Source organism: Sphingopyxis sp. Geo25, from assembly GCF_949769135.1.
GTDB lineage: Bacteria > Pseudomonadota > Alphaproteobacteria > Sphingomonadales > Sphingomonadaceae > Sphingopyxis.
Window position 1 is genome coordinate 1 of the sequence record NZ_CATKOZ010000008.1, and the last position, 109,379, is coordinate 109,379.

General features: G+C 66.2%; 125 protein-coding genes (1 of these 125 running past the window's edge). 73 read left to right on the top strand and 52 right to left on the bottom strand.

What is annotated here, in order from left to right:
• Window positions 1-501: 501 nt before the first annotated feature.
• The 10 genes from QOL68_RS16605 to QOL68_RS16650 form a co-directional block, all read right to left on the bottom strand.
• Window positions 502-3,282, bottom strand: a complete 2,781-nt coding sequence (locus QOL68_RS16605) for a carboxypeptidase-like regulatory domain-containing protein (RefSeq protein WP_282950161.1) — start codon at window positions 3,280-3,282, stop codon at window positions 502-504.
• A 33-nt stretch (window positions 3,283-3,315) separates the two neighbouring features.
• Entirely contained in the window at window positions 3,316-4,152 is an 837-nt protein-coding gene (locus QOL68_RS16610; protein WP_282950162.1) for a fimbrial biogenesis chaperone, read from the bottom strand.
• Window positions 4,153-4,386: 234 nt separating this feature from the next.
• Window positions 4,387-4,881, bottom strand: a complete 495-nt coding sequence (locus QOL68_RS16615; RefSeq protein WP_058454318.1) for a DUF4402 domain-containing protein — start codon at window positions 4,879-4,881, stop codon at window positions 4,387-4,389.
• 295 nt (window positions 4,882-5,176) lie between these two features.
• Window positions 5,177-6,130, bottom strand: a complete 954-nt coding sequence (locus tag QOL68_RS16620) for a ParB/RepB/Spo0J family partition protein (RefSeq protein WP_282950163.1) — start codon at window positions 6,128-6,130, stop codon at window positions 5,177-5,179.
• Complete coding sequence (locus QOL68_RS16625; protein WP_058454320.1) at window positions 6,131-6,913, bottom strand: ParA family protein; 783 nt, start codon at window positions 6,911-6,913, stop codon at window positions 6,131-6,133.
• Window positions 6,910-7,569, bottom strand: a complete 660-nt coding sequence (gene rsmG, locus QOL68_RS16630; protein WP_282950164.1) for a 16S rRNA (guanine(527)-N(7))-methyltransferase RsmG — start codon at window positions 7,567-7,569, stop codon at window positions 6,910-6,912. The genes QOL68_RS16625 and rsmG overlap by 4 nt, the downstream gene beginning before the upstream one ends.
• A 304-nt stretch (window positions 7,570-7,873) precedes the next feature.
• Window positions 7,874-8,200 carry a hypothetical protein gene (locus QOL68_RS16635; protein WP_282950165.1) on the bottom strand — a complete coding sequence of 109 codons (327 nt, stop codon included), beginning with the start codon at window positions 8,198-8,200 and terminating at the stop codon, window positions 7,874-7,876.
• A gap of 67 nt (window positions 8,201-8,267) precedes the next feature.
• Entirely contained in the window at window positions 8,268-10,139 is a 1,872-nt protein-coding gene (mnmG, locus tag QOL68_RS16640) for a tRNA uridine-5-carboxymethylaminomethyl(34) synthesis enzyme MnmG (protein WP_282950166.1), read from the bottom strand.
• Between the two features lie 303 nt (window positions 10,140-10,442).
• Window positions 10,443-11,747 (bottom strand): tRNA uridine-5-carboxymethylaminomethyl(34) synthesis GTPase MnmE, encoded by a 1,305-nt coding sequence (gene mnmE / locus QOL68_RS16645; RefSeq protein ID WP_282950264.1) that lies wholly within the window; start codon window positions 11,745-11,747, stop codon window positions 10,443-10,445.
• 23 nt (window positions 11,748-11,770) lie between these two features.
• Window positions 11,771-12,058: a DUF6489 family protein gene (locus QOL68_RS16650; protein ID WP_204993536.1), complete on the bottom strand. Its 288-nt coding sequence runs from the start codon at window positions 12,056-12,058 to the stop codon at window positions 11,771-11,773.
• Between the two features lie 97 nt (window positions 12,059-12,155).
• Between QOL68_RS16650 and QOL68_RS16655 the strand changes: the two genes are divergently transcribed.
• The 3 genes from QOL68_RS16655 to QOL68_RS16665 are packed head-to-tail and all read left to right on the top strand — an operon-like array spanning window position 12,156 to window position 14,842.
• Window positions 12,156-12,854, top strand: a complete 699-nt coding sequence (locus QOL68_RS16655; protein WP_282950167.1) for a dienelactone hydrolase family protein — start codon at window positions 12,156-12,158, stop codon at window positions 12,852-12,854.
• Between the two features lie 35 nt (window positions 12,855-12,889).
• Complete coding sequence (locus tag QOL68_RS16660) at window positions 12,890-13,249, top strand: nuclear transport factor 2 family protein (protein WP_282950265.1); 360 nt, start codon at window positions 12,890-12,892, stop codon at window positions 13,247-13,249.
• A gap of 15 nt (window positions 13,250-13,264) precedes the next feature.
• A complete protein-coding gene (locus QOL68_RS16665; protein WP_282950168.1) occupies window positions 13,265-14,842 on the top strand; it encodes an FMN-binding glutamate synthase family protein in 1,578 nt (525 codons plus the stop codon).
• Here QOL68_RS16665 and QOL68_RS16670 read toward each other — a convergent pair.
• From QOL68_RS16670 to hemE, 6 genes are all read right to left on the bottom strand, one after another.
• Window positions 14,839-15,225, bottom strand: coding sequence for a DUF1489 family protein (locus tag QOL68_RS16670; protein WP_282950169.1), 387 nt, complete (start codon window positions 15,223-15,225; stop codon window positions 14,839-14,841). The two genes, QOL68_RS16665 and QOL68_RS16670, sit on opposite strands and share 4 nt — an antisense overlap.
• A 78-nt stretch (window positions 15,226-15,303) precedes the next feature.
• Window positions 15,304-16,029, bottom strand: coding sequence for a TerC family protein (locus QOL68_RS16675; protein WP_204993533.1), 726 nt, complete (start codon window positions 16,027-16,029; stop codon window positions 15,304-15,306).
• Complete coding sequence (locus QOL68_RS16680) at window positions 16,026-16,319, bottom strand: antibiotic biosynthesis monooxygenase family protein (RefSeq protein WP_058454325.1); 294 nt, start codon at window positions 16,317-16,319, stop codon at window positions 16,026-16,028. Before QOL68_RS16680 ends, QOL68_RS16675 begins: the two co-directional genes overlap by 4 nt.
• A gap of 9 nt (window positions 16,320-16,328) precedes the next feature.
• Complete coding sequence (rho, locus tag QOL68_RS16685; RefSeq protein WP_058454326.1) at window positions 16,329-17,585, bottom strand: transcription termination factor Rho; 1,257 nt, start codon at window positions 17,583-17,585, stop codon at window positions 16,329-16,331.
• Window positions 17,586-17,798: 213 nt separating this feature from the next.
• Window positions 17,799-18,218 carry a CopD family protein gene (locus QOL68_RS16690; protein ID WP_231729044.1) on the bottom strand — a complete coding sequence of 140 codons (420 nt, stop codon included), beginning with the start codon at window positions 18,216-18,218 and terminating at the stop codon, window positions 17,799-17,801.
• A gap of 39 nt (window positions 18,219-18,257) precedes the next feature.
• Complete coding sequence (gene hemE / locus QOL68_RS16695) at window positions 18,258-19,283, bottom strand: uroporphyrinogen decarboxylase (protein WP_282950170.1); 1,026 nt, start codon at window positions 19,281-19,283, stop codon at window positions 18,258-18,260.
• 373 nt (window positions 19,284-19,656) lie between these two features.
• On the opposite strand from hemE, the gene QOL68_RS16700 reads away from it, so the two are divergent.
• The 12 genes from QOL68_RS16700 (at window position 19,657) to QOL68_RS16755 (ending at window position 28,036) form a co-directional block, all read left to right on the top strand.
• On the top strand, window positions 19,657-20,469 hold the full coding sequence (locus QOL68_RS16700) for a pyruvate, water dikinase regulatory protein (protein ID WP_204993530.1): 813 nt from the start codon (window positions 19,657-19,659) through the stop codon (window positions 20,467-20,469).
• Window positions 20,466-21,086, top strand: coding sequence for a Maf family protein (locus QOL68_RS16705; protein ID WP_204993529.1), 621 nt, complete (start codon window positions 20,466-20,468; stop codon window positions 21,084-21,086). Before QOL68_RS16700 ends, QOL68_RS16705 begins: the two co-directional genes overlap by 4 nt.
• Entirely contained in the window at window positions 21,053-21,895 is an 843-nt protein-coding gene (gene aroE / locus QOL68_RS16710; RefSeq protein WP_282950171.1) for a shikimate dehydrogenase, read from the top strand. The genes QOL68_RS16705 and aroE overlap by 34 nt, the downstream gene beginning before the upstream one ends.
• A complete protein-coding gene (gene coaE / locus QOL68_RS16715) occupies window positions 21,892-22,515 on the top strand; it encodes a dephospho-CoA kinase (protein ID WP_204993528.1) in 624 nt (207 codons plus the stop codon). The genes aroE and coaE overlap by 4 nt, the downstream gene beginning before the upstream one ends.
• Before the next feature lie 19 nt (window positions 22,516-22,534).
• Window positions 22,535-23,236 (top strand): DNA polymerase III subunit epsilon, encoded by a 702-nt coding sequence (dnaQ, locus tag QOL68_RS16720; RefSeq protein WP_058454330.1) that lies wholly within the window; start codon window positions 22,535-22,537, stop codon window positions 23,234-23,236.
• 42 nt (window positions 23,237-23,278) lie between these two features.
• On the top strand, window positions 23,279-23,857 hold the full coding sequence (gene hpf / locus QOL68_RS16725) for a ribosome hibernation-promoting factor, HPF/YfiA family (RefSeq protein WP_282950172.1): 579 nt from the start codon (window positions 23,279-23,281) through the stop codon (window positions 23,855-23,857).
• Between the two features lie 174 nt (window positions 23,858-24,031).
• The gene (locus tag QOL68_RS16730) at window positions 24,032-24,496 is read left to right on the top strand and encodes a PTS sugar transporter subunit IIA (RefSeq protein ID WP_282950173.1); all 465 of its coding nucleotides are present in this window, start codon (window positions 24,032-24,034) and stop codon (window positions 24,494-24,496) included.
• Between the two features lie 60 nt (window positions 24,497-24,556).
• Window positions 24,557-24,856 (top strand): DUF1491 family protein, encoded by a 300-nt coding sequence (locus QOL68_RS16735; RefSeq protein ID WP_502957420.1) that lies wholly within the window; start codon window positions 24,557-24,559, stop codon window positions 24,854-24,856.
• 197 nt (window positions 24,857-25,053) lie between these two features.
• Complete coding sequence (locus tag QOL68_RS16740; RefSeq protein ID WP_282950175.1) at window positions 25,054-25,734, top strand: cell wall hydrolase; 681 nt, start codon at window positions 25,054-25,056, stop codon at window positions 25,732-25,734.
• A 117-nt stretch (window positions 25,735-25,851) separates the two neighbouring features.
• Complete coding sequence (locus QOL68_RS16745; RefSeq protein WP_283404331.1) at window positions 25,852-26,460, top strand: DUF4136 domain-containing protein; 609 nt, start codon at window positions 25,852-25,854, stop codon at window positions 26,458-26,460.
• On the top strand, window positions 26,457-27,572 hold the full coding sequence (locus QOL68_RS16750) for a M14 family metallopeptidase (protein WP_282950177.1): 1,116 nt from the start codon (window positions 26,457-26,459) through the stop codon (window positions 27,570-27,572). The genes QOL68_RS16745 and QOL68_RS16750 overlap by 4 nt, the downstream gene beginning before the upstream one ends.
• On the top strand, window positions 27,569-28,036 hold the full coding sequence (locus QOL68_RS16755) for a GNAT family N-acetyltransferase (protein ID WP_282950178.1): 468 nt from the start codon (window positions 27,569-27,571) through the stop codon (window positions 28,034-28,036). The genes QOL68_RS16750 and QOL68_RS16755 overlap by 4 nt, the downstream gene beginning before the upstream one ends.
• A gap of 66 nt (window positions 28,037-28,102) precedes the next feature.
• Here QOL68_RS16755 and QOL68_RS16760 read toward each other — a convergent pair whose 3' ends face one another.
• Window positions 28,103-28,555, bottom strand: coding sequence for an Hsp20 family protein (locus QOL68_RS16760; RefSeq protein WP_282950179.1), 453 nt, complete (start codon window positions 28,553-28,555; stop codon window positions 28,103-28,105).
• A 189-nt stretch (window positions 28,556-28,744) separates the two neighbouring features.
• Here QOL68_RS16760 and gpmA point away from each other — a divergent pair, with 189 nt between their 5' ends.
• A complete protein-coding gene (gene gpmA, locus QOL68_RS16765) occupies window positions 28,745-29,431 on the top strand; it encodes a 2,3-diphosphoglycerate-dependent phosphoglycerate mutase (RefSeq protein ID WP_282950180.1) in 687 nt (228 codons plus the stop codon).
• Between the two features lie 39 nt (window positions 29,432-29,470).
• Here the strand turns inward: gpmA and dapD are convergent, their stop codons facing one another.
• Together dapD and QOL68_RS16775 are read right to left on the bottom strand one after the other, a co-directional pair.
• The gene (gene dapD, locus QOL68_RS16770) at window positions 29,471-30,313 is read right to left on the bottom strand and encodes a 2,3,4,5-tetrahydropyridine-2,6-dicarboxylate N-succinyltransferase (protein ID WP_282950181.1); all 843 of its coding nucleotides are present in this window, start codon (window positions 30,311-30,313) and stop codon (window positions 29,471-29,473) included.
• Window positions 30,310-31,002: a pyrimidine 5'-nucleotidase gene (locus QOL68_RS16775; protein ID WP_502957415.1), complete on the bottom strand. Its 693-nt coding sequence runs from the start codon at window positions 31,000-31,002 to the stop codon at window positions 30,310-30,312. The genes dapD and QOL68_RS16775 overlap by 4 nt, the downstream gene beginning before the upstream one ends.
• 119 nt (window positions 31,003-31,121) lie before the next feature.
• Between QOL68_RS16775 and QOL68_RS16780 the strand changes: the two genes are divergently transcribed.
• Window positions 31,122-33,512, top strand: coding sequence for a S8 family serine peptidase (locus QOL68_RS16780; protein WP_282950182.1), 2,391 nt, complete (start codon window positions 31,122-31,124; stop codon window positions 33,510-33,512).
• A gap of 3 nt (window positions 33,513-33,515) precedes the next feature.
• Here the strand turns inward: QOL68_RS16780 and QOL68_RS16785 are convergent, their stop codons facing one another.
• Window positions 33,516-34,013, bottom strand: coding sequence for a DNA-deoxyinosine glycosylase (locus QOL68_RS16785; protein WP_282950183.1), 498 nt, complete (start codon window positions 34,011-34,013; stop codon window positions 33,516-33,518).
• A gap of 304 nt (window positions 34,014-34,317) precedes the next feature.
• Between QOL68_RS16785 and rpsL the strand changes: the two genes are divergently transcribed.
• The 29 genes from rpsL (at window position 34,318) to QOL68_RS16930 (ending at window position 52,187) form a co-directional block, all read left to right on the top strand.
• Entirely contained in the window at window positions 34,318-34,689 is a 372-nt protein-coding gene (rpsL, locus tag QOL68_RS16790; protein WP_058454342.1) for a 30S ribosomal protein S12, read from the top strand.
• A 73-nt stretch (window positions 34,690-34,762) separates the two neighbouring features.
• Entirely contained in the window at window positions 34,763-35,233 is a 471-nt protein-coding gene (gene rpsG / locus QOL68_RS16795; protein WP_058454343.1) for a 30S ribosomal protein S7, read from the top strand.
• A 121-nt stretch (window positions 35,234-35,354) separates the two neighbouring features.
• Entirely contained in the window at window positions 35,355-37,448 is a 2,094-nt protein-coding gene (gene fusA, locus QOL68_RS16800; protein WP_058454344.1) for an elongation factor G, read from the top strand.
• Between the two features lie 131 nt (window positions 37,449-37,579).
• Window positions 37,580-38,773 carry an elongation factor Tu gene (gene tuf, locus QOL68_RS16805; RefSeq protein WP_058454345.1) on the top strand — a complete coding sequence of 398 codons (1,194 nt, stop codon included), beginning with the start codon at window positions 37,580-37,582 and terminating at the stop codon, window positions 38,771-38,773.
• Window positions 38,774-38,918: 145 nt separating this feature from the next.
• A complete protein-coding gene (gene rpsJ, locus QOL68_RS16810; RefSeq protein WP_003042199.1) occupies window positions 38,919-39,230 on the top strand; it encodes a 30S ribosomal protein S10 in 312 nt (103 codons plus the stop codon).
• A gap of 280 nt (window positions 39,231-39,510) precedes the next feature.
• On the top strand, window positions 39,511-40,284 hold the full coding sequence (gene rplC / locus QOL68_RS16815) for a 50S ribosomal protein L3 (RefSeq protein WP_058454346.1): 774 nt from the start codon (window positions 39,511-39,513) through the stop codon (window positions 40,282-40,284).
• Window positions 40,285-40,286: 2 nt separating this feature from the next.
• Entirely contained in the window at window positions 40,287-40,913 is a 627-nt protein-coding gene (gene rplD, locus QOL68_RS16820) for a 50S ribosomal protein L4 (protein ID WP_058454347.1), read from the top strand.
• A complete protein-coding gene (locus tag QOL68_RS16825; protein WP_282950184.1) occupies window positions 40,906-41,214 on the top strand; it encodes a 50S ribosomal protein L23 in 309 nt (102 codons plus the stop codon). The genes rplD and QOL68_RS16825 overlap by 8 nt, the downstream gene beginning before the upstream one ends.
• Before the next feature lie 23 nt (window positions 41,215-41,237).
• Complete coding sequence (gene rplB / locus QOL68_RS16830; protein ID WP_282950185.1) at window positions 41,238-42,074, top strand: 50S ribosomal protein L2; 837 nt, start codon at window positions 41,238-41,240, stop codon at window positions 42,072-42,074.
• 3 nt (window positions 42,075-42,077) lie between these two features.
• Window positions 42,078-42,353 (top strand): 30S ribosomal protein S19, encoded by a 276-nt coding sequence (rpsS, locus tag QOL68_RS16835; protein ID WP_003042215.1) that lies wholly within the window; start codon window positions 42,078-42,080, stop codon window positions 42,351-42,353.
• The gene (gene rplV / locus QOL68_RS16840) at window positions 42,353-42,733 is read left to right on the top strand and encodes a 50S ribosomal protein L22 (protein WP_054589690.1); all 381 of its coding nucleotides are present in this window, start codon (window positions 42,353-42,355) and stop codon (window positions 42,731-42,733) included. The genes rpsS and rplV overlap by 1 nt, the downstream gene beginning before the upstream one ends.
• A 1-nt stretch (window position 42,734) precedes the next feature.
• Window positions 42,735-43,442 carry a 30S ribosomal protein S3 gene (rpsC, locus tag QOL68_RS16845; protein WP_058454350.1) on the top strand — a complete coding sequence of 236 codons (708 nt, stop codon included), beginning with the start codon at window positions 42,735-42,737 and terminating at the stop codon, window positions 43,440-43,442.
• Between the two features lie 11 nt (window positions 43,443-43,453).
• Window positions 43,454-43,885: a 50S ribosomal protein L16 gene (rplP, locus tag QOL68_RS16850; RefSeq protein ID WP_058454351.1), complete on the top strand. Its 432-nt coding sequence runs from the start codon at window positions 43,454-43,456 to the stop codon at window positions 43,883-43,885.
• 5 nt (window positions 43,886-43,890) lie between these two features.
• The gene (gene rpmC / locus QOL68_RS16855; protein WP_058454352.1) at window positions 43,891-44,094 is read left to right on the top strand and encodes a 50S ribosomal protein L29; all 204 of its coding nucleotides are present in this window, start codon (window positions 43,891-43,893) and stop codon (window positions 44,092-44,094) included.
• A gap of 12 nt (window positions 44,095-44,106) precedes the next feature.
• On the top strand, window positions 44,107-44,382 hold the full coding sequence (gene rpsQ / locus QOL68_RS16860; RefSeq protein ID WP_058454353.1) for a 30S ribosomal protein S17: 276 nt from the start codon (window positions 44,107-44,109) through the stop codon (window positions 44,380-44,382).
• Between the two features lie 64 nt (window positions 44,383-44,446).
• Complete coding sequence (gene rplN / locus QOL68_RS16865) at window positions 44,447-44,815, top strand: 50S ribosomal protein L14 (RefSeq protein WP_011543078.1); 369 nt, start codon at window positions 44,447-44,449, stop codon at window positions 44,813-44,815.
• Between the two features lie 2 nt (window positions 44,816-44,817).
• Window positions 44,818-45,135 (top strand): 50S ribosomal protein L24, encoded by a 318-nt coding sequence (gene rplX, locus QOL68_RS16870; protein WP_058454354.1) that lies wholly within the window; start codon window positions 44,818-44,820, stop codon window positions 45,133-45,135.
• Window positions 45,128-45,706, top strand: coding sequence for a 50S ribosomal protein L5 (gene rplE / locus QOL68_RS16875; RefSeq protein ID WP_058454355.1), 579 nt, complete (start codon window positions 45,128-45,130; stop codon window positions 45,704-45,706). Before rplX ends, rplE begins: the two co-directional genes overlap by 8 nt.
• A 52-nt stretch (window positions 45,707-45,758) precedes the next feature.
• Window positions 45,759-46,064 (top strand): 30S ribosomal protein S14, encoded by a 306-nt coding sequence (rpsN, locus tag QOL68_RS16880; protein ID WP_058454356.1) that lies wholly within the window; start codon window positions 45,759-45,761, stop codon window positions 46,062-46,064.
• Between the two features lie 11 nt (window positions 46,065-46,075).
• Complete coding sequence (gene rpsH, locus QOL68_RS16885) at window positions 46,076-46,480, top strand: 30S ribosomal protein S8 (RefSeq protein WP_058454357.1); 405 nt, start codon at window positions 46,076-46,078, stop codon at window positions 46,478-46,480.
• On the top strand, window positions 46,480-47,013 hold the full coding sequence (gene rplF, locus QOL68_RS16890) for a 50S ribosomal protein L6 (RefSeq protein ID WP_058454358.1): 534 nt from the start codon (window positions 46,480-46,482) through the stop codon (window positions 47,011-47,013). Before rpsH ends, rplF begins: the two co-directional genes overlap by 1 nt.
• A gap of 3 nt (window positions 47,014-47,016) precedes the next feature.
• Window positions 47,017-47,373 (top strand): 50S ribosomal protein L18, encoded by a 357-nt coding sequence (gene rplR / locus QOL68_RS16895; protein ID WP_058454359.1) that lies wholly within the window; start codon window positions 47,017-47,019, stop codon window positions 47,371-47,373.
• A 1-nt stretch (window position 47,374) separates the two neighbouring features.
• On the top strand, window positions 47,375-48,067 hold the full coding sequence (rpsE, locus tag QOL68_RS16900; protein WP_058454360.1) for a 30S ribosomal protein S5: 693 nt from the start codon (window positions 47,375-47,377) through the stop codon (window positions 48,065-48,067).
• 4 nt (window positions 48,068-48,071) lie between these two features.
• Entirely contained in the window at window positions 48,072-48,257 is a 186-nt protein-coding gene (gene rpmD, locus QOL68_RS16905) for a 50S ribosomal protein L30 (RefSeq protein WP_058454361.1), read from the top strand.
• A gap of 6 nt (window positions 48,258-48,263) precedes the next feature.
• Window positions 48,264-48,470 (top strand): DUF1737 domain-containing protein, encoded by a 207-nt coding sequence (locus QOL68_RS16910; protein WP_058454362.1) that lies wholly within the window; start codon window positions 48,264-48,266, stop codon window positions 48,468-48,470.
• A 47-nt stretch (window positions 48,471-48,517) separates the two neighbouring features.
• Window positions 48,518-49,042 (top strand): 50S ribosomal protein L15, encoded by a 525-nt coding sequence (gene rplO, locus QOL68_RS16915; RefSeq protein WP_282950186.1) that lies wholly within the window; start codon window positions 48,518-48,520, stop codon window positions 49,040-49,042.
• A gap of 270 nt (window positions 49,043-49,312) precedes the next feature.
• Window positions 49,313-50,686: a preprotein translocase subunit SecY gene (gene secY, locus QOL68_RS16920; RefSeq protein ID WP_058454363.1), complete on the top strand. Its 1,374-nt coding sequence runs from the start codon at window positions 49,313-49,315 to the stop codon at window positions 50,684-50,686.
• 48 nt (window positions 50,687-50,734) lie between these two features.
• Window positions 50,735-51,388 (top strand): adenylate kinase, encoded by a 654-nt coding sequence (locus QOL68_RS16925; RefSeq protein ID WP_282950187.1) that lies wholly within the window; start codon window positions 50,735-50,737, stop codon window positions 51,386-51,388.
• Window positions 51,389-51,512: 124 nt separating this feature from the next.
• Window positions 51,513-52,187 carry an SRPBCC family protein gene (locus tag QOL68_RS16930; RefSeq protein ID WP_282950188.1) on the top strand — a complete coding sequence of 225 codons (675 nt, stop codon included), beginning with the start codon at window positions 51,513-51,515 and terminating at the stop codon, window positions 52,185-52,187.
• On the opposite strand, the gene QOL68_RS16935 is transcribed toward QOL68_RS16930, so the two are convergent.
• Window positions 52,184-52,711, bottom strand: a complete 528-nt coding sequence (locus QOL68_RS16935) for a YceD family protein (RefSeq protein WP_282950189.1) — start codon at window positions 52,709-52,711, stop codon at window positions 52,184-52,186. The two genes, QOL68_RS16930 and QOL68_RS16935, sit on opposite strands and share 4 nt — an antisense overlap.
• Window positions 52,708-53,232: a ubiquinol-cytochrome C chaperone family protein gene (locus tag QOL68_RS16940; RefSeq protein ID WP_282950190.1), complete on the bottom strand. Its 525-nt coding sequence runs from the start codon at window positions 53,230-53,232 to the stop codon at window positions 52,708-52,710. Before QOL68_RS16940 ends, QOL68_RS16935 begins: the two co-directional genes overlap by 4 nt.
• A 170-nt stretch (window positions 53,233-53,402) precedes the next feature.
• On the opposite strand from QOL68_RS16940, the gene QOL68_RS16945 reads away from it, so the two are divergent.
• On the top strand, window positions 53,403-53,894 hold the full coding sequence (locus tag QOL68_RS16945; RefSeq protein WP_204993509.1) for an outer membrane protein assembly factor BamE: 492 nt from the start codon (window positions 53,403-53,405) through the stop codon (window positions 53,892-53,894).
• A gap of 66 nt (window positions 53,895-53,960) precedes the next feature.
• Here QOL68_RS16945 and QOL68_RS16950 read toward each other — a convergent pair whose 3' ends face one another.
• The gene (locus tag QOL68_RS16950; protein ID WP_282950191.1) at window positions 53,961-56,225 is read right to left on the bottom strand and encodes an NADP-dependent malic enzyme; all 2,265 of its coding nucleotides are present in this window, start codon (window positions 56,223-56,225) and stop codon (window positions 53,961-53,963) included.
• Between the two features lie 522 nt (window positions 56,226-56,747).
• Between QOL68_RS16950 and mutS the strand changes: the two genes are divergently transcribed.
• Both mutS and QOL68_RS16960 read left to right on the top strand, forming a co-directional pair.
• Entirely contained in the window at window positions 56,748-59,351 is a 2,604-nt protein-coding gene (mutS, locus tag QOL68_RS16955; RefSeq protein ID WP_282950267.1) for a DNA mismatch repair protein MutS, read from the top strand.
• On the top strand, window positions 59,348-62,107 hold the full coding sequence (locus tag QOL68_RS16960; RefSeq protein ID WP_282950192.1) for a [protein-PII] uridylyltransferase: 2,760 nt from the start codon (window positions 59,348-59,350) through the stop codon (window positions 62,105-62,107). The genes mutS and QOL68_RS16960 overlap by 4 nt, the downstream gene beginning before the upstream one ends.
• A gap of 307 nt (window positions 62,108-62,414) precedes the next feature.
• Here the strand turns inward: QOL68_RS16960 and pheT are convergent, their stop codons facing one another.
• The 8 genes from pheT to QOL68_RS17000 form a co-directional block, all read right to left on the bottom strand.
• Window positions 62,415-64,796, bottom strand: a complete 2,382-nt coding sequence (pheT, locus tag QOL68_RS16965) for a phenylalanine--tRNA ligase subunit beta (protein ID WP_282950193.1) — start codon at window positions 64,794-64,796, stop codon at window positions 62,415-62,417.
• Window positions 64,793-65,887: a phenylalanine--tRNA ligase subunit alpha gene (gene pheS, locus QOL68_RS16970; RefSeq protein ID WP_282950194.1), complete on the bottom strand. Its 1,095-nt coding sequence runs from the start codon at window positions 65,885-65,887 to the stop codon at window positions 64,793-64,795. Before pheS ends, pheT begins: the two co-directional genes overlap by 4 nt.
• 145 nt (window positions 65,888-66,032) lie before the next feature.
• Window positions 66,033-66,971: a helix-turn-helix domain-containing protein gene (locus tag QOL68_RS16975; RefSeq protein ID WP_283404332.1), complete on the bottom strand. Its 939-nt coding sequence runs from the start codon at window positions 66,969-66,971 to the stop codon at window positions 66,033-66,035.
• A gap of 265 nt (window positions 66,972-67,236) precedes the next feature.
• Window positions 67,237-67,602, bottom strand: coding sequence for a 50S ribosomal protein L20 (gene rplT, locus QOL68_RS16980; RefSeq protein ID WP_058454373.1), 366 nt, complete (start codon window positions 67,600-67,602; stop codon window positions 67,237-67,239).
• Between the two features lie 13 nt (window positions 67,603-67,615).
• Window positions 67,616-67,819: a 50S ribosomal protein L35 gene (gene rpmI, locus QOL68_RS16985; protein ID WP_058454374.1), complete on the bottom strand. Its 204-nt coding sequence runs from the start codon at window positions 67,817-67,819 to the stop codon at window positions 67,616-67,618.
• 129 nt (window positions 67,820-67,948) lie between these two features.
• Window positions 67,949-68,731: an inositol monophosphatase family protein gene (locus QOL68_RS16990; RefSeq protein ID WP_282950196.1), complete on the bottom strand. Its 783-nt coding sequence runs from the start codon at window positions 68,729-68,731 to the stop codon at window positions 67,949-67,951.
• 1 nt (window position 68,732) lies between these two features.
• The gene (locus QOL68_RS16995; RefSeq protein WP_282950197.1) at window positions 68,733-69,140 is read right to left on the bottom strand and encodes a bleomycin resistance protein; all 408 of its coding nucleotides are present in this window, start codon (window positions 69,138-69,140) and stop codon (window positions 68,733-68,735) included.
• 1 nt (window position 69,141) lies between these two features.
• Entirely contained in the window at window positions 69,142-70,077 is a 936-nt protein-coding gene (locus tag QOL68_RS17000; RefSeq protein WP_058454378.1) for a ribose-phosphate pyrophosphokinase, read from the bottom strand.
• A gap of 250 nt (window positions 70,078-70,327) precedes the next feature.
• Between QOL68_RS17000 and QOL68_RS17005 the strand changes: the two genes are divergently transcribed.
• From QOL68_RS17005 to rpmG, 4 genes are all read left to right on the top strand, one after another.
• Window positions 70,328-71,989: an NAD+ synthase gene (locus tag QOL68_RS17005; RefSeq protein ID WP_282950198.1), complete on the top strand. Its 1,662-nt coding sequence runs from the start codon at window positions 70,328-70,330 to the stop codon at window positions 71,987-71,989.
• 36 nt (window positions 71,990-72,025) lie between these two features.
• Window positions 72,026-73,336, top strand: coding sequence for a glutamate--tRNA ligase (gene gltX, locus QOL68_RS17010; RefSeq protein ID WP_282950199.1), 1,311 nt, complete (start codon window positions 72,026-72,028; stop codon window positions 73,334-73,336).
• A gap of 145 nt (window positions 73,337-73,481) precedes the next feature.
• Entirely contained in the window at window positions 73,482-74,213 is a 732-nt protein-coding gene (locus QOL68_RS17015; RefSeq protein WP_282950200.1) for an energy transducer TonB, read from the top strand.
• Window positions 74,214-74,431: 218 nt separating this feature from the next.
• A complete protein-coding gene (gene rpmG, locus QOL68_RS17020; protein WP_003042331.1) occupies window positions 74,432-74,599 on the top strand; it encodes a 50S ribosomal protein L33 in 168 nt (55 codons plus the stop codon).
• A 163-nt stretch (window positions 74,600-74,762) separates the two neighbouring features.
• On the opposite strand, the gene QOL68_RS17025 is transcribed toward rpmG, so the two are convergent.
• Together QOL68_RS17025 and QOL68_RS17030 are read right to left on the bottom strand one after the other, a co-directional pair.
• Window positions 74,763-75,122 (bottom strand): DUF7668 domain-containing protein, encoded by a 360-nt coding sequence (locus QOL68_RS17025; RefSeq protein ID WP_282950201.1) that lies wholly within the window; start codon window positions 75,120-75,122, stop codon window positions 74,763-74,765.
• Between the two features lie 66 nt (window positions 75,123-75,188).
• Window positions 75,189-75,551 (bottom strand): response regulator, encoded by a 363-nt coding sequence (locus QOL68_RS17030; RefSeq protein ID WP_058800147.1) that lies wholly within the window; start codon window positions 75,549-75,551, stop codon window positions 75,189-75,191.
• Window positions 75,552-75,640: 89 nt separating this feature from the next.
• On the opposite strand from QOL68_RS17030, the gene QOL68_RS17035 reads away from it, so the two are divergent.
• The 4 genes from QOL68_RS17035 to QOL68_RS17050 are packed head-to-tail and all read left to right on the top strand — an operon-like array spanning window position 75,641 to window position 78,186.
• Window positions 75,641-75,913 (top strand): DUF3572 family protein, encoded by a 273-nt coding sequence (locus tag QOL68_RS17035; protein WP_282950202.1) that lies wholly within the window; start codon window positions 75,641-75,643, stop codon window positions 75,911-75,913.
• Entirely contained in the window at window positions 75,910-76,551 is a 642-nt protein-coding gene (locus QOL68_RS17040) for an HAD family hydrolase (protein WP_282950203.1), read from the top strand. The genes QOL68_RS17035 and QOL68_RS17040 overlap by 4 nt, the downstream gene beginning before the upstream one ends.
• Window positions 76,552-76,561: 10 nt before the next feature.
• Window positions 76,562-77,029 carry a RidA family protein gene (locus QOL68_RS17045; RefSeq protein WP_282950204.1) on the top strand — a complete coding sequence of 156 codons (468 nt, stop codon included), beginning with the start codon at window positions 76,562-76,564 and terminating at the stop codon, window positions 77,027-77,029.
• A gap of 8 nt (window positions 77,030-77,037) precedes the next feature.
• Window positions 77,038-78,186 carry a GNAT family N-acetyltransferase gene (locus QOL68_RS17050; protein ID WP_282950205.1) on the top strand — a complete coding sequence of 383 codons (1,149 nt, stop codon included), beginning with the start codon at window positions 77,038-77,040 and terminating at the stop codon, window positions 78,184-78,186.
• 66 nt (window positions 78,187-78,252) lie between these two features.
• Here the strand turns inward: QOL68_RS17050 and QOL68_RS17055 are convergent, their stop codons facing one another.
• Both QOL68_RS17055 and panC read right to left on the bottom strand, forming a co-directional pair.
• Complete coding sequence (locus QOL68_RS17055) at window positions 78,253-78,567, bottom strand: hypothetical protein (protein ID WP_058457490.1); 315 nt, start codon at window positions 78,565-78,567, stop codon at window positions 78,253-78,255.
• Window positions 78,568-78,706: 139 nt separating this feature from the next.
• Complete coding sequence (gene panC, locus QOL68_RS17060; RefSeq protein WP_282950206.1) at window positions 78,707-79,546, bottom strand: pantoate--beta-alanine ligase; 840 nt, start codon at window positions 79,544-79,546, stop codon at window positions 78,707-78,709.
• Window positions 79,547-79,629: 83 nt separating this feature from the next.
• Here panC and QOL68_RS17065 point away from each other — a divergent pair, with 83 nt between their 5' ends.
• The 6 genes from QOL68_RS17065 (at window position 79,630) to QOL68_RS17090 (ending at window position 84,827) form a co-directional block, all read left to right on the top strand.
• Complete coding sequence (locus tag QOL68_RS17065) at window positions 79,630-80,439, top strand: division plane positioning ATPase MipZ (RefSeq protein WP_282950207.1); 810 nt, start codon at window positions 79,630-79,632, stop codon at window positions 80,437-80,439.
• Window positions 80,440-80,539: 100 nt separating this feature from the next.
• A complete protein-coding gene (lptB, locus tag QOL68_RS17070) occupies window positions 80,540-81,352 on the top strand; it encodes an LPS export ABC transporter ATP-binding protein (RefSeq protein WP_282950208.1) in 813 nt (270 codons plus the stop codon).
• Between the two features lie 140 nt (window positions 81,353-81,492).
• On the top strand, window positions 81,493-82,953 hold the full coding sequence (rpoN, locus tag QOL68_RS17075) for an RNA polymerase factor sigma-54 (RefSeq protein ID WP_282950209.1): 1,461 nt from the start codon (window positions 81,493-81,495) through the stop codon (window positions 82,951-82,953).
• Between the two features lie 173 nt (window positions 82,954-83,126).
• Window positions 83,127-83,252: a type B 50S ribosomal protein L36 gene (gene ykgO, locus QOL68_RS17080; RefSeq protein WP_003046794.1), complete on the top strand. Its 126-nt coding sequence runs from the start codon at window positions 83,127-83,129 to the stop codon at window positions 83,250-83,252.
• 106 nt (window positions 83,253-83,358) lie between these two features.
• Complete coding sequence (locus QOL68_RS17085) at window positions 83,359-83,970, top strand: HAD family hydrolase (RefSeq protein ID WP_282950268.1); 612 nt, start codon at window positions 83,359-83,361, stop codon at window positions 83,968-83,970.
• 32 nt (window positions 83,971-84,002) lie between these two features.
• Window positions 84,003-84,827: a hypothetical protein gene (locus tag QOL68_RS17090; RefSeq protein ID WP_282950210.1), complete on the top strand. Its 825-nt coding sequence runs from the start codon at window positions 84,003-84,005 to the stop codon at window positions 84,825-84,827.
• 13 nt (window positions 84,828-84,840) lie between these two features.
• Here QOL68_RS17090 and QOL68_RS17095 read toward each other — a convergent pair whose 3' ends face one another.
• Window positions 84,841-86,910 (bottom strand): S9 family peptidase, encoded by a 2,070-nt coding sequence (locus tag QOL68_RS17095; RefSeq protein WP_282950211.1) that lies wholly within the window; start codon window positions 86,908-86,910, stop codon window positions 84,841-84,843.
• 168 nt (window positions 86,911-87,078) lie between these two features.
• On the opposite strand from QOL68_RS17095, the gene QOL68_RS17100 reads away from it, so the two are divergent.
• From QOL68_RS17100 to QOL68_RS17120, 5 genes are all read left to right on the top strand, one after another.
• On the top strand, window positions 87,079-88,917 hold the full coding sequence (locus tag QOL68_RS17100; RefSeq protein ID WP_282950212.1) for an aminopeptidase P family protein: 1,839 nt from the start codon (window positions 87,079-87,081) through the stop codon (window positions 88,915-88,917).
• Window positions 88,914-89,375, top strand: coding sequence for an acyl-CoA thioesterase (locus QOL68_RS17105; RefSeq protein WP_058457498.1), 462 nt, complete (start codon window positions 88,914-88,916; stop codon window positions 89,373-89,375). The genes QOL68_RS17100 and QOL68_RS17105 overlap by 4 nt, the downstream gene beginning before the upstream one ends.
• 282 nt (window positions 89,376-89,657) lie before the next feature.
• Window positions 89,658-90,125, top strand: a complete 468-nt coding sequence (locus QOL68_RS17110) for a hypothetical protein (protein ID WP_282950213.1) — start codon at window positions 89,658-89,660, stop codon at window positions 90,123-90,125.
• A gap of 29 nt (window positions 90,126-90,154) precedes the next feature.
• Entirely contained in the window at window positions 90,155-91,099 is a 945-nt protein-coding gene (gene ribD, locus QOL68_RS17115) for a bifunctional diaminohydroxyphosphoribosylaminopyrimidine deaminase/5-amino-6-(5-phosphoribosylamino)uracil reductase RibD (RefSeq protein ID WP_282950269.1), read from the top strand.
• An 8-nt stretch (window positions 91,100-91,107) separates the two neighbouring features.
• Window positions 91,108-91,722: a riboflavin synthase gene (locus tag QOL68_RS17120; protein WP_282950214.1), complete on the top strand. Its 615-nt coding sequence runs from the start codon at window positions 91,108-91,110 to the stop codon at window positions 91,720-91,722.
• A gap of 312 nt (window positions 91,723-92,034) precedes the next feature.
• Here QOL68_RS17120 and QOL68_RS17125 read toward each other — a convergent pair whose 3' ends face one another.
• From QOL68_RS17125 to QOL68_RS17150, 6 genes are all read right to left on the bottom strand, one after another.
• A complete protein-coding gene (locus QOL68_RS17125) occupies window positions 92,035-92,505 on the bottom strand; it encodes an MmcB family DNA repair protein (RefSeq protein ID WP_282950215.1) in 471 nt (156 codons plus the stop codon).
• Window positions 92,506-92,534: 29 nt separating this feature from the next.
• Window positions 92,535-93,089 (bottom strand): single-stranded DNA-binding protein, encoded by a 555-nt coding sequence (ssb, locus tag QOL68_RS17130; RefSeq protein WP_282950216.1) that lies wholly within the window; start codon window positions 93,087-93,089, stop codon window positions 92,535-92,537.
• Between the two features lie 32 nt (window positions 93,090-93,121).
• Entirely contained in the window at window positions 93,122-94,981 is a 1,860-nt protein-coding gene (gene feoB, locus QOL68_RS17135) for a ferrous iron transporter B (protein WP_282950217.1), read from the bottom strand.
• Entirely contained in the window at window positions 94,978-95,229 is a 252-nt protein-coding gene (locus QOL68_RS17140) for a FeoA family protein (RefSeq protein ID WP_282950218.1), read from the bottom strand. The genes feoB and QOL68_RS17140 overlap by 4 nt, the downstream gene beginning before the upstream one ends.
• A 71-nt stretch (window positions 95,230-95,300) precedes the next feature.
• On the bottom strand, window positions 95,301-95,966 hold the full coding sequence (locus QOL68_RS17145; RefSeq protein ID WP_282950219.1) for a COQ9 family protein: 666 nt from the start codon (window positions 95,964-95,966) through the stop codon (window positions 95,301-95,303).
• A 5-nt stretch (window positions 95,967-95,971) separates the two neighbouring features.
• Window positions 95,972-96,883 carry a DMT family transporter gene (locus QOL68_RS17150; RefSeq protein ID WP_282950220.1) on the bottom strand — a complete coding sequence of 304 codons (912 nt, stop codon included), beginning with the start codon at window positions 96,881-96,883 and terminating at the stop codon, window positions 95,972-95,974.
• A gap of 113 nt (window positions 96,884-96,996) precedes the next feature.
• Here QOL68_RS17150 and QOL68_RS17155 point away from each other — a divergent pair, with 113 nt between their 5' ends.
• Window positions 96,997-98,082 (top strand): alkene reductase, encoded by a 1,086-nt coding sequence (locus tag QOL68_RS17155; protein WP_058457507.1) that lies wholly within the window; start codon window positions 96,997-96,999, stop codon window positions 98,080-98,082.
• Between the two features lie 46 nt (window positions 98,083-98,128).
• Here the strand turns inward: QOL68_RS17155 and QOL68_RS17160 are convergent, their stop codons facing one another.
• The 4 genes from QOL68_RS17160 to QOL68_RS17175 form a co-directional block, all read right to left on the bottom strand.
• On the bottom strand, window positions 98,129-98,782 hold the full coding sequence (locus QOL68_RS17160) for a hypothetical protein (RefSeq protein WP_282950221.1): 654 nt from the start codon (window positions 98,780-98,782) through the stop codon (window positions 98,129-98,131).
• Entirely contained in the window at window positions 98,775-99,200 is a 426-nt protein-coding gene (gene ribH, locus QOL68_RS17165; RefSeq protein ID WP_058457509.1) for a 6,7-dimethyl-8-ribityllumazine synthase, read from the bottom strand. Before ribH ends, QOL68_RS17160 begins: the two co-directional genes overlap by 8 nt.
• Complete coding sequence (gene ribB, locus QOL68_RS17170; protein ID WP_204993474.1) at window positions 99,200-100,471, bottom strand: 3,4-dihydroxy-2-butanone-4-phosphate synthase; 1,272 nt, start codon at window positions 100,469-100,471, stop codon at window positions 99,200-99,202. Before ribB ends, ribH begins: the two co-directional genes overlap by 1 nt.
• Before the next feature lie 74 nt (window positions 100,472-100,545).
• The gene (locus QOL68_RS17175; protein WP_058457511.1) at window positions 100,546-101,160 is read right to left on the bottom strand and encodes an ankyrin repeat domain-containing protein; all 615 of its coding nucleotides are present in this window, start codon (window positions 101,158-101,160) and stop codon (window positions 100,546-100,548) included.
• Window positions 101,161-101,241: 81 nt separating this feature from the next.
• Between QOL68_RS17175 and QOL68_RS17180 the strand changes: the two genes are divergently transcribed.
• From QOL68_RS17180 to QOL68_RS17190, 3 genes are read left to right on the top strand one after another with little or no spacing between them, the layout of a single operon-like run.
• Entirely contained in the window at window positions 101,242-101,886 is a 645-nt protein-coding gene (locus QOL68_RS17180; protein ID WP_082657707.1) for an SCO family protein, read from the top strand.
• Window positions 101,886-102,326 (top strand): YcgN family cysteine cluster protein, encoded by a 441-nt coding sequence (locus QOL68_RS17185; protein WP_058457512.1) that lies wholly within the window; start codon window positions 101,886-101,888, stop codon window positions 102,324-102,326. The genes QOL68_RS17180 and QOL68_RS17185 overlap by 1 nt, the downstream gene beginning before the upstream one ends.
• Window positions 102,307-103,035 (top strand): M48 family metallopeptidase, encoded by a 729-nt coding sequence (locus tag QOL68_RS17190; RefSeq protein WP_282950222.1) that lies wholly within the window; start codon window positions 102,307-102,309, stop codon window positions 103,033-103,035. Before QOL68_RS17185 ends, QOL68_RS17190 begins: the two co-directional genes overlap by 20 nt.
• Before the next feature lie 41 nt (window positions 103,036-103,076).
• On the opposite strand, the gene QOL68_RS17195 is transcribed toward QOL68_RS17190, so the two are convergent.
• The 5 genes from QOL68_RS17195 to QOL68_RS17215 form a co-directional block, all read right to left on the bottom strand.
• Entirely contained in the window at window positions 103,077-105,254 is a 2,178-nt protein-coding gene (locus QOL68_RS17195) for a transglycosylase domain-containing protein (RefSeq protein ID WP_502957419.1), read from the bottom strand.
• Window positions 105,255-105,304: 50 nt separating this feature from the next.
• Entirely contained in the window at window positions 105,305-105,700 is a 396-nt protein-coding gene (gene msrB / locus QOL68_RS17200; protein ID WP_282950223.1) for a peptide-methionine (R)-S-oxide reductase MsrB, read from the bottom strand.
• A gap of 97 nt (window positions 105,701-105,797) precedes the next feature.
• Window positions 105,798-106,895, bottom strand: coding sequence for an NAD(P)/FAD-dependent oxidoreductase (locus QOL68_RS17205; RefSeq protein WP_282950224.1), 1,098 nt, complete (start codon window positions 106,893-106,895; stop codon window positions 105,798-105,800).
• Entirely contained in the window at window positions 106,892-107,605 is a 714-nt protein-coding gene (locus QOL68_RS17210; protein ID WP_282950225.1) for a methyltransferase domain-containing protein, read from the bottom strand. Before QOL68_RS17210 ends, QOL68_RS17205 begins: the two co-directional genes overlap by 4 nt.
• The gene (locus tag QOL68_RS17215) at window positions 107,602-108,705 is read right to left on the bottom strand and encodes a type III polyketide synthase (RefSeq protein WP_282950226.1); all 1,104 of its coding nucleotides are present in this window, start codon (window positions 108,703-108,705) and stop codon (window positions 107,602-107,604) included. The genes QOL68_RS17210 and QOL68_RS17215 overlap by 4 nt, the downstream gene beginning before the upstream one ends.
• 94 nt (window positions 108,706-108,799) lie before the next feature.
• Here QOL68_RS17215 and QOL68_RS17220 point away from each other — a divergent pair, with 94 nt between their 5' ends.
• The gene (locus QOL68_RS17220; protein ID WP_282950227.1) at window positions 108,800-109,315 is read left to right on the top strand and encodes a DUF4402 domain-containing protein; all 516 of its coding nucleotides are present in this window, start codon (window positions 108,800-108,802) and stop codon (window positions 109,313-109,315) included.
• Here the strand turns inward: QOL68_RS17220 and QOL68_RS17225 are convergent.
• On the bottom strand, window positions 109,309-109,379 hold the 3' portion of the coding sequence (locus QOL68_RS17225) for a TIR domain-containing protein (RefSeq protein WP_282950228.1). Its footprint extends 1,033 nt past the window's final position; the window shows 71 of its 1,104 coding nt (coding positions 1,034-1,104); the start codon falls outside the window, past its right edge; it ends in the stop codon at window positions 109,309-109,311. The two genes, QOL68_RS17220 and QOL68_RS17225, sit on opposite strands and share 7 nt — an antisense overlap.

Sequence of the window (109,379 nt, forward strand, 5' to 3'; positions counted from 1 at the left end):
CTAATTCTCTGATGAAAAGGGGGTCTGTTCGCAGGTCTGAATATGATTCCTGCATTGCATCCATCGCTCCCCAGATCAAAGTGAGTGACTGATCGCCGCGCAATAGACTGCCAACGACGGCCGCATTTCCGGTCGCGTGACCGGAAGCTGCCTGCCCGCTTCCCACCCCAATTCAGACATTCCTTCTCCGTCATCCCGGACTTGATCCGGGATCCATGGCCACCCTCGCCTTCTGGACCCCGGATCAAGTCCGGGGTGACGAGGGGTGACGGGCTGTGACCGCTCGCCACCCCTATCCCGTCATTTGTCGTCGATCGGAAGCTTATGACGGCTACCGACCGATTGCGGCCCTAACCGACCCCGTTCGCATCGAGCGAAGTCGAGATGCCCCTCGGTCCAGGCGCTGCTTCGATGGGTGTCTCGACTTCGCTCGACACGAACGGAAATAGGGGACGGTCTGGAAACGACCCCAAACCCGCCCGTTCCCATCCGCTCCGGGCTTTACGGTACGCCGCTCGCGCCCGGCGGCCCGCGCGCGCGGTTCGCCTCTTCTTCCACGGCGACGGTTGTCGCAGCTTCGCGCCGCAATGGTTTCAGTGCCAGCGTCCCCAGCCGAACGCGCGGACTCGCCTTGTTCGGCGCAGCGCCGATGACGAACGCCGGATCGAGCCGCAGCGCACTGGCCGAGGCCTTCGCGATGCGAACCGTGTAACGCCCGTAAGCGACGCTTTCGAACAGGAAATAGCCGTCGAATTCGGTCGCGGTCGTCGCGCGCACGCGCCCTTCGGCATCGACCAGCTCGAGCGTCAGGCCTTCGACGGGATTGCCGCCCTCGCGCACCAGCACGCCCTCGATTTCGCCCGCGGCGGTCATCGGCAGCGCGACGCGCGTCGCCACCCCCGGCCGCGGTGTCACGACGACGCCGGGGACGGCGGGTTGGACATAGGGGTCGGGCAGGCTCCCCGCATCGATCCCGATCATCACCGGGCGGAAGGGTTCGAGCCCGTCGACCATCGCGCGGCCGGCCTTGTTGGTCGACGCGGCGATAAAATGACCGCCCGCGGTCAGCGGCACGTCGCCGAGCGCGGCTTCGCCCGGCTGGCGAACGCCATCGCCATTATCGTCCATCCAGACGTCGGCCATCACCTGGCCGCGGCCGCCGAGCTTCTCGCTCGACACGCGCCATCCGCCACGGCCTCCATCACTGCCGCTCGGACGCGGTCCGAAGCTGAAGGCGAGCGACAGCGACGCCGCGACCGATCCGTCGCTCGCGATCTCGCCAAAGCCCGAAAGCTGCAACTGTTTGAAACGGCGCGAATAACCTGCACCAACGCGCACGCGGTCGAGCCCCTTGTCATAGCCGAGTTCGGCGCGCCATTCGGCGTCGCGCTTCCCCGTCCATTCGGCGATCGCGGTCATGCGCGTGTCGGCCTCCTGCCCGGACAGCGCGAAACGCGCCTCGCCGCGCAGGCGGACGCGTCCGATCCGGGCATTGGCGAGCAGCGTCGCGGTCAGATTGTCGGGCGGGTCGGGGCCACCAGGCGTCCGCGTGCGGCTCCAGTCGAGCTGGCCGGTAAAGGTCAGCGCGCGGAAGCTCGCCGATGCGCGGCCCGACGCGGTGAGGCTCGAAACGCCCGACGCCCGGTCGATCTGGCCGAGTTCGAATTGCAGCGGCAGCACGGTGCGCCCCAGCTTCACCGCCTGTTCGACCGAGATCTGGTAGATGCCGGTGACGTTGTTCGCGAGCCGGTCCGACACGAAGCCGCCCCAGCCGCGCATCGCGTCGGCGCGGATATTGGTGTCGCCGAAGGCGGCGAGCCAGCTCGCGCGCAGCGCACTCCCGCCGTCGTCGGCGTGCGCCCCCGCAACTTCGAGCAGCGACGGGCCGATCGCGCGGCGCAGCGCGAGTTCGCCGTAGGTGCGGCGGACATTCTCGATCATCAGGCTGTGGGCATAGGCGGCGATCGAGGTGCGCGTGTCGAGCCCGCGCTCGATCCCCATCGTGCCGCGCCACCCGCGCCGGAACGCACCGCCGTGGCGCCGGAACTCGATCAGGTCGGTGTCCTCTTCCGCGATCCCGGCCCAGTACCAGCTCTGCTGCGGCGGAATCGAATCGATCCCGACCTGCAACTGCCCGATTTCGCGCCGGACCTGCCCCTGCGGCCCGTACAGGACGATCTCGAAGCGGTTCGATCCATATTGCAGCGGCACGTCGAGAAATTCGTAGCGGCCGTTGCCGTCGGGCGTCGTGAAAGCCAGCAATTGCCCGTTGCGATAGAGTTCGGCGTCCCAGCCCGCGGGCAGGTCGCCGCGAAAGCTCGTCTTGTCGAAGCTGTCGGGGCGCTCGACGGGCCGGTTGGTCAGCACCGCGCCGCGTCCCGGTACATTTTGCGCGACGAGCCCCGTCGACAGCAGGCTGACATCGCCGACGCCATAATGCGTCGCCTTGAGCGGCCCGAGCAGCCGCCCTTCGGGATCGGTGCGATAGAGCCGTAGCCGCAGGCTGTCGGGCTCGCCCTTCTCGTCCGACGACAGCCGCGCGTCGAAGCTGTGCCTGGCGATCTCACCCGCCGCGAAAATCTCGTAACGCGCCTGCGTGTAGGCACCGCCGCCCGCTCGCTTGTCCGACACCACCCCCGCCGAGGCGACGACATCGACCGAGGGCGTCGCCCACATCTGGTACGGCCGCGTCGCTTGCGGCAGGCTCGCCAGGTCGAAACTCGCCTGCGGCCGCAGCCCCGCCGCGCGCGCACGGCGTTCGGCGGCGAGCTGGAAGGGCAGCTTTTCCTTCGTCTCGATCCGCAGCACCGCGTTCGACAGATCGGCGGCGACCGGCACGCCCAGCCATTTCGACAGCGCATCGAGGTCGACGCACCACCCCGCCGCGGTGTCGCGGATCGTCGTCGCGGCCAGCGGATAGCGCGCGCTCCCCACGCGCACCTCGCCCGCCTCTCTGTCGATCGTCAGCGAGCGCCGCTCGTCGAACACCCAGCCGGTTGCGCGGCGCAACTTCCGGTCGACGCGCACCGGCAGGTCGAGCGCGAGCACCATGTCGGCCAGGTCGACGCAAATCCCCTGCGGCGTCTGATATCCGCGCACCCCGTCGCCGAGCCGGTATTGGCCCGACCGCAGGTCGAACAGCCAGCTGTCGTCCTCGTTCGGGCTCCACGCGGCGAAAACAGCCTCCTTATCGACGGCGTGCGCGCCGGAGGGGACGAGCCCCGCCAGCGCCAGCCCGGCGGCCAGCACCGGTATCCATCGCAGGATCGCCGCGCGGATCATCGTCCGCCCCGCGGGCTCCGCCCGGCCCTCGCGCTATTTCACCACCCGATCGGCCTGGTCGATCGTCGCGCCCCCGACCTCGCGGTCCTCGCTGTAGCGGATTCGCACCGGACCTTTCAGCGCCGCCGCGACTTCGGGCGGCACGCGCAGCGAGACGGTCCGCGACCCGATCTCGGGATAGACCGCGATCCCGCGCGCGAGCAGCAGCGGTTCGCTCGCCCCCGGCCGCGTCACCTCGATATCGCCATAGACCGAGCGGCTGCCCGTCCGCGCCAGATCGAACTCGAACGCCGGCCCGTCGCGCGTCTCGGCCACCCGCGCGTCGCCGATCTTCGCTGCGGCATCGAGGTCGCCGACGCGCACGATCACCGGAATGGTGATGCCATAGATCGGCGTGAGCGCGATCGACACCCCGCCGCTGCTCGCCCTCGCGGTCTCGGGCGCGGGTGCGGCCTCGGCCGCCGCATCGGGAACCGCGCGAAACAGCATGTGGGCGCGATATTCGCCCGGCGGCAATCCCTCGGGAAGCCGCGCGCCGACGCGGATCACCTGCGGCTGGTTCGGGAGCAGCCGGACGCGCCGCGGATTGAAGCTGATGATGTCGAGCGCCGCGCGCTCGGTGGCATTGACGTCGGCCTCGGCGATCTCGTCGAGCCCGCCGGCGGCGGTCATCCGCTTGATCTCGAGACTGATGCGATAGGTCGCCGGCTCGCTGCCTATATTGTTGAGCACCACCTCGGTGCCGCGCGATCCGTCGAGGATCACGCGCGTCGGCGCGACGAGCAGATCGCCCGCGGCAGATGCAGGCGACGCGGCCACGCCAAGCGCAGCCGCAGCGAACAGGCCGATGGCCCGGAACATACGCAACATAGACACGATCCCCACAATCGTTCGGGCGACGGCCGTCACCCCTTTGGTTGGTCGCGTCCCTGTTGCGCCATCATGGTTGATATTTCGCTAACCATGGCAGGTGGTTGAGGATTCGGGAGCGGGCCGGTGCCGCCGCCGTACGGCGCATAAGAAAAGGCCGCCGGGGGCTGGTACCCCGGCGGCCGATCTCGGCCGGCGAGCCGAAGCCCGCCGTCCCCCCACCGTTCGGTTATCTTACTGATAGTTGGCGGTGACGGTGAACGTGCCCGTATAGCTGCCCGCCGCCTGGTTGGCGCCAACGCTCAGCGTGCCGCCGACCTGGAAGCTGCCGCCGCTCGCGCCGAGCGTCAGGCTGCTCGCCGACGAAGCGAGCGTCGCGGTCATGCTGTTCGCGCCCGAGGTCAGGTTCACCGAACCCGGCACGCTGATCGTCACATTGGCGCCGCTCGTGCCGCCGAGGTTGAAATTCGCCGCCGAGGTCGTGCCGAGGCAGGTCAGGCCGGTGCCGCAGCTGACCGCGCCCGCCGACGACACCGCGACGGTCGACGCGCCGGTGCCGCTGACGATCGTCCCGAAATCGAGGTCGCTGGTGTTGGCGATGGTGAGCGGCGCGAGGATACGCGCCTTCGCCGTCGCCGTGGTGGTCGCCGCCTGCGCCGCCGAAGCGTTGAAAGCGAGGGCAGCAATCGCGGCGCCGACGAGGGCGCGCTTCATTTCAGTGGTGCGCATATGATTTGGTCCCTTGAACTATGACGTGCAGTCGAAAACTCGAATGGAAATCCCACCCCATTCGAGGGTCCGTCTAACGCGCCACCCGTTCAGGCTTTGCCCAACAACCATGGTTAACAGCACATAGAGATTTGGCCCGCGTTGCAGGATGCAAGCGAGCAAAAACAAGGCCTTGGGCCACAGATCGGCAAGTCGTGGGGACCGCCTGTGCGCTATTAACGGCCCGCGCCGGGACAAATTAAGGGAAGCGGCGAACAAAAACCGGCCGAGTCCGGCTCGACCGTCTGCGCGCGAATCAGATCGATTCGCCGCTCAGCCGCTGGCAGATCATGTCGAGCTGGTCGAGCGACGCGAATTTCAGCGTCAGCGCGCCCTTCCCCCCGCCGGCATATTGGATCGCGACGCCGATCCCCAGCAGCTCGGACAGATGGCGTTCGACCGCCATGATATCGGGGTCGCGCCCCGACCCGGCCGCGGGCTCGACCGCCGCCTTGCGCCCGCCGCCCCTGTCGGCGCGGATCAGCGCCTCGACCGCGCGCACCGACAGGCCTTCCTTCACCACCTTGCGCGCGATCGCCTCGGCATCGTCGGCGCCGATCAGCGCGCGCGCATGCCCCATCGACAGCGATCCGTCGCTCACCAGCGCCTGCACGCCCTGCGGCAGGTCGAGCAGGCGCATCAGGTTCGCGACATGGCTCCGCGACTTGCCGACCAGTTTCGCGAGCGCTTCCTGGCTGTGCCCGAAATCGTCGATCAACCGGCGATAGGCGCCCGCCTCTTCGATCGCGTTCAGGTCCTGCCGCTGGATATTCTCGACCAGCGCGATCTCGTAGGTCGCGGCATCGTCGAGATCGCGGACGAGCGCCGGGATCTGGTGCAACCCCGTGCGCTGCGCCGCGCGCCAGCGCCGCTCGCCCGCAACGAGCTGATATCCCTGCCCATCGGGCGCCTGACGCACGATGATCGGCTGCAGCAGCCCGCGCGCGCTGATCGAATCGGCGAGTTCGACGATCGCCGCCTCGTCGAAATGGCGCCGCGGCTGGTTCGGCAGCGGACGGATCGAGCCGACCGATACATGCTGAACCGAATCGCCCGCGGCGACCGGCGCGGCCTTCGCGGCGGCGCCCGGGGTCGCCAGCACCGGCGCCTCGACCGCGGCATCGCCGAACAGCGCATTCAGCCCGCGCCCCAGCCCCGACGGGCGCTTGCGCGGCGCCGACGCGCCAGTTTCTTTTTCGTTTTCAGACATTTATGCTGCCTTGCGAACGTTGGGCAAGCGATCGATCAGCTCGCGGGCGAGCGCGATATAGGCCGCCGACCCCGCGCAGCGATGGTCATAGATCAGCGCGGGCAGGCCGTGGCTCGGCGCTTCGGACAGGCGGACGTTGCGCGGGATGACGGTCTGGAACACCACCGGGCCCAGCACTTCGCGCACGTCGTCGGAGACCTGGTCGGTCAGCCGGTTGCGGCGGTCGAACATCGTCAGCGCGACGCCGAGGATCGACAATTTCTGGTTGAAACGCCCGCGCACGCGCTCGACGGTGGTGAGCAGCTGGCTGAGGCCCTCGAGCGCGAAGAATTCGCACTGCAGCGGCACGATCAGCGATTCGGCGGCGATCAGCGCATTGAGCGTCAGCATGCCGAGCGAGGGCGGGCAGTCGATCAGGCAGATATCCCACTGCCCCGCCTCGGCGCCGGTCAGCGCCTGTTCGAGCCGGTGGAGCCGGTCGGCGAATTCGATCAGCTCGATCTCGGCGCCCGACAGGTCGACCGTCGCCGGCACGATGTCGAGCCGCGGTACCGCGGTATGCACCGCGCATTCGGCAACCGTCGCCTCGGCGCGGAGCAGGTCATAACTCGACAGCTCGCGCTGCGCCTGCGTGATTCCCAGCCCGGTCGATGCATTGCCCTGCGGATCGAGGTCGATGATCAGCGTGCGCCACCCGGTCGCCGCGAGCGCGGTCGCCAGATTGATCGCCGTCGTCGTCTTGCCGACCCCGCCCTTCTGGTTCGCCACAGCGATACGAATCATGCTTTTCCTCGCTTTTTCGGCGCGATGCGCCCCTGGCCCACCAGGATGCGGCTATCGGCGTCGGTGCGGCTATGTTCCACGTGAAACAGATTCTGCCATGTCTGCGGCAGCGACGCCAGTTCCTTTACCGCATTTCGCCCCTTTGGCAGCAGCCAGCGCGTCGATTCGGTGGAAAAACGCGCGGATAAGTCGATCAGCCTGTCGAGCGGCGCGAAAGCCCGCGCGCTGATCGTGCCCGCGCGGCGCGTCTCGACCCGCTCGAGCGGCGCCTCGGCAATCTCGACATGCGCAAGACCAAGGTCAGCGACAACCGCACGCAGAAAATCGCACCGCCGCTTGCGCGATTCGACGAGCAGCATCGGCCGTTCGCTCAGGATCGCGACGACCAGCCCCGGCAATCCGGGCCCGCTGCCCAGGTCGATCCAAAGTCCTTCGCCCCCTGCATCGAGCGCCAGCAGTTGCGCGCTGTCGGCGATATGCCGGACCCACAGGATCGGAATCGTCGACGCCGCGATCAGATTCTGCTGCTCATTCTCGGCGACCAGCATCGCCGCAAAGCGCTCGAGCCCCGCCCATTGCTCCGCACTCGGCGCAAACGCCCGCGCCAGCCAGTCGCGCGCAGCGCCTTCATCGTCCAGTATTTCGGCGTCGGCCACGTTGCTCTTTCACTTTTCCCGCGAAGCGGGTTTCGTCCTCTTCGCGCCTTTGCGCCTTTGCGTGCGATTTTAAAAGCCTCGCACAAAGACACAAAGGTGGAAGTTTGCCACCGCGACATCTTCGTGTCCCCGTGGAAGAAGAAAATAGCCCACCCCACCGACCGGCTCCACCGCAACGTCGGAAAGCGACCGATTGCGGCCTTGGTGATTCCCGGCGAAAGCCGGGATCCAGACAACGAGCGCTGCGCTTGCTTCATGGGCCCCCGCTTTCGCCGGGGTGCAACATTACGACTGCAAACGACCGTTAGTTACCGTTGGCATCGACTTCAAAAACTGCCGGCTTTCCTCGGCCAGTCGGTTCCCATCCCGCTGCCAGAGCGGCTCGGATTCCATTCGCGATAATCGCTTCATTGACTTGGGGACGCCGCAATTGAGGTTGCAGGGCGGAACGTCGGGCCGACGGCATTGGAAATTCCAATAATGCTTCGCGCGGCGCATTCGCTCGATGAAGGCTGACGACCATGCCGCGCCAGCCGTCGGATGTGCACCACTGCGGTTCCCGCTTGATAACCCAGTGATACTCATGATCATCAACTTCGATCAGGCCGGACAGATAACGTTTTGCAGACATCTGTGAAGGCTAGCACGGCCACGTCCGCTCGCCACCCCAAAACATGCCAATCTTGTGAGCCGCTCCCTCAGGCCGCCCGCCGCCGACTATGCACCAGGATCGCGGTCAGCGCCGCCGGCGTCACCCCGTCGATCCGTGCCGCCTGCCCCAGCGTTTCGGGCCGTGCCTTGCTCAGCCGTTCGACCATCTCGCGCGACAGCCCGCCGATCGCGCCATAGTCGAGCGCGGGGTCGAGAATGATCGCCTCATTCGCCGCGAGCGAGCGGAGCTCGGCCTCCTGCCGCGCGATATAGGGCGCATAATGCGCATCCTCGGCGAGTTCGGACAATATCCCGTCGTCGATGCCTTCCAGCTCCGGCGCGAGCGCCCGGAGCGTGGCGATGCTCACCTCGGGAAAGCGGAGCAGTTCGACACGCGTGCGCTGCGCCCCGTCGCCGGGAATCGCCATCCCGATCAGGGCATAGTCGGCGCTCGCGACGGGGGCGTCGAGCAGCGCCGCTGCCCTCTTCCGTTCCGCCTGCCGCGCGTCGAACAGCGCGGCGGTCGCGGGCCGGACGAGCCCGATCGCGATGCCTTTCGGGGTCAGCCGCGTCGCGGCATTGTCGGCGCGCAATCGCAGCCGGTACTCGGCGCGCGCGGTGAGCATACGATAGGGCTCGGTCACCCCCTGCAGCACCAGATCGTCGACCATCACCCCGATATAGGATTCGCTGCGGTCGAGGATCAGCGGCGCGCGCCCTTGCACCGCGAGCGCCGCATTCGCCCCCGCGACCAGCCCCTGCGCCGCCGCCTCCTCATAACCCGTCGTGCCGTTGATCTGCCCCGCGCAATAGAGCCCGGCGATCGCGCGCACCTGCAAGGTGCGGTCGAGCGCGCGCGGGTCGATATGATCATATTCGACCGCATAGCCCGGCACGGTCATTTCCACCGCCTCGAGCCCTTCCATCGTCCGCAGCATCGCGAGCTGAACATCGGCGGGCAGCGAGGTCGAAATGCCGTTGGGATAGACGAGGTTGGAATCGAGCCCTTCGGGTTCGAGAAACACCTGATGCCCGTCGCGGTCGGCGAAGCGGTGGATCTTGTCCTCGATCGACGGGCAATAGCGCGGCCCCGCCGCGCCGATCGCGCCCGTGAACAGCGGCGAGCGGTCGAGATTCGCCGCGATGATCGCATGGGCCTCGGCGTTCGTGCGCGTGATCGCGCAGAAAATCTGCGGCACCGTCCGCGCACTGTTCCACGTGGAACAGGTCCAGTCGGCGCCCTCGACGCTGTCCGACGGCTGCTCCTCGAGCCGCGCCCAGTCGATCGTCCGCCCGTCGAGCCGCGGTGGCGTCCCCGTCTTGAGCCGCGCCATCGGCAGATCGGCAGCACGAAGCTGCTGGGCGAGTTTATGCGCCCCCGCTTCGCCGATGCGTCCGCCCTCCATCCGCTCTTCGCCACGGAAAAGCTTGCCTCCAAGGAAAGTGCCCGTCGCGAGCACAACCGCTCCGGCAGTCAGCGCCGAGCCCTCACCGAGTTCGAGCCCTTCGACGCGCGCGCCATCCGCCGACAACTTGAGCGCTGCCGCCTCGCCCGCGATCACGGTGATTTGGTCTTCGGCTGCAAGCAGCGCCTGGATTGCATCGCGATAGAGTTTGCGGTCGGCCTGGATGCGCGGCCCCTGGACCGCCGCCCCCTTCGAGGCATTGAGCATCCGGTAATGGATCGCCGCGCGGTCGGCGGCGCGTGCCATCCAGCCATCGAGCGCGTCGACCTCGCGCATCAGATGGCCCTTGCCGAGCCCGCCGATCGCCGGGTTGCACGACATCGTGCCGATCAGCGCCGGATCGAAACTGACGAGCGCAACGCGCGCACCAAGCCGCGCCGCGGCGGCGGCGGCCTCGGTCCCGGCGTGACCTCCGCCAACGACGATGACATCGAAAATTGCTTCAGAGTTCATGATTGCGGCCGCGCATAGCCGAAACAACCGCCCGAATCCATCCACGCTCAACGCCAAAGAGTCACCCGCACAGGCAAGAGGACTACCGTCTTCTTCGCGCCTTCGCGCCTTTGCGTGAGAACGCTGTGCGCCCGGCCGTTGTATCTGTGCCCTTATGGTGGGTGCCAATATGATCTCACACAAAGGCACAAAGACACAAAGATGGCGCGTCGGGCCGCGGACAAACGCGCCATCTTTGTGTCTTTGTGTGAGAAATTCGCGCTTATGCGCAGCCCTGCGGAATAATCTGTTCCACGTGGAACATCATTTCCCGATACAGAAACGCCCGAACAAGGCATCGAGCATGTCCTCGACCCCCGCCCGCCCCGTGATCCGGTCGAGCGCCGTCGCCGCGAGCCGCAGCCGCTCGGCGATCAGGATCAGATCGCCGGCCTCGCGCGTGCCCGATTCAATCGTAAGCCATTGTTTTGCTTCGGCAAGCGCCGCGCGCTGCCGCTGGCGCAGCGCCGCCTCGCCCTCGCGCGGCAGCAAGGTCCGCGCCGTCTCGACGATATGGGCGTGGAGCCTGTCCATCCCCTCGCCCGTCGCTGCCGACAGCGTCAGATCGCATCGCGCGGCCTCGGCCTCGGCCGCCGCGTCGCCGCGCCAGCGATCGGCCTGCGCCGCGATCAGGATCGCGCGCGGATGCTCGGGGACGTCTTTCGGCGGCCCCAGCCACAGCAATATGTCCGCGGCTTCGACCGCCGCCTTCGCCCGGTCGATCCCGATCGCCTCGATCGCGTCGGCGCCCTCGGCGCGAAGCCCCGCCGTGTCCGAAAAGCGCATCGCAATCCCGTCGAGCGCGAGCGGCGTCTCGATCACATCGCGCGTCGTCCCCTCGACCGGCGACACGATCGCCAGTTCACGCTGAGCCAAGGCATTGATCAAAGTGGATTTTCCAGCGTTTGGCGGCCCCGCGATCACCACCGAAAGCCCCTCCGCAATCACCTCCGCCGCCGGCCGAGCCAGCCATTCCCCCAGCTCGGCGCCCAAAACAGCCATCCCCGCCACCAACCGCTGCGCGGCACCTTCGTAAACTTCGACATCATCCTCATCGGCAAAATTGAGCTCGGCCTCCGCCCCCGCCATCAGCGCAAGCAGCCGATCCTGCCACCCCGCAACCGCACGCGACACATGCCCGCTCGCCACCCCCAGCGCCTGCACCCGCTGGCTCTCGGTCTCCGCCGCAAGCAGGTCCGCGAGCCCCTCGGCCTCCGCCAGATCGATCCGGCCGTTCAGGAAAGCCCGCCGGGTGAACTCACCCGGCGCTGCATGGCGCAGCCCCGGCAACGCCGCCAAAGCCGCCTCTACCGCGGCGACCACCGCGCGGCCGCCGTGAAGATGCAGCTCGGCAAGATCCTCGCCCGTCGCCGTCGCCGGCCCCGGAAACCACAGGACCAGCGCCCGATCGAGCGGTGCACCCGCCGCGTCGCTCAGCGACGCCAGCGAAGCCCGCCGCGGCTCGGGCAACCGCCCGGCGAGCGCGGTCAGCGCTTCCCCCGCCCGCGATCCGCTGATCCGCACGACGCCGATCGCTGCCGGCGGCATCCCGCTCGACAACGCGAAAATCGTGTCACTCGCTGCATCCTGGCTCAGCTCTTGCGCCCCTTGGAGCCCTTGTCGTCGTCGTTCGATTTCGACGATCCGCCCATCAGCCCACCGCCGAACTGGCCGAGCAGCGACTGGACGAGTTCAAGCCCGCTGCCGCCCATCGGCACCCACGTCTTGACCATTTGCTGCACCACATCGGGGGTTATTCCCTTGGCCATCAACTCCTTCACGCGGCTCAGGTAGATATCGTGCAGCGGCTCAAGGTCGGGAAGCCCGAACAGCCGCCGCGCTTCCTCCGGCGTGCAATCGATCTCGATATTGAATTTCATCGCCGTGCCTTTCGCCCCTTTCGGCGCTTGAGCCGCGCCCTGACGGCGGCTAGCTTCGCGCTTTCCCTCCCAATTGGCAAGAGTCAGGAGCTTCCCCATGTCCGCGACGAACATCACCATCCCCGCACTCGACGGCGAAGGCAATATCCCAGCCTATGTCGCGCGCCCCGACGCCGATTCGTCGCGGGCGATCATCGTCATTCCCGAAATCTTCGGGGTGAATGCCGGCATCCGCGAGAAGTGCGACGATTGGGCGGCTGAGGGCTATCTCGCGATCGCCCCCGACCTTTTCTGGCGCTTCGCCCCCGGCGTCGAACTCGATCCCGATGTCGAGGCCGAGCTTCAGGAAGCGTTCGGCTATTTCGGCCAATATGATGCCGACCTCGGCGTGAAGGATATCGAAGCCGCGATCCGCTGGCTCCATGCGCAAGGCGCAAACAAAGTGGGGTGTGTGGGCTTCTGCCTCGGCGGCCGCCTCGCCTACATGACCGCGGCGCGCACCGACATCAACGCCTCGGTCGGCTATTATGGCGTCATGATCGACCAGATGCTGAACGAAAGCCACGCGATCGCGCACCCGCTGATGCTCCATGTGCCGACCGCCGACCATCTCGTCGGGCCCGAAGCACAGGCGAAGATGCACGAAGGCCTCGATCCGAACCCCAAGGTCACGCTCCACGACTACGAAGGGCTCGACCACGGGTTCGCCGCAACGAGCGGCAACCGCCGCGACGAGGCTGGTGCGCAACTCGCCGACAGCCGTACCCGCGCTTTCTTCGCCGAGCATCTCGCGTGAGCCGCCACCCCGGTCTCGCCGCCTGGCACGCCTATATGGCGGGCGGCGGCGATCCGCAGGCGCTACGCGACCTGCTTGCGGAGGATGCGGTGTTCCACTCGCCCGTGGTCCACACGCCGCAGGAGGGCCGCGACAAGGTCTTCGCTTATCTCCACGCTGCAAGCCACGTCCTTGGCGGCGATGATTTCCGCTATCTGCGCGAGATCGTCGACGGCGACCAGGCGATGCTCGAATTCCAAAGCGAACTAGACGGCATCCAGATCAACGGTGTCGACATCATCCGCTGGAACGACGAAGGAAAAATTCAAGATTTCAAGGTAATGGTTCGTCCGCTCAAGGCAATCAACAAGGTGTGGGAGAAGATGGCGGCCATGCTCGCGGCGCAGGCAAGCTAGTCCGGCTCGCAAGCGATGCTCCGGCTGATCGCCTATCCGATCCTGATCGTCGCGATCGCACTGGTAAGCTGGTGGGCGCCAGCGCGCTGGACGCTACTGTTGTGGATCCCGCTGCTGCTGGTCGCCATTAACGACAGCACCCAGCGTCACCACAGCCTCCGCCGCAACTTCCCGCTGATCGCGCGCATCCGCTGGCTGTTCGAGGAGCTGCGCCCGTTTCTCTATTCGTATGTTGTCGAAGGGCCGCTCGACGGCCGCCCCTTTGCACGTACCGAACGCGACATCGTCTACGCGCGCGCCAAGGGTGAGCTCGACAGTCATCCGTTCGGCACCGAGCTTGACGTCTATTCGGACGAATATGAGTGGATGAGCCACAGCATGGCACCGACGCCGCAAGCCGATCGGGCGCAGCGGGTGAAGGTCGGCAGCACGCAATGTTCGCAGCCTTACAACGCCGCCTTGCTCAATATTTCGGCGATGAGCTTCGGATCGCTCGGCGCGAACGCGATCGAGGCGCTCAATCGGGGTGCGAAGCTCGGCGGCTTTTATCACGATACCGGCGAAGGCGGCTTCAGCCCCTACCATCGCATCCACGGCGGCGACATTGTCTGGGAGCTTGGCAGCGGCTATTTCGGCTGCCGCGACGATACCGGTCGCTTCGATCCCGATCGCTTTCGCGATCGCGCAACCGATAATCAGATAAAGATGATCGAGATCAAGCTGAGCCAGGGCGCGAAGCCGGGGCACGGCGGTGTTCTTCCCGGCGCGAAGGTCAGTGCCGAGATTGCTGCAACCCGCGGCGTCCCCAAAGGCCATGATTGCGTTTCGCCCGCCACCCATTCCGCCTTTGCGACACCGATCGAACTGGTCGAATGGGCCGCGAAACTGCGCGAATTGTCGGACGGGAAGCCCGTCGGGATCAAACTCTGCGTCGGCCAGCCGCATGAAGTTTATGCCGTCATGAAGGCAATGATCGAGACCGGCATCCGCCTCGATTATATCGTCGTCGACGGGGCCGAAGGCGGCACGGGCGCTGCCCCGATCGAGTTTTCGAACAGCCTTGGCATGCCGCTGCGCGAAGGCCTCATTTTCGTGCGCAACGCGCTCGTCGGCTGCGGGCTCAAGGAGGAGGTGAAGCTGGCGGCGTCGGGGAAGGTCCACTCGGGCGCAGGGCTTGCGATGAACTGCGCGCTTGGCGCCGATTGGTCGAATGCCGCGCGCGCCTTCATGTTCACATTGGGATGCGTCCAGTCGCTCAAGTGCCACACCGACAAATGCCCGACGGGCGTCGCGACACAGGATCCCGGCCGCCAACGGGGGCTCGTGGTCGAGGACAAGGCCGAACGGGTTCGCCGCTTTCAGGCCGCCACAGTGTCGGCGCTCTGGGACATCAGCTGCGCGATGGGGCTCGACAGCCCCTGGCAGATCCGGCCGCATCACCTGCACGAACGGCTCAATTCGGCTCGCTCGGATTCGATCGATCGTATCTATAAATTCTATGATCGCGGCGTGCTGCTCGACGATCCGGACTCGGTATCGGGTGCGCGTTACTGGGCAATGGCGCGCCCCAACAGCTTTCGCGCCGCCCTCTAGATAAGGCTGAGTTCAGCGAGTTCGCGATACAATTCGGGCGGCAGTTCACCAAGCCCGCTCGCGTCATCGACACCCTTCGGCGCGTCTGCATCGGTCAGATAGCGCCAGCCCTGATGCGCACGCTTCGGTTGCGGATGCACGCGTTCCAGTTGGGCGGCGCAGACGATATCGATGCGCCCGTCATCGCGATCGTCGAACCGCAATATCTCGACCCGCCCGACCAGCGTGTGCTTCACGATAAAGTGGAGCTTGCCGCCGATCAGTTCGTCGGCGCGCTTGGGTTTGAACCGCGTCGTGAAACGAATTTCGCCGCCTTGTGCATAGTTTGCGATCCGCGCCTGAAGCGCCGGATAGTCGGCGCAGCCGACGGCGACGCGGGTCATGTGAAGCGGGGGCATGAGCGTCAAATGGGGAGCCGATAGGAAAAAAGCCAGCCCCGCGAAGGACTGGCTTTTCCTTTTCTAGCCGAACAGCGTTCCGATCCCAACGCCGGGATCGATCCAGCCCTCGTAGATCATCTTTACGGCGACATAGAGGATCACGGCGAGCCCGATGTAGGCAATCCAGCGATAGCGCTCGATATATTTGGCGATGACATTCGCTGCGAGGCCCATCAGCGCGACCGCGAAGATCAGCCCGACGATCAGGATCCCCGGATGCTCGCGCGCCGCTCCGGCAACCGCAAGGACATTGTCGAGGCTCATCGACACATCGGCAACCGCGACCGCCCACGCGGCGGCGGCAAAGCTCTTGGCAGGCTTGAGCCCCGAATGCTCGTCACCCTCGATCTCGGGCGAACCTGCCGAATGCGCACCTTCGCGCAGCTCGCGCCACATCTTCCACGCGACCCAGATCAACAGAAGTCCGCCGACGAAGATCAGGCCGACGATCTGCATGAGCTGCGTCACGACGAGCGCGAAGGCGATACGGAGCACCAGCGCCGCGAGCACGCCGATCAGGATCACCTTCTTGCGCTGGTCGGCGGGAAGCCCCGCGGCGAGCGCCCCGACGACGATCGCATTGTCGCCCGCGAGTACGATGTCGATCATCAGCACCTGGAGAAACGCCGAGAAAGCCGCTGGCGATGTGATGTTGGAGAAATCCTTGACTATCGCGGCCCAGATATCGCCGGGGCCGCCAAAGCCGCTCGCCGCTGCGCCGGCATGGGTCAAGATTTCCAGGATCACAGTGGCTCTCCGAAATAGCTGACCTCTGGCATAGGGTCATAAAAGCGATGCAGCAACGTCCGCCATTGCTGGTAGCGGTCCGATTGCCGGAACCCGTCCCGATGATCCGCAATCGACCTCCATTCTGCCAAAAGCAGATAAGGCTGTCCGGTTCCTGTCGGGCGGCGAATTTCGATCGAGATAAATCCCGGCGAAGCCTCGATCAGTGGCCGCGCCTCGGCAAAGGCCGCCTCGAACCCGGCTTCGCTTCCCGCACGAACGGGAAGCAAGGCGTGTTCGATGACGGCCATTTTGTCGGCTTACTGGTTCATGCTGTCGAAGAAATCTTCGTTGGTCTTGGAATCCTTGATCTTGTCGAGCAGGAATTCCATCGCGTCGACCGTCCCCATCTGCATGAGGATACGGCGAAGCACCCACATCTTGCTGAGCTTGTCCTTCTCGACGAGCAGTTCTTCCTTGCGGGTGCCCGACTTGCCGACGTCGAGCGACGGGAAGATGCGCTTGTCGGCGACCTTGCGGTCGAGCACGATTTCCGAGTTACCCGTGCCCTTGAATTCTTCGAAGATGACTTCATCCATGCGGCTGCCGGTATCGATCAGCGCGGTCGCGATGATCGACAGCGAACCGCCTTCCTCGATGTTGCGCGCGGCGCCGAAGAAGCGCTTCGGACGCTGGAGCGCGTTGGCGTCGACACCGCCGGTCAGCACCTTGCCCGACGAGGGTACCACGGTGTTGTATGCGCGACCGAGGCGTGTGATCGAATCGAGCAGGATCACGACGTCCTTCTTGTGCTCGACCAGGCGCTTCGCCTTTTCGATCACCATTTCGGCAACCTGGACGTGGCGCGTCGCGGGTTCGTCGAAGGTCGAGGATACGACCTCGCCCTTCACGCTGCGCTGCATGTCGGTGACTTCCTCGGGACGTTCGTCGACGAGGAGGACGATGAGGTAAACCTCTGGGTGGTTGTCTGTGATCGCCTTGGCGATATTCTGGAGCAGCACCGTCTTACCCGTGCGCGGCGGCGCGACGATCAGCGCGCGCTGGCCCTTGCCCTGCGGGCTGACGAGGTCGATCACCCGTGCCGACTTGTCCTTGACGGTCGGATCGACGGTGTCGAGCGACAGCTTCTGGTTCGGATAAAGCGGGGTCAAATTGTCGAAATTGACCCGGTGACGCACCGCCTCGGGATCGTCGAAATTGACCTTGATGAGCTTCGTCAGCGCAAAATAGCGCTCGCCGTCGCGCGGCGCGCGGATCTCGCCCTCGACGGTGTCGCCGGTGCGCAGGCCATATTTGCGGACCTGATTAGGCGAGACATAGATATCATCGGGGCCGGCCAGATAATTGGCCTCCGACGAGCGCAGGAAGCCGAACGAGTCCGGGAGAACCTCGATCGTGCCCGACCCAATGATTTCCTCGCCCTCTTCGGCGAGTTCCTTCAGGATCGAGAACATCAGGTCCTGCTTGCGCAAGGTCGATGCGCCCTCGACACCCAATTCCTCTGCCATTTCGACGAGTTGGGCGGGCGCTTTTGTTTTGAGTTCTTTGAGGTGCATGGGATAGATTCCGGGTAGAAATTCAGTAAGAAATTTGGACAAAAAATTCGTCGCACCGGCTGGTGCCTATCCGGCCGTGGGACGACCGTTATCGATAGATCGGCGTATCGAGGCGCCGCCCGCTGAAAAACGGGGTTGATCGGCCCCTATAACCGGCCGCCAGCCAAGTCAATCGCGGCTGGGCCGATCCGAAACCTCAAATGGGCCGAAGCCTCAAAAGGGACGAACGATCACCAGGATGACGACGAGCGCCGCGGCGATGCCGGGAACTTCGTTGAGCATCCGCAGTTGCCTTTCGGTCAGCGGGCGCTCGCCCTTCGCCAGCTTCTTGAAATAGCCGATCATCCAGCCATGGTAGCCGGACAGCGCGACAACGGTCAGGAATTTGGCAATGAACCAGCCCTCGTGCCAATAATCGCCGTTGAACGCGAGCATCAGCCCGAAGATCCAGACGAACAGGATCGACGGATTCAGGATAATCTTGCGCAGGCGATCCTCGCGCTCGATCCACTTCCTGTCCTCATCCGACCCCACGGGGCACTGGTGGTGATAGACGAAGAAACGCGGCATCATGAACAGGCCGGCCATGAAAAAGATCACGAAAATGACGTGCGCGGCTTTGACCCAAAGCATCGTCACCCCCAAGAATCCTGCCAGTTCCATAAGTCCCGCCTATCCACGGACGCGCCGGATCAGATGCTCGACATGAGCGATCGGCGTGTCGGGGACGATGCCATGACCGAGATTGAAGATATGGGGACGATCGGGGAAGGCCGCAAGGATGCGGTCGATCGCCGTATCGAGCGCTTCACCACCCGCCACGAGCGCCAGCGGGTCGAGGTTGCCTTGCACCGGCAGATGCGCCGGCAGCGCCTTGTCGGCCCACACCGGATCGACCGTCTCGTCGAGACCGATGGCATCGGCGCCGACCTCGTTCGCATAGTCTGGAAGCTTGCCCCCGGCCCCTTTCGGAAAGCCGATCACCGGCGTGTCGGGATGCAGCGCCTTCAATCGGCGGACGATCTCGGCATTGGGGGCGATCACCCAGCGTTCGAACTGCGCGGGGCTGAGACTCCCCGCCCAGCTGTCGAAAAGCTGGACGGCTTCGACGCCATTCTCGATCTGGCCCGAAAGATAGGTGACCGACAGGTCGACGATCGCGTCGATGATCGCGCCGAACGCCTCGGGATCGCCGAACGCCATCCGCCGCGCCTGCGCCTGATCCTTCGACCCCTGCCCGGCAACCATATAAGTCGCAACCGTCCATGGGCTGCCCGCAAAGCCGAGGAAAGTCGTTTCGGCCGGCAGCGACGCCGCGACGCGCGCGACGGTACCATAGACCGGATCGAGCCGCTGCGGCATCGCCTCGAGCGACGCCAACGCGCTGTCGACGAGCGGCGGCGCGAGCCGCGGCCCCTCGCCTGCCTCAAACCATAGCTTCTGGCCCAGCGCGTGCGGGACGACGAGAATGTCTGAGAAGAGGATCGCGCCGTCGAAACCGAACCGCCGGATCGGTTGCAGCGTGACTTCGGCCGCCGCCTCGCTGTCATAGCAAAGCTCGAGGAACCCGCCCTTGGTTTCCCTGAGCGCGCGATATTCGGGAAGATAGCGCCCCGCCTGGCGCATCAACCACATCGCGGGCTTTTCCTGCCGCACCCCGCGCAGCGTTGCCAGCAAGCTCTTCGACGACGCCCTCACACGGCCCCTCTTTCTCTTCTCAATAAATATATAAAAATGATTGTGGTGGATTGTTGGTCGGCGAACAGCGCGGCTTTAGGCCGCAGCGTCCCTTTTGCCAACATATTGACTCCCCATGTTGCGCGTTCCGTCGCGGAGTCGTTCTGCCCTCTCCCCCTAATTCACAGCCTGTGGATAAGATTCATCCCTTGTGCACAAGCGGTGGAGCGGAATCGGCGGCGTCGGGGATGAATTCTGCCTGCCGATCTTGTCCCGGCACTTATTCGGCAAACTATCCACAGGGGGTAGTTTCAGCCTTTCGGGGTAGATCCGAGCTATCTGGCGCGCAAAGGCTTTGCTTGCCTTTTGCGCCGTCGCCGCGAAAGGATGCCGCATGGGCCGGCTCCATCTGCACCTCATATCCGATTCCACGGGCGAGACGCTCGAAAACATCGCCAAGGCGGCGATTGCGCAGTTCGACGACGTCGAGGTTGTGCGCCATTTCTGGCCTATGGTGCGCTCGGAATCGCATCTCGACCGGATCATCAGTGAAGTGCAGGCGAGCCCCGGCATGATCCTATTCACTCTCGTGAACGGCGAGCTGCGTGCGAGCCTCGAACGACGCGCGGCGGCGCTCAACCTGCCGACGGTTCCGGCGCTCGATGCGGTGACCGACGCGCTGTCGCGGATGCTGGGGCAACAGGCCAAGGCGCGGCCGGGGCGCCAACACCAGCTCGACGCCGCCTATTTCGCGCGGGTCGAAGCAATCCAGTTCACGGTCGCGCACGACGACGGGATCGGATGGGAGAATTGGGAGCAGGCCGATATCGTCCTCGCCGGCGTGTCGCGGACTTCGAAGACACCGACGAGCATCTATCTCGCGAACCGCGGTTTCAAGACCGCGAACATTCCGATCGTTCCCGAATCGCCGCCGCCCGATGCGCTTTACAATCTCAGGAAGCCGCTCGTTGTCGGACTCACCACCGGTCTCGACCGCCTTGTGCAGGTGCGTCGCAACCGGCTGCTTTCACTCAATCAGGCGCCCGAAACCTCCTATGTCGACGACGAGCGGGTGAAGGCCGAGCTTGCTTACGCGCGCCGCATGTTCGCCGATAACGGCTGGCCGGTGATTGACGTGACGCGCCGCTCGATCGAGGAAACCGCAGCGGCGGTGATCAAGCTCGTCGAGGATCGTAGCGCCGCATGACCCCTTCGACTTCGCTCAGGACAAGCCTGCTCCTCGCTTCGCAAAGCAGCGGCCGCGCCGCGATGTTCCGCGCCGCCGGGCTGACATTCGAAACCAGCGCTGCGCATGTGGACGAGGAGGCACTCACCGCATCGCTGCTCGACGCCGGCCAGACGCCGCGCAATATCGCCGACGCGCTCGCCGAGGCGAAGGCGGTGAAGATTTCCTCGCGACTTCCCCGCGTCACTGTGATCGGCGCCGATTCGACGCTCGCACTCGACGATGGGTCGATGCTGTCGAAACCGGAAAGCCCCGACGAGGCGGCCGATCATCTGCGTCGCATGGCGGGTACGCGCCACCGGCTTTTCAGCGCGGCGGTCGCCGCGCGCGACGGGGCGCCGGTGTGGCGCGCGATCGGCGAAGCCAAGCTCTGGATGCGTCCCTTGTCCGACGCCTTCATCGCCGACTACGTGGCGAAAAACTGGGACAGCATCCGCTGGACCGTCGGATGCTACGAGATCGAGGGGGCAGGCGTGCAATTATTCGACCGGGTCGAAGGCGACCCTTGGACCATCATCGGCATGCCAATGCTTCCGTTGATGGCATGGCTGCGCGCGACCGGATTGGCGCCGCAATGAGCAAGCCTTATGCCGAAGTGATCGGCGATCCGATCGCCCATTCGAAATCGCCGCTCATCCATGGTTTCTGGCTCGACGCGCTTGGCATCGACGGCGACTATCGCCGCGCGCATGTGAAACCCGAAGCGCTCGAAGCCTATATCGCCGATCGCAAGGCCGATCCCTACTGGCGCGGCTGCAACGTCACCATCCCGCACAAGGTCGCGGTGATGGATGTGGTGGACGATCCCGGCGATATCCGCGGGACGATCGGCGCGATGAACACCGTCGTGCGGCAGCCGGACGGCGCGCTGATCGGCACCAACACCGATGCCGCGGGATTCTATGCCCCGCTCGCCGAGCTCGACCTCGACGGCGCCGCTGTGGCGGTGGTCGGCGCCGGGGGCGCAGCGCGTGCGGTGCTGTTCGCGCTTGCGCGGGCGGGCGTCGCTCATGTCACGATTCTCAATCGGTCGCCGCTCAAGGCGATGGGCCTGCTTGCCACCTTCGGGCTCAAGGGCGAGGTCGTCGGGCTCGATGCCGCGCTGCCGCCGGTGTCGCTGCTGGTGAACAGCAGCAGCCTCGGCATGACCGGCCAGCCGCCGCTCGATCTCGACCTGTCCCCCCTTCCCGAAGACGCGATCGTCTATGATCTCGTCTATGCCCCGCTTCGGACCGGTCTCCTCAAGGCCGCCGAGGCGCGCGGACTCGACACCGTCGACGGGCTCGACATGCTGGTCGGCCAGGCCGCGCTGGCCTTCGAACTGTTTTTCGGCCGATCGCCGCCCGAAGGCCGCGATGACGAACTGCGGTCGCTGCTTACAACATGAGGTTCCAAAGCCATCTCGGTGCGCGGCTTCGCCGTCCGTTCATCCTCGGGCTCACCGGGTCGATCGGGATGGGCAAGTCGACCGCGGCCAGGATGTTCGAGCGCGAGGGCGTACCGGTGTTCGACGCCGATGCCGAGGTGCATCGGCTGCAGGGCCCGGGCGGGGCGCTGGTCGCGGCGATCGAGGCGCGCTTTCCCGGCACCACCGGTCCACACGGCGTCGACCGGCAAAAACTCGGCGCACATGTCCTTGGCAACACCCACGAACTCGCTGCGCTCGAAGCGATCGTCCACCCTGCGGTGGCGAAGGCGCAACATCGATTCCTGATGCGCCACCGCGCGCGCGACGTCGTCATCCTCGACATCCCGCTGCTTTTCGAAAAGGGCGGCTGGCGCCGCGTCGGCGCCATCGCCGTCGTCTCGGCGCCGGTGTGGATGCAGACGAAGCGCGTGATGCGGCGCCCCGGGATGACGCGCGCCAAGCTGAAGGCGATTCGCCACCTGCAGGTGCCCGACCGCGTCAAGCGCGCGCGTGCTGATTTCGTCATCGAAACGGGGCGTCCGAAAAGCTATACACGCCGCCAGATTCGCGCCATCGCCTCTTGTTTCCGCGCGCGATAGGGTCCAGATTGACGCCTCGATGCGTGAGATAATATTCGATACCGAAACCACGGGGCTCGATCCCAAAACCGGGGACAGGCTGGTCGAAATCGGGTGCGTCGAATTGATCGACCGACGCGAAACGGGCGTCACCTTCCACGCCTATTTCAATCCCGAGCGCGACATGCCCGCTGCCGCCGAAGCCGTGCACGGCCTGTCGATCCAGTTCCTGTCGGACAAGCCGCTTTTCGCGACTCGGGTCGACGAGCTGATGGAGTTTCTGGGGGATGCGCCGATGGTGGCGCACAATGCCGCCTTCGACTTCGGCTTCGTCAACGCCGAGTTGATGCTCGCGGGACGTCCCGCGCTCGACATGAACCGGATGCGTTGCACGGTGCAGATGGCGCGCAAGCTGCATCCGGGCGCGAAGCACAGCCTCGACGCGCTCTGCACGCGCTACGGCATCGACCGCAGCCACCGTATCAAGCATGGCGCGTTGCTCGACGCTGAGCTTCTCGCGCACCTCTACATCGAAATGACCGGCGGCCGGCAGATCGGCCTGGGCCTTGCGGCGCAATCGGTAGACGTAGGGCGTTCGCTCGCCGCCGCCCCGGTTCGCGCGGCGGCTCCCGCGCGCGCGTTCCGCGAACCCCGCCCGCATGGTGCCACGGCCGCAGAGCTGGCGCGCCACACCGAGTTCGTCGCCGCACTCAACCAACCTTTGTGGCACGATAGCCCGTAGCGGCCTCCCCGCCGCTCGCGCGACCCTGGAAGGAGAAGAAAAATGGAAATCCGCGTCTCTGGCCACCAGATCGAAACCGGCGAAGCGCTGCAGGCGCATGTGTCGGACCGGATGAACGCGATTGCCGACAAATATTTCTCGCGGGCGATCGGGGCGCACGCGACCTTCGGAAAAGGGCCGCACGACAGTTTTCAGTGCGACATCGTCGCGCATGTGATGCAGGGGCTGGTGCTCAAGGGGCACGGCCAGGCGCAGGACGCGCATGTCGCGTTCGAGGGCGCGGCCGAGCGCATCGAAAAGCAGCTCAGACGCTATATGCGCCGGCTTAAGGATCGCAACAGCGCCGCGGGCGCCACCCTGGCCGCCTCGCTCGACGAGATCGAGGACAACGCCAGCTACACCGTTTTCGACACCGGGACCGAGGAAGAGGATGCGGGCGACGCGCCCGCGATCATCGCCGAAACGCGCGTCGACATTCCGACCAGCAGCGTGTCCGACGCGGTGATGATGCTCGACCTCCGCAACACCAACGCCTTGCTCTTCGTCAACAGCAAGACCGGCTTGCACAACATGGTGTACCGGCGCGAGGATGGCACGATCGGCTGGGTCGAACCCCGCTAGGACGATAGCAGCGGGACAAAGGACTGGATTTTCTTCGCCATCCGGCCTAAGGGCCGCGCCCAACGATGCCCGATGCTGGGATGGCGGGGGCCTGCCACGACGGATCCGTGATCGTTTGCCCGCAGGATGTCCTGGTCGGCAACGAACCGGCGTTTTACAGATTTGACCAAAGTGATGAACCTTTCTTCCCTTCTCTACCCGGCGACCGTGCGTGCGCATGTGCAGCTCGATTCGAAAAAGGCGCTCTTTCCCTTCGTCGGCGACCTTGCGAGCCGTTCGCTCGGCCTCGACGCCGGCGAAGTCAGCGAGGCGCTGCTCGAGCGAGAGCGCCTGGGCTCGACGGGTTTCGGGCGTGGGATTGCGCTCCCGCACGCCAAGATGGCGGATCTGACCGGGGTCCGCGGTCTTTTCCTGCAGCTCGCGCGGCCGATCGACTTCCAGGCCGTCGACGGACTACCTGTCGATCTGCTTTTCGTGCTGCTCTCGCCGCTCGACGCCGGCGCCGACCATCTGAAAGCGCTCGCGGGCGTGTCGCGGATGCTCCGCAACGACAGCTTCGCCGAACGGCTGCGCGGCGCGAAGAACGGCGAAGCGCTTTATGCTTTGCTCGCCGACGCCGAAACGCGTGACGCGGCGTAACGCCGCGCGCCGGATTTTCGCGTGACGCGGCTCAAGAGCCGGTTTCTCGTCGATCTGCTGATGCGGCGAACCGAAGCGGCCGGCGGTTTTGCGGCTGTTCTCGGCAAAGGGGACGACACCTCGGGCGTAATTCTCGTCCAGTGCAGCGATCGCGGTGAACCCGGACCGCTGCTGGAACGGCGCTTTTCAATGGATGGCACCTATGTCTGGGAGTCCGTGGGCCCCGATGACCCAAAGGATGGTGAATCGCGCGAAAACTATCGCGAACGGCGGCGAAAGGCCGATCCCGATCTGTGGATCGTTGAACTGGATATCGCAGATGCGCCACGACTCGTCGCGGAGTGGGCTGCGTTAACTTGACTCTGCTGCGCCGCACAATAAGTGCCGCGCACCCCATAACGCGTAGGTCGTTCCGAGGGTTGCGACGTTTCGGCGAAGCACCCGGCAAAACGGTTCGGACACGCAGTCGGGTGACGGCCGCAGGCGGCACTGAGCAAAATTAGCTCGCCCGCCTGTTCTTTGGGTTCGGTCCGTCATCTGCCCTTTTGACGGAATATATGAGTCGCATTCTGAACGTGGCCGGTATGGCTGCCGTCGGCATGACCGCCGTGGCCGCACTTTCACTGGCCGAACCGGGTTTCGCGAGCGATCTCGCGACTAGCGCGAACCTGCCCGCGATCACCCTGCCGCTTGCCGACACGACGGCAACCGAACCGCCGGCGGACCTGCCGACCGAAGCCCAGACCCCGGTCGAGCCAACCCCTGAAATCCCAACCCCTCAAATCAAGGACGAATCCACCGTCGAGCCCAAGGCGGTTCCGCTGGACGTCGATACGCTTGCCGAACTCGTCGCCGCGACCCCGCGGCCGGCCGATCTGGACGATGAACTGCGCTGCCTGGCCGGCGCGGTCTATTTCGAATCGCGTGGCGAATCGCTCGCCGGCCAGCTCGCGGTTGCGCATGTCGTCATCAACCGCGCCAAGTCGGGCCGTTTCCCCAAGAGCCTGTGCGGCGTGGTCCACCAGCCGAGCCAGTTCAGCTTCGTGCGCGGCGGCCGGATGCCCGCGGTGCGCCAAGGCACGCAGTGGAACAACGCGGTAGCGATCGCGCAGATCGCGCGCGAGGGCAGCTGGAAGAACCAGGCGCCGGGTGCGCTCTTCTTCCACGCGCGCTATGTCTCGCCGGGTTGGCGCAAGACGCGCGTCGCTGCGATCGACAATCACATCTTCTATCGCTGACGGTGAAGGGCGGGATCGGATCCCGCCCTTTTCGGTTCGGGACGGCCCGCGCTGCTTTGCGAAGCTTCGCGCATCCCGTTCATTGCCAAGCCATTATTCGTGGCGCATGATCGCCCGATGATGCATCATCTTTCCGTCGCCCTGCTCTCCGCAGCGGCGCTCGCGCTTGGCGGCTGTGCGACGGCCGTGCCGCCGGTCGAAGTCACCCGATTTCACAATGCCATCCCCGGCTGGGCACCGGGCACGCGCTACGCGATCCAGACCGCCCCGCTCGACGATCCGGCCGCGATGCCCTCGATCGAATGGAACAGCTATCGCGCCGCGGTGGAACAGCAGTTGCAGCGGCAGGGTCTCGTCGCTGCGGGCGCCAATGAAACCGCGCCACTTCGCGTCCGCGTCGGCTTCGATCGCTCCCAGCAACTCGATGGCGCGCGCCGTTCGCCCGTCTCGGTCGGGGTCGGCGGCTCGACCGGCAGCTATGGTTCTGGCGTCGGGCTCGGCATCGGCTTCAATCTCGGCGGCGGGCCGAAGCGGATGGCCGACCTCCAGCTTTCGGTGCGCATCGACGATGCCGCGACGGGGCAGGCGCTGTGGGAGGGCCGCGCGCTGACTGCGGTGCCGGTCAAGGCCCCGGCGGCGCAGCCGAGTCTCGCTGCGGCGAAATTGGCCGAGGCGCTATTCAAGGACTTCCCCGGCGAATCGGGACGCACTATCAGCGTTCCATGACCATCAGCATCACCGCCGCTTTCGACAGCGGCAACATCGTCGTGGAGTCGGTCGACGGCACGTCGGCGCGCCTTTCGATCCGCAAGGATCGCGAATCCGATTTCTATCAATGGTTTCACTTCCGCGTCGCGTGCGACGTCGGCGACGAAGTCGACCTCACCATCGGCGGGCTCGCAGGGTCGGCCTATCCCGATGGCTGGCCGGGCTACGCCGTTTGCGCGAGCAGCGATCGCGAACATTGGTTCCGTCTCGACACCAGCTATGATGCGGGCGCTGGCGAGCTCGCGATCCGGCATACCGCCGAAAGCCCGATCCTGTGGCTTGCCTATTTCGCGCCTTATTCGATGGAGCGGCACCACGACCTGATCGCCTCGGTCGCCGAGTGCGAGGGGGTGACCTATCGCTGCCTCGGCACCAGCCTCGAGGGCCAGCCGATCGACTGCATCGAACTCGGCACCGGCGCGACGCAGGTGTGGCTCTATGCGCGCCAGCATCCCGGCGAATCGATGGCCGAATGGTGGATGGAGGGCGCGCTCGAAAAGCTCGTCGATCCCGCCGATCCATGGGCGCGCTCGCTGCGGCAGAAGTGCCGCTTCCATATCGTGCCGAACATGAATCCCGATGGCTCGCGCCGCGGCCACCTTCGCACCAACTATGCGGGCGTGAACCTAAATCGCGAGTGGGATAATCCGACCGCCGAGCGCAGCCCCGAAGTGCTGGCGGTTCTCAACGCGATGGATGAAAGCGGGGTCGACTGGGCAATGGACGTCCATGGCGACGAGGCGATCCCCGCGGTGTTTCTTGCCGGCTTCGAGGGGATCAAGTCGCCAAAGCCCGGCCAGATGGAAAAATATAAAGCGTTTGAACAGGCGCTTGCCGCGAACACCCCCGATTTCCAGACCGATCTCGGCTATGCCGAATCGGCGCCGGGACAGGCGAATATGTCGATGTCGACGACCCAGCTCGCCGAACGGTTCGGCGCGGTGTCGATGACGCTGGAGATGCCCTTCAAGGACAATCGCGACCTGCCTGACCCGGTGCAGGGCTGGTCGCCCGAGCGGTCGAAGCTACTCGCGCACGCCTGCCTGCAGACGCTGGACCAGCTTCTGTGAGTGACGCTTGGCGGATCGTCGAGGACGATCTGTCGGGCGCACCGATCCGGGCCTTGCTGGAGGTGCATTTCGCGGGGATGCTGGCGAACTCGCCGGCCGGCAGCTGTCACTTCCTCGATTTCGACGGACTGCGCGCGGGCGGCGTGACCTTCTGGTCGATCCACAAGGGCAATGAACTCGCCGGTTGCGGCGCGCTCAAGCTGATCGATGGCCGCCACGGCGAGATCAAGTCGATGCGCACCGCAGAGGCGTTCCTGCGGCAGGGTGTCGCGGCGCGGATGCTGGCCCATATCGTGGGCGAAGCGCGTGAGCGCGGCCTCGAACGTCTCAGCCTCGAGACCGGATCGGGCCCGGCGTTCGAGCCGGCACTGGCGCTCTACCGCGCACATGGATTCGCGGATTGCGATCCCTTTGCCGACTACCGGCCCGACCCGTTCAGCCGTTTCATGACCCGCGCGCTCTGATCCAAGAAAACGGGGCCCGGAAGGGACTCCGGACCCCGTATATTTTCGGTCGAAACGGACGCGCGGTTACGCGGCCTTTTTGTCTTCGATCACCGGAGCACCGCCGATCGCAATCTTGTGGGGCTTCATCGCCTCGGGCACTTCGCGGACGAGATCGATCGTCAGCAGCCCGTCGGCGAGGTCGGCGGTGTCGACCCGCACGAAGTCGGCGAGCTGGAAGCGGCGCTCGAATGCGCGCGTCGCGATACCGCTATAAAGCAGCTGGCGCGCCTCGCCTTCGGCCACCGGCGCCTTGCGGCCGCTGACGGTCAGCATGTTCTGCTGCGCGGTGATGTCGATCTCGTTCGACTTGAAGCCGGCGACCGCGACGGTGATGCGGAAATGGTCGTCGCCGAGCTTTTCGATATCGAACGGCGGATAATTTTCGGCCCCTGAACCACCGGTTTCGAGGAAATCGAACAGACGGTCGAAGCCGACGGTCGAACGGCGATAGGGGGTCCAGTCAAAGCTGTTACGCATGGGTCATTCCTTCCTTTCAAAGCGAAGTCACGGGACCACGGTATATCTACCGCGATCGCGACCCGGCCCCGTATTGGCGGCCGGACAAGGCCAATCTGGTAACCGCCGAAACCATTTCAAGGGGGCGTTGGCTTTCGGCAAAAACCCGCGCTATGGGGCGGCAAATTTCCTCCATCCGAAGGACCGAACATGCCGCAGCTCATCCTCATCCGCCACGGCCAGTCGCAGTGGAATCTCGAAAACCGCTTCACCGGCTGGTGGGATGTCGACGTCACCGAAAAGGGCGCGGCCGAGGCGTGGGCGGCTGGCGAGCTGATGAAGGAAAAGCGCCTCACGCCCGACACCTGCTTCACCTCGGTCCAGACGCGCGCGATCAAGACGCTCAATCTCGCGCTCGAGGCGATGGGGCGGCTCTGGCTGCCGGTGACAAAGGACTGGCATCTCAACGAGCGCCATTACGGCGGGCTCACCGGGCTCGACAAGGCGGAAACAGCGGCGAAGCATGGCGATGACCAGGTGAAGATCTGGCGCCGCAGCTTCGACATTCCGCCGCCGCCGCTCGACGCCGGATCGCCCTACGACCTGTCGGGCGACCCGCGTTACGCGGGCATCGCGATCCCCAATACCGAAAGCCTGAAGGATACGATCGCGCGCGTGCTGCCCTATTATGAAAGCGCGATCGCGCCGCAGCTCGCCGCCGGCAAGACGGTGCTGATCTCGGCGCATGGCAACAGCCTGCGCGCGCTGGTCAAGCATCTGTCGGGCATTTCGGACGCCGACATCACGGGGCTGGAGATTCCGACGGGACAGCCGATCGTCTATGAGCTTGCCGACGATCTGACGGCGCGCGAACGCTATTATCTGAGCGAGCGCTAACGCCCGCAGTCGTCGCCCCGGCGAGGGCAACGCATCTGATCAGTCGCGCAGCAGCTCGTTGATCCCCGTCTTGGCTCGCGTCTGGGCATCGACGCGCTTGACGATGACCGCGCAATAGAGCGACGGCCCCGGCGTTCCGTCGGGTAGCGGCTTGCCCGGCAGCGATCCCGGAACGACGACCGAATAAGCGGGGACTTCGCCGATGAAGACCTCGCCCGTCGCGCGGTCGATGATCTTGGTCGACGCGCCCAGATAGACGCCCATCGACAGCACCGCGCCCTCGCGTACGATCACGCCCTCGGCGACTTCGGCGCGCGCGCCGATGAAGGCGCCATCCTCGATCACCACCGGCCCCGCCTGCAGCGGTTCCAGCACGCCGCCGATCCCGGCGCCGCCCGACAGGTGGACGTTCGCGCCGATCTGCGCGCAGCTGCCGACCGTGGCCCAGGCGTCGACCATCGACCCCTCGCCGACATAGGCGCCGATATTGACGAAGCTCGGCATCAGCACCGCGCCCTTGCTGATGAAGGCGCCACGGCGGACGATCGAGCCGGGAACGGCGCGGAAGCCCGCGTCGCGGAAGCGGTTCTCGCCCCAGCCGGCGAATTTCGACGGCACCTTGTCCCACCAGGTCGCGCCGCCCGCGCCGCCCTCGATGATCTCCATGTCGTTGAGGCGGAACGAGAGCAGCACAGCCTTCTTGAGCCACTGGTTGACCTGCCACGTTCCCGCGGCGTCGCGTGTCGCAACGCGATAGCTGCCGTCGTCGAGTCCGGCGAGCGCCGCCTCGACCGCATCCCGCACCGCGCCGGTGGTGGTCAGCCCCAGCGTTTCGCGGGCGTCCCAGGCGGCTTCGATCGTGGCTTGCAGGTCGGTGCTCATGAAATTCCCCAAGGTTGCGGTAAGGTATCGAGCCAGTCGACGATGTCGGTCGCATGAAAATCGACATGGCTCGGCAGGTGGTCGCGATGGCCGCTTTCGCTGCCATTGTCCAGCCAGACGGTCGTCATGCCCAGCGCTTTGGCGGGCGTCAGGTTGCGCGCCATATCCTCGACGAACAGGCTCTTCGCGGGATCGACCGCCAGGTGCGCGACCATCGCGGCATAAGCGGCGGGATCGGGCTTCGGGGTATAGGCGGTGATGCGGATATCGCAGATGCCGTCGAACAGGTCGGCGATCCCGCGCGCCTTGAGAACGCGCTCGGCATAGTCGGCGTCGGCGTTGGTGAAGACCAGCCTGCGTCCGGGCAGCCGGGCGAGTCCCGCACGGAACCGATCGTCGACACTCAGCCGGTCGAGTGCAATATCATGGACGTCGGCCAGAAAATCCTCGGGGTGCACGCCGTGATGCCGCATCAGCCCGGCCATCGTCGTGCCGTGATCGTGGAAATATTGCTTCTGCACCCGCCGCGCTTCGACCGCATCGACGTCCAGCAGCCGCATGATGAAGGCGCCCATGCGTTCGTCGATCAGGTCGAAGAGTTTCGCCGACGGCGGATAGAGGGTGTTGTCGAGATCAAAGATCCAGCTTTCGATATGGTCGATCGGCACGGTCATGACGCCCGGTCGCATAAAGCGCCAACGATCCGGCGGCAAGGCGCGTCGCTTTACCTTCCGGCAAGGCTGTAGGGTCTAGCGTCGGGCCCGTCCGTCGAGCTAGGAGACGGAAGGCAGCGACAGGGGGAAGACCGATGGCCGAGGCGATGCGACAGAGCTTCATGCGCCGGATCGCTACGCGTCCCTTGCCCGCAATATTTTGTATCGCCGCCCTGTCGCTTGGCGGCTGCGGCGGTGGCGGCGGGGCGCGTCCTTCCCCAACCCCTGCTCCGCCCGCGGCTCCGACGCCCGCGCCAACCCCCACGCCCACGCCCACGCCGACCCCGCCGCCGGGCAGCAATTTCAACACGGCCGAAACGCGGCGCTCCGACGGCGTCAATTTTCACGGCGCAATCACTGCCTATCAGGCGGGCGCGACCGGCCTGGGCGTGCTGGCCGGGGTAATCGACGACGGGATCGACGAGGACAGCGCCGAATTCGCGGGACGCATCTCGACGCTCTCGGCCGATGTCGCTGGCGCGCGCGGGATCAACGGCGAGGGGACGCACGGAACCAATGTCGCGCAGATCCTGCTCGGCGCGAAGAATGACGCCGGCACCTTCGGCATCGCCTATAATGCGAACCTGCTCGTGCTCCGCGCCGACCGGCCGGGAAGCTGCGCGACCGAAGATCCTTCGAACGACGAAACGGGTTGCCGCTTTCCCGAGAGCGCGATCGCGGCGGGGCTCGACCGCGCGGTCACCGCCGGCGCGCGCGTCGTCAATATCTCGCTGGGCGGCGGCGACCCGCCCGGCGCGACGCTGCGCGCGGCGGTGGCGCGCGCGACCGCGGCGGGGATCGTCGTCATCCTGTCGGCGGGCAACGAAGGTGATACGACGGCAAACGGCAATGACCCGAACAATCCCGAATTGTTCGCGCAGGGGCTGCGCGATGCGGGCGGCGGGCTTGTCGTCATTGCCGGCGCGGTCGATGAAAATGGGCGCATCGCGGACTTCAGCAATCGCGCAGGCGCCTATGCGGGTTCCTATCTGACGGCGCTCGGGGAGGGCGTGTGCTGCGCCTATGAGAATGGCGCGATCAAGACCGAGGGCAATTTCGTCTTCGTCCTCAACGGCACCAGCTTCTCGGCCCCGCAGGTCGCGGGTGCGGTCGCCTTGTTGGCGCAGGCCTTTCCGAACCTGACCGGCCAACAGATTGTCGATTTGCTCTATCAGTCGGCGCGCGACGCCGGGGCGGCGGGCGACGATGCGGTCTATGGCCAGGGGATTCTCGACATCGCGCGCGCCTTTCAGCCGATCGGCGCGACGACGCTGGCGGGGACGTCGACCGCGGTGCCGCTTGGCGGTGCGCTAGGCGAACTCGGCGGACCGATGGGCGATGCGGGTGCGCGGGGACAGGGCGGCGCCGTCGGGCTTGTCACCGACGGTTTCGGCCGCGCCTTCAACGTCGACTTCGCTGGCTCGCTTCGCCAGCGCCGCCCCGACTTCAAACTGTCGGGAGCGATCGGCGGGCTCGTCCGCCAGCAGAGCGCCGCCTCGGGCGCGACCGCGCTGTCGCTCGTCACCGCGCCGGGCGTCGGCGGGACCGACGCGCTGGCGGGTCTTTCCTTTCACGATGCGCAGCGCGCGCGGACGATCGCCGCGTCGATGGTGACGCGTCTCGACGCCGACACCCGGCTCGGCCTTGCAGTGGGGCGCGGCGTTGGCGGGTTGCTCGCGGGCGAACGCGGCGAGGCGGGTCATGCGATGCTCGTCGGCGACGCGGCGCAGGAAGGCCTTGGCTTTGCCGCAAGCCCCGCGGTCGGGTCCCTGATCCGGCACAGGATCGCCCCCGGTCAGGCGATCAGCCTGAGCGCCGAGAATGGCACGGTGTCGGGATCGCGCTGGCAGGACGATCCGCTGCTCCGCTATCGGAGTATCCGCGACAGTCGCTACCAACGCCTCGGCGCCTCTTGGGACGGCCGGTTCGGGCGGTTTCAGGCAGCGCTCGGCGGAAGCTGGCTTCGCGAATCGGACAGCCTGCTCGGCGCCCGGCTCGGGCCGGTCTTCGGCGCGGGCGGAGCGACCAGCCTCGTCGGCGATGCGCGGCTCGGCGTCGATATAGGTGACGGTTGGAGCATCGCAGGCGCGTGGCGCCAGATGTGGACGCGGCCCGATCGCGGCGGCCTGATCGCCGGGGGCGCGCTGCGCTCGAACGCCTTCTCGTTCGACATCGCGAAGGCGGGCCTGCTGCGCGCCGGCGACCGTGCGGCGCTCCGCTTCGCGCAGCCGCTTCGCGTCGCGCGCGGCGGGGTCGATCTGACGCTTCCCGTGTCGTACGACTATGCGACGCAGAGCGCTGGATTCGAGCGCCGCACCTACAATCTGGCACCGACGGGCCGCGAACTGGTGGCCGAGGCGAGCTATGCGTTGACTCTGTTCGGCGGCGATCTGGTCGCCAACATATGGTGGCGGCGCGACCCTGGCCATATTGCGGCGATGCCCGACGACAAGGGCGCGGCGCTCCGCTTTACGATGGGCTTCTGATCGTCAGTCGAGCGCGTCGCGCAAGCCCAGCCAGGCTTCGCGTTTCGCTGCAAAGCTTGCGGTGTTCGTCGCGCTGCTCGACGGCAGGTCGACGATGGCGATCGCCCCCAGCGGGGCGATCTGACGCCGCCCGATCGCCGCCGCCTTGCCGCCGTTGAAGGCGATCATGCAAAGATCGGGCAGGGTCGACACCAGCGCGGCAAGGTCGTGCGGGTCGGCCCTGCGGATATGCGCGTCGTTGCTTGTGCGCCGCTCGGCGCTGCGAATCACGTCCCACAATCCGATCTTCGCTTGGCGCAGCGCGGCGAGCCGCTCGCCATAGGCCCACTCCGCCAGCGGTTGATCGATCACCGCGCCAAGCAGGCGCCAGAACTGGTTCGTCGGGTGGGCGTAATAGCGGCGTTCGGCCAGCGACCTCGCGCCGGGCAAGCTGCCGAGGATCAGCAGACGCGTGTCGGGCGCGACATGCGGGGCGAAGCTGGCGTGTCGAAGCGCGGCCATATACGACCGATAGCGGCGCAGGCACGGCGCAACAATATTGCCTTCCCCTTGACCGCGGAAGGAATCACCGCTAGGGGCGCGCACGGTCGAAAGCGGCGGACTTCCGCCAAACTCGATCGCAACAGCGCTTGAACATTGCTGGCGCGGATGGAGCCTCCGGAGGACGAACGAGTCCGCCGGGGTCTTTTGCTGTTATCAGGTTGGCCGTTTTCTGCCGGTTTCGGCAGGTGTCGGCCAGAGCTTCATCCACCGCGGTACAGTAACCGTTCGCTCCGATGGGCGGACACATAAAGGTGAAGCATTCATGCCCACGATCAACCAGCTCGTCCGCAAGGGCCGGACGCCGCAGAAGGCGAAGTCCAAGGTCCCGGCGATGGACGCGAACCCGCAGAAGCGCGGCGTTTGCACCCGTGTCTATACGACGACTCCGAAGAAGCCGAACTCGGCGCTCCGCAAGGTGGCGAAGGTCCGTCTGACTAACAGCCGCGAAGTCATTTCGTACATCCCCGGCGAAGGCCACAACCTCCAGGAACACAGCGTCGTGCTGATCCGCGGCGGCCGTGTGCGCGACCTTCCCGGTGTCCGTTACCACGTCCTGCGCGGCGTTCTGGACACCCAGGGTGTGAAGGACCGCAAGCAGAGCCGTTCGAAGTACGGTGCGAAGCGTCCGAAGTAAGGACCGCTTTTTCGGCTATTTGATCATCCCGCGAGCGCTCTGCGCCGGGATGCTGTTGTAAAAGGAATTACCTATGGCTCGTCGTCGTCGTCCTGAACGCCGCGAAATCCTGCCCGATCCCCGTTTCGGTGATACGGTGCTGTCGAAGTTCATGAACAGCGTCATGCTGGACGGGAAGAAGTCGGTCGCCGAAAGCATCGTTTACGGTGCGCTCGAAGCGGTCGAAGCCCGCGCCAAAAAGGAACCGCTCGGCGTGTTCCATGAAGCGCTCGCGAACATCCGCCCGAACATCGAAGTCCGTAGCCGCCGCGTCGGTGGTGCGACCTACCAGGTTCCCGTCGAAGTCCGTCCGGACCGCGCGCAGGCGCTCGCGATCCGCTGGCTGATCACCGCGGCGCGCAACCGCAGCGAAACGACGATGGCCGCGCGCCTGTCGGGCGAACTGCTTGACGCGTCGAACAACCGCGGCAACGCGGTCAAGAAGCGCGAAGACACGCACCGCATGGCGGAAGCGAACCGCGCCTTCTCGCACTATCGCTGGTAACAGCGGGAAGGTCAGCCTCCGCTGGTAATTTGCGCGACGCCCCGGCGTCTCGCAATCGCAACAAAACTTCCTATATCGGGGGCGGCTCCAAAGGCCTCCCCCCAAATCCAAGGAAAAGATCATGGCACGCAGCCATCCGCTCGAACGCTATCGCAATTTCGGTATCATGGCGCACATCGACGCCGGCAAGACCACGACGACCGAGCGTATTCTCTATTACACCGGCAAGTCCTACAAGATCGGCGAAGTCCATGACGGCGCCGCCACCATGGACTGGATGGAGCAGGAACAGGAACGCGGCATCACGATCACGTCGGCCGCCACCACCTGCCTGTGGAAGGCCGATGAGGGCAAAGGCCCCGAACATCGCCTGAACATCATCGACACCCCCGGCCACGTCGACTTCACCATCGAAGTCGAGCGCAGCTTGCGCGTCCTCGACGGCGCGGTCGCGGCGTTCGACGGCGTTGCCGGCGTCGAGCCGCAGTCGGAAACCGTGTGGCGCCAGGCGGACAAGTACAAGGTTCCCCGGATGTGCTTCATCAACAAGCTCGATCGCACCGGCGCGAACTTCTATTATTGCGTCCAGACGATCATCGATCGTCTCGGCGCGGTCCCGGCCGTCCTCTATCTGCCCATTGGCGCGGAAGGCGACTTCAAGGGCCTCGTCGACCTCGTCAACGAGCGCGCGATCATCTGGAAGGACGAGAGCCTGGGCGCCGAATTCTTCTATGAAGAAATTCCGGCCGACCTTGTCGACAAGGCTGCCGAATATCGCGAAAAGCTCGTCGAACTCGCCGTCGAACAGGACGACGATGCGATGGAAGCCTATCTCGAAGGCACGCTGCCCGACGTCGCGACGCTGAAGGCGCTTATCCGCAAGGGAACGCTCGGCCAGGCGTTCGTTCCGGTTCTCTGCGGTTCGGCGTTCAAGAACAAGGGTGTCCAGACGCTGCTCGACGCGGTCGTCGACTATCTGCCGTCGCCGCTCGACATCCCCGACGTTCAGGGCGTCAACCCTGACACGAACGAACCCGACTCGCGCGCGACGTCGGACACGGCGCCGCTGTCGATGCTCGCGTTCAAGATCATGAACGACCCGTTCGTCGGTTCGCTCACCTTCGCCCGTATCTACTCGGGCACCCTGACCAAGGGCAGCTATCTGAACTCGGTCAAGGACAAGAAGGAAAAGATCGGCCGTATGCTCCTGATGCACGCCAATTCGCGCGAGGACATCGAGGAAGCCTATGCGGGCGACATCGTCGCGCTCGCCGGCCTCAAGGAAACCACGACCGGGGACACGCTCTGCGCCGCCAACGCGCCGATCATCCTCGAGCGGATGGAATTCCCCGAGCCGGTCATCGAGCTGTCGGTGGAACCGAAGACCAAGGCCGACCAGGAAAAGATGGGCATCGCGCTCAACCGCCTGGCTGCCGAGGATCCTTCGTTCCGCGTGTCGACCGACCATGAATCGGGTCAGACGATCATCAAGGGCATGGGCGAGCTTCACCTCGACATTCTCGTCGATCGCATGAAGCGCGAGTTCAAGGTCGAGGCGAACGTCGGTGCGCCGCAGGTGGCGTACCGCGAATCGCTCGCGAAGCCGGTCGACGTCGACTACACCCACAAGAAGCAGTCGGGCGGCTCGGGCCAGTTCGGCCGCGTCAAGGTCAGCGTCGCTCCCGGCGAACGCGGCTCGGGCATCACCTTCATCGACGAGATCAAGGGCGGTAACATTCCGCGCGAATATATCCCGTCGGTCGAAAAAGGCATGCGCGAGAGCGCCGAGAACGGCCACATGATCGGCTTCCCGATCATCGACTTCGAAATCCGTCTGACCGACGGCGCGTACCATGATGTCGACTCGTCGGCGCTGGCGTTCGAAATCGCGGGCCGTGCGGCGATGCGCGAAGTGGCGGCGAAGGCCGGCATCAAGCTGCTCGAGCCGGTGATGAAGGTCGAAGTCGTGACTCCCGAGGAGTTCATGGGCGACGTCATCGGCGACCTCAACAGCCGTCGTGGCCAGATCCAGGGCACCGACAGCCGCGGCAACGCGCAGGTGGTTGAAGCCATCGTGCCGCTTGCCAATATGTTCGGCTACGTGAACCAGCTGCGCTCGTTCACCCAGGGTCGCGCGCAATACTCGATGCAATTCTCGCATTATGAGGAAGTGCCGACGAACGTGGCTGAAGAAGTGAAGGCCAAGATGGCCTGACGGGTTCCAGTAAGGGTCCTGGGCCGCGCGGACTTGCGCCGCGCGGCAAGACCCTCTAAGGGCGGCGCCTGATTCAGCAGGCTCGTCCACGACTGATCAACGGAAACACCTAAGAAGAAGGTTCTTAAATCATGGCTAAGGCTAAATTTGAGCGGACGAAGCCGCACTGCAACATCGGCACCATCGGTCACGTCGACCATGGCAAGACCTCGCTGACCGCCGCGATCACCAAGGTGCTCGCTGAAAACGTCGCGGGCAACGCAGCCGTCGACTTCGCGAACATCGACAAGGCGCCCGAAGAGCGCGAGCGCGGCATCACCATTTCGACGGCGCACGTCGAATATGAAACCGAAGGCCGTCACTATGCGCACGTCGACTGCCCCGGCCACGCCGACTACGTCAAGAACATGATCACCGGTGCCGCCCAGATGGACGGCGCGATCCTCGTCGTGTCGGCCGCTGACGGCCCGATGCCGCAGACCAAGGAGCACATCCTGCTCGCGAAGCAGGTCGGCGTTCCGACCATGGTCGTGTTCCTCAACAAGGTCGACCAGCTGGACGACCCCGAGCTGCTCGAGCTCGTCGAACTCGAAATCCGCGAAGAACTTTCGAAGCGCGACTTCGACGGCGACAATATTCCGATCATCGCGGGTTCGGCCCTCGCTGCTCTGGAAAGCCGCGACGACAACATCGGCAAGGACGCGATCCTGAAGCTGATGGCTGCCGTCGACGAATGGATCCCGCAGCCGGAGCGTCCGCTCGACAAGCCCTTCCTGATGCCGATCGAGGACGTGTTCTCGATTTCGGGCCGTGGTACGGTTGTCACCGGCCGCGTCGAAACCGGCATCGTCAAGGTTGGTGAAGAAGTCGAGATCGTCGGCATCAAGGACACCAAGAAGACGACCGTCACCGGCGTCGAAATGTTCCGCAAGCTGCTCGACCAGGGCCAGGCCGGCGACAACATCGGTGCGCTGATCCGCGGCGTCGGTCGTGAAGAAGTCGAGCGTGGCCAGGTTCTGGCGAAGCCCGGCTCGATCACGCCGCACACCGAGTTCACCTCGGAAGTGTACGTCCTGTCGAAGGATGAGGGCGGCCGTCACACGCCGTTCTTCGCGAACTATCGTCCGCAGTTCTACTTCCGCACCACGGACGTCACCGGCGAGGTTATCCTCCCCGAGGGCACCGAGATGGTCATGCCGGGCGACAACGTCCAGCTGTCGGTCAAGCTGATCGCCCCGATCGCCATGGACCAGGGTCTGCGCTTCGCGATTCGCGAAGGCGGCCGCACGGTCGGCGCAGGGGTTGTCGCGACCATCACAAAGTAATATAGGGCCGCGAGCCGCGCGATTCGGACTGATTCGCGCGGCTCGTAGCTAAAAGATTTTCGATGGCCTCTCCGGCCTCCTTTGGGGGTCGGAACAGGCCATTTCGCTCTTTCGCATCGTCAGACGGGATTCGACTGGAACAGTCATGGAAACGCAGAATATTCGCATTCGCCTGAAGGCCTTTGATCACCGCGTGCTCGATCAGGCCACCACCGACATTGCCGACACGGCACGTCGCACGGGCGCTCTCATTCGCGGTCCGATCCCGCTGCCGACGCGCATCGAGAAATTCACCGTGAACCGCGGTCCGCATGTCGACAAGAAGTCGCGCGAGCAGTTCGAGGTGCGTACCCACAAGCGGCTGCTCGACATCGTGCAGCCCACCCCGCAGACGGTCGATGCGCTGATGAAGCTCGACCTCGCCGCGGGCGTGAACGTCGAGATCAAGTTGGCCTAAGCCAACGCCGCCCCCGCGAAAGCGGGGGTCTCTATCGGCAGGACGGTTCGCCGCCTGCATCACGATAGGGTGGATACCGCCGGTCGCTCTCTTCGGAGAGCATTTACGACCGGGCTGCGTCCCCCGTCTCGTCACTGGTCCTTCGGGACGGTGGCATCTCAGCCCGGACGGGGCGATGCATCGAAATTTCGGGCTGGGAGGGTTCTGCCGGGGCTTGCCTCGGTGGGTCCCGCAAGCCGTGCGGAATGGTCCGCCCGGCCTCTGTTTAGGAGTATGGATCATGCGTACTGGCGTGATCGCGAAGAAAATGGGGATGACCCGCCTGTTTCAGGACGACGGCCGCCACGTGCCCGTCACCGTCCTGAGCCTCGAAGGCTGTCAGGTCGTCTCCGTGCGCGATAAGGAACGCGACGGCTATGTGGCCGTTCAACTGGGTGCCGGCTCGGCGAAGGCGAAGAATGTCGCCAAGCCGCAGCGTGGCGCCTATGGCAAGGCCGAAGTCGAGCCCAAGGCGAAGCTCGTCGAATTCCGCGTCGCCGAAGACGCGACGCTCGACGTCGGCGCCGAACTGTCGGCCGACCATTTCGTCGCCGGCCAGATCGTCGATATCCAGGGCGTGACCCAGGGTAAGGGCTTTGCCGGTGCGATGAAGCGTTGGGGTTTCGGCGGTATGCGCGCGACCCACGGTGTTTCGATCAGCCACCGTGCGCATGGTTCGACCGGTAACCGTCAGGATCCGGGCCGCGTCTTCAAGAACAAGAAGATGGCCGGCCATATGGGCGCCCGCAATCGCACCCAGCAGAATCTCGAAATCGTCCGCACCGACGCCGAGCGCGGCCTTCTCTTCGTCAAGGGCTCGGTCCCTGGCTCGAAGGGCGGCTGGCTGCTCGTCCGCGATGCGGTGAAGCTGCCGCGTCACCCCGAGGCCCCCTATCCGGCGGGCATCAAGAGCGCGGCCAACACCAACGAAGCCCCGGCTGACGCGCCGGTCGAAACGCCGGTCGAAGAAACCGTCGTCGACACCGCGGCCACCGACGGCGCACAGGAGTCCTGATCATGAAGGTCAAGGTACAGACCCTCGATGGCAAGGCTGGCGCCGACATCGACCTTAACGACGACGTCTTCGGCGTCGACGCGCGTGCCGACATTCTGCACCGCGTCGTCGCGTGGCAGCTCGAAAAGCGCCGCGGCCCCGCCCGCGCCGCCCGCGAGCGCAGCGACGTCGCCCGCACCGGCAAGAAGTTCGGTCGCCAGAAGGGCGGCGGTACGGCTCGCCACGGCGACCGCAAGGCGCCGATCTTCATCGGCGGCGGCAAGGCGCACGGCCCGCGTGCCCGCACCTTCGGCCACTCGCTGAACAAGAAGATCCGCACCCTCGGCCTGAAGATGGCTTTGAGCGACAAGGCGAAGGGCGGCAAGCTCGTCGTCATCGACACGCTCGAGCTCAAGGACGCGAAGACCAAGGCGCTCGCCGGCAAGCTCGGCAAGCTCGAACTCGGCAATCGCGCCCTCTTCATCGACGGCGATGCGGTGCACGAAAGCTTCGCGATGGCGTCGGCCAACCTGATCGGCATCGATTCGCTGCCGGCCATCGGCGCCAACGTCTATGACATCATCCGTGCCGACACGCTGGTCCTGACCCGCGCGGCGGTCGAAAAGCTGGAGGCCCGCTGCAATGGCTAAGGCAAAGACCATCGACGCGCGTCACTATGACGTGATCCTCGCTCCGGTGATCACCGAGAAGTCGACGCTGCTCGGCGAAAACAACGCCGTGGTGTTCAGGGTCGCGGACGACGCGACCAAGCCCGCGATCAAGGCCGCCGTCGAGGCGCTGTTCGATGTCAAGGTGCTGAGCGTCAACACGCTCGTCACCAAGGGCAAGACCAAGCGCTGGAAGGGCAAGCCCTACACCCGCAGCGACGTGAAGAAGGCGATCGTTCGCCTGGCCGAAGGCCAGTCGATCGACGTCACCACGGGCGTCTGAGCGGCTCGGGAAGGGACAAGAAAATGGCACTCAAACATTATAATCCGACCAGCCCCGCGCAGCGCGGCCTGATCCTCGTCGACAAGTCGTCGCTGTGGAAGGGCAAGCCCGTCAAGGCGCTGACCGAAGGCAAGCGCAAGACCGGTGGCCGCAACAACAAGGGTCATGTGACCTCGCGCGGTATCGCCGGCGGCCACAAGCAGAAGTACCGCTTCATCGACTTCAAGCGTCGCAAGTGGGACATGCCGGCCACCGTCGAGCGTCTGGAATATGACCCGAACCGCACGGCGTTCATCGCGCTCGTGAAGTATGAAGACGGAACGCAAGCCTACATCCTCGCGCCGCAGCGCCTGGGCGTCGGCGACACGATCGTCGCGGGCAAGAAGACCGACGTGAAGCCGGGCAACGCGATGGAATTGTCGCAGATGCCGGTCGGCACGATCGTCCACAACATCGAGATGAAGCCGGGCAAGGGCGGCCAGATCGCCCGTTCGGCCGGCACCTATGCGCAGGTCGTCGGTCGTGACCGCGGTCTCGTCATCGTGCGTCTCGGTTCGGGCGAACAGCGTTACATCCGCGGCGAGTGCATGGGCACGGTCGGCGCGGTGTCGAACCCCGACAACCAGAACACCAACCTGGGCAAGGCCGGCCGTGGCCGCTGGCTCGGCAAGCGTCCGCTCACTCGCGGCGTCGCGAAGAACCCGGTCGACCACCCGCACGGCGGTGGTGAAGGCCGGACCTCGGGTGGCCGTCATCCGGTTACCCCGTGGGGCAAGCCGACCAAGGGCGCTCGTACCCGTCACAACAAGTCGACCGACAAGATGATCATCCGGTCGCGTCACGCGAAGAAGAAGAGGTAAGCCATGGCTCGCTCGGTCTGGAAGGGTCCGTTCGTCGACCTTCATCTCCTCAAGAAAGCCGAAGCGGCTCAGGACGGTGGCAGCTCTGCCCCGATCAAGACCTGGTCGCGTCGCTCCACCATCCTGCCGCAGTTCGTCGGGCTGACCTTCAACGTCTACAACGGCCGCAAGTTCGTGCCGGTGTCGGTGAACGAAGATATGGTCGGCATGAAGCTGGGTGAATTTGCGCCGACGCGCTTCTTCCCCGGTCACGCGGCCGACAAGAAGGGCAAACGCTAATGGGCAAGGAAAAGTCCCCCCGCCGCGTTGCGGATAATGAGGCATTGTCCGTGGGCACGCAGATCCGCGGTTCGGCGCAGAAGCTGAACCTCGTCGCGGCGCTGATCCGCGGCCGCAAGGTCGAAGACGCGATGAACGTCCTCGCTTTCTCGAAGAAGGCGATGGCGGTCGACGTGCGCAAGGTTCTTGCCAGCGCCGTCGCCAACGCGGAAAACAACCACAACCTCGACGTTGACGCGCTGGTCGTCAAGGAAGCGAGCGTGGGCAAGTCGATCTCGATGAAGCGCTGGCACGCTCGCGGCCGCGGCAAGTCGACCCGGATCGTCAAGCCCTTCAGCCGCATCCGCATCGTCGTCCGCGAACAGGAAGAAGAGGCGTAAGATGGGCCAGAAGAGCAATCCGATCGGCCTGCGCCTGCAGGTCAACCGCACCTGGGACAGCCGCTGGTTCGCCGAAGGCCAGGACTATGGCCGTATGCTTGTCGAGGATCTGAAGATCCGCAAGTTCGTGTTCAAGCACCTGCCGCAGGCCGCGATCTCGAAGGTCGTGATCGAGCGTCCGGCAAAGCTGTGCCGCGTGTCGATCTATGCCGCCCGTCCGGGCGTCATCATCGGCAAGAAGGGCGCCGACATCGAAAAGCTGCGCAAGCAGCTCGGTGAGATGACGGGCAGCGACGTGTCGCTGAACATCGTCGAGATCCGCAAACCCGAAGTCGACGCCAAGCTCGTCGCACAGGGCATTGCCGACCAGCTCGAACGCCGTGTCGCCTTCCGCCGCGCCATGAAGCGCGCGGTGCAGTCGGCGATGCGTCTGGGCGCCGAGGGCATCCGCATCAACTGTGCCGGCCGTCTAGGCGGCGCGGAAATCGCGCGCACCGAATGGTATCGCGAGGGCCGTGTGCCGCTGCACACGCTTCGCGCCAACGTCGACTATGCCGAGGCCGAAGCGCACACCGCTTATGGCGTTTGCGGCATCAAGGTGTGGATCTTCAAGGGCGAGATCCTGGGTCACGACCCGATGGCGACCGACCGTCTGATGCTCGATGCGCAGACGACCGGTGTCCGTCCGGCTCGCGATGATCGCCGCTAAGGAACGCTGACATGCTGCAACCGAAAAAAACCAAGTTCCGCAAGGCGTTCAAGGGCCGCATCCACGGCCTCGCCAAGGGCGGCACCGACCTGAACTTCGGCTCCTATGGCCTGAAGGCGATGGAACCCGAGCGCATCACCGCGCGCCAGATCGAAGCGGCTCGCCGTGCGATCAGCCGTGCGATCAAGCGTCAGGGGCGCCTGTGGATCCGCGTGTTCCCCGACGTCCCCGTGTCGTCGAAGCCCGCCGAAGTCCGTATGGGTAAGGGCAAGGGTTCGCCCGAATATTGGGCCGCCCGCGTCAAGCCCGGCCGCATCCTGTTCGAACTCGACGGCGTTCCCGGCCCCGTGGCCGCGCTGGCGTTCGAACGCGCGGCGATGAAGCTGCCGATCAAGACGAAGGTCGTTGCCCGCCTCGGCGACACCTCGCATCTGGAGGGTTGAGGGCCATGGCCAAGACCGAAGATCTGACCAAGAAGACCGACGACCAGCTCGCCGAACAGCTTGGCGAACTGAAGCGCGAGGCGTTCAACCTCCGTTTCCAGGCCGCCACCGGCCAGCTGGAAAAGGCGTCGCGGGTCAAGGAAGTGCGCCGCACGATCGCGCGCATCAAGACCGAACAGACCGGGCGCGTGCGCTCGGCTGCGAAATAAGGAGACCAACCCATGCCGAAGCGCATTCTGACCGGCACGGTGGTGTCCGACAAGGGCGACAAGACCGTCGTGGTGAAGGTGGAGCGTAAGGTCAAGCACCCGCTCTACGGCAAGATCATCCGCCGTTCGAAGAAGTATCACGCCCACGATGAGGACAACAGCTTCAAGGCTGGCGAAACCGTCCGCATCGAGGAAACGCGTCCGATCTCGAAGTTGAAGACCTGGAAGGTCCTCGACAAGGTCGAGGTTTCGACCAAGGCGAAGAAAGCCGACGAGATCGACGCGTAAGCGCGAAGAGTTTCACGGAACCGCCGGGATGGCCCGGTAGGCCAGAGAAGAAGGAAATGCATCGATGATTCAGATGCAGTCACAATTGGAAGTCGCCGACAACAGCGGTGCGAAGCGCGTCCAGTGCATCAAGGTGCTGGGCGGCTCGAAGCGTCGCACTGCCGGCGTGGGCGACGTGATCGTCGTCTCGATCAAGGAAGCCCAGCCGCGCGGCAAGGTGAAGAAGGGTGACGTGCATCGCGCCGTCATCGTCCGCACCGCGAAGGACGTTCGCCGCGCCGACGGCTCGGTGATCCGTTTCGACAGCAACGCCGCCGTGCTCGTCAACAAGAACGAAGAGCCCATCGGCACGCGTATCTTCGGCCCCGTCGTCCGCGAACTGCGCGGCCGCGGCTACATGAAGATCATCAGCCTGGCGCCGGAGGTGCTCTGACCATGGCGAACAAGATCAAGAAGGGTGACACCGTCGTCGTCCTGTCCGGCAAGGACAAGGGCAAGACCGGCGAAGTGACGCAGGCGCTGCCGAAGGATGGCAAGGTCGTCGTCGCGGGCGTGAACGTCATCACCCGCCACCGCAAGCCGACCCAGCAGAACCCGCAGGGCGGTCTCGAGCGCAAGGAAGCGCCGCTCTTCGCGAGCAAGGTCGCGCTGGCCGATCCGAAGACCGGCAAGCCGACGCGCGTCCGCTTTGAAACCAAGGACGGCAAGAAGGTCCGCGTGGCCGTGAAGTCCGGGGAGACGATCAATGGCTGATGCTTACACCCCGCGTATGCGCAAGCTCTATGACGACAAGATCGTCAAGGCGATGACCGAGAAGTTCGGTTACAAGAATGCGATGGAAGTGCCGAAGATCGAAAAGATCACGCTCAACATGGGCGTCGGCGAAGCCACGCAGGACAAGAAGAAGGTCGAAGCGGCCGCTGCCGAGATGGAACTCATCGCCGGTCAGAAGCCCGTCGTGACCCGCGCGAAGAAGTCGATCGCCCAGTTCAAGCTGCGCGAAGGCATGCCGATCGGTTGCAAGGTCACCCTGCGCCGCGAACGCATGTACGAATTCCTCGATCGCCTGATCACGATCGCCATGCCGCGCATCCGCGACTTCCGCGGCGTGTCGGCGAAGAGCTTCGACGGTCGTGGCAACTATGCCATGGGCCTGAAAGAGCAGATCATCTTCCCCGAGATCAACTATGACCGCATCGACACGGTGCGCGGCATGGACGTGATCGTTACCACCACCGCCCGCACGGACGAAGAGGCCCGCGAACTGCTCAAGCTGTTCGGCTTCCCCTTCCCGATCGAAGCGCAGGAAAAGGAAGCCGCCTGAGTCCCGCTAGGGACCAGGCAGGCTCTTTCAAGAAGGAAAGAGAACTTAAGTCATGGCGAAACTGAGTTCGGTGAACAAGAATGAGCGTCGCAAGAAGCTGGTGAAGAAATACGCCGGCCGTTATGCGAAGCTGAAGGCGATTGCGGCCGACACCTCGCTCGACGATGGCGAGCGTCTGATCGCGCGCCTCAAGATGGCGGAAATTCCGCGCAACGGTAACCCGACCCGCATCCGCAACCGGTGCGAGCTGACGGGCCGTCCGCGTGCTTATTACCGCAAATTCCGGCTGTGCCGCGTGCAGCTCCGCGATCTGGCCAACAAGGGCCTGATCCCGGGTGTTGTGAAGTCGAGCTGGTAAGGGACTAGAAGATGGCAATGACCGATCCCCTGGGTGATATGCTCACCCGCATCCGCAACGGCCAGCAGGCGAAGAAGGACAGCGTCCTGACTCCCGCCTCGACCCTGCGCGTCCGCGTTCTCGATGTGCTCCAGCGCGAAGGCTATATCCGCGGCTACAGCGAAGAATCGCTGGGCGCGAAGGGCCAGCACAAGGGCATTCGCATCGAGCTCAAATATTTCGAAGGCCAGCCGGCGATCCGCCACGTGGCTCGCGTCTCGAAGCCGGGCCGCCGCGTCTATTCGGGCTCGAAAGAGCTGCCGATCGTGCGCAATGGCCTGGGTATCACCATCGTGTCGACCCCGCGCGGCGTTCTTTCGGACGCCGAGGCCCGCGAACATAATGTCGGCGGCGAAGTGCTGGCGGAGGTGTTCTGATGTCGCGCATTGGTAAAAAGGCAGTGGCGATCCCCAGCGGTGTGACCGCTGCGATCGACGGCGGCCAGCTCTCGGTGAAGGGCCCGAAGGGCACCCTCGCGATGACGCTCTCCGACAACATCAAATATGAAGTCGGTGAGGGCAGCATCTCGGTGCAGCCCGCGAACGACACGCGTGAAGCGCGCGCCTTCTGGGGCATGCAGCGCACGCTGGTGCAGAACCTGATCACAGGCGTGACCGAGGGCTTCACCAAGGTGCTCGAAATCACCGGTGTCGGCTATCGCGCCAACTCGCAGGGCAAGACCTTGAAGCTGCAGCTCGGCTACAGCCACGATGTCGATTTCGCGGTGCCCGAGGGCATCGAGATCAAGACGCCGGACAACACGACGATCGAGATCAGCGGTATCGACAAGCAGAAGGTCGGTCAGGTGGCGGCGGAAATCCGCCGCTGGCGCAAGCCGGAGCCCTACAAGGGCAAGGGCATCAAGTATCGCGGCGAGTACATCTTCCGCAAAGAAGGCAAGAAGAAGTAAGCCATGGCACATCTTACCACTTTCGAAAAACGCCGCCAGCGCGTGCGTACCGCCCTCCGCCAGCGTGCCGGTGGACGTCCGCGTCTCTCGGTGCACCGTTCGGGCCGTCACATCTATGCGCAGCTCATCGATGACGCTGCCGGTGCGACGCTGGCCGCCGCTTCGACGCTCGACAAGGATGTCCGCGGCAAGACCTCGGGCGCCACGGCTGCGGCCGCTGCCGAAGTCGGCAAGCGCCTCGCCGAGGCCGCCAAGAAGGCGGGCGTGACGCAGGTCGTGTTTGACCGTGGCGGCTTCCTGTTCCACGGGCGCATCAAGGCGCTGGCCGACGCGGCTCGCGAAGGCGGATTGGAGTTCTAATATGGCTGACGAAATTCAGAACGCCGAAGCGGCGCCCGAAGCGACCGAAAACACCGGCGCTCCCCGCCGTGGCCGTGGCGGCCGCGACGGTGGCCGCGGTGGCCGTGACGGTGGCCGTGGCCGCCGCGACGATCGCCGTCCGCGCGACGAAGACGGTGGCGAAGAGCTTATTGAAAAGCTCGTCCACATCAACCGCGTTTCGAAGACCGTGAAGGGCGGCAAGCGCTTCGGTTTCGCCGCGCTCGTCGTCGTTGGTGACGGCAAGGGCCGCGCCGGTTTCGGTCATGGCAAGGCGCGCGAAGTGCCCGAAGCCATTTCGAAGGCGACGGCTGCTGCGAAGAAGGCGATGATCCGCGTTCCGCTGCGCGACGGCCGCACGCTGCACCATGACGGCCGTGGCCACTTCGGTGCCGGCAACGTCACGCTGCGCTCGGCGCCCGCGGGTACCGGCATCATCGCCGGCGGTCCGATGCGCGCCGTGTTCGAATCGCTGGGCGTCGCCGACGTGGTGACCAAGTCGGTCGGCACCTCGAACCCCTACAACATGATCCGCGCGACCTTCGAGGCGCTCGGCGAACAGACGAGCCCGAAGTCGGTCGCACAGCGTCGCGGCAAGAAGGTTTCGGACCTGATCAAGCGTGGCGGTTCGTCCGACCGCGCAGCCGAGGCGGAAGCCGCGGCGGTGACGGAGTAAAACGATGGCCGACAAGAAGATCAAGATCCGCCAGATCGGTTCGCCGATCCGTCGCCCCAAGGACCAGCGCAAGATCCTGACCGGCCTCGGCCTGGGCAAGATGCACCGTGAAGTCGAACTGGTCGACACGCCGGAAGTGCGCGGCATGATCCGCAAGCTTCCGCACATGGTGGAAATCGTCGAGGGCTAAGCGCCAGTGAAGCTCTACCGCCTGTTGACCGGTCCCGACGACAGCGCCTTTTGCGCGCGGGTCGAGGGACTGCTCAACCGGGGATGGCAGCTTCACGGCAGCCCCTCGATTACCGAAGTCGATGGCCGCGGCTATGTCGCCCAGGCCATCGTGATGGAGAAAGCCGGGCCCTATCCCGGTTTTCAGCCATCGAATGAAATCGAACCGGACTGAAATCTTTCGGTCCACAGCGCGACCACAGCGAAAGCGAGTGCACAGACATGACGATCAAGCTTAACGAACTCAGCGACAACAAGGGCGCCCGCAAGGGCCGCATGCGCGTCGGACGCGGCATCGGCTCGGGCAAGGGCAAGACCGCCGGCCGCGGCCAGAAGGGTCAGAAGGCCCGCAGCGGCGTCGCGATCAACGGTTTCGAGGGCGGCCAGATGCCGCTCCACATGCGCATCCCGAAGCGCGGCTTCAATAACATCTTCGGCAAGGATTTCGCGATCGTGAACCTTGGCCTGGTGCAGAAGCTGGTCGATGCCAAGAAGCTCGATGCGAAGGCCGTGATCGATCACGCCGCGCTGAAGGCCGCTGGCGTTGCGCGCGGCGGCAAGGACGGCGTCCGTCTCCTCGCCAAGGGTGAACTCACGGCCAAGCTGACCTTTGCGGTCGCCGGCGCGTCGAAGGGCGCGATCGAGGCGGTCGAGAAGGCCGGTGGCAAGGTCGAGCTTCCCGAAGTCAAGGAAGCGGCGCCCGAAGGCAAGAAGGCCCAGCGGCGCGCCAAGGCCAAGGCCGAGTAATATACGAGGGCGGCTCCGAAAGGGCCGCCCTACGTCATTTGACGACCTCTCTTTTCCCGTTCGTGTCGAGCGAAGTCGAGACACCCATCGGGACAGCGCAAGTTCGAGGGGCATCTCGACTTCGCTCGATGCGAACGGACAATGAAGGCGGCATTCGGTATCAACCTGCCGCTTAAGTAAGGCCTTTCCCCTTGCGCTTCGTGACCTCCGAACGCACATAGGCGCCGGGTCGCGGGGGCGCGGTCCGGAATATCCTCGAGGAAACTACCGATGGCCTCTCGCGCCGACCAGCTTGCATCCAACCTCAATTTTTCTAAGTTCGGCCAGGCGACCGAACTCAAGAACCGCATCTGGTTCACGATCGGCGCGCTGATCGTCTTCCGCTTCCTGTCGTTCGTGCCGCTGCCCGGGGTTGACCCCGTCGCGTTGTCGCGACTCTACAGCCAAGCCGCGTCGGGCGGCGTCCTCGACATCTTCAACACCTTCTCGGGCGGCAGCCTCGAGCGCATGAGCATCATCGCGCTCGGCGTCATGCCCTATATCACGGCGTCGATCGTCGTGCAGCTCGCTTCGGCGCTGGCGCCGAGCCTCGCCGCGCTCAAGAAAGAGGGCGAGAGCGGGCGCAAGAAGCTCAACCAGTACACGCGCTACGGCACGGTGTTCCTCACCGCGATTCAGGGTTATTTCATCGCCGTCGGCCTAGAAACGCTCGGCCAGAGCCAGGGCATCGCGGCGGTCGTCGACCCCGGCATGATGTTCCGCATCGGCGCCGTCATCTCGATCGTCGGCGGTACTTTGTTCCTGATGTGGCTCGGCGAGCAGATCACCAGCCGCGGCATCGGCAACGGCGTCTCGCTGATCATCATGGCGGGCATTCTTGCCCAGCTGCCACGCAGCTTCGCGCAGATGTTCACGCAGGTGCGCGAAGGCTCGATGGGCGGCGGCACGATCGTCGCGGTCGTCGGCGGCGCGATCGTCGTCATCGCCTTCATCGCCTTCATGGAACGCGCACAGCGCCGCGTCCTCGTCCAATATCCGAAGCGCGCGACGCAGCGCGGCGTGATGCAGGCCGACCGCAGCCACCTGCCGCTCAAGGTCAACACCGCGGGCGTCATCCCGCCGATCTTCGCCTCGTCGCTGCTGCTGATGCCGCTGACGGTGACCCAGATGCTCGGCAACAATGTCCAGCAGGATACGGCGTGGGGCGAATTCCTCGTCTCGCTCAACCAGTATCTCGCGCACGGCCAGCCGCTCTACATGGCGCTCTATGCCGCGGGGATCATCTTCTTCTGCTTCTTCTACGTCGCCGTGGTCTTCAATCCCGAGGAAACCGCCGACAATCTGAAGCGCCAGAACGGCTTCATTCCCGGCATCCGCCCGGGCAAGAACACCGCCGCCTATCTCGACTTCGTGCTCACGCGCATCACCGTGATCGGCGCTGCGTACCTCGCGGCGATCTGTCTCATCCCCGAATATTTCATCGCGGGATCGGGGTTGCCCTTCCAGCTCGGCGGCACCAGCCTGTTGATCATCGTCAACGTCACGATCGACACGATCAGCCAGATCCAGAGCCACATGCTCGCGCATCAATATGGCGACCTCATCAAGAAGGCCAAATTGAAAGGCGGGATTGCGCGTCGCTGACGCCGCCGCTACGCGAATCCCGACAGGGCAGAGGTAACAGGGGCTTCCATGACGCTGAACATCATTTTGCTTGGACCGCCGGGCGCGGGCAAGGGAACGCAGGCATCGCGGCTCGAAAGCGAGCATGGCATGGTTCAGCTCTCGACCGGCGACATGCTGCGCGCCGCGGTCAAGGCGGGCACCCCGATCGGCCTCCAGGCGAAAGCGGTCATGGACGCGGGCGAGCTCGTCTCGGACGAGATCGTCTCGGGCCTGATCGGCGAACGGCTCGACGAGCTCGGCGGCGACACCTCGGTGATCTTCGACGGCTATCCGCGCACCGCCGCACAGGCCGACGCGCTCGACCAGATCCTGTCGGATCGCGGCCGCAAGCTCGACCATGTGATCGAGCTGGTCGTCGAGGAGGACGCGCTCGTCGACCGCATCACCGGCCGCTTTTCGTGCGCCAGGTGCGGCGAGGGTTATCACGACCGCTACAAGCTGCCCAAGGTCGAAGGCACCTGCGATGTGTGCGGTAGCCACGAGTTCAAGCGTCGTCCCGACGACAATGAGGAAACGGTGCGCACGCGCATGGCCGAATATCGTGCCAAGACAGCGCCGATCCTGCCGATCTACGAGGCGCGCGGCATCGTCAGCAAGGTCGACGGCATGGCCGACATCGACCATGTCAACGGCGCGATCGAGGCGATCCTCGGCAGCTGAGCCGAACCGATTGTAAACGCCATTGCGAGGGCCGCAGGCCCGTGGCAATCCAGAGCGGTGTAAGGCCGCCCTGGATTGCTTCGCTTCGCTCGCAATGACGGAGCTCAGGGAGGAGGGGGATTGTATGAAATCTAAATCCTGTCTCGCCGCTGGGATACTCTCGGCTGCTGCGCTGGCTATGCCCGCGCAGGCGAAGGTCATCGACCAGAGCGACATCGGCTTCACCGTCGCGCACAGCGCGCAGGTCGCCGCCTCGCCCGAAGACGTCTGGAAGATGCTCCGTACCCCCGACAAATGGTGGTCGAAGGACCATAGCTGGTCGGGTGACGCGGCGAATTTCTGGCTCGATTCGCAGGCCGGCGGTTGCTTCTGCGAAAAGCTGCCTCCCGCCAAGCCGGGCGGTGCGCCGGGCAGCGTCCAGCACGCGCGCATCCTGTTCGCAAAACCCGACGAACTGATGCGCCTGTCGGGCGCCTTCGGCCCGCTGCAGGGTGAGGCCGTCGTCGGCACGTTGACGATCCAGATCAAGCCGACGCCGACCGGCAGCGCGATCCGCTTCGACTATACGGTCGGCGGCTATATGCGCTTCAAGGTCGCCGACGTCGCGCCGGGGGTCGACCGCGTGCTCGGCGAGCAGCTCGTCGGGCTGGCGAAGGCGCTCGGCGGATCGTTGCCCGTCGCACGAGGTGAAACCGATGGCGCGGCCACGGAAGCGCCTCCGAAGGACGAGCAGGGTCTCGACGCCGCGGTCGCGGACCTCGTCAAGGATGCACCGAAAGAGACGCCCGAGAGCGATTAGGCGCCGGGTTTCCCGCGCAGCTTCGCGAGCGCCGCGAAAGGCCCCGCCTGCTCCTCGCGGAGCACGCCCTTCTCGGCAAGGATGCCGTCGGCGTCCGGATGACGCGGAAAGGGATCGAGTGCCAGCGACAATGTCTGCACCGCCGCCTCGCCGATATCGACGCGGTCGTCCTCGAGCGGCAGGATATCGCAGTCGCCGTCGCTGATCTCGATCTCCTCGTCGGGATCGACGACGGGCTCGGCGCCCGTCAGGAAGCGAAGATCGAACGGCTCGGTGAGCTTCGCGGGCACCGGCAGGGCGGTCGCGGCGCAGCCCTGCACGACCGCGGCCTCGATCTCACCCTTCGCGGCCATCCCGCCCGCGACCGCGCGCACCTCGGCGGTGACGACGAACCGGTCGAGCGCGACGAGGTCGAGCCGCTTCGCAATCGCCGCGCGGACGGCTTCGTCGGCTTCGAGGCGCATCGTGCGACCTTGCGCCGCCTCGGCAAGCGTGACGACGTGCGAAAATTCGGGCGCGCTCATCCGGGCAGCCGGTCGGCGACGATGAGCGTATCGACCGGGGTCGCCGCCAGCGCGGCGCGCTGCGCCGCCACCCGCGCCATCACATGCGCCAGCCCCGCGGCGGGCGGCTCCTTGCCGCGCCACAGGTTGCGCACCAGCGCCGCCCTGAGTTCATCCGATCCGTCGGCGGCCTGATAGGCGCCGAGGCGGCCGCCGAGCGCGCCGACCATCCGCCCGATCTGCTTGCCGACGACCATGTCGCCGAACCCGATCTGGCGCATCTGCCCGTCCATGTCGTCGACGAACAATTCGGTCAGTTCGACGCCCGCGCGCGCCTGTTCCGGGTCTTCGTCGATCCGGTGCAGGACAAGCGCGAGGATCAGGCTGATCATGTCGAAGCGACCGTCGAGCGTGTCGGGGACGCCGCCCTCGCTATACCAGTGCGGTTGCCGCGCGGTCGCGACGATGGCGTTCCACAGCGGGCGCCGTGCTTCACGGGGATCGGGTTCGGACTTGAAGAGCTTGCGGAGCGAAGAAAACATGCCGCAACGCTTAGGCGCATTCGGCCCATCCGAAAAGACTTCTGAGTCAGCTTGGCGCAAGCATTCGGGCGGCATAAGCCGCTTGTGCGCGCCGTCCGCTTGCGGTTAAGAGGCGCGATTGCCAGCGCCGGCGCCCGATGCGGGGAAAAGCGGCGCAAGGAGACGAGTTGATGCCGATTGCCGACCCCAAGTCTTTCGCCCGTCCCGCACGCCTGATCGTTGCGGGCGTGGCGCTCGCGCTGACCGCCAGCGGCTGCGCGCAGGTCAAGGGCCGGCAGGGCTATTTCGTCGATCCGGTGCTGACCGATGCGATCGCCCCCGGCGTCGACAACCGCGAATCGGTCGAAAAGACCCTCGGCCGCCCGACCTTCGTCGGTCAGTTCAGCGACAATGAATATTATTATGTCTCGCGCGAGACGCGCCAGCTGGCGTTCGCCCGGCCGCGCCCCGTCGCGCAGCAGGTGCTGCGCGTGCGCTTCGATCCCGCGGGCAATGTCGTCGCGGTGGACAAGACCGGGCTCGAGCTGGTGAGCAAGATCAACCCCGATGGCGACAAGACGCCGACGCTCGGCCGCGAGCGCAGCTTCTTCGAGGACATCTTCGGCAATATCGGGGCGGTCGGTGCGCCGGGAACGACCGGTGGTGGCGCGCCGGGGCAGTAAGCCGGCGGCCTTTGCCAGGCGGATTGCAACAGCGGCGGCGTCTCCCCGACGACCGCCGCCTTTCTTTTACTGCGCGATACCGCCCGCCGCCAGGACGGCGAGGGTGACGAGGTCCGACGCGGTCGACGACATCGTCGCGACCTGCACCGGCTTTTCCATCCCGATCAGCATCGGGCCGATCACTGCGCCGCCGCCAAGTTCGCGCAGCAGCTTCGCCGACAGGTTCGCCGACTGCAGCCCCGGCATGACGAGGACGTTCGCCGGGCCTGACAGACGGCAGAAGGGATAGTTCTTCATCGCGCGCAGGTTGAGCGCGACGTCGGGCGCCATTTCGCCTTCATATTCGAAGCCGGGATTGCGTTCGTCGAGGATGCAGACGGCCTCGCGGATATTGTCGAGCCACGAGCCCGGCGGGTTCCCGAAGGTCGAATAGGAGAGAAAGGCGACGCGCGGTTCATGACCCATCCGCCGCGCGACGTGCGCGGTACGCTCGGCGATGTCGGCAAGCATCTCGGCGCTCGGGCGCTCGTTGACCGTCGTGTCGGCCATGAAGATGGTGTGATGCTGGTCGACGAGGACGTGGATGCCGAACGGCGTCTTGCCTTCGGCATGGTCGATCACGCGCCGCACCTCGCGCATCGACTGCGAATAGGTGCGCGTCGTGCCGGTGATCATCGCATCGGCGAGGCCGAGCTGGAGCAGAAGCGAGCCGAAGATGTTACGGTCGCGGTTGACCATCCGCTCCACGTCGCGGCGGAGGTATCCGCGGCGCTGCAGCCGTTCGTAGAGCATGTCGACCATCTGCGGGACGTGCGGCGAATTGACGCTGTTGTGGACCTCGAAACTCTCGGCGTCGGGCACACCCATCGCGCGCAGCTTGTCGTGCAGCCCTTCGCGTCCGACGAGCACCGGAATGCCATAGCCGCCATCGCGGAACTGGATCGCGGCGCGCAGCACCACTTCCTCTTCGCCCTCGGCAAAAACGATGCGCTTCGGATTGGCGCGCGCCGCCTCATAGGCGAGCGTCAGCACCGAGGTCGTCGGGTTGAGCCGCGCGCGAAGCTCGGTGCGATAGTCCTCCATATCGGCGATCGGCCGCTGCGCGACGCCGGTGTCCATCGCCGCCTTGGCGACCGCGGCGGGGACGATTTCCATCAGGCGCGGGTCGAAGGGCGAGGGGATGATATATTCGGGGCCGAAGCTCGACGCGCGCCCGCCATAGGCTGCGGCCACTTCTTCCGGCACCTGCTGGCGCGCAAGGTCGGCGATGGCATAGGCGGCGGCGATCTTCATCTCCTCGTTGATCGCGGTTGCCCGCACGTCGAGCGCGCCGCGGAAGATGAAGGGGAAGCAGAGGACGTTGTTGACCTGGTTCGGGAAATCCGAACGGCCCGTGGCGATGATCGCGTCGGGGCGCGCCGCGCGCGCATCGGGCGGCGAGATTTCGGGGTCGGGATTCGCCATCGCGAAGATGATCGGCGCGGGCGCCATGTCCTTGACCATCTCGGGCTTCAGCGCGCCGGCCGCCGACAGGCCGAGGAAGACGTCGGCGCCCTTCAGCGCTTCGGTCAGGTTGCGCGCTTCGGTGGGCACCGCGTGCGCCGACTTCCACTGGTCCATGCCTTCGGTGCGGCCCTGATAGATGGTGCCCTTGCGGTCGCACATGATCACATTCTCGTGCCGCACGCCCAGCGCCTTGATCAGCGCCGTGCAGGCGATCGCCGCCGCGCCGGCGCCGTTGACGACGACCTTGACCGTCGACAGGTCGCGCCCGGTCAGGTGGCAGGCGTTGATCAGGCCGGCGGCGGTGATGATCGCGGTGCCATGCTGGTCGTCATGGAACACCGGGATGTTCATCTTTTCTTTCAGCGCCGCTTCGATGATGAAGCAGTTCGGCGCCGCGATATCCTCGAGGTTGATGCCGCCGAAGCTCGGCTCGAGCAGTTCGACCGCCTCTATGAAGCGCTGCGGATCTTCGGTGGCGACTTCGAGGTCGATCGAATCGACGTCGGCGAAGCGCTTGAACAGGACGGCCTTGCCCTCCATCACCGGCTTCGAGGCAAGCGCGCCCAGATTGCCGAGGCCGAGGATCGCGGTGCCATTCGAGATGACGGCGACGAGGTTCCCCTTGACCGTATAGTCATAGGCGCTCCCCGGATCCTCGGCGATTGCGAGCACGGGCACCGCGACGCCGGGCGAATAGGCGAGCGAAAGGTCGCGCTGCGTCGCCATCGGTTTCGAGGCGACGATCTCGATTTTCCCGGGCCGCCCATAACTATGATAGAGCAGGGCCTCGCGGTCCGAAAACTGCACCTTGCTATCGCTGGCCATTCCTTGTCCCCTGTTTCGTGTTTCCAGACCGCGCGCCCGTTTCCGATTCCCCTAGCGCCACCGGGGCGAATTGTAACCGGCAATGTTGCAAACTCGGGTGGCGTCCAGGCGCAAGGGTTGCGAACGACTGGGAGCGACCGATTGGGGACATTGATCCTCCCTGTGCCGCAGGCATGGGGAGGTGGCAGCGCGAAGCGCTGACGGAGGGGCAAGTGGCGCGGCCGCTGCCGCCCCTCCACCATCGCCTGCGGCGACGGTCCCCCTCCCCATGGCTACGCCACAGGGAGGATAATTCCTTCATCGTCATCCCGGACTTGATCCGGGATCCACGAATTCGGCGCTGCAATGGATCCCGGATCAAGTCCGGGATGACGAAGGTCTGGAAACCACCCCAAAGCCGCCATTCGCGACCCGCGCCTTGCCTTGCTGCCCCCAATCACTAAGCAGGGTGCGATGTCCGCCACCGCCCGCACCGCCGCCAACAGCAACGCCGCGCCCGCCGCCCATCCCGCGGCGACGCCGATGATGGCGCAATATTGGTCGCTGAAGGCGAAGGCGGGCGACTGCCTGCTCTTCTACCGCATGGGTGATTTCTTCGAGCTGTTTTTCGACGATGCGAAGGCGGCTTCTTCGACGCTCGACATCGCGCTGACCTCGCGCGGCGAACATGGCGGCGAGCCGGTGCCGATGTGCGGCGTGCCCGTCCATTCGGCCGAATCCTATCTCGCGCGGCTGATCAAGGCGGGGCACCGCGTCGCCATAGCCGAGCAGGTCGAAACCCCCGCCGAGGCCAAGGCGCGCGGCGGATCGAAGGCGCTCGTTGCGCGCGACATCGTGCGTTTCGTGACCGCGGGGACGCTGACAGAGGAGGCGCTGCTCGAAGGCCGCAGCGCGAACCGCCTCGCCGCCCTCGCGCAGGTCGGAAGCGAGGGTGAGGTCGCGATCGCCGCCGCCGATATCTCGACCGGGCGGTTCGAGGTCGCTGCGGTGCGCCCGGAACAGGTCGATGCCGAGCTCGCGCGGCTCGCGCCGTCGGAGCTGCTCGTTAGCGAAAGCGCGGAGGACGTCCCCGAATGGGTCGCGCGGCAGGTCGTGCGGCGTCCGCAATCCGATTTTTCGAGCACGGCGGCGCAAAAGCGCCTCGAGACTTTCTTCGGCGTCCAGACGCTCGACGGCTTCGGCCAGTTTGGCCGCGGCGAGCTTGCCGCGATGGGCGCGCTCGTTGCCTATCTCGATCATGTCGCGACCGGCCAGCCGATCTTCCTCCAGCCGCCGCTGAAGCATCAGGCGTCGGGCCGCATGGCGATCGACGCCGCGACACGCGAAAGCCTCGAACTCGTCCGCACGATGGCGGGCGGGCGCGACGGCAGCTTGCTCGGCACGATCGACCGCACCGTGACCGCCGCGGGGGCGCGGCTGCTCGCCGACGATCTGGCGAGTCCGCTGACCGACAAAGCGGCGATCCTCGACCGGCTCGACCTCGTCGATGGCCTTGCCCGCGATGCACTCTGGCGCGGCGAGCTTCGCGCCGCCTTGCGCGCGCTGCCCGACGCCGGGCGTGCGCTCGGCCGCCTCGTCGCGGGGCGCGGCGGGCCGCGCGACCTCGCACAGCTTCGCGATGCGCTGGGCGGCGCGCGACTCTTGCGCGAGCGGCTTGCCCGCCGCCCCGACCTGCCGCCCTTGCTTGCGCGGCTGCTTCCGGGCCTTGACGGTCATGGCGCACTCGTCGACGAACTGACGCGCGCGCTGATCGAAACCCCGCCGGTCGATGCCGCGCAGGGCGGCTATGTCGCCGAGGGCTATGACGCCGCGCTCGACGCGCTGCGCGAAACCGCGCGCGACGGCCGCAAGGCGATTGCCGCACTCGAAGCGCAGTATCGCGACCGTACCGGCATCGCCTCCTTGAAGATCCGCCACAATGGCGTGCTCGGCTATCATGTCGAGGTGCCCGCGAAGCACGCCGACGCGCTGATGGCGCCCGAATCGGGCTTCACCCACCGCCAGACGCTCGCAGGTGTCGTGCGCTTCAACTCGTCTGACCTTCACGAAGCCGCGAGCCGCGTCACCCAGGCGGGTGTCCACGCCATTGCCGCCGAGGCCGCGCATCTCGAAGCCCTCACCGAAGCCGCTGTTTCCCGCCGCGAGGCGATCGCTGCGAGCTGCGACGTCCTCGCGCGTATCGACGTCGCCGCCGCGCTCGCCGATCATGCGATGAGCCACAACTGGTGCCGCCCCGACCTTGCCGACACGCCGTGCCTCGATGTCTCAGGCGGGCGCCACCCGGTGGTCGAGGCTGCGCTGGCGAAGGCGGGCGAGCGTTTCGTCCCCAACGATGTCTCGCTCTCCGAAGCCGACCGGCTGTGGCTCGTGACCGGTCCGAACATGGGCGGTAAATCGACGTTCCTTCGCCAGAACGCCCTCATCGTCGTGCTGGCCCAGGCGGGTGGTTTCGTCCCCGCGGCGTCGGCGAGGCTCGGGCTCGTCGACCGGCTGTTCAGCCGTGTCGGCGCGAGCGACAATCTCGCGCGCGGGCGTTCGACCTTCATGGTCGAGATGGTCGAAACCGCAGCGATTCTTGCGCAGGCGACGCCGCAGAGCTTCGTCATCCTCGACGAGGTCGGGCGCGGCACCTCGACCTATGACGGGCTCGCGCTCGCCTGGTCGGTGGTCGAGGCGGTGCATGAGGTCAACAAGTGCCGCTGCCTCTTCGCGACGCACTATCACGAGCTCACGCGCCTCGCCGAGACGCTGAACGCGCTCTCGCTCCACCATGTCCGTGCGCGCGAGTGGCAGGGCGATCTGGTGCTGCTCCACGAAGTTGCTGAAGGGCCCGCCGACCGCAGCTACGGCCTCGCGGTCGCGCGGCTTGCCGGCGTTCCTGCGGGTGTCGTCAAGCGCGCCGAGGCGGTGCTCGCGAAGCTCGAAGCGGGGCGCGAGAAGACCGGCGGGCTCGCCGCGGGGCTCGACGACTTGCCGCTGTTCGCCGCGACGCTGGCGGAAGCGCCCGCCGCCGCGAAGGACGCGCTCCGCGACGCCCTCGCGGGCATCGAACCCGACACACTCGCGCCGCGCGAGGCGCTCGATGCGCTCTACCGGCTGAAGCAGATCGTGGCGGACGAGCGATGAGCGACATCTTCGACAATCTTGAGGGCCGCCGCGCGATCATCGATCGGCGCGCGTTGTCCGACCGGCTCGGCGAGATCGCGGGCGAAACGAGCGATACCGGCAAGCGCCGTGCGGCGATGGTAGCGCTGCTCAAGACCGCGCTCGAAGAGGGACGCGCGGAGATCAACCGGCGGTTGCTCGCCCGCCCTTCGTCGGGACGCGTTGCGGCAAACGCGACTGCCTTCCTGATCGACCAGATCGTCCGCCTCAGCCACGACTTCACCGTCGGCCATCTCTATCCCTCGGGCAATCGCTCGGCGGGCGAGCGCATCACGCTGATCGCCGTCGGCGGCTATGGCCGCGGCGAAATGGCGCCGTTCAGCGACATCGACATCGGCTTCCTGACGCCGTTCAAGCAGACGAGCTGGACCGAGCAGGTGATCGAGGCGCAACTGTACACGCTCTGGGATCTGGGGCTGAAGGTCGGGCACAGTTCGCGCTCGCTCGACGAGATGATCCGCGCCGCGAAGGACGATCTGACGATCCGTACCGCGCTGCTCGAAGCGCGTTTCATCTGGGGCGACCGCGAGCTTTACGATCAGGCGAGCGCGCGCTTCGACGCCGAGGTCGTCGCGGGCAACGCGCGCGCGTTCGTCGCCGAAAAGCTTGCCGAACGCGACGAACGGCACAAGCGCATGGGCGATTCGCGCTATGTCGTCGAACCCAATGTGAAGGAAGGGAAGGGGGGGCTGCGCGACCTTCACACGCTCTTCTGGATCGGCAAGTTCATCCACCGCGTGCGCACGGTGCCCGAGCTGGTCGACGCGGGGCTGCTGACGAGCCGCGAGCTCAGGCAGTTCGAACGCGCCGAGAATTTCCTGCTCGCGGTGCGCTGCCACCTCCACATCCTCGCCGGGCGGGCGGAGGACCGGCTGACCTTCGACTTCCAGCGCGAGATTGCGCAGAGGATGAACTTCGCCGAGCGTCCCGGCAAAAGCGCGGTCGAGCGCTTCATGCAGCTCTATTTCATCCATGCGAAGGCGGTCGGCGACGTCACCGGCACCTTCCTTGCGCATCTCGACGAGCAGATGGCGGCGCGCGGGCGGCGCTTCCTGCCGACCCTGCGACGGCGGCCGGGCAAGCTCCACGGCTTCGTCCTCGACCGCGGCCGGCTCGCGCTGCCGTCGGACGACTTCTTCCAAGCGGATCCGGTGCGGCTGGTCGAGATTTTCGCGCTCGCCGACAAGCATGGCCTCGAAATCCATCCGCAGGCGATGCGGCAGGCGCGCCACGACGCGAAGCTGATCGAGACCAAGGCAATTCGTCGCAACCCCCGCGCGAACGAGCTGTTCCTCGACGTGCTCACCTCGCCGCGCGATCCCGAAACGGTGCTGCGCTGGATGAACGAGGCCGGGGTGTTCGGCCGTTTCGTGCCCGATTTCGGCCGTGTCGTCGCGCAGATGCAGTTCGACATGTATCATCATTATACGGTCGACGAGCATACGATCCGCGCGATCGGGCTGCTCGCCGATATCGAGCAGGGGCGCCTCTCCGACGACCATCCGCTTTCGACCGCAATCCTCGACCAGATCCATTCGCGGCGCGTGCTCTATGTCGCGGTGCTGCTCCACGATATCGCCAAGGGGCGCGGCGGCGACCATAGCGTGCTCGGCGCCGAGCTTGCGCTGCGCGTCTGCCCGCGACTGGGGCTGAGCGATGCCGAGACCGAGACGGTGTCGTGGCTGGTGCGCTATCACCTGCTGATGTCGGCGACGGCGTTCAAGCGCGACCTTGCCGACTTCAAGACGATCCTCGATTTCGCACAGGTCGTGCAAAGCCCCGAGCGTCTGCGCCTGCTGCTCGTCCTCACCGTCGTCGATATTCGCGCGGTCGGCCCCGGCGTCTGGAACAGCTGGAAGCGCCAACTTCTTACCGAACTGTACGACGCGGCCGAGGAAGTGCTGCGCCTCGGGCACAAGCAGCGCGGGCGCGAGGCGCGGATCGAGGCGAAGAAGGAGGCGGTCGCCGATCTGCTGGGCGACGACGAGAAGGCGTTCGCCAAACTCGTCAAGCGCCTGCCCGAAAGCTATTGGATCGCCGAACCGGTCGAGGTGATCGCCGCCAATCTTCGCCATATCCAGGCCGCGGGCGACGCGCCGCTCCACATCGCGGCGGTGCCCGACGAGGATCGCGGCGCGACCCTGGTGATGGTGCTCGCCGCCGACCATCCGGGGCTCTTCTACCGCATGGCGGGGGGCATCCACCTCGCCGGCGGCAACATCATCGACGCGCGCATCCACACGACGCGCGACGGTCTCGCGCTCGACAATTTCCTCGTCCAGGATCCGCTCGGCCGCCCGTTCGCAGAGGAGGGACAGATCGGCCGGCTGACGCGGGCGATCGAGGATGCGCTCGCCAACCGCCAGAAATTGCTTCCGAAACTCGAAGCGCGCGCGCTGCCGCGCACCCGCGCCGAGGCCTTCCGCGTCGCCCCCAGCGTCTTCGTCGACAACAAGGCGTCGAACCGCTTCACGGTGATCGAGGTCAATGCGCAGGACCGCCCGGCGCTGCTGAACCAGCTCGCCTACGCGCTCTTCCAGTCGAAGGTGACGGTGCACTCGGCGCATGTCGCGACCTATGGCGAGCGCGCGGTCGACACTTTTTACGTGACCGACCTGATCGGCGACAAGATCGACAGCGCGGCGCGCGTCAAGAGTCTCGAAAAGCGCATGCTCGAAGCCGCCGCTAGCCGGAGCGAGGAAGCGGTGGCTGCGTGACTGCTTAGGGGGTGGTGAGCGGACGATCGCTGATCCTCATTCGTCATCCCGGACTTGATCCGGGATCCACGGCGGCGGCGTGGACCCCGGATCAAGTCCGGGGTGACGATGAAGGAATTATCCTCCCTGTGGCGCAGCCATGGGGAGGGGGGACCGTCGCCGCAGGCGATGGTGGAGGGGCGGCCGCGGCCGCGCCACTTGCCCCTCCGTCAGCGCTTCGCGCTGCCACCTCCCCATGCCTGCGGCACAGGGAGGATCAATTTCCGCAACCGGTCGATACCGGTCATATTTGAGTAGTCAGCCGGCCTTATGCGCGCAGCACCGCCCCCGTCTTCGCCGCCGCCGCGACCACCTTGTCGGCAATCGCCTTAAGCTCGGCGTCGGTGAAGCTCTTCTCCAGCGGTTGCAGTTCGACCTCGACCGCGAGGCTCACCTGACCCTCGGGAACGCCCTGGCCGACGAAGCGGTCGAACAGCCGCGCGTCGGCGATCGCGGCCTTGTCGGCGCCGCGGATCGCGCGGACGAGGTCGGCGGCAGCGAGGCTTTCGGGGGCCAGGAAGGCGAAGTCGCGGCGGACTGATTGCAGCGCGGGCGGCGTAAAGGCCGCGCGGGCGGGACCGCTCGCGCGCTTCGCCGGGATTGCGTCCAGAAAGATCTGCACCGCCATCACCGGGCCTCCGACGTCGAAATGCTTCGTCAGCGCGGGATGGAGCACGCCGAATTCGGCGAGCACCGCCTTGGGGCCGAGGCGCAGCGTCGCGGCCTGACCCGGATGCCAGATACCGCTCGCCTCCACGGCCTCCATCACCTGCAACCGATCGGCGGGCGCGCCCGCGGCGTCGAGCAGCGCGAGCGCGGCCGCTTTCGCGTCGAACGCGTCGAAGGGCACGGCCTTGCCGGTCCGCCAGCCGCGCGGCGTCTTGTCGCCGACCATCAGCACGCCCAGCGTCGGATGTTCGGTCGTGCCGATATAGCGGCGCCCGATCTCGAACAGGCGGATGCTGTCGGCACCGCGATTCTGGTTGCGCGCGGCGGCGGCGAGCAGGCCGGGAAGCAGCGACGGACGCATGACCTTGAGGTCTTCGCTGATCGGGTTCGCAAGGGTCCAGGTGCTGCCGCCGAAGGGCGCGGCCTCGCGCTCGCTGATGAACGACCAGGTCACCGCCTCGTGGAAGCCCGCGGCTGCGGCGCTGCGGCGCAGGCGGCGTTCGACGAGCTGCTCGGCGGTAGCGGTCGGCTTCGCGACGCCGTCCGTCCGCGGCAGCGGCGCCGACGCGATCGCGTCGAAGCCGGTGATGCGCGTGACTTCCTCGACGATGTCGGGCGCGGCATCGACATCGCGCCGCCAGCTCGGAACCGTGATCGTCCACGGATCGCCCTCGGCCACGCCAAAGCCCAGCGATTCGAGGATCGCGCGCTGCGTCGCGGGTTCGATCGCGATTCCGCCGAGCGTCGCCGACAGCGACGGGTCATAGGCGACGGTCTTCGTCTCGACCGGCGGCGTGCCCGCGCGCGTCACCGCCGAGGGCGTGCCGCCGCAGATGTCGAGCACATAGCGCGTAACGATCGCGGTGCCTTCGTCGAGGAAGGCCGGATCGACCCCGCGCTCGAAACGGCTGCGCGCATCGCTCGTCAGGCCGAGCGCTTGTCCGGTGAGCGCGATGCGCTCGGGCGTGAAGTAAGCGATCTCGATCAGGACGTCGGTCGTTTCCTCGCTGCAGCCCGAATGCTCGCCGCCCATGATCCCCGCGATGTCGTGGACCTCGCGCTCGTCGGCGATCACGGTCATCGTTTCGTCGAGGGCATAGTCCTTGCCGTTCAGCGCGGTGACGGTTTCGCCATCCCTGGCGCGCCGGGCGACCAGTGCGCCGTGAAGCTTCGCGCGGTCGTAAATATGGCTCGGGCGGCCGAGGTCGAACATCACATAATTGCTGATGTCGACGAGCGCCGAGATCGAGCGCTGGCCGATCGCCTCGAGACGGCGGCGCATCCATTCGGGGGTCGCGACGCGGTTGTCGACGCCGGCGATGGTGCGGCCGTAGAAGGCGGGGCAGGCTTCGGGATCGTCGGTCCGGATCTCGGTCGCGGGCGCACCCGCGCCTTCGATCGCGGGAATCGCGAGCGGCTTCAGCGTGCCGAGCCCGGCGGCGGCGAGGTCGCGCGCGATCCCGCGCACGCCCATGCAATCCTGCCGGTTCGGGGTGATCGAAATGTCGATCACCGGATCGCCCGCACCGCTATAATCGGCAAAGGGCGTCCCGATCGGCGCATCGGCGGGAAGCTCGATGATCCCGTCATGGTCGTCGCCGAGTTCGAGCTCGCGCGTCGAACACATCATGCCGTTCGATTCGACGCCGCGCACGGCGGCGACCTTCAGCTCCATGCCGTTCGCGGGCACGACCGCGCCCGGCAGCCCGAGCACGCCGACGAGGCCGGCGCGCGCGTTCGGCGCGCCGCAGACGACCTGCAGCACGCCCTCGCCGCTGTCGACGGTCAGCACCTGCAGCTTGTCGGCCTGCGGATGCTTTTCGGCGGTCAGCACCTTTGCGACGCGGAAACCGGCGAGTTTCTCGGCCGGGTTCTCGACGCCTTCGACCTCGAGGCCGATGCGGTTGAGGGTCGCGACAACATCGGCGGCGGTGTAGTCGCCGTCGAGATGCTCGCGGAGCCAATCGAGGGTGATCTTCATGCCGAAATCCCTCCGCTCAGCGTGGGCACGCTCAGAGCGCCGAACCCGTAATGCGACAGCCAGCGAAGGTCGCCGTCGAAGAACGCGCGAAGGTCATCCATGCCATATTTCAGCATCGCCAACCGGTCGACGCCGACCCCGAAGGCGAAGCCCTGCCAGACATCGGGATCGAGCCCGCAATTGGCGATCACGCGGCGGTTGACCATGCCGCTGCCCAGCAGCTCCATCCACGCATGACCCGCATCGTCGCCATGGCCGCCGACGATGCGGCGGCCCTTTTCCTGCCTGTAGCCGACGTCGACCTCGGCCGAGGGCTCGGTGAAGGGGAAGTAGGAGGGCCGCAGACGCAGCACGATGTCGTCGCGCTCGAAAAAGGCCTTGAGGAAGGTTTCGAGCGTCCATTTGAGGTGCCCCATATGAATGCCGCGGTCGATCACGAGCCCCTCGACCTGATGGAACATCGGCGTATGCGTCGCGTCGCTGTCGCTGCGATAGACGCGGCCCGGCGCGATGATGCGGATCGGCGGCTCCTCGCTCATCATCGTACGGATCTGAACCGGCGACGTGTGCGTGCGCAGCAACATCGCGCGGCCTTCGGCATCCTTGTCGGGGAAATAGAAGGTGTCGTGCATCGCGCGCGCGGGGTGCGTCTCGGGGATATTGAGCGCGGTGAAATTGCGCCAGTCGTCCTCGATCTCGGGTCCGGTCGCGACTGCAAAACCCATGTCGGCAAAGATCTCGGCGAGTTCGTCCATCACCTGGCTCACCGGGTGGACGCTGCCCTTCGGCGCGTCGGCGGCAGGGAGCGTCATGTCGAGGCGTTCGGCGGCAAGCTTCGCCTCGAGCGCCGCACTTTCGAGCGTCGCCCTGCGCGTGGCGATCGCCTCGGCAACGGCTTCGCGCAGGGCGTGGATTTTCGGCCCCTCGACCTGCCGTTCCTCGGGGGTCATCCCGCCGAGGGTCTTCAAGAGGCCGGTCACGCTGCCTGCCTTGCCGAGCGCGGCGACGCGCAGCGCCTCGACCGCGTCGAGATCGGCGGCAGCCTCGATATCGCCCACCAGCTTCGCCTGCAGGGCCTGTGTCTCGCTCATCGTTGTTCGTCCTGTTCCGGCGCGATGCCGCTGCCGGCCTGTTGTTTCTGCTTTGTCGAGGAACCGGCGGCTTCCCGCGCGTCCGTTGCCCGCCGCTTGCACCGAACGGGCGGCGCGGGTCAAGTCTGTTGGCCGAAAAGCGGCGCTATCCGGCCGGTTTGTGGAGCCCCTGCACCGCTTCGCCTGCCGCGGCGGCGCGGGCCAGCGCCGCCGCACCCAGGATCGGCTTTGGCCGCGCGGCATAGGCGCGCGGGCTCATTCCCATGAAGCGTCGGAAATCGCGGGTGAATTGCGCCTGATCATAATATTGATAGTCGAGCGTCGCGATCCAGCTCATCGAGGGGTCGAGCATGAAACGCGCGAGGCTGCGCAGAAAGCGCTGGCGGCGGAGCAGCAGCTTGGGCGGGAAGCCGAAGGCGCGGCGCGAGAGTCGCTCGACCGAGCGTTCGGACATACCCAGCTTTTCGGCGAGTTCGGCAACGCTTGTCAGTTCGTCCTCGACCAGCGCCGTATGCGCAGCGAGGATCGCCGGGTCGTCGCGCGGGGCGCCGGCAAGCAATGCCGCGACATGATCGTCGATCATCCGCGCCGCCGCCTCGACGTCGTTCGCCTGCCGCAATTTGGCGACGAGGGGTGCGCAGGCGGCGAAGGCCGGATGAACCGCCCCGTCGACGAACCGGTCGACGAAATCCGCGGCAGGAAGCGCGAAGAATTTGGCCCAGCCGGCGGGCAGGATGCCGATTCCCCACACACGCATCGTGCCGGCCGCGAAATAGGTCGCCTTGCTGGTCGGGCCGGTGACGACGAAGCGCGGCGCGGGCACCGGTTCGGCGTCGCCGACCGCCGCGAGCGAGGGCTCGCCCTCGATGAAGCGCAGGTTCGCCCATTCGGGATGGAGATAATCCTCGACCCGCACGCCAGGCGGCGCTTCGACCTCGGTCAGGTAGATGATGCTGCAATAGCGGCGCAGCGCTTCCGAGACAGGGAAGAAACGCGTCAGCACGCGCACGCCCGCGTCGGGGCCGCTTGCGGATTTTCCCACGGTCATGACGTCACCCTTGCGGACGCGCGCGAAAAAAAACAACAGCCTAGGCGCAGGTCGTGTCGTGTTCTTGCAATTTTTGTGTCCTGCACGACGGCATATGTCGCGCCATAGGGACACTTCCGCCGGCCGGCAGCTTTCTGCGACCCACGGCTATTCGGCACGGAGGGAGGGGGGCGATGGTTTTCCACTGGAGCCATTGTCGGAACGGCGTGAAGGGAGACCTTCGCGCCGTTCCTGTTTTGCGATCACGAAAAAGGGCGGCCCCGTCGGGACCGCCCTTTTGTTTCAGCAATAGCTCAGAGGCTCAAGCCGCCTTGGGCAGCGCCGCCTTCGCCTGCGCGATGATCGCAGCGAACACGCCGCCTTCGTTCATCGCGAGGTCGGCCATCACCTTCCGGTCGAGTTCGATTCCGGCGAGCTTCACGCCGTGCATGAACTGCGAATAGGTGAGGCCTTCGGCGCGGACCGCAGCGTTGATGCGCTGGATCCACAGGCCGCGGAAGCTGCGCTTCTTCGCCTTGCGGTCGCGATAGGCGTATTGGCCGGCCTTTTCGACGGCCTGGCGCGCGACGCGGATCGTGTTCTTGCGCCGGCCATAATAGCCCTTCGCCTGTTCCAGGATCCGGTTGTGCTTGGCGCGCGTGGTCGTGCCGCGTTTGATGCGTGACATGGTCTAGCGCTCCTTACTTCAGGCCGTAGGGCGCCCAGAGGCGCACGTGGGCCGTATCCGCATCGCTGAGCACGCTGGTGCCGCGGTTGGTGCGGATATACTTGCTATTGTGCGAAATCAGGCGGTGGCGCTTGCCGGCAACGCCGTGCTTGACCTTGCCCGAAGCGGTGAATTTGAAGCGCTTCTTCACACCGCTCTTGGTCTTCAGCTTGGGCATTTTCGTCTCCTTGGTTAGCGACGATATCGACCGGCCCTGGCAGCCCTTGTCGCCAGGCAGGTCCGCTTGTCTATCGTGCGAAGGCGCGCGCCTAGACGGATTCGCGCTGAAATGCAAGCGCCGAGGCGGTCAATGACGGCAGGCGAGGCCCTCGATAACATCCTCGAGCCGCGCCGGATCGCCGAGCGCGATGACATGGCCCGGGCTGTCGGCGTTGAGTGGTTCGCCATTCCAGTCGCACATCGTCCCGCCCGCGCCCTCGACGACAGGGACGAGCGCGGCATAGTCGTGGAGCTTCAGCCCCGCCTCGGCGACAATGTCGATATGACCGCTCGCGAGCAGGCCGTAATTATAACAGTCGCCGCCGAAGACCATGCGCTTGTGCGAGGTCTTGGCTGCGAGCGCCATGAAATGCTCGCCATCATGGTCGGTGAAATATTGCGGGCCGGTCGTCGCCAGCACCGCGTCGGCGAGGTTGCGGCAGGTGCGCGTCGCCGCCGGCTTTCCGTTGAACAAGGTCGGCTGCCCCATCGCGCCGACCCAGCGTTCGCCGGAAATCGGCTGGTCGATTATGCCGAGGATGGGCCAGCTGTCCTGCAACAGCGCGATCAGCGTGCCAAAGATCGGCCGCCCGGCCATGAAGCTGACCGTGCCGTCGATCGGGTCGAGCACCCATTGCCGCGCGGCTTCGGCGCGTTCGGCGCCATATTCCTCGCCGATGATGCCATCGCGCGGCGCCTCGGCGTCGAGCAGGCGGCGCATCGCCGCTTCGGCGGCGCGGTCGGCTTCGGTGACTGGCGAGGCGTCGGCCTTGGCTTCGTGGCTGTACGCGGAGCGGAAAAGAGGACGGATGGCGGCGCCGGCGGCATCGGCGAGGCGCTGCGCGAGCGCGAGGTCGGATTCGAGGCTCATGTCAGTCGCGATAGTCCCATTGGCCGGCATTGTCGCCCACGCCTTCGCCGAACGTGACCAGATTGCCGTCGGGGTCGCGCACCCAGAATTCGCGCTGGCCATAGGGGTGCGGTTTGGGAGCGCTCCAGCGCTCCGCCGGCAGTGCGGCGAGCTGCGGCTCATAGTCGGCGAACAATGCTGCGACGTCGCGGACGTCGATATAGATGTGCGAACAGCCGGGCGGGTTGAGCGCGCCCGCGTCGAGCGCGAGGAGGCGAAGGCCGATGCGTTCGCGCTCGACATAGGCATAGCCGCCATCGTTGACGTGAACGGTGAAACCGAGCAGGTCACGATAAAAGGCGAGCGCAGGCTCCATCGCGGCGACCCCGAGGAGGGGGGTCACCTGGATGAAGGGCGATCCGTCGCTCATGTCAGTCGAAGAGACTCGACACCGACGATTCGTCGGCGATGCGCTTGATCGCTTCGCCGAGCAGCGGCGCGACGGTCAGGGCACGGACCTTCGAACTGTCGTTGACCGCGTCGGTCGGCTGGATCGAATCGGTGATGACCAATTCGGTGAGTTCGCTCGCGTCGACGCGGGCGACCGCGCCGCCCGACAGCACGCCGTGCGTACAATAAGCGACGACGCCCTCGGCGCCCGCAGCCTTCAGCGCGGCGGCGGCGTTGCAGAGCGTGCCCGCCGAATCGACGATATCGTCGATCAGGATGCAGAAGCGGCCCTTCACGTCGCCGATGATGTTCATCACCTCCGATTCGCCGGCGCGCTCGCGGCGCTTGTCGACGATCGCCAGCGGCGCGTTGTCGAGGCGCTTCGCCAGCGCGCGCGCGCGGACCACGCCGCCGACGTCGGGCGAGACGACCATCAGATTCTTGTCGCCGAAGCGCGCCTGGATATCGGCGCTCATCACCGGCGCGGCGTAAAGATTGTCGGTCGGGATGTCGAAGAAACCCTGGATCTGGCCGGCGTGCAGGTCGATCGCAAGGACGCGGTCGGCGCCCGAGGTGGTGATCAGGTTCGCGACGAGTTTGGCCGAGATCGGGGTGCGCGGGCCGGGTTTGCGGTCCTGACGGGCGTAGCCGAAATAGGGGACGACCGCGGTGATGCGCTTCGCCGAGGCGCGGCGCAGCGCGTCGGTGATGATCAGCAGCTCCATCAGATTGTCGTTCGCGGGGAAGTTCGTCGGCTGGACGACGAAGACATCCTGGCCGCGCACATTCTCGTGGATCTCGACGAACACTTCCTCGTCGGCGAAGCGGCGGACGCTGGTGTCGGTCAGCGGCAGCTCGAGATAATCGGCGATCGCGCGGGCCAGCGGCAGGTTGCTGTTGCCGGAGATGAGTTTCATGGGGTGTGGTGGCCCTTTTTCGCGATGGGGAATGCGCGCCCCTTAGCCAGCGGAGGCCGATAGGGGAAGGGGTTAAAGCCATCGGCATGCCGGGCGATGGCGAGGCCGCAGGCTTAGGCCGACAGCAGGCAGATCTTTCGTCGTCACCCCCGGCTTGATCCGGGGTGACGAGGGGCTGGAGCCTGACCCCGAGACCGTCACCACGCGGTCCGGTGTTGAATTCGGGGCGGCAGCGCCTAAACCGCTGGGCATGACCGAGCATCTCTCTATCGTCCTGTCGCAGATGACCCAGGCGGTCGGCGATCTCGCCGCCAACGCCGCCGCGATGCGCGAGGTGCGCGCACGGCACGGCGGGGCCGACCTGATCCTCTACCCCGAGCTGCAACTGATCGGCTATCCGCCGGAGGATCTGGTGCTCAAGCCCGCGCTCGCCGACCGCGCCGCGGCGCTGCTGGCCGAACTCGCGGCGGAGACCGCCGACGGCGGCCCCGCGATGCTCGTCGGTTCGGTCGAGCGCGATGAAGAGGGCCACCTCTACAATATGGTCGCCTTGCTCGACGAAGGGCGGATCGTCGCGACGCGGCGCAAATATGAGCTGCCGAATTACGGCACCTTCGACGAAAAGCGCGTCTTCGCGCCCGGTCCGCTTCCCGACGTCGTCGAATGGCGCGGCGTCAAGCTGGGTCTGCCGATCTGCGAGGATGGGTGGTTTCCAACCGTTTGCGGGCATCTCGCGGCGCAGGGGGCCGAAATCCTGATCTCGGTGAACGGCAGCCCATATGAGATCGACAAGGACGACCGCCGCCTGACCCAGGTGTTCGGCACGCGCGTGGCCGAGACGAACCTGCCGCTGATCTTCCTCAACCGCATCGGCGGGCAGGACGAGCTGGTGTTCGACGGGTGCTCCTTCGTCCTCGATGGCGATGGCGGCACCGCGCACCGGTTGACCGATTGGGAGGCCGAGGAGCGCGTCACGCAATGGACCAGGAGTGGGGACGGGTGGCGCTGCGAGCCCGGCGCGATCGCCGAGTGGGACGCGCATCCGGCCGATATCTACAATGCGATGGTGCTGTCCTTGCGTGACTATGTGACGCGCAACCGCTTCCCCGGCGTCGTGCTCGGCCTGTCGGGCGGGATCGATTCGGCGATCTGCGCCGCGATTGCCGCCGATGCGCTGGGCCCCGACAAGGTCTGGTGCGTGATGTTGCCGAGCCGCTTCACCAGCCAGGAAAGCCTCGACGATGCGCGCGGCTGCGCGGAGATGATCGGTTGCCGCCTCGATACCATCCCGATCGTTCCCGCGGTCGAGGCGTTCGACGTCATGCTCGCCGACAGTTTCGCCGATAAAAATGTCGATACGACCGAGGAAAATGTCCAGTCGCGCATCCGCGGCGTCACCTTGATGGCGCTCAGCAACAAGTTCGGCCCGATGCTGATGACGACGGGCAACAAGAGTGAGATGAGCGTTGGCTATGCGACCATCTATGGCGACATGGCGGGCGGCTATAATCCGCTGAAGGACGCGTACAAGACGACGGTGTTCGCGGTGGCCAGGTGGCGCAACGCGCATGTCCCGCGCCTTTCGCGCAACCCGGTGTTCCCGGTGATGCCCGCGCGTATCATCACCAAGCCGCCGAGCGCCGAGCTGCGTCCCGACCAGAAGGACGAGGACAGCCTGCCGCCTTACGCGGACCTCGACCGGATGCTCCACATGCTCGTCGAGGAGGAGGCGAGCGTCGACGATGTCGTGGCGCGCTATGGTTTCGATCGCGACGCGGTGGCGCGAATCGAGCGCCTGCTCTCGATCGCCGAGTACAAGCGCCGTCAGGCGCCGCCGGGGGTGAAGCTGTCGACGCGCAACTTCGGGCGCGACCGCCGCTATCCGATCACGCACGGGTTCCGGACGGCCTGACTCGCTTCACGCGCAAAAGGGGTTATAGGCGCGCCCATGACCGTCACGACCCGTTTCGCCCCTTCGCCGACCGGCAGCCTGCATGTCGGCAACGTCCGCACCGCGATCCACAACTGGCTGTGGGCGCGCAAGCATGGCGGGCGATTTCTGCTGCGCATCGACGACACCGATCTCGAACGGTCGAAAGAGGAATATGTCGATGGCATCCGCGCCGATCTCGCGTGGCTGGGGCTCGATATCGATGGCGAGGAGCGGCAGTCGGCGCGCTTTGCGTTGTACGAGGCCGAATTCGAGAAACTGAAGGCCGCGGGGCGCGTCTATGCCTGTTACGAGACGCCCGAGGAACTCGATATTCGCCGCAAGATACTGCTCTCGCGCGGGCTGCCGCCGGTGTACGAGCGCAAGCCCGCCGATGCGCCGGTTCCCGAGGGTGTCGCCCCGCACTGGCGTTTCAGGCTCGATCATGATGCGTCGATCGAGTGGACCGATATGGTTCGCGGTCCTCAGCATTTTGAACCGGCGAATATGTCCGACCCCGTCGTGCGCCGTGCCGACGGCAGCTGGCTCTATCTGCTCCCGAGCGTGATCGACGATATCGCGATGGGCATTTCCCACGTGGTGCGCGGCGAGGACCATGTGTCGAACACCGCGGCGCAGATCCAGATGTTCGAGGCTCTGGGCGCGCCGCCGCCGCAATTTGCGCACGAGGCGCTGCTCGTCGGGACAGAGGGCAAATTGTCGAAGCGGCTGGGCTCGCTCGGGATGGCAAGCCTGCGTAAGGATGGGATCGAGCCGATCGCGCTCGTCGCGCTGCTCGCCCGGCTGGGTACCAGCGATCCGATCGAGCCGGTGACGTCGCCCGCGCCGCTGATCGAAAGCATCGACTTTGCGCGCTTCGGCCGCGCGCCGGCGCGTTTCGACGAGGGTGAGTTGGCATTGCTCAACCAGAAGATCCTGCACCACACCGACCATGCCGCGGTCGCGTCGCGCCTGCCCGCCGCGATCACCGAGGCACGCTGGCACGCGATTCGCCCGAACCTGATGACCGTGGCCGAGGCGGCCGACTGGGTGGCGGTGTTCGACGGGCCGTTTGCGCCGCCCGCGCCCGAGGATGCCGACCGGCCGGTGCTCGCCGCCGCCGCCGCCGGGGCGCCGGGCATCGACTGGACGGCCGACCCCTGGCACGCCCTCACCGCCGCGGTGAAGGAGGCGACGGGCGCAAAGGGCCGCGCGCTTTTCCTGCCGCTCCGCCGCGCGCTGACCGGCCGCGACCATGGTCCCGACATGGCCGAACTATTGCCGCTGATCGCCAAGGATCAGGCGGTGGCGCGCCTCGCTGCCGCCTGATCGTCCTCCACGAGACAGCGGTACGCCTTGCCGATCATTCCGATTGACAAATGTAGTGATGTTATAATATCACACAATCAGACTTGGCCGACAGCAGCGGTCGACGCGGGCGGGGCCGGGTCTCCTTGAGGCAAGGAGAGGTGCCATGACCCTGATTCCCCTGATATCCGCAATCGTTGCGGCCCCCGAGGCGATCACCGCGCCGGAGGGCGGTTCGTCGCTGCGGCGCGACAGTTACGACCCGGGCGCGGCGCATCGTCCGCTTGCGGCCGCGCTGGCGGTGGGCTTGCCCGTCGTGCTCGTCGTCGCGGTTGCGCTGTCACCGATGATCGTCAAACCCAAGCCCGTGCTTTCGCCGCTGACCGGCACGCTGATCGAGGTCGAGAAGCCGGTCGATCCGCCCCCGGACAAGCGGCCCGAAACCTCGCCGACGCCGAAGAGCCATTCGGTGCGCGAGGCGGTGAAGCCGCTCGTCGACCTTGGTCCCCGGACCGATCTCGGCGCCGAGGTAAAGCCCTTCGTCCCCGACCCGCTGCCCTATGATCCGGGTCCGCCCGCGCGTCCCGCCGATCCACCGGCTCCGCCGCCGATGGTGCTTGCAAAGCTCGATCCGCGCTATGCGGCGGGGTTCCAGCCCGACTATCCGGCGAGCGAGCAGCGCCGCGAGGTCGAGGGCGCGGTTCGCGTCCGCGTGCTGATCGGCACCGACGGGCGCGTGAAGGCGGTCGAGCTGGTCAGCACCGACAGCCCCGGCTTCTTCGAGGAGACGAAGCGGCGCGCACTCGCCAAATGGCGTTTCAAGCCGGCGACGCGCGGCGGCGTGCCCGAAGAAAGCTGGCAGGTGATGACCGTCCGCTTCGAGATCAAGGGCGCCTGAAGGCGGGGCCGAACCCCTCTTGGGCGGGCGGCGCGATGCCGTCCGCCCTTCCTTTTGCTTGACATGGAGCCCGAATCCCGCCAATGGCCCGCGGATAAATGGGGGCGGCGCCCGACGCGCGGCCCTCTTTGTTTTTCACCGCAACCGCCGGGGCCCCCAGTCCCGCCACATTTGCCGGACGTTCCGGGGAATGTGCCAAGTTTTCGAGGAACAGGGCCATGGCCAAGCCGACGACCGTCAAGATCAAGCTGGTGAGCACCGCCGACACGGGCTTTTTCTACGTCACCAAGAAGAACCCGCGCACGATGACCGAAAAGATGTCGGTGCGCAAATACGACCCGCGTGCGCGCAAGCACGTCGAATTCAAGGAAGCCAAGATCAAGTGATGCATTTCCCCATGCGCTGAAAGCGCGCGGGTGGAAATGCGTCGTCCCGGACTTGATCCGGGATCGAGGCGATCCAGAAGGGCGGCCGCGTGCCGCCCTTTTTCGTGCATGTGGGAAACGTCGGCTTTGGGGTGGGAAGCGGATGCTCCTCAGCAAATGCCAGCTAAGGGACGAATACGCCGTAAACCTCCACATCGCCACCTTCGTAGAGCTTCAGATGAAGTGCGAGGTCGCTCACCGGTTCGGCACGCGTGGTGAGGTCTACAAGCGCTAGCCAATGGCCGTCCATCCAACGATAGACGGACCTCTCCCACGTTTGCTCATTTAAGGTGGAAAGCTCGTCGCCGTAGGCCGAAATGCTCTCCGCTATCCATCTAGCAGTATCGGCCCCGATTGGCTTTACACCATCGATCGGATGCTCCCGAAGTTGGTAGTCCCCCACCACAAACGCCTCTGCAATCTGCCGAAACGTCGAGCGAAGCGGCTGGGGCACCGAATGCTCAGCATCGTCCTTCTGCAACATTAATTACCTTCCGCTGCCCGTAATTACCGGATCGCTCGATGTCTGCAATCGGTCGAAACCGGTCGCTCAGGCAAACGCCCCCACGCTTTCGATGAACTTGATCACCGAAATCGGCTTGGACACATAAGCCTCGGCGCCCGCGGCCTTGATCTGCTCCTCGTCGCCTTTTCCGGCATAGGCGGTGACCGCCATGATCGGCACCGCGCGGAGCGTCAGGTCGGCCTTCATCTGCTCGATCAGTTCGAGCCCCGAGACATGCGGCAACTGGATGTCCATGATGATGAGGTCGGGCGACACCTCGCGCGCCCTTTCCAGCGCATCGCGCCCGTCGCGCACCGGATGCGCGCTATAGCCATGGGCGTTGAGCAGGTCGCAGAACAGGCGGAGGTTCAGCTCATTATCCTCGACGACCAGGATGGTCTTGCCCATGTCTCTTCCGTTCCCCACCTTGTACCCGCAGCCGGTTTAGGCGAATCGGCCGCCCGACTCAATTGCCTCGCGTGGAAGGGAAATTTGGCTTGTTCGAAGACGACGCGGCACTCGCGCTCCATGCGCTTGGCTGGATAGTGAGTGACGAGCCGCGCGCCGAACGGCTGCTCGCGATGACCGGGCTCGATCCCGACGGCCTGCGCGCCTCGCTCGGAGACCGCGCGACGCTCGCCGCGATCCTGTCCTTCCTCATCGCCTATGAGACCGATCTGATCGCCTGCGCCGCGGCGCTCGACGTCAAACCCGAAGCGCTTGCGGCCGCCGCTGCGCGGCTCGAAGGAAACCAGAGGATGGACGCATGACCCGCCCGCTCGTCATTACCGATTGCGACGAGGTGCTGATGCACATGGTCGTCCCCTTCGCGCAGTGGGTCGACGAAGAGCATGGCGTGATCTTTCGCATGGAGGACACGAGCTTCGCCAACGCGCTGAAGCGCAAGGAGTGCGGGACGCCGCTGGAGGCGGCCGAGGTCTGGCCGCTGCTCGACGGGTTTTTTCGCACCGAAATGGGGCGCCAGACGCCGATCCCCGGGGCGCTCGAGGCGATGGCGGCAATCGCCGAGCACGCCGACATCGTCGTCCTGACCAATGTCGGCCCCGACCATCAGCAGACGCGCGCCGACCAGCTCGCGGCGCTGGGCCTCGCCGCGCCGGTGATCGGCAGCCGCGGCGGCAAGGGCGAGCCGGTGCGGCGCCTGATCGACGAGCGCGAGCCGGGCGTTGCGATCTTCATCGACGACCTCGCCAATCATCACAAGTCGGTCGCGGCCGAGGCGCCGCAGGTCTGGCGGCTGCATATGGTCGGCGAGCCCGCGATTGCGGACAAGGTTCCCCCCGCCCGCCACGCGCACGCAAGGATTGATGGCTGGACGGCGGCGCTGGAGTGGATATTGGCGCGGCTTGCCGAGAATATCCCGGCGCCCGATCCCGAACTGGTATAAAGGAACCGACATGTCCGACGTTATCGCCAAGCTCGCCGAACTCGGCCTCGAACTGCCGAAGCCGGCCGCGCCGGTCGCCGCCTATGTCCCCGTCGTCGAGCAGGGCGGGCTGCTCCATATCTCGGGCCAGCTTCCGTTCCGCGACGGGCAGGTCGTGACCGGCCGCCTCGGCGCCGACGTGGACGAGGCGACGGGTTATGACGCCGCGCGCCGCTGCGCACTGATGCTGGTGGCGCAGATCGGCAACGCCGTCGGCGGCGACTGGTCGCGCGTCGAAAAGATCGTCAAGCTGGGCGTGTTCGTGAACAGCGATCCCGGCTTTACCGCACAGCCCAAGGTTGCGAACGGTGCTTCGGAACTGATGGAGTCGGTGTTCGGCGAGGCCGGCCGCCATGCGCGCAGCGCGGTCGGTGTCGCGGTACTGCCGCTCGGCGCGGCGGTCGAGGTCGACGCGATCGTCGCTGTGAAACCGGCATAAGGACTCCGGTGGCCGACGCCGACCCGCCAGCCCGGACCATCTCGCTCGGCACCGGCGTCGCCGCAGTCGATGCGGCGGCATGGGATGCGCTGGCGGGCGGCGGCAATCCGTTCGTCAGCCATGCTTTCCTGGCGCTGCTCGAAGAATCGGGCAGCGTCGGACCCGGCACCGGCTGGCAGGCCGCGCCGATCCTGGTCGAGGACGCGGCTGGCGTACTGGTCGGCGCCGCGCCCGCCTATCTCAAGTCGCACAGTCAGGGCGAATATGTCTTCGACCATGCCTGGGCCGACGCGTGGGCGCGCGCTGGCGGCGATTATTATCCGAAATTGCAGATTGCCGCGCCCTTCACCCCCGTTCCCGGCCCGCGTCTGCTGGCACAGGACCACGAAACCGCGCTGCTGCTGATCCGCGGCGCCGAGGCGGTCGTGCGCCAGAACGGGCTCTCGTCGGCGCATGCGACCTTCGTCGCGCCCGAGCAGATGCCGGCCTTCGAACAGGCGGGCTGGCTGGTCCGGCGCGATATCCAGTTTCATTTTGCCAATGCGGGCTATGGCAGCTTCGACGACTTTCTCGCCACGCTGACCTCGCAGAAGCGTAAACAGCTCCGCAAGGAACGCGCGCGGGCGTCGCAAGGTCTGCGTATCGAGGATTTGACGGGCGATGCGATCCGCCCCGAGCATTGGGAGGCGATGTGGGCCTTTTACCAGGATACCGGCGCCCGCAAATGGGGCCACCCGTACCTCACGCGCGCGGCGTTCGACCTGCTCGGCGCGCGGATGGCCAACCGGATCATCCTGTCGATCGCCTATGACGGCGACGCGCCGGTCGCGGGCGCCATGCATTTCGTCGGCGCCGATACGCTTTACGGCCGTTACTGGGGCTGTGTCCGCGACATCCCCTATCTGCATTTCGAATTATGCTATTATCGCGCGATCGATATCGCGATCGCCCGCGGACTCGCGCGGGTCGAGGCGGGCGCGCAGGGCGGGCACAAGCTCGCGCGTGGCTACGGCCCCGTCGCGACCTGGTCGGCGCATTTCATTGCCGATCCCGGCTTTCGCCGTGCGGTCGCGGATTACCTCGAACAGGAACGCCGTGCCGAGGAAGCCGAAATGGAATGGCTCGAAGGACACACGCCGTTCAAGCGCTCGGTCTGATTTTGTCAGAGCGGCACGAGGCCGGGTGGGGGAGCGGGCTGGTGCCGCATCCGCGTGAGCAGAAAATTACGCTGCGAAGCGGCGGGCGGCGGGACGGCGCGCCGTTTCGTCGAGCCAGGCGCGCGCCTGGCGCTGCGCCTCGGCGATTTCGTCGCGGCTCATTTCGCTCGACACGTCGGCGCGGCACTGCTGGCCTTCGCGGCTGCCGCCAAGCGCGGCAAGGTTGAACCATTTATGCGCCTGGATCAGGTCGACATCGACCCCGCCGCTGCCGGTCGAGAAGGCGATCCCGAGGTCGAAATAAGCATTGGCGTCGCCGCGCGCCGCATCGAGCAGCCGGCTTTCGATCAGATATTGGGCAGACTTCAGACTGTTCGCCATGATAACCCCCTGTCGTCTCCACCCCACGGAGACCTCGGGGCCCAAGTTTGCGGCTTATGGTCAACAAAGCGTTAACGACCATGGCAGTTTTTGTGGATAGCCGCGACAACCGGCAGAAATGCGGGGATTTTTGACGCGATCAGCCGACGGCAAGATTGTCGATCAGGCGCGTTTTCCCGATCCGTGCTGCCGCAAGCAGGCGGGCGGGCTCGCTGAACTCGGTCAATCTTTCGAGGCTGTCGGCGCTGGCAAGCGCGACATAATCGACGCTGTCGAAGCCGCCTTTGACGATCTCCGCCTCGGCCTTCGCCAGCGTCCCGGCGACGTCGGCGCCGCCCGCGATCGCCTTCGCGGCAGCCTTCAGCGCGTTCGGAAAGGCGGCGGCCGCCTTGCGCTCGGCTGCGGTCAGATAGGCGTTGCGCGACGACAGCGCGAGCCCGTCCTTGGCGCGCGCGATCGGTGCGCCCAAGATATCGAGCGCGAAATCGAGGTCGCGCGCCATCCGGCGGATGATCGCGAGCTGCTGCCAGTCCTTTTCGCCGAAGATCGCGATGTCGGGACGGACCTGGTTGAACAATTTCGCGACGACGGTCGCGACACCGTCGAAATGGCCGGGCCGCGCAGCGCCGCAATAATCGGCGCCGAGTTCGGCGACCTCGATATGCGTCGAATGGCCGGCCGGGTACATGACCCCGACATCGGGCGCCCAGAGTAGCGCGACGCCCTCCTCGACCAGCAGTGCGGCATCCTTTGCCTCGTCGCGCGGATAGGCGGCATAATCCTCGTTCGGGCCGAACTGCGTCGGGTTGACGAAGATCGACACGACGACATGGTCGGCGACGCGCCTTGCCATGCGAACGAGCGAGAGATGGCCCTCGTGCAGGGCGCCCATGGTGGGCACCAGCGCGACGCTTTTGCGTCCCGGCTTCAGCGCGTCGACCGCGCGGTGGAGCGTCGCGATGTCACGGATGATTTGCACGTCCGCCCAGCCTCCGATATTGGCGGCCCAACTGCCACCCCAAGCGGCTCCCATGCGCCGCCAACAGGAAAATCGCAACGGCCATGACGAAGCCCGCCCCGCACCGCATCATCTTCGCCAACGAGAAGGGCGGGACCGGCAAATCGACCTGCGCGGTGCATTTCGCGGTCGCATTGGCGAGTCAGGGCTGGCGCGTTGCCGGGATCGATCTCGACCCGCGCCAGCGTACCTTCCACCGCTATCTGGAGAATCGCGAAAATACGGCGAAGCGCCGCGATATCGCGCTGCCGACGCCGCAGTTCGAGGTGTTCGAGGGCACGACGATCGAGGAACTCGACGCGCAGGTCGAGCGGCTGACCGAAGACGTCGACTATTTCGTCGCCGACACCCCCGGCCGCGACGATGTCTTCGCGCGCCACCTCGCGACGAGCGCCGACACGCTGGTGACGCCGATCAACGACAGCTTCATCGACTTCGACCTGATCGGTCAGGTCGACCCTGAAACCTTCCAGGTCACGCGGCCGAGCTTTTATTCGGAACTTATCTGGGACGCGCGCAAGGCGCGCGCGAAGACCGACGGACGGACGATCGACTGGATCATCCTGCGCAACCGCCTCCAGCACGTCGACGCGCACAACATGCGCCGCGTCGGCGAGGCGCTGACCCAGCTCGCGCGCCGCGTCGGTTTCCGCGTCATTCCGGGGCTCGGCGAGCGCGTGATCTATCGCGAGCTTTTTCCCGCCGGCCTGACCCTGCTCGACAAGGCGCATCTCGGCGGCATGGGGATCGGCCATGTCGTCGCGCGGCAGGAATTGCGCGAGGCGATGGCGGGGCTCAACTTGCCCGAGCGCGAGCGGTTGCACCCCGACGGCGACCTGTTCGCCGCCGCCTGATTCATCCCGTTCTTCCGGCCCTGCAATAATCTTGCCAGATTGACCGCGGGCGCGTCGCTGGGGTAACGCCGCACGGGGGCTAGAACGGACCAAGCTGCGTATGACCGACGAATCCACGACAGGCACGATGACCAGCGACGATCATGGCGTCGCCGAGCACAGGGCGCATGTCCGGGACGATGCGGCCGCGGGCAATGGACTCGCCGTCATCTCGATCGCAAAAAGCTACGACAAGCGCGTCGTGCTGTCGGACGTGTCGCTGTCGGTCGCGAAGGGCGAGGTCGTCGGCCTGCTCGGCCCGAACGGCGCGGGCAAGACGACCTGCTTCTATTCGATCATGGGGCTGGTGAAGCCCGACGCCGGGCGCATCATGCTCGACGGGTCGGACATCACCGCGCTGCCGATGTACCGCCGCGCGATCCTTGGCCTCGGCTATCTGCCGCAGGAAACCTCGATCTTTCGCGGCATGACGGTGGCGCAGAATATCGAGGCGGTGCTCGAACTTGCCGAACCCGACAAGGTGTCGCGCGAACGGCGGCTCGAGGAGCTGCTCGATGAATTCGGTTTGGCACGGCTGCGCGATTCGTCCGCGATGGCGCTGTCGGGCGGCGAACGCCGCCGCGCCGAAATCGCGCGCGCGCTGGCAGCAAACCCGTCGATCATCCTGCTCGACGAGCCGTTTGCGGGCATCGACCCGCTGTCGATCAGCGACATTCGCGACCTTGTCGCCGACCTCAAGACGCGCGGTATCGGGGTGCTGATCACCGACCACAATGTGCGCGAGACGCTGGACCTCGTCGACCGCGCCGCGATCATCTACGACGGCAAGGTGCTGCTTGCCGGCTCGCCGGCCGAACTCGTCGCCGATCCCGAGGTTCGCCGCCTCTACCTCGGCGAGGGCTTCTCGCTTTGACCTTTGGTGTCTTTCACCAAGAAAAAAATCCGTGTGTCCCCGCGAAGGCGGGGACCCATCTCCGGTGGGTTCAAGATGGCGCCGACCGGAGATGGGCTCCCGCCTTCGCGGGAGCGCGCAAGATAGTGAACTAAACGCCGATGGCGTTGGGTCCGCGCCTCGATTTACGCCAGTCGCAATCGCTGGTGATGACGCCGCAGCTGCAGCAGGCGATCAAGCTGCTTGCGCTGTCGAACCTCGAACTCGAAGCCTATCTGGCCGAGGCGCTCGAGGGCAATCCGCTGCTCGACGCCTCGCCCGCCGACCGCGATGATGGCGGACCCGATGAGGGCGGCGATGACGCGCCCGTGGCCGCGGTGTCGGGCGAGACCGATACCGACCAGGCGCTTTCCTCAGACGCGGGCACCGCCGACGACCTTGATGTCGATTTCAGCGAAGAACGCTTTCATCACGACAGCGCGAGCGATTCGGTCGGTCTGTCGGGCGCTGGCGAGGACATCGACTTCGACAGCTTTGCCGAGCATGACGGAACGCTCCACGACCATCTGATGGCGCAGGTCGGCGAGCGGTTCGACGGGATCGAGGCGATCGTCGCGGGCCAGCTCGTCGCGCTGATCGACGAGGCGGGATATCTCCGCGCCGATCTTGCCGAACTCGCATCGCAGCTCGGTGTGCCGCTGGTGCTGCTCGAAGAGGTGCTGGCGGGCATCCAGCTGTTCGACCCCTCGGGAGTCGGCGCGCGCGATCTCGCCGAATGCATCGCGATCCAGGCGCGCGAGGCCGACCGCTACGATCCCGCGATGGCCACGATGATCGCGCACCTCGACCTCGTCGCGAAGGGCGCCTTCCCGCAATTGAAGCGCATCTGCGGCGTCGATGACGAGGATCTCGCCGACATGATTCGCGAGCTGCGCGGCTATGATCCCAAGCCCGGCCTCAAATATGGCGGCGAGGGCGTGCAGGCGGTCGTTCCCGACCTTTATGTCCGGCAAACCGCGAAAGGCTGGGCGGTCGAGGTCAACAGCGGCACGCTGCCGCGGCTGCTCGTCAATCGCCGCTATTATACCGAACTGGCAACGGGCGCGGCGGCGAAGAGCAAGGCATGGCTGTCCGAGCAGCTCGCTGGCGCCAACTGGCTCGTCCGCGCGCTCGACCAGCGCCAGCGCACGATCGTCAAGGTCGCGAGCGCGATCGTGAAGCAGCAGGAGGGATTTTTCCTGCACGGCGTCGCGCATATGCGGCCGCTGACCCTGCGGCAGGTCGCCGAGGAGATCGGCATGCACGAATCGACCGTCAGCCGCGTGACGAGCAACAAATATCTGAGCTGCGCCCGCGGGCTGTTCGAACTCAAATATTTCTTCTCGTCGGGCATTTCGGCGACCGAAGGCGACGGCGCCGTGTCGGCCGAGGCGGTGAAGAGCCGGATCAAGGCGATGATCGAGGCCGAGGACCCCAAGGCGATTCTGTCCGACGAGACGATCGCGCAGAAGCTCTCGGCCGAGGGTCACGACATCGCGCGGCGCACCGTGGTCAAATATCGCGAGGCGATGGGCTATGGCTCGTCGGTGCAGCGGCGGCGGCAAAAGGCGCTCGCGGGGTAATTCTCTCCTCGTCACCCCGGACTTGATCCGGGGTCCCTATGGTCGAGCGCGGCGATGGATGCCGGATCAAGTCCGGCATGACGAAATATGGGCGAGGGGCGGTTGACTTTTCGGCCTTATCCCCATAGTTGCGCCGCTTCGCGTCAATACGCCAAGATTTACGGACAGAGATCATGAAGATTCGCAACAGCCTGAAGTCGCTGAAGGACCGCCACCGGGATAACCGCGTTATCCGTCGCCGTGGCCGCACCTATGTGATCAACAAGACCAACCGCCGCTTCAAGGCGCGCCAGGGCTGAACGTCCTGCCGGGACTTATGTCCCGCGCGCATAGCCAAGCTAGCGTAACGCCGTCGGATGCTTCCGGCGGCGCTTTCGCGTGTCTGGAGGACGCATGCTTCGCCCCATAATTCGCCGATGCGTGATCTTCGATGTCGGCCGCGTCCTGTTCGACTGGGATCTGCGCCATCTCTTCGCGAAACTGATCGACGATCAGGATCGGCTCGAATGGTTCGTGACCAACGTCGTCACGCCCGAATGGCATTTCCAGCACGACGCCGGCCGCCCGCTCGCCGAGATGCTGCCCGAACTGAAGGCCGAGTTTCCGGAGCATGAGGCGCTGATCGACGCCTATGCGACGCGCTTCAACGAGACGATCCCCAGCCCGATGCCCGGCAGCCTCGAACTCGTGGAGCGTTTGGACGATGCGGGCGTGCCGCTCTTCGCGATCACCAATTTCGGGCATGAATTCTGGGAAGCCTTCCGCCCGACCCAGCCGATCTTCGACCGCTTCCGCGATATCATCGTGTCGGGCACCGAGAAACTGATGAAACCCCACCCCGCGATCTACCGCCTCGCGATCGAGCGTTTCGGCATCGACCCAGCCGGCGCGTTGTTCATCGACGATGTAGCCGCGAATATTGCGGGCGCCGAATCGGTTGGGATTGCGGGGCTTCGGTTCGTCGATGCGGCCGATTTGGAGGTTGCGCTGCTGGCTAAAGGCTATCTCTCGTTATAGAATAAGCGCCTCATTAATTCGGCGAGGCCAACGTGAATCCCGACATTCTAGCTCCTCTTTCGGTGTTGGTTGCGCTTCCGGTAGCGATCTTTCTTCTCCGAGAATTTTTGACAGCCACAATTCGTGAGAAGGTGCGCGCAGATTTTGAGACGCGCATAGAAACTGTTCGTAGCGACATGCGCAAGGCGGAGGAGAATCTTCGGGGCGATTTGCGCGCAAAGGAGGCCCAGATTGCTGCGCTGAGAGACGGTGCTTTATCCGGACTGTCGCAGCGTCAAGGGATCCTCTCAACACGGCGGATTGAGGCACTGGAAAAGATTTGGGAGAAGTTCGGCTCTCTCGGCAATCTTAAGTTTGGCGCGCAGTCCTTTGCTCGCCTAAACATCGAAGAAATAGAGAAGCTGAACGTCGGTGATCCAAATATCAGAAAGTTCATTGAGACCCTGAGCGTGGGGGATGTTGTCGAAACGATGAAGGGTGTGAAGGGGTCCAATGAGCGGCTTCACCTGCCAGATATCGTTTGGGCAATATACTCAGCTTACAGTTCAATTCTTGTAACATGCCACGTTCATATGAAGGCGCTCTCGGCGGGCATATCGGACGCCAGCAAGCTCATTAAATGGGACAAGGTTTCCGAGCTGGCGAAAGTAGTTCTTCCGCATCAAAGCAAGTTTATCGACCAATATGGCTCCGCAGGCCTCCCCCATCTCCTTGATGAGATGGAAGATCTGATGTTCAAGGAAATCCGTAAGTCTCTCAACGGAGATGAGCAAGATGATGACGCCATTCAACGCTCCGCTGCAATTATGCAAAAGGTCGAAGGTGTATTGGCCAATGCTGGGGTCAAATCGGATTAGGTAATCCCATCTTCTATTTCTCCACCCCGAGCTGCGTCAGCACGAAGGCGAACTCCTCGGCATCCTCGCGGAGCGCGCCCCAGCGGCCCGATTTGCCGCCGTGGCCCGCGCCCATGTTGGTGCGCAGCAGCAGCGTCGCGTCATTGGTGCGCGTCGCACGGAGCTTGGCGACCCATTTCGCGGGCTCCCAATAGGTTACGCGCGGGTCGTTGAGGCCGGCCGACACCAGCATCGGCGGATAGGCTTTTGCGGTCACATTGTCGTACGGGCTGTAGCTCAGCATATAGTCGAACGCCGCCTTGTCGGTGACCGGATTGCCCCATTCGGGCCATTCGCCCGGGGTCAGCGGCAGCGTGTCGTCGACCATCGTGTTGATGACATCGACGAAGGGCACGCCTGCGAGCACCGCCCCCCACAGTTCGGGCGCCTCGTTATAGATCACCCCCATCACCTGCCCGCCCGCCGAGCGGCCCTCGACCGAAATCTTGCCGGCCGAGGTATATTTCTTCGCGATCAGCCCCTTGGCGACGTCGATGAAGTCGTTGAAGCTATTCTTGCGCTCGGTCGTCTTGCCCGCGAGATACCAGGCGCGGCCCATGTCGTCGCCGCCGCGGACATGCGCGATCGCATAGATCATGCCGCGGTCGACGAGGCTGAGCCGCGTCGTCGAAAAGCCCGGCGGCACGCGGTAGCCGTAACTGCCATAGGCATAGAGATGCATCGGCGCGCTGCCGTCGAGCTTGGTGCCCTTCTTGTAAACGAGCGAGGCGGGGATCAGCGTCTTGCCGTCGCGGCTCGGCAGGTTGACCCATTCGGTTATATATTGCGTCGCATCATAACCTGACGGGATTTCCTGCACCTTCAGCGTCTCGAGCTTTCCGGTCGCGAGATCATAATCATAGACGGTGTCGGGGGTGACCATCGACTCATAGTCGAGCCGCAGCTTGTCCTGATGATATTCGGGATTGTCTCCGAGCCCCGCTACATAAGTCGCCTCGGGGAATTTGATCCGGCCGGGGGTCAGCGGCGCGTCATAGGTGCGGATATCGACCTGATCGAGCCCGTCCTCGCGCGCCTCGATCACGAAATAGTCGCGGAACACCGACAAACCGGTGATGTAACTATGGTCCGATCCGGGGATCAGCGTGGTCCACTTGCCCGGATCCTTCACGCTCGCGGTCGCGACGCGGAAGTTCGGATGCTCGTCGTTGGTGTGGATGTAGAGTGTGCCCTCGCGCTCGTCGACGCTATACTCGCGGCCCTTCTGGCGCGCCGAGACGAGCTGCATCGGGGCTTCGGGATTGTCGGCGGGGAGCAGATAGACCTCGCTCGTCTCGTTATCGCCGGTCGCGATGACGATATAATTGTCGGCCGCGGTCTTGCCGATCCCGACCCCGAAGCCGATGTCGGGCTCCTTGTAGAGCAATTTATCGTCGGCGACGGGCGTGCCGAGCTTGTGCAGCCGGACATTGTCGGTGCGCCAGTTCTCGTTCGCCAGGCCATAGAGGATCGCGTCGTTGCCCGAGGTCCAGACGAGCGACGACAGCGTGCCCGGAATGACGTCGGGCAGCAGTTCGCCGGTCTCGAGGTTGCGGACGCGCGCCTCGAACCGCTCCGATCCATTGTCGTCGAACGAATAGGCCATCAGCTTGCCGTTCGGGCTGATCGACAGCTCGGCGAGGCGGAAATATTCCTTGCCTGCGGCCATCGCGACCTCGTCGAGGATCAGCTGCGCCTCGCCCGAGCCTGACGCTGGCTTCCGGTACCATTTCTTATACTCGGCGCCTTCCTCGAACTCGACCCAGTAGAGCCAGTCGCCGTCCTTCTGCGGCACGCTCGAATCGGCTTCCTTGATGCGGCCCTTCATCTCCTGGAACAGCGTCTCGACCAGCTTCGCGTGCGGTTTCATCTTCGCGTCGAAATAGGCGTTCTCGGCCTTCACATAATCGAGGATGTCGGCGTCATCGATCACGGGATAGCTCTGGTCGCGGAGCCAGTAATAGGGGTCGGACAGCGTCGTGCCGTGCAGGGTCGTCTCGTGGGGCCGCCTTTCGGCGACCGGGGCGGCGGGGCTGTTGGTCAATTCGTCTCTTTCTCTTGGGCAAGGGCAGCTGGGGCGAAGGCACTCGGGGACACGACAAGCGGGGTGGTAATTGCGGCCAGAAACATCCAAATAGCGCGCATAGAAAACCCCCCGCAGCGTCGCCCCGATCGGGCAGGATGGCTGTGATGTAGGAACAAGGAACCAGCCATGTCCAGCCCCGTCCCCGGCACTATTTACGCAGAGCGCCTCGCCCGCCTCCGCGCCGAACTCGCCGCGCGCGGCCTCGACGGCTTCGTCGTGCCGATCAGCGACGAGCATATGAGCGAATATGTCGGCGCCTATGCGCAGCGCATGGCGTGGCTGACAGGCTTCGGCGGCTCGGCCGGGACCGCGGCGGTGCTGCCCCACAAGGCCGCGGTGTTCGTCGACGGCCGCTATACGGTGCAGGTGCGCGATCAGGTCGACGGATCGCTTTTCGACTATGTCGGCGTGCCGCAGTCGAGCGTCGCCGAATGGCTCGGTGCCAACGTCAGTGCGGGGCAGAAGGTCGGTTACGACCCATGGCTCCACAGCATCGACTGGGCGCGGAATCTGGAAAAGGCGCTCGCCGCGAAGGGCGCGAGCCTCGTCGCAGTGACGCCGAACCCGCTCGACGCGGCGTGGGACGACCAGCCCGCGCCGAGTAACGCTGTGGTGACGGTCCATGACACGGCATTGGCCGGCCAGAGCGCGGTCGAAAAGCGCGAGATCATCGCCGACTGGCTGAAAGCCAAGGGTCTCGACACGACGGTGATGACCGCGCTCGATTCGATCGCCTGGACCTTCAATATCCGCGGCACCGACGTCAGCCACACGCCGGTCGGGCTCGCGTTCGCGCTGCTCCACGCCGACGCGACCGCCGACCTGTTCATCGCGCCCGAAAAGGTCACCGACGCGGTGCGCGCGCATCTCGGCAACAGCGTGCGGATCCACGATCGCGACGCGTTCGAGACGGCGCTCGCCGACCTGTCGGGCAAGGCGGTCGCGGTCGATCCCGACCGCGCCGTCGCCGCAATCTTCACCGCACTCGAAGCGGCGGGTGCGAAGGTCGAACGCCACCGCGACCCTGCGGTGCTGCCCAAGGCGATCAAGAACGACACCGAACTCGACGGCACGCGCGCCGCGCACGTCCGCGACGGCGTCGCGGTCGCGCGTTTCCTGAAATGGATGGAGGAGGTCGCGCCGCAAGGCCGGCTCGACGAACTCGGCGCCGCGGCGAAGCTTCGCGAATTCCGCGATGCGAACGGCGCGCTCAAGGATCTGTCGTTCGACACCATCTCGGCCGCCGGGCCGAACGGCGCGCTGCCGCATTACAAGGTCGACGAGACGACCAATCGCGCGATCGAGACCGGCACGCTCTACCTCGTAGATTCGGGCGGGCAATATGCCGACGGGACAACCGACATTACGCGCACGATCGCGATCGGCACCCCGACCGCCGAGATGCGCCGCCGCTTCACGCAGGTGCTGAAGGGCCACATCGCGCTTGCGACCGCGCGCTTCCCCAAGGGGACGCGCGGCAGCCAGCTCGACATTCTCGCGCGCCAGTATCTGTGGGCCGACGGGGTCGATTATGCCCATGGCACCGGGCACGGCGTCGGCACCTATCTCGCGGTCCATGAGGGGCCGCAGCGCATCGCCAAGCCCGCCGGCGGGCAGGCCGGGACCGAGGAGCCGCTGCACGCGGGCATGATCCTCTCGAACGAGCCCGGCTATTACAAGGCGGGCCATTTCGGGATCCGCATCGAGAATCTGGTCATCGTCATCCCGCAGAGCATCGCGGGCGCCGAGGAGGAGATGCTGGGGTTCGAAACCATCACCTTCGCCCCGATCGCGCAGAACCTCGTCGACGTCGCGCTGTTGTCCGACGCCGAGGCCGACTGGCTCGACGCCTATCATGCCGAGGTGCTGGAGAAGCTCGGCGCGGGCATGGCGGGCGAGGAGCGCGCCTGGCTCGAGGCCGCCTGTGCGCCGCTCGACCGCACTCCCGCCGCGCTCGCCGCATGACTGACGCCCGCAGCGCCGTGCCGCTCGCCGATTTTCGCGTGCAGGAGCGTGTGCGCGTGCGTTTCAACGAGATCGACGGCCAGAATATCGTCTTCAACGGCAATTATCTGGTCTACGCCGATATCGGCGTCACCGAATATTTCCGCGCGCTCGGCGAGGGGCAGCCCGGCCCCTATTTTCACCAATATGGTACAGACATTCGCGAAACGCATTGCGAAATCGACTATCATGCGCCAGCGCGCCTCGACGAACTGATCACGATCGCGGCGCGGATCAGCGCCTTCGGGCGCACGAGCTTTACGCTCCATTGCGGGATTTTCCGCGGCGAAGAGCGGCTGACCGACATCGAAATCAGCTATGCGCATATCGATTCGGACAGCGGGCAACCGACGCCGCTGCCGGGCAGCTTCATCGCCGAAGTGCGGCGATTCGAATCGCGCACACCCGTTCAGGGCTGATTCGCGACCGGTCCAGTTCGAACCGGATCGTATTTCTCGATCAAAAAAGTCGGGTTTTCCGCCGCAAACGGCAAAAAAAAGGGCCGCCCGAAGGCGGCCCGTGAAAGTTTTGGGAGAGGATGCCTAAAAGGCAAGTGTGTTATTGCACTGCACAATGAATGCTGCAACTGCGAAAAGAGCATCCGTAATTGCATTTTTTGCAATCGAGAACGTTACCATCGGTCACATCGCGCAATCGACGCGCCTCTCGCCAATCGCGCCAACATCCCCTAAATTGGCGGCATGGGAATGTTCAACAATTGGGATGTCGGCGGCGGGATCGCCGATTTCTGGGCCTACATCCGCGAACCGCGTCCGCATCGCTGGGCGAGCTGGGGCGTCGCGATCGTGTTGCCGATCGTGGTGATCTGGGGGTTTTCCAAATATCTCATCCCCTATGAAAAGCCCAAGCCGACGATCGTCTATTTCGAAAATTGGCAGGCGACGCGCAGCGAGACCGATATTCGCGCCGACTGGGTGAAGCGGGCCAAGGAGACGACACTCCGCAACGCGCAGAAGCGTGCCGAGTATCAGCGCTTCGCCGACAGCCTGGGAATCGACTATGATTCGAGCGAGGCCGACAAGGTGACGCGCGAGACGCTGGGCGAAGATGTCGCGGCGGCGGCGAAAAAGATGAAGCCCGCACCGCCGAAGCGCTCGACGCTTGCCGAACGCGCGGCCCGCGGTCCGGCCGCCCAAACGCAGCCCTGATGCAGCGGCCGCCTTCCGACGCCGACTGGATGGCGGCCACCGTCGCGCTGTCGCGGCGCGGCCGGCCGGCGTCGGCGCCCAATCCCAATGTCGGGTGCATGATCGTCAGGGACGGGTGTGTCGTCGCGCGCGGCTGGACCCAGGCCGGCGGGCGCCCGCACGCCGAAGCGGTGGCGCTGGCCGCTGCGGGCGATGCGGCGCGCGGCGCGACCGCTTATGTCAGCCTCGAACCCTGCGCGCACGCCAGCCCGCGCGGGCCCTGCTGCACCGACCTGTTCGTCGCGGCGGGGATCGCGCGCGTTGTCATCGCCACGCGGGATCCCGACCCGCGCACCGACGGTGCCGGGATCGCTCGCCTGCGCGCAGCAGGAATCGAGGTCGAGACGGGCCTTCTTGCCGCCGAAGCCCGGACCGCGATGGCGCCCTGGTGGACGCGGCAGCGCGAAAGGCGGCCGTTCGTGACGCTCAAACTCGCCACCTCGCTCGACGGCTGTATCGCGATGGCCGACGGGTCGAGCCGCTGGATCACGGGGGAGCGCGCGCGCGCCCACGGCCATCTCGAGCGCGCGAGCCATCAGGCGATCCTCGTCGGACGCGGCACGCTCGCGGCCGATGCGCCGACGCTCGATGTCCGCTTGCCGGGTCTTGAGGATCGCAGCCCGAAACGGCTGGTGCTGACGTCGGGCGCGGCGACCGAGGGCTGGACCGCCGTCGCCTCGCCCGCTGCGGTGGCGGGCGTCGATTCGCTGCTCGTCGAGGGCGGCGCGGGCGCGGCTTCGGCCTTCGTCGCCGCCGACCGCGTCGATCGGCTCCTGCTCTACCGCGCTCCGATCCTGATCGGGGGCGGCAAGCCCGCGCTCGGCGACATCGGTCTCTCCGACCTCGCCGACGCGCACGGCCGCTGGCGGCTCGCCGACAGCCGCCTGCTTGGCAGCGACCGGCTCGACGTCTACGAGCGCATCAGAATCATTTGAGGGCTTTTATGTTCACCGGCATCATCACCGACATCGGCACCATCCGCAGCCGCGAGGATCGCGGCGACACCCGCCTCGTCATCGGCACCGCCTATGACACCGACGGGATCGACCTCGGCGCGTCGATCGCCTGCTCGGGAGCCTGCCTGACCGTCGTCGACAAGGGTGCCGACGCCGACGGACACTGGTTCGCGATCGATGCGAGCGGCGAGACGCTCGCGCGCACAGCGGCCGGCATGTGGGACGCGGGCCGCCGCCTCAACCTCGAGCGTGCGCTAAAGATCGGCGACGAACTCGGCGGGCATATCGTAACCGGCCATGTCGATGCGGTGGGTACGATCGTCTCCGTCATCCCGGTCGGCGACAGCGTCGGGGTCACCGTCGAGGCGCCTGCAGAGCTTGCCCCGCATATTGCCGCCAAGGGCTCGATCACCGTCGACGGCATCTCGCTCACCGTCAACGAAGTGACAGACCAGCCCGACGGCAGCGCGCATTTCACGCTCAACATCATCCCGCACACGCAGGAAATGACGACGCTGAACGAGGCGGCTGCCGGACGCCCGGTCAACCTCGAGATTGACATATTGGCGCGATATCTGGCGCGGATGCAGGCGCGGGGGTAGTTCGTTTTCGAGGCCGGCTGCCGAAATGTCTCACGCAAAGGCGCGAAGGCGCAAAGATGTGTCGCGGGCTGGGCGGGCCTTTCGATAATCTCACACAAAGACACAAAGAGGGCGCCTTATGGCGCGGCCGTTGCCTGTCGCCGCAGGCGACCATGAAGGGCGCTTCGCGCCGGTCTCACGCCGCGGCGTCCGAGCAAGCCGCCATCTTTGTGTCTTTGTGTGAGATTCTTTCTTCTTTGCGCCTTCGCGCCTTCGCGTGAGATAATTTTCCTGCGCCGACGCGGGGCTGACGTTGCCACGCTGGGGCGACGATCATCCCTCGCCCCAGCCCGCCGCGATCTCCGGATCCGCCGCGATCATCGACCGCCGCATCGCGACGCGGCCGATACGCAGCAGCTCGGCCTTGCGGCGCGCAGGGGCGAGGTTGCAGTTCGCGGCCTCGCGAAAGACCGCCGCGCCATAGCGGTCGGCGATGATCAGCCCCGACGTTTCGGGACGGTACTCGGCCGTTTCAAGGATCGCGGGGTCGAGCCCTGAGGCGAGCGCCCAATAGAAGCGGTCGCACCAGTCGCAATAGTCGGGCCATTTGCCGTCGCCGTGCAGGTCGGCACGGCTGACCTTGATCTCGACGATCGTGATGTTTCCCTTGGCGTCGATCGCGGTGAGGTCGGTGCGCCGACCGTTGGGCAAGGTGACCTCGGGAATCGCGACCAGTCCTTGCTGCGCGAACAGCCGGCACACGCCGCGCGCGACGTCCGCGGCGGTCAACAGGTCAGTCGCCATGGGTCAAAGTCCTCGGGACGGCCAGACCGTCAGAACGGGACGTCGTCGTCCAGATCGTCGTCAAAGGGCGGGCGTCCGCCGCCACCGCCCGAGCTGCCGCCACCGCCCTGGTTCCAGCCGCCGCCCGAGCTTCCGCCCGACGCGCCGCCGCCTTGATCCCAGCCGCCCGAGGAACCGCCGCCGCCCTGGTTCCAGCTGTCGCCGCCGCGCGAACCGCCGCCGCCACCGCCGGGCGCGCCGTCGAGCATGGTCAGCGTGCCGCCCATCCCCGCGATCACCACCTCGGTCGTGTAGCGGTCGTTGCCGTCGCGATCCTGCCATTTGCGGGTGCGCAAGGACCCTTCGATGTAAACTTTCGAGCCCTTCTTGAGGTAGCGCTCGACGACGCCGACCAGCCCGTCGCCGTTGATGACGACATTATGCCATTCGGTGCGCTCCTTGCGCTCGCCGGTCATCCGGTCCTTCCACTGTTCGCTGGTCGCGATGCGGATATTGGCGATCTTGCCGCCGTTCTGGAACGACTTGATTTCGGGATCGGCGCCGAGGTTGCCGATAAGAATTACCTTGTTGACGCTGCCAGCCATCGCCGCTCCGCTCCGCTCAAAAGTTGGAAGGATCAGCCTAGGCCAAAGGCGACGGCTGTCCAGTAGGTGATACCTGCTGCGGCATAGGCGAGCAGGAACAAATAGCCAACCATGAACATGGGCCATTTCCACCCGTTCGTCTCCCGCCGGGTGATCGCGATCGTCGAAATGCACTGCGGCGCAAAGACAAACCAGGCGAGGAAAGCGAGCGCGGTCGCGAGGCTCCATTTGCCCTGCAGCCGCTCGCCCAGCGTCTCGGCCATCGCCGCCTCGTCGCCGTCGGCATCGATCGCATTCGCGGTCGCCATCGCCGACACCGCGACCTCGCGCGCCGCCATCGCAGGGATCAGCGCGAGCGCGATGTCATGGTTGAAGCCGATCGGCTTGACGACCACTTCGAGGCCGCTCGCGATGCGGCCGGCGACGCTATATTCGACCTGGCTCTGCCCCACGGGCGCCTTCGGAAAGCTCAGCAGCAGCCAGAGGACGACGGTGGTCATCGCGATGATCGTGCCCGCGCGGCGCAGGAATATCCACGCGCGCTGCCACAGCGCGATCGCGATGTCGCGCGCGCGCGGCCATTGATAGCGTGGCATTTCCATCATGAAGCCCGCGGCATTGCCTCTGGTCACCGACCGGCGGAGGACATAGGCGACGAGCAACGCGCCGACGATGCCGCTCAAAAACAGGCCGAAGAGGACGAGGCCCTGGAGGCCGACCGGGGTTCCGCCGACGTTTCGCGCCGGAATGAAGGCGCCGATGACCAGCGCATAGACGGGCATCCGGGCCGAACAGGTCATCAGCGGGGCGATCAGGATCGTCGTCAGTCGGTCCTTTTCGTCGGGAATGGCGCGCGTCGCCATGATCCCCGGTACCGCGCAGGCGAAACTGGACACCAGCGGGATGAAGCCACGTCCCGACAGACCGACCTTGCCCATCAGCCCGTCCATCAGGAATGCCGCGCGCGCCATATAGCCCGACGCCTCGAGCAGCAGGATGAAGAGGAAGAGGATCAGGATCTGCGGCAGGAAGACGATCACCGCGCCGACCCCGGCGAGCACCCCCTCGACGATCAGCCCGCGCAGGAAAGTGTCGGGCATGGTGTCGACCACCCAGCCCTGCAGCATGCCGATCCCGCTCTCGAGGAAATCGGCAGGGGCCTCGGCGGCAGCATAGACCGACTGGAACATCACGAACATCAGCGCGAGCAGGAGGGCGAAGCCCCCGATCGGGTGGAGCACGATCGAATCGACGCGCTGCGTCCAGCGCCGGACCGGCGTCTCGCTGAGCGTCGCGGCGCGCGCGAGCGCTCGGGCGCGCTGGTGGAGCGAAGCGTCGCTGCGCGGCGCGGGGACGACTTCGCGCGGCTCGTGCGTGCGGATCGCGTCATCGACCGCTTCGAGAAGATCGGCGAGCCCGCGTTTGCGCACCGCCACCGTCGGGACGACGGGTACGCCGAGTTCGCGCGCCAGCCGCTGGGGATCGAGCGTCAGCCCGTCGCGCTCGGCAAGGTCGAGCATGTTGAGCGCCACCACCGTCGGCAGGCCGAGCGCGAGCAGTTCCAGCGCAAAACAGAGATGATTGTCGAGGTTCGCGGCGTCGACGACGACGATCAGCGCGTCGGGGCGCTTCTCGCCCTCCTGCTTGCCGAGCACGACGTCGCGCGTCACCGCCTCGTCGAGGCTCGCAGGGGTCAGGCTGTAGGTGCCGGGCAAGTCGATCAGGGCGATCGGGCGTCCGTCGGCGAAGCTGGCATGGCCCGCCTTCCGCTCGACGGTGACGCCGGGGTAATTGGCGATCTTCTGACGCGCGCCGGTCAGCGCGTTGAACAGGCTCGACTTGCCGGCATTGGGATTGCCGACCAGGGCGACGGAAGGAATCGGACCCGTCATGCCGCTGCCGGTTCGACCTCGATCGCCGCGGCCTGCCGCGACCGGATGATGACCTTCATGCGGCCGATGGTCAGCGCCAGCGGGTCGCGCGAAAAGAGGCTGCCGCGATGGAGCGGCACGACCTCGCAGCCCTCCATCAGCCCGAATTCGCGCAGGCGCCGGCCTTCGTCGACCGATATCGCATTCCAGTCGATGCGCGTGATGCGCACCGCGACGCCCAGGGGCGCCCTATCGAGCAAGGCTGTCATTTGCGAGCGATTATCAATATCGGCTGGCGAATGCCAGCCCCCTTTGCGCCTGCGTCCTGGCGCCCGCTTGATCAGCGCCCTGGATAGCGCAGGCGCCCGACGAAGCGCGCGAGGCTCGGGCGTTCGATGCCGCGCGCGGCGCGGCGGTGCTTCCAGCTTTCGAACCGCATCACCTGATCGATCCGGCGCGCAAGGAAAGCGCGCGTTTCGGCGAAATCCTCGCTCTCGTCGTTCAGGAACACCGCCATCGTCGATCCATAGACGGCGCCGAGAATCGTGCGCTTGCTGTAGTGGTTGAAATCGGTCGCTGTGTCGCCGGCAAGCTTCCACATCAGGTCGGCGGCGCGCCAGCCGAGCTTTGCCGCGTGCGGGGCGTTGGTCGGAAGCGCCAGCAGGGCGAGCGCGCGGCGCAGCGATTCGCGGTTCGGCGCGAGCAGGGCGATGCGCGTCTCGACGAGCGTTGTGATCCGCTCGCGGATCTTCAGCGTGGCGAGCTTCTCGGCCGGCCAGCGCTCGGCCATGCGCGCGTCGATATCGGCGAACCAGGCGTCGACCATGTCGCGCGCGCCGCCGGGAAAGGCGAGCTTCGCGACGTCGATATCGATACCGAGGCGCGTCGCCGCATCCACGAGCGCCTCGTTGCTGAAGCCGTCGAAGGCCGCATTGTCCGCGATCAGTGGCGCGAGCGCGGCGCGGATCTCGTCGAGGGTCGGGTCGGCGGGAAGGATCGAAGCCATAAGCGTCAGATAGGCCGCGTCGCGCGGTTCGGCAACCGGATCAGCACCAGCGCCGCGCCGACCATCATCCCCCCGAAAATATCGATCGCCGACAGCGTCTCGCCGAAACCGATCCAGCCGCTGAGCGCGGCGACCGCGGGCTGGACGAGCAGGGTCAGCCCGATGACCAGCGGCGAGAAGCGCGGCAGCGACCAGATCATCAGCCCCTGCCCGATGATCTGGCTGGTCAGCGCGAGCAGGATAAGCGGGGTCCAGTTTTGCGGCATTATCGTTTCGCCAAGCGCCAGCGCGGTGCCGAGCAGGATGGGCACGCAGACCGTCGAGGCGATGGCGAGCGCGGTCCATGGCGCGAGCGCGCCGCGCACGCGCTGCATCAGGATAACATAGCCCGTATAGAGCACCCCCGCGAACAGGCAGAACAGGTCGCCGACGAGATAGTCGGGCGACAATTCATAGCTTTGCCCCATGAGCAGCGCCGATCCGGTGAAGGCGAGCCATATTGCCGCCGCCTGCCATCCGCGTGGCAACCGGCGCGCCAGGATGACCCCCCAGATCACGAGCAGCAGGCTGGCCGAGTTGCCGAACAGCGTCGCGTTGGCGACCTTGGTCTGCAGGATGCCGAGGTGCCAGGCGGCGAGGTCGAGCGCGAAGAATACGCCCGCCGCGGCGGCTATGCCGACCGCGGGGCGCGGCGGCAGCCGCCCGCCGCTTTCTCGCCACGCGAGCGCGAGGAGAAAGGGCAGCGCGAGGGTCATGCGCCAGAAGGCCGAAGCGGTCGGCCCGGTATCGGCCAGCCGCACGAGCATCGCGCCGATCGATAGCGCGATATTGCCGCCGAGCAGCGCGAGGAACGCCCAGCGGGTCGATGTCACGCCCTTTCGGGTCTCTGCGTCGAGGCGTTCGATCTTGGCTGTCATTTAGATTTTCTTTTGCTACCCACCATTGTGCCGGCGCCGCGGCGTCCATAGCTTCGCGGGCCATAGCGACGACCGATGGGGCCGTCGCGAATAAAGTGAGACGTGGAGGAACCATGGCCGTATCGCTGTTCGATCCGATCAAACTGGGCGCCATCGAGGCGCCGAACCGCATCATCATGGCGCCGCTGACGCGCGGCCGCGCCGGCCCGGGTTTCGTGCCCAACGAGCTCGCGCGCGAATATTATCGCCAGCGCGCCGCGGCGGGGCTGATCATCTCCGAAGCCACCGGCATCTCGCAGGAAGGCCTCGGCTGGCCGAGCGCGCCGGGCTTGTGGACCGAGGCACAGGTCGAGGGCTGGAAGCCCGTGACCGACGCCGTCCACGCCGCGGGCGGGCGCATCGTCGCGCAGCTTTGGCACATGGGCCGTCTGGTCCATTCGGTGTTCAACGACGGCAAGCAGCCGGTGTCGGCCTCGGCGACCAAGGGTGTCGGCCGCGCGCACACGCCGGTCGGGCGCCTCGACCTCGAGGAAGCGCGCCCGCTGCGCCTCGACGAGATTCCGCGTGTGATCGCCGATTATGCGAAGGCTGCCGAGAATGCGAAGAAGGCCGGTTTCGACGGAGTGCAGCTTCACGGCGCCAACGGCTATCTGATCGACCAGTTCCTGCGCGACGGGTCGAACCTGCGCGACGACGATTATGGCGGGCCGGTCGAAAACCGCATCCGCCTGCTCCGTGAAGTTACCGAGGCGCTGGTCTCGGTCTGGGGTGCCGATCGCGTCGGCGTGCGCCTGTCGCCCAACGGCGAAACGCAGGGCGTCGACGACAGCGCGCCCGAAAAGCTGTTCCCAGCGGCGGCGGCGGCGCTCGATGCGCTCGGCATCGCCTTCCTCGAACTGCGCGAGCCCGGCCCCGACGGCACGTTCGGCCGTACCGACGTGCCGAAACAGTCGCCCGCGATTCGCCAGGCGTTCAAGGGTCCGCTGATCCTCAACAGCGACTATGACGTGGCGAAGGCTGAAGACGCGCTTGCCAGCGGTCTCGCCGACGCGATCGCCTTCGGACGGCCCTTCATCGGCAACCCCGACCTCGTCGAGCGGATCCGCACCGGCGCCGAATGGGCCGCGGACAACCCGCAAACCTGGTATTCTCCGGGCCCCGAGGGATACACCGACTATCCGGCGCTGGTCACGGCGTAACGTAACCGAAAGCGAGCGAAGGGCCGGGCGGGCGACCGTTCCGGCCCTATCCTTTTTCGGCGATCGCCTTGTCGACGATCCCCGCGCCGATCGGGCCGAGGATATTGCCGCCGAAGCGGAACAGCAGGAAGGCGCCGACGAAGAGCAGGATCGGCTGGACGATCAGCGCCACGATCGCCGCGGCGACGATCGCGAAGAACAGCGTCACGAAACCGCCGCTCAGCACCTGCTGACCCTTGGGGCCCAGTTCGAGGGTGCGCGGACCCTTGGCATCCCACCATTTGCCGGTGACGATCGTCTTGCGGCCGCCTGCTTGCGGCGCGGGCCGGTCGGCGATTCGCGCAGGCTTTGCGTTCGATTGCAGGGCGGGCCGATCGCTCGGCTGCTGATTCCACGGCCGCTTGCCGCGCTCGGCGATCGCGGCGGCGACGCGCGCCTTGCCCTCGGTCGCGGCCGGCGTGGCTTGCTGGACGGGCGCGGGGCGGGCGCTCAGCCCCGATTCGGCGCGCGCCGCGGCCGACAGGTCGGGGACCGCGCTCGCTTTGGAGGGCCGGATCGGCTCGACGCCCAGGCTGCGGTCGTGCAGGTCCATGCGCTCGGCGGCGCTGAGCGGGGTCTGGCCGGTCTCCCGGTCGATGACCACCAGCCGCCCGCCGCGCTCGACGACGGAATAACGGCTGGGGGGTGGTCGATCAGCCAATGCCGAATTGTTCCTTCAGGGCCAGCATCGCGAGCGCGGCCTTCGCCGCTTCGCCGCCCTTATCCTTGCGCGTCTTGTCGGCGCGCGCAAGCGCCTGTTCTTCATTCTCGACGGTCAGGATGCCGTTGCCGATCGCAAGCCCGTCGAGCGTCAGCGCCATGATGCCGCGCGCGCTCTCGTTCGAGACGACTTCGAAATGATAGGTTTCGCCGCGGATCACGACGCCCAATGCGACATAGGCGTCGTAGCGCCCGCTATCGGCGGCGAGCGAAATCGCGGCGGGAACTTCGAGCGCGCCGGGGACGGTCACGGTGTCGTGGCTGTGCCCCTCGGCCTCGAGCGCGCTTTTCACGCCGTCGATCAGCATGTCGTTGAGATGGCTGTAGAAGCGGGCTTCGACGATCAGGACGTGGGCCATCAGGCTTCTCCGGGAATGGGGCGTTCGCCGACGACCGACAGGCCATAGCCTTCGAGGCCGACGATGTTGCTGTGGGTGGGGGTGAGCAGTTCCATCGCATGGACGCCAAGGTCGGCGAGGATCTGTGCGCCGATGCCATAGGTTCTGAGGTCCATGCCGGCGCCCGGCGCCGCCGGTTCGGCGTCGGCGGAGCCGGGGAGCGGACGCATCAACATCACGATCACGCCGGCACCGGCCTCTCCGATCGCGTCCATCGAGCGCTGCAGACGGCGCTTCTTGGGGCCGGGGCGGCCCATGATGTCGTCGAAGATCGACACCGCGTGCATCCGGACGAGCGTGACGCCGGCGGGATCGACCGGCCCCTTCTGGAGCACCAGATTGACGCTGCCGTCGATCTTGTTGCGATAGGATTTGAGGCGCCAGTCGCCGCCATAATCCGATTCGAACGGTTCGTCGGCGACGCATTCGACCAGCCGGTCGGTGCGGCTGCGATAGGCGATCAGGTCGGCGATCGTTCCGATCTTCAGCCCGTGGCGGCGTGCGAAGGGGATCAGGTCGTCGAGCCGCGCCATCGTGCCGTCGTCGTTCATGATCTCGCAGATCACACCCGAGGGGTTGAGCCCCGCGAGGCGCGCGATGTCGACCGACGCCTCGGTATGGCCGGCGCGGACGAGTACGCCGCCGTCGCGCGCGATCAGCGGAAAGACATGGCCGGGGGTGACGATGTCGTCGCGGCCCTTCGATGCGTCGATCGCAACCGACACCGTGCGCGCGCGGTCGGCGGCCGAAATGCCCGTGGTCACGCCCTCGCGCGCCTCGATCGAGGTGGTGAAGGCGGTTTCATGGCGGGTGCCGTTGTTGCGGCTCATCAGTTCGAGCCCGAGCGTCTCGACGCGGCTGCGCGTCAGGGTGAGGCAGATCAGGCCGCGCCCGTGCGTCGCCATGAAATTGATCGCATCGGGGGTCGCCATCTGCGCGGGAATGACCAGGTCGCCCTCATTCTCGCGATCCTCGTCGTCGACGAGGATGAACATGCGGCCGTTGCGCGCCTCGGCGATGATCTCCTCGGGCGTTGCCATCGGGGAGATGTCGCTGCCGGTCGCGAGCCAGTTTTCCAGCTTGCGCAGCGTGTCGGCGGTGGGGTTCCAGCTTTCCGAATCGAGATCGCGAAGGCTGTTGGCGTGAAGGCCCGCGGCGCGCGCCAGTCCCGAGCGGGACATGGTCCCTTCGTCGACGATGGAGCGGATGCGGTCGATGAGCTGTGTGGACATGGTGACGATGTCTCACATCATAATGTGATTGTCAATCCAGATATCACATTCCACAATTCTCTTAAGCCGTCGCGCTAGTTGCTCGGCCCGAAGGTCGGCCCCAGCTGGCGCCCCGGCGCGTCGGGCTTGGCGTCGAGGATCGACAGCAACTGGCCGGTGCGGTCGTCGCGCTTGGCATAGTCGCGCGCCGACATGCCCGCGATATGGTCGGCCTTGTCGGGGCTGGCGCCATTTTTGACGAGCAGCCGCACCATCGCGACATTCTTGGCCTGCACCGCCAGGATCAGCGCGGTCTCGCCGCGCCGGTTGGTCTGGTCGACCGGCGCCCGGCTCTGGATCAGCTCCTCGGCGCCCTCGGTGAAGTTGAGCAGCGCGCTGTGCATCAGCGGGGTGACGCCTTGCCGGTCGGCGATCGACGGATCGGCGCTTTTCGCCAGCAGGAAACGCAGCCAGTTGAGGTCGCGGCGCTTGGTCACGATCGCCAGCGCGGTCTCGCCCGTGTCCGGATTGCGTGTGTTGATCAGCGTCGGGTCGTTCTTCAGCGCGTCGGTCGCCTTTGTCCCGTCGCGGTTGTCGACCGCCGACAGAAAGGCGTATCCGCCGCGGAATTGCGCGATCGCCGGGCTCGCGACGAGCGCGCCCGCGATCAAAAGGAGAGAGGCAAGGCGGAATTCCGCGCGTCGGAACATGATGGAAGAGACCCCTGGCAGCTTGAGTCGGTCGGACGACAAAGGTTGATTTTCGTGGCGTAGCCGATCAAGGCTGGCCGCATGATGAATATCGCAATTATGGGGCAAAAGCTTGCCCGTTCAAGCCTGCTCCTGTTTGCCGCGACCGCGCTCGCCGCGTGCGGCGCCCCCGGCGGCACGCCCGAGGCGACGCCGCCGCTCGCCGGCGCGAAGATCGGCGGCCCGTTCACGCTGACCGACCAGAACGGCAAGACCGTGTCCGATACCGACTTTGCGGGACGATATCGCCTCGTCTATTTCGGCTACAGCTATTGCCCCGACATCTGCCCGGTCGACCTGCAGAAGCTGATGCGCGGCCTCGCGGCGTTCGAGAAGAGCGATCCGGCGCGCGGGGCGAAAGTGGCGCCGATCTTCATCACCGTCGATCCCGAACGCGACACGCCCGCCGCGCTCAAACCCTTCGTCAGCCGCTATCATCCGCGCCTGCTCGGACTGACCGGCACGCCCGAACAGATCGCGGCGGTCGCGAAGGCGTTCGTCGTCACCTACAACAAGGTGCCGGGGTCGGCGCCCGACAGATATCTGATGGCGCACAGCCAGCTCGCCTTCCTGATGGACCCCGACGGCAAGCCGCTTGCGCTGCTGCCGCTCGACGACCCCTCGACCGAGCCCGACGAGGGCGCGCCCGGCAAGGTCGCCGCCGATCTGGCGAAGTGGGTCAAGTAGTGGCCCGCGAGGCGCAGCCCTTCTGGGAAGCGCCGCTCGCCAGCCTCGATGCCGGGCAGTGGGAGGCGCTGTGCGACGGTTGCGGCAAATGCTGCCTCCACAAGCTCGAGGATGAGGATACGGGGCGCATCTATCCGACCAACGTCGCGTGCCGCCTGCTCGACCTGACAACGGCGCGCTGCGGCGATTACAAGCATCGTCGCCGCCACGTCCCCGATTGCCTGACGCTGACCCGCGCAAAAGTCGACGACCTTATATGGTTGCCGCAGACCTGCGCCTATCGCCTGCGTGCCGAAGGCGAACCGCTGCCCGAATGGCATTATCTCGTCTGCGGCGACCGCGACGCCGTGCATCGCGCAGGCGAATCGATCGTCGGCTGGACGGTGAGCGAGGATGTCGCGGGGCCGCTGGAGAATCATCTTGTCGAGCGCGTGGTCTGACCCCGCGGGCGACGGCCCGCACATCCGCGTCGGCGAGACGCTGTGGCCGGTGCGGCTCGTGCATCATGCCCGGTCGCGTCGGTACAAGCTGGTCTTCGATGGCGCGCGCGGCGAGCTGCGATTGACCCTGCCGCGCCGCGCGAGCGCGCTGCGCGCGCTCAAATGGGCGAGCGAACAGCAGGACTGGCTGAGCGAACAGGTCGGCAAGTCGGTCGCGCCGGTGCTGGTCGCGCCGGGGTCGGCGATTCCGTTTCGCGGCGCCGACCATCGCATCGACTGGATCGCAGGCGCGCCGCGTGCGGTGCGGATGGCGGACGGACGGCTGAGCCTCGGCGGCCCGGCGGAGACCGTCGGGCGGCGGCTCGAACGCTGGCTGAAGGCCGAGGCGCTCGACCTGATGGCGGCGGAAAGCCGCGAGATCGCGGCGCACGCGGGGCTTCGCGTCGGCCGCATCGGGATCGGCGATCCGCGCAGCCGTTGGGGCAGCTGCACGCACGACGGCGACCTCCGCTACAGCTGGCGGCTGATCCTCGCTCCCGACCATGTCCGCCGCGCGACTGTCGCGCACGAGGTCGCGCACCTCCGGCACATGGATCATGGCGCCGATTTCCACGCGCTCGTCGACGAACTCCACGACGGCGACGTCGGCGCGGCGCGCGCGTGGCTGCGCCGCGAAGGGCGCGGCCTGCACCGTTATCGGTTCGGCTGAGGCGATCCGCGCTGTGCCGCAGGCACAGCGCGGATCCCATTCTACTCGCCTTCGCGCGGCGCGGTCCTGGGGGCGGGCGCGGGCGCGCCCTTTGCCGGAGGACTTCCCTTGGGCGGTGTGCCGAGGTCGGACGGTGCCGGGCGGCGGCCGGTCTGCTCCTCGATCCATTGCTGGTTCAACACGGGACCGTCCGGAACGGGCTGCGGCGTCTGCGGGTCGGGCATGTCCTCGGGCCCGCGCATGTCATAGGGCAGCTCGATCGGCATGCCGTTGTCGTCGGTCAGCCCTTCCTGACCGGGCTCGCCCATATAAGCGTCGCCCTCGTCCTCCAGCTGCCATTCGGGCAGCTTGACCTCGGTATCGAAGGCTTCGACCGGGCGCCGGGCGACTGCGACGCGCATATAATCGGCAAAGGCTCTGGCCGGCGCGCGGCCGCCCTGCAGCCCGCCGACGGCCTTCGCGTCGTCGCGGCCCATCCAGACGCCGGTGGTCAGCCCGCTCGAGAAGCCCAGAAACCAGCCGTCCTTGTTGCTCGACGTCGTGCCGGTCTTGCCCGCGACGGGGCGGCCGATCTGCGCCGCCTTGCCGGTGCCGGTGTTGACCGCGGTCTGGAGCAGGTCGGTGATGCCCGCGGCGACCCAATTGTCGACGAGCACCTGCCCGCGCTCGGGGGGGCGCTGATAGAGCAGCCGGCCGTCGGCGGTCGTCACCTTGGTGATGCCATAGGGCTGCACCGACACGCCCTTGCGCGCAACGGCGGCGAAGGCGGCGGTCATGTCGATCACGCGCACCTCGGCGCTTCCGAGCACCATCGAGGGGTGGGTGTTGATCGGGGTGGTGATGCCGAAGCGGCGCGCCATGTTCGCGACCGCCGAGAAGCCGACCTCGTCGCCCAGTTTTGCGGCGACGGTGTTCACCGAATAGGCAAAGGCGGTGCGCAGGTCCATCGTCCCCGCGAAGCGCCCCGACGAGTTGCGGGGCGACCAGCCGTTGATCGTGACCGGTTCGTCGACCACCTGGTCGTCGACCTTATACCCCGCTTCGAGCGCGGCCATATAGACGAACAATTTCCACGCCGACCCCGGCTGGCGCAGCGCCTGCGTCGCGCGATTGTAGTTCGAGGTGACATAGTCGGTGCCGCCAACCATCGCGCGCACCGCGCCGTCGCGGTCGATCGACACGAGCGCCGCCTGCACGCCCTTCGGTGTGTCGGCCTGGATCGCGGCGGTCGCCGCCCGCTGCATGTTGAGGTCGATCGTCGTATAGACGTCGAGCGCCTCGGTGCCTTCGTCGATCAGCAGGTCGAGCTGCGGCAGCGCCCAGTCGCTGAAATAGCGTGCGCTGTTCTGCCCCGTTTCCTGCGCAAGCTGGACATTGGCGGGCTCGGCGCTGTCGGCCTGGCTGCGGGTGATGAAGCCGCCATCGACCATCGTGTCGAGCACGACGCCCGCGCGGCCCAGCGCGGCCTGCGCGTCGGCGGTCGGCGAATAGCGCGACGGCGCCTTGACCAGCCCCGCGACCACCGCGGCCTCGGAGAGCGACATCTGCGTCGCGCTGTGGCCGAAGAAGCGGCGCGACGCGGCGTCGATGCCATAGCTGCCGCCGCCGAAATAGACCTTGTTGAGATAGAGTTCGAGCAGCTCGTCCTTCGAGAATTTCCATTCGAGCGCCATCGCGAGCACCATTTCGCGCAGCTTGCGCGTCCAGGTGTAGCTGTTCGACAGGAAGATGTTGCGCGCGAGCTGCTGCGTGATCGTCGACGCGCCCTGCATCCGGCGCCCCGTGCCATAATGCTGGACCGCGAACACTGCGGCGCGGCTCATGCCGACGGGGTCGATCCCCGGATGATAGCGAAAGCGGCGATCCTCGACCGCGACCATCGCGTCCTGCATCACCTGCGGCGTCTCGTCGAGCGTCAGCCAGCGGCCGTAATTCGGGCCCAGTGACAGGAACACCGTGCCGTCGGCGGCGTGGACGCGGATCGTCTGGCCGGCGGGCGAGCGCTTCAGTTCCTCGAAACTCGGGATGCGCTGCACCGCGATGCCGACCGCGACCGCGACCGCGATCGCGCCGACCAGCGCCAGCCCCAGGCCCCAGCGGAACAGCCGCCGGACCCAGAGCCGGAACCGCGACGGCGGGGGCTTGGGCCCGGACGAACCGGACCCTTTGCCCGCGGATGACGATTTACCTGATGATGCCTGCTGTCGTTCGCGACGCAAAGTAGTCTGTTCCTTCCTGCGCCCCTGATGCGTCAGTGCCGGCGGATCGGTTAACCTTTGCCGGTGTCAGCGTCATCCTGCCCGCGGTCCGCGAAGTCAAGCGCCGCGCTGTTGATGCAATAGCGCAGCCCCTCGGGGCCGGGGCCGTCGGGGAAGACATGGCCGAGGTGGCCTTCGCACTTGGCGCAGCGCACTTCGGTGCGGATCATGCCGTGGCTCATGTCGTGATGCTCGGTCACCGCAGCATCGCCCGCCGGGGCGGTGTAGCTCGGCCAGCCCGACCCGCTGTCATATTTGGCGCGGCTGTCGAACAGCGGCGCGCCGCACCCGGCGCAGCGATAGACGCCGTCGCCCTTGTGGTCGGTGTATTTGCCCGTGAACGCGCGTTCGGTGCCGCCTTCGCGCAGCACGTGGTGCGCCATCGGGTCGAGTGTCTTGTCGGTCATGCGGAAATCTCCTTTCCGGGGTGCGGCGGGCTTGAAGCGCCGCCGCCGGTTGTGCCCAATATCGGGTGAATGCGCGCGCCCCGCAAGGGCCGGCCGGTCAGCCGCCGCGAATTCGCGTCGCCTCCGACACCATTCGCACCAGCGGCGGGAAAAGTGACGCGGCGGTGGTCAGTATCCCGGCGGTGACGGGGCTTTCGCCCGCCCGCCAGACCAGATTCGCCAGCCCCAGCGGCCGCGCCATGCGCTGCGCGAACCGGCGCTGGAAAGCAGGCGCAGCGCCGGCGCCACCGTCACGCCACGCCGCCACGGCCGCGTCGGCGCTCGCCAGCGCGATTCCCATGCCCTCGCCCGCCAGACTGGGGATGACCCCGGCCTGATCGCCGAGCCGGAACAGGCCGGGCGCGGTGTCGGCGGTGCGCCAGCCATAGGGGACATGGCCGATCGCATCGACGCCGCGCGTCCAGTCGGCCGCGGCGAGCCGCTCGCCGAGGAAGGGAAACTGGTCGCCGAGCGCGCCGAGCAACGCGACCGGCTCGCCGCCCGCCTCATCGAGTCGCGATTTGTGGACGGCGAGGCAGAGGTTGCCGCTCCCGTCCTCCTGCCGCACCAGCCCGGCATAGCCGCGATCGAAGAGGTGGAGTTCGACGGCATCGCCGACGAGCCGGTCGAGCGCCGGATGCGCGGGCAGCCGCAGCCGCAGCCCCAGCACCGGGTCGCCGCGCTGCCATGCGGCGGGCTCGCGCGGAAAGCCGCGAAAGCCATGCTTGCCCGCGGCGAGGAAGATCGCCGGCGCCGCGAGCGTCGCGCCGTCGCGCGTCTGCACGCTGTCACCCTCGATTGCGGACGCATGGACCCCGCGTTCGAGCCCCGCCCCCGCCGCGCCCGCCGCCGCCTGCAACGCGCCGTCGAGCCGCAGGCGCGAAACGCCCATCGCCTCGGCAGGCAGCGTCGTCTCGCTCCTCCGCTGCCCCGCGAACAGCCGGACACGGCGCACCGCCTGCCCGCCGAGCCGCGCGCGGTCGATCCCGAGCGCATCGAGCCGCGCCAGCGTCCGCCAGCTCAGGAAGCCACCGCACAGCGCATCGCCCGTTTCGCGCGTGCGCTCGAGCAGCAGCACCCTTGCCCCCGCCCGCGCCAGTCCGATCGCCGCCGCCGACCCGGCGGGCCCGGCGCCGACGACGATTGCATCGTTCATCGGATGCGCTCGACGCAGAGGCGATACGGAAAGCTGCGGAAGATCCGGCATTCGGCTGCCGTCTCCGCCAGCGCGTCCGCCAGGATCGCCCCCCATTCGGCGCGGCGAAAGCTGCGCCCGACCGACAACTGGCCGTCGCGCCGCACGATCGGGTCGGCGAGCGCCAGCACCGCGAGCAGCGGAAAGCCCATGAAGGGCAGGCGCTGGCGGTGGAGGTCGTTGACCAGCCAGCCGCGCGCGCTTTCCTTCTCCATGAAGCGCAGGAAGTCGCGCCGCTGCTCCGCCGTCATATGGTGGGTGACGAGGCTGGAGAGGACGATGTCCCACCCCTGCCCTGCCAGATCGCGGTAATCGCCGGTGATCAGCCGCGCGCGGCCGCCGAGCCGCGCGTCGGCAACGGGCGCGCTCTTGGGATTGAGATCGACCCCGGCGAGCTCGACCGCGACCCCGCGCGCGTCGGCCCAGCGCGCGATCCGCGACAGCATGTCCCCCGCGCCGAAACCGACATCGAGGATGCGCCAGGGCTTTGTCCCGACCCCGCGCGCGCGGACGCGATCGAGGAAGCCCAGTGTCGGGCGTGGCGCCAACGTCAGCGCGTTGATGCGCGACAGGTCGGCGAGCACCTTCGCATAGCGCGCGGGCGGCAGCTCGGCGGCGTCCATCTCCTCCTCGCGCGCGATCGGCCTTGCGAGGCTGGCGAACGGGTTCATGCCCCGATGCCGCCAGCGTCGAACCGGCCAGCGTCGAACCGGATCGCCTCGGCAGCGAGGCCGGGGCCGAAGGCGATCGCGATCCCCTGCCCCTCCGCGCCGCGCGCCATCATCTCGGCGAGCACGAACAATATCGTCGCCGAGGACATATTGCCGAAGCGGGCGAGCACCGAGCGGCTGTCGGCGAGCGTGGGCGGATCGACGCCCAGCGCATGTTCGACCGCGTCGAGTACCGAGCGGCCACCGGCGTGGACCGCGAGCAGTTCGGGCGGATCGCCATCGAACAATTGCCCGCGCACGGCGGGCGCGGCGAGTGCTTCGCGCAGGCGGCCGGGGACTTCGCCCGACAAATGCATTTCGAAGCCGCGGTCGCCAATGTCCCAGCGGATGAGGTCGGCGCTGTCGTCGAGCGCTAGGCTGACGCCCGCGCCAAGCGCGAGTCCCCGCGTATCGGCCGACACGATTCCCGCCGCGGCGCCGTCGCTGAACTGGAGCATCGCGAGCAAGGGCTCGGGCGCTTCGGCAAGGCTGAGATGGAGCGTCGACAGTTCGACGCTGACGACGAGCACCACCGCGCCGGGTTCCGATCGCACGATATGGCGCGCACTCCGCAGCGCGGTGACCCCGGCATAGCAGCCCATGAAGCCGATCAGCACGCGCTCGACCGTCGGCGGCAGGCCGAGGCGGCGGGCGAGGATCTGGTCGATTCCCGGCGCGACGAAGCCGGTGCAGCTCGCAACGACGATATGCGTGATCCGCCTGGGATCGAAGGCATCGCCGAGCTTCGCGATCGCCTGCAGCGCCAGCTCGGGGGCGTGTTCGGCATAGGCGGTCATGCGCGCCGAGGTCGGGGGCAGGCCGGGCACGTCGTAAAAGCCCCCCGGTGCGACCGGCGACCCGCCATCCGCGGTCGGCGGCAGCACCGACCAGCGATGCGCGATCCCCGACCGGGCCGCCATGCGCGCGAACAGCGCGCGCACGCGCTCGTCGGTCAGGCGCGGGGTCGCCCAGTCGATGAAAGCCTGGTGGATATCGTGGGTCGGCACCGCCGTCGCGAGCGCGTTGAGGCGGGGGAGGGGGGGGAGCTGGGGGCTGCTCATGGCGCTGGTTAGACCGAATTGAAAGGCACCGCCAGCGGTTAGCGCGCGGGCGGCTTTACCGCAGATTAACCACGAGTGCCTTATGCCGGAGGGCGTGGAACTGCGCCTATTTCTCGGTCTTGCGCTGCTCGCCGCCACGCCCTCGGGGGCGTCGGCGCAATGCCTGCTGTGCGGCGCGAGCGAAAGCGCGAAGACGTCGGCGAGTCGGAGCGGTCAGACGCCGCTGCACGTTGAGGTCGAAACCCAGCTCGACATGGGCCGCATCGCGGCGGGAAGCGGCGGCGGCGAGGTCGCGATCGACCCGGTCACCGGCGTTCGCCGGGTCAGCGGCGACGTCCGCGACCTCGGCGGCTTCGCGCTGACCGGGGTGGTTACCGTGCGCGGCGAGCCCGGCGCGGAGGTGCGCGTTTTCCTGCCCGCAACGGTCGATCTCGAAAGCGGGACCGGCGCGACCGCGCGGGTCGTCGGCCTCGCCACCGATCTTGGCGCCGCGCCGCGGCTCGGCATCGACGGGCGGTTGCAGTTCCGCTTCGGCGGCCGGTTGCAGGTGACGGGCTCCGCCGACGGCGACTATCGCGGGCGCATCCCGGTGACGGTCGAGTATCAGTAACCGGTGGCCGGCTTCTCGGCCCGCTTCTCGGCAATATCCAGCCGCCGTTCGACCAGCACCGCGA

Bases quoted from the DNA above. Each gene is read 5' to 3' on its own strand.
- QOL68_RS16605 (WP_282950161.1), bottom strand. From the start codon at position 3,282: ATGATCCGCGCGGCGATCCTGCGATGGATACCGGTGCTGGCCGCCGGG.
- QOL68_RS16610 (WP_282950162.1), bottom strand. From the start codon at position 4,152: ATGTTGCGTATGTTCCGGGCCATCGGCCTGTTCGCTGCGGCTGCGCTT.
- QOL68_RS16615 (WP_058454318.1), bottom strand. From the start codon at position 4,881: ATGCGCACCACTGAAATGAAGCGCGCCCTCGTCGGCGCCGCGATTGCT.
- QOL68_RS16620 (WP_282950163.1), bottom strand. From the start codon at position 6,130: ATGTCTGAAAACGAAAAAGAAACTGGCGCGTCGGCGCCGCGCAAGCGC.
- QOL68_RS16625 (WP_058454320.1), bottom strand. From the start codon at position 6,913: ATGATTCGTATCGCTGTGGCGAACCAGAAGGGCGGGGTCGGCAAGACG.
- QOL68_RS16635 (WP_282950165.1), bottom strand. From the start codon at position 8,200: ATGTCTGCAAAACGTTATCTGTCCGGCCTGATCGAAGTTGATGATCAT.
- mnmG (WP_282950166.1), bottom strand. From the start codon at position 10,139: ATGAACTCTGAAGCAATTTTCGATGTCATCGTCGTTGGCGGAGGTCAC.
- QOL68_RS16650 (WP_204993536.1), bottom strand. From the start codon at position 12,058: ATGAAATTCAATATCGAGATCGATTGCACGCCGGAGGAAGCGCGGCGG.
- QOL68_RS16655 (WP_282950167.1), top strand. From the start codon at position 12,156: ATGTCCGCGACGAACATCACCATCCCCGCACTCGACGGCGAAGGCAAT.
- QOL68_RS16660 (WP_282950265.1), top strand. From the start codon at position 12,890: ATGGCGGGCGGCGGCGATCCGCAGGCGCTACGCGACCTGCTTGCGGAG.
- QOL68_RS16665 (WP_282950168.1), top strand. From the start codon at position 13,265: ATGCTCCGGCTGATCGCCTATCCGATCCTGATCGTCGCGATCGCACTG.
- QOL68_RS16670 (WP_282950169.1), bottom strand. From the start codon at position 15,225: ATGACCCGCGTCGCCGTCGGCTGCGCCGACTATCCGGCGCTTCAGGCG.
- QOL68_RS16680 (WP_058454325.1), bottom strand. From the start codon at position 16,319: ATGGCCGTCATCGAACACGCCTTGCTTCCCGTTCGTGCGGGAAGCGAA.
- rho (WP_058454326.1), bottom strand. From the start codon at position 17,585: ATGCACCTCAAAGAACTCAAAACAAAAGCGCCCGCCCAACTCGTCGAA.
- QOL68_RS16690 (WP_231729044.1), bottom strand. From the start codon at position 18,218: ATGCTTTGGGTCAAAGCCGCGCACGTCATTTTCGTGATCTTTTTCATG.
- QOL68_RS16700 (WP_204993530.1), top strand. From the start codon at position 19,657: ATGGGCCGGCTCCATCTGCACCTCATATCCGATTCCACGGGCGAGACG.
- QOL68_RS16705 (WP_204993529.1), top strand. From the start codon at position 20,466: ATGACCCCTTCGACTTCGCTCAGGACAAGCCTGCTCCTCGCTTCGCAA.
- aroE (WP_282950171.1), top strand. From the start codon at position 21,053: ATGGCTGCGCGCGACCGGATTGGCGCCGCAATGAGCAAGCCTTATGCC.
- coaE (WP_204993528.1), top strand. From the start codon at position 21,892: ATGAGGTTCCAAAGCCATCTCGGTGCGCGGCTTCGCCGTCCGTTCATC.
- dnaQ (WP_058454330.1), top strand. From the start codon at position 22,535: ATGCGTGAGATAATATTCGATACCGAAACCACGGGGCTCGATCCCAAA.
- hpf (WP_282950172.1), top strand. From the start codon at position 23,279: ATGGAAATCCGCGTCTCTGGCCACCAGATCGAAACCGGCGAAGCGCTG.
- QOL68_RS16730 (WP_282950173.1), top strand. From the start codon at position 24,032: ATGAACCTTTCTTCCCTTCTCTACCCGGCGACCGTGCGTGCGCATGTG.
- QOL68_RS16735 (WP_502957420.1), top strand. From the start codon at position 24,557: ATGCGGCGAACCGAAGCGGCCGGCGGTTTTGCGGCTGTTCTCGGCAAA.
- QOL68_RS16740 (WP_282950175.1), top strand. From the start codon at position 25,054: ATGAGTCGCATTCTGAACGTGGCCGGTATGGCTGCCGTCGGCATGACC.
- QOL68_RS16745 (WP_283404331.1), top strand. From the start codon at position 25,852: ATGATGCATCATCTTTCCGTCGCCCTGCTCTCCGCAGCGGCGCTCGCG.
- QOL68_RS16750 (WP_282950177.1), top strand. From the start codon at position 26,457: ATGACCATCAGCATCACCGCCGCTTTCGACAGCGGCAACATCGTCGTG.
- QOL68_RS16760 (WP_282950179.1), bottom strand. From the start codon at position 28,555: ATGCGTAACAGCTTTGACTGGACCCCCTATCGCCGTTCGACCGTCGGC.
- gpmA (WP_282950180.1), top strand. From the start codon at position 28,745: ATGCCGCAGCTCATCCTCATCCGCCACGGCCAGTCGCAGTGGAATCTC.
- dapD (WP_282950181.1), bottom strand. From the start codon at position 30,313: ATGAGCACCGACCTGCAAGCCACGATCGAAGCCGCCTGGGACGCCCGC.
- QOL68_RS16775 (WP_502957415.1), bottom strand. From the start codon at position 31,002: ATGCGACCGGGCGTCATGACCGTGCCGATCGACCATATCGAAAGCTGG.
- QOL68_RS16780 (WP_282950182.1), top strand. From the start codon at position 31,122: ATGGCCGAGGCGATGCGACAGAGCTTCATGCGCCGGATCGCTACGCGT.
- QOL68_RS16785 (WP_282950183.1), bottom strand. From the start codon at position 34,013: ATGGCCGCGCTTCGACACGCCAGCTTCGCCCCGCATGTCGCGCCCGAC.
- rpsL (WP_058454342.1), top strand. From the start codon at position 34,318: ATGCCCACGATCAACCAGCTCGTCCGCAAGGGCCGGACGCCGCAGAAG.
- rpsG (WP_058454343.1), top strand. From the start codon at position 34,763: ATGGCTCGTCGTCGTCGTCCTGAACGCCGCGAAATCCTGCCCGATCCC.
- fusA (WP_058454344.1), top strand. From the start codon at position 35,355: ATGGCACGCAGCCATCCGCTCGAACGCTATCGCAATTTCGGTATCATG.
- tuf (WP_058454345.1), top strand. From the start codon at position 37,580: ATGGCTAAGGCTAAATTTGAGCGGACGAAGCCGCACTGCAACATCGGC.
- rpsJ (WP_003042199.1), top strand. From the start codon at position 38,919: ATGGAAACGCAGAATATTCGCATTCGCCTGAAGGCCTTTGATCACCGC.
- rplC (WP_058454346.1), top strand. From the start codon at position 39,511: ATGCGTACTGGCGTGATCGCGAAGAAAATGGGGATGACCCGCCTGTTT.
- rplD (WP_058454347.1), top strand. From the start codon at position 40,287: ATGAAGGTCAAGGTACAGACCCTCGATGGCAAGGCTGGCGCCGACATC.
- QOL68_RS16825 (WP_282950184.1), top strand. From the start codon at position 40,906: ATGGCTAAGGCAAAGACCATCGACGCGCGTCACTATGACGTGATCCTC.
- rplB (WP_282950185.1), top strand. From the start codon at position 41,238: ATGGCACTCAAACATTATAATCCGACCAGCCCCGCGCAGCGCGGCCTG.
- rpsS (WP_003042215.1), top strand. From the start codon at position 42,078: ATGGCTCGCTCGGTCTGGAAGGGTCCGTTCGTCGACCTTCATCTCCTC.
- rplV (WP_054589690.1), top strand. From the start codon at position 42,353: ATGGGCAAGGAAAAGTCCCCCCGCCGCGTTGCGGATAATGAGGCATTG.
- rpsC (WP_058454350.1), top strand. From the start codon at position 42,735: ATGGGCCAGAAGAGCAATCCGATCGGCCTGCGCCTGCAGGTCAACCGC.
- rplP (WP_058454351.1), top strand. From the start codon at position 43,454: ATGCTGCAACCGAAAAAAACCAAGTTCCGCAAGGCGTTCAAGGGCCGC.
- rpmC (WP_058454352.1), top strand. From the start codon at position 43,891: ATGGCCAAGACCGAAGATCTGACCAAGAAGACCGACGACCAGCTCGCC.
- rpsQ (WP_058454353.1), top strand. From the start codon at position 44,107: ATGCCGAAGCGCATTCTGACCGGCACGGTGGTGTCCGACAAGGGCGAC.
- rplN (WP_011543078.1), top strand. From the start codon at position 44,447: ATGATTCAGATGCAGTCACAATTGGAAGTCGCCGACAACAGCGGTGCG.
- rplX (WP_058454354.1), top strand. From the start codon at position 44,818: ATGGCGAACAAGATCAAGAAGGGTGACACCGTCGTCGTCCTGTCCGGC.
- rplE (WP_058454355.1), top strand. From the start codon at position 45,128: ATGGCTGATGCTTACACCCCGCGTATGCGCAAGCTCTATGACGACAAG.
- rpsN (WP_058454356.1), top strand. From the start codon at position 45,759: ATGGCGAAACTGAGTTCGGTGAACAAGAATGAGCGTCGCAAGAAGCTG.
- rpsH (WP_058454357.1), top strand. From the start codon at position 46,076: ATGGCAATGACCGATCCCCTGGGTGATATGCTCACCCGCATCCGCAAC.
- rplF (WP_058454358.1), top strand. From the start codon at position 46,480: ATGTCGCGCATTGGTAAAAAGGCAGTGGCGATCCCCAGCGGTGTGACC.
- rplR (WP_058454359.1), top strand. From the start codon at position 47,017: ATGGCACATCTTACCACTTTCGAAAAACGCCGCCAGCGCGTGCGTACC.
- rpsE (WP_058454360.1), top strand. From the start codon at position 47,375: ATGGCTGACGAAATTCAGAACGCCGAAGCGGCGCCCGAAGCGACCGAA.
- rpmD (WP_058454361.1), top strand. From the start codon at position 48,072: ATGGCCGACAAGAAGATCAAGATCCGCCAGATCGGTTCGCCGATCCGT.
- rplO (WP_282950186.1), top strand. From the start codon at position 48,518: ATGACGATCAAGCTTAACGAACTCAGCGACAACAAGGGCGCCCGCAAG.
- secY (WP_058454363.1), top strand. From the start codon at position 49,313: ATGGCCTCTCGCGCCGACCAGCTTGCATCCAACCTCAATTTTTCTAAG.
- QOL68_RS16925 (WP_282950187.1), top strand. From the start codon at position 50,735: ATGACGCTGAACATCATTTTGCTTGGACCGCCGGGCGCGGGCAAGGGA.
- QOL68_RS16930 (WP_282950188.1), top strand. From the start codon at position 51,513: ATGAAATCTAAATCCTGTCTCGCCGCTGGGATACTCTCGGCTGCTGCG.
- QOL68_RS16935 (WP_282950189.1), bottom strand. From the start codon at position 52,711: ATGAGCGCGCCCGAATTTTCGCACGTCGTCACGCTTGCCGAGGCGGCG.
- QOL68_RS16940 (WP_282950190.1), bottom strand. From the start codon at position 53,232: ATGTTTTCTTCGCTCCGCAAGCTCTTCAAGTCCGAACCCGATCCCCGT.
- QOL68_RS16945 (WP_204993509.1), top strand. From the start codon at position 53,403: ATGCCGATTGCCGACCCCAAGTCTTTCGCCCGTCCCGCACGCCTGATC.
- QOL68_RS16950 (WP_282950191.1), bottom strand. From the start codon at position 56,225: ATGGCCAGCGATAGCAAGGTGCAGTTTTCGGACCGCGAGGCCCTGCTC.
- mutS (WP_282950267.1), top strand. From the start codon at position 56,748: ATGATGGCGCAATATTGGTCGCTGAAGGCGAAGGCGGGCGACTGCCTG.
- QOL68_RS16960 (WP_282950192.1), top strand. From the start codon at position 59,348: ATGAGCGACATCTTCGACAATCTTGAGGGCCGCCGCGCGATCATCGAT.
- pheT (WP_282950193.1), bottom strand. From the start codon at position 64,796: ATGAAGATCACCCTCGATTGGCTCCGCGAGCATCTCGACGGCGACTAC.
- pheS (WP_282950194.1), bottom strand. From the start codon at position 65,887: ATGAGCGAGACACAGGCCCTGCAGGCGAAGCTGGTGGGCGATATCGAG.
- rplT (WP_058454373.1), bottom strand. From the start codon at position 67,602: ATGTCACGCATCAAACGCGGCACGACCACGCGCGCCAAGCACAACCGG.
- rpmI (WP_058454374.1), bottom strand. From the start codon at position 67,819: ATGCCCAAGCTGAAGACCAAGAGCGGTGTGAAGAAGCGCTTCAAATTC.
- QOL68_RS16990 (WP_282950196.1), bottom strand. From the start codon at position 68,731: ATGAGCCTCGAATCCGACCTCGCGCTCGCGCAGCGCCTCGCCGATGCC.
- QOL68_RS16995 (WP_282950197.1), bottom strand. From the start codon at position 69,140: ATGAGCGACGGATCGCCCTTCATCCAGGTGACCCCCCTCCTCGGGGTC.
- QOL68_RS17000 (WP_058454378.1), bottom strand. From the start codon at position 70,077: ATGAAACTCATCTCCGGCAACAGCAACCTGCCGCTGGCCCGCGCGATC.
- QOL68_RS17005 (WP_282950198.1), top strand. From the start codon at position 70,328: ATGACCGAGCATCTCTCTATCGTCCTGTCGCAGATGACCCAGGCGGTC.
- gltX (WP_282950199.1), top strand. From the start codon at position 72,026: ATGACCGTCACGACCCGTTTCGCCCCTTCGCCGACCGGCAGCCTGCAT.
- QOL68_RS17015 (WP_282950200.1), top strand. From the start codon at position 73,482: ATGACCCTGATTCCCCTGATATCCGCAATCGTTGCGGCCCCCGAGGCG.
- rpmG (WP_003042331.1), top strand. From the start codon at position 74,432: ATGGCCAAGCCGACGACCGTCAAGATCAAGCTGGTGAGCACCGCCGAC.
- QOL68_RS17025 (WP_282950201.1), bottom strand. From the start codon at position 75,122: ATGTTGCAGAAGGACGATGCTGAGCATTCGGTGCCCCAGCCGCTTCGC.
- QOL68_RS17030 (WP_058800147.1), bottom strand. From the start codon at position 75,551: ATGGGCAAGACCATCCTGGTCGTCGAGGATAATGAGCTGAACCTCCGC.
- QOL68_RS17040 (WP_282950203.1), top strand. From the start codon at position 75,910: ATGACCCGCCCGCTCGTCATTACCGATTGCGACGAGGTGCTGATGCAC.
- QOL68_RS17045 (WP_282950204.1), top strand. From the start codon at position 76,562: ATGTCCGACGTTATCGCCAAGCTCGCCGAACTCGGCCTCGAACTGCCG.
- QOL68_RS17055 (WP_058457490.1), bottom strand. From the start codon at position 78,567: ATGGCGAACAGTCTGAAGTCTGCCCAATATCTGATCGAAAGCCGGCTG.
- QOL68_RS17065 (WP_282950207.1), top strand. From the start codon at position 79,630: ATGACGAAGCCCGCCCCGCACCGCATCATCTTCGCCAACGAGAAGGGC.
- lptB (WP_282950208.1), top strand. From the start codon at position 80,540: ATGACCGACGAATCCACGACAGGCACGATGACCAGCGACGATCATGGC.
- rpoN (WP_282950209.1), top strand. From the start codon at position 81,493: ATGGCGTTGGGTCCGCGCCTCGATTTACGCCAGTCGCAATCGCTGGTG.
- ykgO (WP_003046794.1), top strand. From the start codon at position 83,127: ATGAAGATTCGCAACAGCCTGAAGTCGCTGAAGGACCGCCACCGGGAT.
- QOL68_RS17100 (WP_282950212.1), top strand. From the start codon at position 87,079: ATGTCCAGCCCCGTCCCCGGCACTATTTACGCAGAGCGCCTCGCCCGC.
- QOL68_RS17105 (WP_058457498.1), top strand. From the start codon at position 88,914: ATGACTGACGCCCGCAGCGCCGTGCCGCTCGCCGATTTTCGCGTGCAG.
- QOL68_RS17110 (WP_282950213.1), top strand. From the start codon at position 89,658: ATGGGAATGTTCAACAATTGGGATGTCGGCGGCGGGATCGCCGATTTC.
- ribD (WP_282950269.1), top strand. From the start codon at position 90,155: ATGGCGGCCACCGTCGCGCTGTCGCGGCGCGGCCGGCCGGCGTCGGCG.
- QOL68_RS17120 (WP_282950214.1), top strand. From the start codon at position 91,108: ATGTTCACCGGCATCATCACCGACATCGGCACCATCCGCAGCCGCGAG.
- QOL68_RS17125 (WP_282950215.1), bottom strand. From the start codon at position 92,505: ATGGCGACTGACCTGTTGACCGCCGCGGACGTCGCGCGCGGCGTGTGC.
- ssb (WP_282950216.1), bottom strand. From the start codon at position 93,089: ATGGCTGGCAGCGTCAACAAGGTAATTCTTATCGGCAACCTCGGCGCC.
- feoB (WP_282950217.1), bottom strand. From the start codon at position 94,981: ATGACGGGTCCGATTCCTTCCGTCGCCCTGGTCGGCAATCCCAATGCC.
- QOL68_RS17140 (WP_282950218.1), bottom strand. From the start codon at position 95,229: ATGACAGCCTTGCTCGATAGGGCGCCCCTGGGCGTCGCGGTGCGCATC.
- QOL68_RS17145 (WP_282950219.1), bottom strand. From the start codon at position 95,966: ATGGCTTCGATCCTTCCCGCCGACCCGACCCTCGACGAGATCCGCGCC.
- QOL68_RS17150 (WP_282950220.1), bottom strand. From the start codon at position 96,883: ATGACAGCCAAGATCGAACGCCTCGACGCAGAGACCCGAAAGGGCGTG.
- QOL68_RS17155 (WP_058457507.1), top strand. From the start codon at position 96,997: ATGGCCGTATCGCTGTTCGATCCGATCAAACTGGGCGCCATCGAGGCG.
- ribH (WP_058457509.1), bottom strand. From the start codon at position 99,200: ATGGCCCACGTCCTGATCGTCGAAGCCCGCTTCTACAGCCATCTCAAC.
- ribB (WP_204993474.1), bottom strand. From the start codon at position 100,471: ATGTCCACACAGCTCATCGACCGCATCCGCTCCATCGTCGACGAAGGG.
- QOL68_RS17175 (WP_058457511.1), bottom strand. From the start codon at position 101,160: ATGTTCCGACGCGCGGAATTCCGCCTTGCCTCTCTCCTTTTGATCGCG.
- QOL68_RS17180 (WP_082657707.1), top strand. From the start codon at position 101,242: ATGATGAATATCGCAATTATGGGGCAAAAGCTTGCCCGTTCAAGCCTG.
- msrB (WP_282950223.1), bottom strand. From the start codon at position 105,700: ATGACCGACAAGACACTCGACCCGATGGCGCACCACGTGCTGCGCGAA.
- QOL68_RS17205 (WP_282950224.1), bottom strand. From the start codon at position 106,895: ATGAACGATGCAATCGTCGTCGGCGCCGGGCCCGCCGGGTCGGCGGCG.
- QOL68_RS17210 (WP_282950225.1), bottom strand. From the start codon at position 107,605: ATGAACCCGTTCGCCAGCCTCGCAAGGCCGATCGCGCGCGAGGAGGAG.
- QOL68_RS17215 (WP_282950226.1), bottom strand. From the start codon at position 108,705: ATGAGCAGCCCCCAGCTCCCCCCCCTCCCCCGCCTCAACGCGCTCGCG.